The organism is Serratia sp. CY47280, assembly GCF_052168655.1.
In the GTDB taxonomy this organism is placed as follows: domain Bacteria; phylum Pseudomonadota; class Gammaproteobacteria; order Enterobacterales; family Enterobacteriaceae; genus Serratia; species Serratia bockelmannii.
Map to the genome: position 1 here is coordinate 1 of NZ_JBJNMG010000002.1, position 109,452 is coordinate 109,452.

The following is a 109,452-nucleotide window of genomic DNA, read 5'->3' on the forward strand; positions in this document are numbered from 1 at the left end:
CCTGAAGGAACGTTTAAGACTAAGACGTTGATAGGCTGGGTGTGTAAGTGCAGCGATGCATTGAGCTAACCAGTACTAATGATCCGTGAGGCTTAACCTTACAACACCGAAGGTGTTTTTAGAGAGATTTTCAGCGAAGTTCCGAGATTGGTTCTGATGGCTTCACGGGAGTGAGGCGGTTGGAATGAAACAGAATTTGCCTGGCGGCAATAGCGCGGTGGTCCCACCTGACCCCATGCCGAACTCAGAAGTGAAACGCCGTAGCGCCGATGGTAGTGTGGGGTCTCCCCATGCGAGAGTAGGACACTGCCAGGCATCAAATAAACGTTATCAGTGTGACAACTGGTAATGCGCAAATCGCAAAGCGCGAATTTGCCGGCATCGAGAGATGCAACGTAAAAGAATCGGTGGAGCGGTAGTTCAGTTGGTTAGAATACCTGCCTGTCACGCAGGGGGTCGCGGGTTCGAGCCCCGTCCGTTCCGCCACTTAATTGATAAGCCCTGAGTCTCTGACTCAGGGCTTTTTCATATCTATATTTTGCGATTTTCAGGCCGGAATTGTCCTTCCTTACCGCCTTACTCCCCATATTGTTGCCTTTAGATCAAAAGTCTTATGCCGAACCAGGCGTTTTTGATCAATAAAAAAGTTGCCATAATCTTCCTCATACCACATCTACCCATTAATGAGAGAAAACATTATGAGCATCCCTGCATTTGGTTTAGGTACTTTCCGCCTTCAGGATCAGGTTGTTATCGATTCTGTCAGCACCGCACTCGAGCTGGGCTATCGCACTATTGATACTGCACAGATCTATGAAAACGAAGCGGCTGTTGGCCAGGCTATCGCTGCCAGCGGCGTGAAACGTGAAGACCTGTTCATCACCACCAAGATTTGGATCGCGAACCTGGCGAAAGGCGCGCTGATCCCAAGCCTGCAAGAAAGCCTGAAAAAACTGCAAACGTCCTACGTTGATCTGACGCTGATCCACTGGCCGTCACCCAACGACGAAGTGCCGGTTGCCGAATTTATGGCTGAGCTGCTGGAAGCGAAAAAGCTGGGGCTGACCCGCCAAATCGGCGTATCTAACTTCACCATCGACTTGATGCAGCAAGCGATTGACGCGATTGGCGCCGATGAAATCGCCACCAACCAAATCGAGCTGTCACCGTTCTTGCAGAACCGCAAGGTGGTAGAATTTGCGCAGCAGCACGACATCGCCATCACCTCTTACATGACGTTGGCCTACGGCAAAGCGCTGCAGGACGAAACGATCAAAAGCATTGCTGCTCGTCACAATGCGACCCCAGCACAGGTTGTCCTGGCTTGGGCATTGAAGCTGGGTTATGCGGTTATTCCTTCTTCGACCAAGCGTGAAAACCTGGCGAGCAACCTGTTGGCGCAGCAACTGACGCTGACCGACGAAGATATGGCGCAGATTGCCGCACTGGAGTGCAACGGCCGTCTGGTTAGCCCAGAAGGTCTGGCGCCAAACTGGGATTAATCATTCCTCGCAGTAGTCAGCATAAGGCGTCCATCGGGGCGCCTTTTTTATCGTTTCAGGTATTCACTCACAAAATCAATAAAACTGCGGAGACGGTTGCTGACGGCGCTGTCGCTGTAATAAACCGCGTTGATCGGCATGGCGACCGGCAGTGTCGCTTCCACCAGAATCGGGACCAAATCTCCACGTTTGATATCTTCGTCGCTCATAAAGTCCGACAGGCAGGCGATACCGTTGCCATGCAGACAGAGATGGCGCTGGGTTTCTCCGCTATTGGTCGTCAAGCCTGGGGTGATTTCCAACTGGCTGCCATCTGAGCAAGCCAGTGGCCAGCGGTTCAAGCTGGGAAGGTCGTTGAAGCCGATGCAGCAGTGATGTTCAAGATCTTCTACCGTTAGCGGCGTGCCGTGTTGAGCCAGATAGGCGGGAGAGGCGAGCACATGCCGGTAGCTGGTCATCAGTTTGCGCGCTTTCAGTGTGGAATCGGTCAGTTCGCCTACGCGGATTGCGATATCCACTTTTCGCTCGATCAAGTTGATAAAGTTTTCCGAAGACACCAACGATAACGACATTTCAGGATAACGTTCGCGGAACTCCGCCACTAAAGGCGTCAGCATGTGCAGCACCACCGGCGTTGCCGCGTCGACGCGCAGCAGACCTTGCGGACGCTGGCGGCTTTCCATCAGCGCATTTTCCGCCGCGGCCATGTCGTTCAGTACCTTCTGCACCTGGCGAAAGTAATTCTCTCCTTCCTGAGTCAGGCTGATTTGGCGCGTGGTGCGGTTGAGCAACGTCACGCCCAGTTTGCTTTCCAGTTTTTTTACCGTTCGGCTGACTACGGAGTTCGCTTGTTCCAGGCGTTCGGCCGCCCGGCTGAAACTGCCACTTTCCACTACGGTGACAAAGGTGATCAGCTCGTCTGAGTTTGCTTTCATTTTTGCTCCGATAGCAAAGTTAATTTGAAATTTTGAGCATTTTTATCATTTAAGCATAGGCAGATAATAGCCGTCATCAACTTGAATGCTATTTCGGAGTAAAAAATGCCACTCGCATTACTTGCCTTAACCATCAGCGCTTTTGCTATCGGCACGACCGAGTTCGTGATTGTTGGGTTGATCCCGACTATCGCGGAGCAGATTGGGGTGACCGTACCGTCCGCTGGATTGCTGGTGACTATCTATGCCCTCGGCGTGGCCATTGGCGCGCCGGTGCTGACGGCCCTGACCAGCCGTATACCGCGCAAGCTGCTGCTGGTTGGCCTGATGGTGCTGTTCACTCTCGGTAACCTGCTGGCCTGGCAATCACCCAGCTATGAATCGCTGGTGATTGCCCGGTTGTTGACCGGCCTGGCGCACGGCGTGTTCTTCTCTATCGGCTCCACTATCGCGACGAGCCTGGTGGCGAAAGAGAAGGCGGCTTCCGCCATCGCCATCATGTTTGGCGGCCTGACGGTGGCGCTGGTGACCGGCGTACCGTTAGGGACGTTCATCGGCCAGCAGTTTGGCTGGCGTGAAACCTTCCTGGCCGTTTCTCTGATTGGCGCGGTCGCTACGGTGGCCAGCATTATTCTGGTGCCGAACAATATCAAGAACCAGGGCAGCGCCGGCGTGCGGGAACAGATGAAAGTACTGACCCATCCTCGTCTGCTGCTGATTTACGCAATTACCGCATTGGGATACGGCGGGGTCTTCACGACCTTTACCTTCCTTGCGCCAATGATGCAGGAACTGGCGGGCTTCTCTGCTCCGACCGTGAGCTGGATACTGTTGGCTTATGGTGTCGCGGTGGCGGTGGGTAACATCTGGGGGGGCAAGCTGGCCGATCGCCATGGGGCGGTGCGTGCGTTGAGCTTTATCTTTGCCGCGCTGGCTGTTTTGTTACTGGTGTTTCAGTTTACCGCCAGCCACAGTATTGCCGCTTTGCTGACGGTGATTGCGATGGGTGTGTTCGCTTTCGGCAACGTGCCGGGGCTGCAGGTCTATGTGGTGCAGAAAGCCGCGCAATACACGCCAAATGCGGTGGATGTGGCGTCCGGTCTCAATATCGCGGCGTTCAACATCGGTATTGCGCTCGGTTCGGTGATTGGCGGTCAGACCGTCGCCTCACTGGGGCTGGCGCAGACCCCCTGGATTGGCGCGCTGATCGTGGTAGTTGCACTGTTGCTGGTTAACCTCAGCGGCCGCCTGGATAAAAAGTCTCAGCTGCAAACAGCTTGATACACAAAATCATTGTTGTCTGGCCCGCATTTTGCGGGCCTTTTCGCATTTTTCACCTATTACTCCCTGTCTTTACACAGCTATACCGTCAGAAGATTGAAATCGCTGCAGGTGGCCCCTATAACTGAAAAGGTGATGCCCGCAAAAGCCATGCCCTCTATGCGGGGTAGGCGTATAATCAATTCATCGTTGGCGAGTCTTCATCGCCAGTTTTCATGTTAATGGGTAATAGGCGAATCGCGTGCCGAAACGAACTTATGCAATGAGGTATGTTGCAGGTCAGCCAGTTGAGCGAATCTTTCCTGGCGCCGTTAACCAGCCGTTGCCGCCAGGGGCGGCGCTGCCGACGACCGGCGCTCTGCGCGTTATGGTATGGAATATTTTCAAACAGCAGCGAGCCGACTGGCTTTCGGTGCTGAAAAACCATGGCAAAGACGCGCAGCTGGTGTTGTTGCAAGAGGCGCAAACCACGCCGGAACTGGTGAGCTACGCTACCGCCAACTATCTGGCGGCCGATCAGGTTCCGGCCTTTGTGCTGCCGCAGCATCCTTCCGGCGTGATGACGCTGGCGGCCGCTCATCCGGTTTACTGCTGCCCGCTGCGCGAGCGAGAGCCGCTGCTGCGGCTTTCTAAGTCGGCCCTGATCACTGTTTATCCGCTGTACAACGGGGAACTGTTGATGGTGGTGAACATCCATGCGGTGAACTTTAGCCTGGGCGTCGACGTCTACAGCAAGCAGTTGGGGCCGATAGGCGAACAGATCGCCAGTCACCGGGGGCCGGTGATTATGGCGGGGGATTTCAACGCCTGGAGCCGCAAGCGCATCAATGCGCTGTATGACTTCGCCGGCGAAATGGCGCTGCGCGAAGTGAGCTTCACCGATGATCACCGCCGCAAGGCTTTTGGCCGTCCGTTGGACTTCGTGTTTTACCGCAATCTTGGGGTCGTAGAGGCGTCGGTGCTGGTGACCAGCGCGTCGGATCACAATCCGTTGTTGGTGGAGTTTCATCCGGAGAAAGACTCGCCGGTATGGTGAATCGCAGGTAATAAAAAAGCACCCCGAAGGGTGCTTTTTTTGTGCCGAACATTTAAGTATCCGGCGTCATCTTGTTGCCGACAAACAGGGTCAGCTTCAGACCTGGCTGTAGGTTGCCTTTGGCGAGCGTTGAATTCCAACGCATCACGTCGTTAATATCGACGCCGTGACGACGTGCGATACTGGCGAGCGAATCACCTTTACGAACCTGGTAGGTGATACTGCTGTTACTGCCAGTATTGCTGGCCACTTGCAGGGTTTGCCCAACTTTTATGGCGCTCTTGGCGCGTAAGTTGTTCCAACTCTGCAAATCGCTGGTCTTAACGTTCAGCCGCTTGGCAATGCCCGATAAGGTGTCGCCGGAGCGCACTTTATACGAACTGCCACCGGACAAACCGCTGTTCTTCGCCAACTGCGTCGTTGGTTGAGTCACGGCGATCTGGCCATCGGCCAGCGAGTCTTTCAGCTGATCGGCATGCCCTTTGGGAACCATGATGTAATGGGGCCCGTTGGGTGCCGTAACGCCTTTTTTGTAGCCTGGGTTATACGCTTTCATCTTGGTGACTGAAAGCCCTGCCATCTCAGCCGCCTGAGTTAGCTGGATCTGCTGCCCGACATCGATACGAGCCAGCGCACGGGTTTCATCCGTTTTCGGGAGTTTCACGCCGTATTTCTTGCTGTTCTTGATGATGTCGCTCAGTGCCAGCATTTTCGGGACATAGATTGACGTTTCACGCGGAAGCGACAATGCCCAGAAATTGGTTGGCTTACCCTGGCGTTTGTTTGCCTTCACCGCTTGCATCACGCGGCCTTCACCACTGTTATAGGCGGCTACGGTCAGTAACCAGTCGCCGTTAAACATGCGGTTCAAGCGCTGCATCATGTTAAGCGCAGCGGTTGTCGAGGCGACGACATCGCGTCGACCGTCATACCACTGATTGTTTTTCAAACCATAATTGCGACCCGTTTGCGGCACGATTTGCCATAGCCCTGCGGCGTTGGCACTTGACGTGGCGTGTGGGTCAAAAGCGCTCTCCACTATGGGTAGCAGTACCAGTTCCATCGGCATATTACGTTTCTTAATCTGCCCGACTATCCAGTACATGTACGGCTCTGCCCGTAATGTTACATCGTGGAGATAGCTCTTACTTTTTAAGTACTTTCTTTTCTGATCACGGATCCGGGAATTTTCCGGAACCTCCATCTTCAGCTCGTCGCTAATGAAGTTCCACAGGTCCTGTTGCGCGGCGGGACTGTTGTTATCCAACCACCGCGCCGAGCTCGCTCGGCCATTTGCTGTGTACTCTCCTGCTTCACCATCTTGACCAGCCGAAGACAAACTCTGTGCATGCTGTTCTGGCGCCGGTGCGTCCTGCCTGGACGACTGGCAACCCACTAGCAAGACTGAGGCGAGAAATATCGCTTTAGCCTTCATGTGTGTGTCAATGTAGTTGCTTAAAAGACGAGCAATAATACTTTGCTTCGCCAAATAACACAACTAAAAGCTTAGAAGTTATCTTTCCGCAGGCGTAATTCGGAAAAAACTGAATGAAGGCTTTCCGGTGGTGAATTAAAGCCTAATTTCTTTTGTAAATCAGCGTCATGGCAACGTAAAAACAGGTTAATTTTGCGCTCTAATTGCAACGTGGTCGGCACACTGGCTTGGCCTTTTGCCCTTAACGCTTCAACATGTTGTTGATATGTTTCAATCTCTCGATCTTCCGGCAAAATAGCCCGCGCAAACTTAAGATTAGAAAGAGTATATTCATGCGCGCAGCAAATTAAGGTGTTATCGGGAAGTTGCGCGAGTTGTTGAAATGAGTCGTACATTTGTTTGGCGGTGCCTTCAAACAGCCTGCCGCAGCCGGCGGAGAAAATGGTGTCGCCGCAGAACAGATAAGGGGCACTATAGAATGCCACATGGCCCAACGTATGGCCGGGAACGGCGATAGTCCTGTATTGGCGGCCATCGATGTCAAAGGTGTCGCCGTCGCGGACGATGTGGTTGGCGCCTTTGTCCGCGGTTTCTTGCGGCCCATAGACGGCCAGCCCGGGATACTTCGCTACGATTTGCGCCACGCCGCCGACGTGATCGTGATGATGGTGGGTCAGCAGGATCGCCGCCGGCGCCAGCTGCAGGCGCTGCAACGCTTCGAGTACCGGCTGCGCTTCACCCGGATCGACGATAATGCAGCGCCCCTGTCGGTCATCCAATAACCAAATGTAATTGTCCTGGAAGGCGGGAATGCTGATAAGATTCATGGTGTACCTCTCGTTGGCAACGGCTTGAAAGAAGATAATAAATCATGAAACCAGCCCATACTCTACAAAAGCTCACCGGCCCGCAGTCCTGGGCTGAGCTGCCGTGGGGGGAGTACTATCGTGAAGCGCTCGAGCGGCAGTTGCAACCCTGGTGGCCCAAGCTGTTCGGTTTCCATCTGCTGAAGATGGGCATGCTCAGCGCCGAGCTGGCCACGGACAAATGTGCGATTTCCCATCAGGTCAACGTAGGGCTGGAGGGGGACGGGCTGCAGGTGATCGCCGATGCCTATCAACTGCCGTTCGCCGCCAAGTCGGTGGATGCCTGCCTGTTGGCGCATACGCTGTCCTATGCGGACGATCCGCACCGCATGCTGCGTGAGGTGGACAGGATATTGATCGACGACGGCTGGTTGGTTATCAGCAGCTTCAATCCGTTCAGCCTGCTGGGATTGGGCAAGCTGGTGCCCGGGTTGCGTCATCGCCAGCCCTATGTCAGCCGCATGTTTACCCAGATGCGGCTGTTGGATTGGCTCAGCCTGCTGAATTATGAGGTGCTGCATCAGTCGCGTTTTCACGTGCTGCCGTGGCACCGCAAGGGCGGCAAGTTTTTATGTACCCATTTGCCAGCGCTGGGCTGCATGAGCGTGATTGTGGCGCGCAAACGCACCTTGCCGCTAACGCCTACGCCGATGAAACTGGGGGCGAGAAAGCCGTCTCTTAGCCGCGCGGTGGGCGCGACCAAGAGCTATCGCAAGCTGCCTTAGGCTTCCGGTTGGTAACCGACGTCTTCTTGCGTCGGCTTACCGGCCGCTTCGCGCGCCAGCACGTCACAACGTTCGTTCTCCGGGTGGCCGGCGTGGCCTTTGACCCATTCCCATTTCACCTCGTGGCGCTGAATGGCCAGATCCAACCGCTGCCACAGATCGACATTCTTGACCGGCTTTTTGTCGGCGGTTTTCCAGCCGCGCTTCTTCCAGTTATGGATCCAACTGGTGATGCCCTGGCGCACATACTGGCTGTCGGTGCTGAGCGTCACGGCGCAGGGCACGGTCAGCGCTTCCAGCGCCACGATCGCCGCCATCATTTCCATGCGGTTATTGGTGGTCAGACGAAAACCCTCGCTGAAGGTTTTTTCCGTTTGCTTATAGCGTAATATCGCGCCGTAGCCACCGGGGCCGGGGTTGCCAAGGCAGGAGCCGTCGGTGAAAATTTCTACCTGTTTGAGCATCTCTGGTAGACTCTTCCTATCAGTTTTATAAAAGCCAAGTCTGACATAAACGAGCGCTGTGAGCACTGCAATATGATCTCTACAACCACCAGACAGATTGTCCTCGATACCGAAACCACCGGTATGAACAAGCTTGGGGTGCACTACGAAGGGCACCGTATCATTGAAATCGGTGCGGTGGAGGTGATTAACCGCCGCCTGACCGGGCGCAACTTCCACGTTTACATCAAGCCGGATCGGCTGGTGGATCCGGAAGCGTACGGCGTACACGGCATCAGCGATGACTTCCTGGCCGACAAGCCGACCTTCGATCAGGTTGCCGACGAATTCCTCGACTTTATCCGCGGCGGCGAGCTGGTGATCCATAACGCGGCGTTCGATATCGGCTTTATGGATCACGAATTCCGCATGTTGCAGCAGGGCATCCCGAAGACCGAGACCTTCTGCACCATCACCGACAGCCTGCTGATGGCGCGCCGCCTGTTCCCGGGCAAGCGCAACAACCTCGATGCCTTGTGCAGCCGTTATGAGATAGACAACAGCAAGCGTACGCTGCACGGCGCATTGCTCGATGCCGAGATCCTGGCGGAAGTCTATCTGGCGATGACCGGCGGTCAGACCTCGATAGCGTTCCAAATGGAAGGCGATACCCAGCAAAACGACGCCACGCAAGAAATTCAGCGCATCGTCCGCCCGGCGACGGCGATGAAAGTGGTCTACGCCAGCGACGAAGAAGTGAAGGCGCACGAGGCGCGTCTGGATCTGGTGGCGAAAAAGGGCGGCAGCTGCCTGTGGCGCGGTGCGCCGGCCGAGTAACGGCATTTTTGCACGAAAAAAACGCACCGGATGAACCTTCGTTGAAAAACTGTGCAAACGGTTCATTTGGTGAGAAAAAGGCGTTGACGGAACCGAGAGGCGTCCGTAATATGCGCCTCGTTCCCCCGCAAGAGGGAATGGCGCGGAGCGGTAGTTCAGTTGGTTAGAATACCTGCCTGTCACGCAGGGGGTCGCGGGTTCGAGCCCCGTCCGTTCCGCCACTATTCAGAAGCCCTGAGTTAGCGATAACTCAGGGCTTCGTCGTTTCTGCTCTCGGCAAAACGGTACGGCCCAATGAACGGGGCCGGCAGACCGGCCCCTTATTCCTCAGAACAACACCGAGTAGTTCAAACCGAAGGTGCGTCCGCGGCCCTTATAGCTGTACAGCTCAGGCGAGCCGTAGGTCGGGCTGTACAGGATCGGCGCGCGTTGGCCCCAAACGGTGGTGTATTCCTTGTCCAGCAGGTTTTCCACGCTGAAGCTGATTTTCCCTACCGGCAGGGTATAGCTGCCGAGAAAATCGAGGGTGTTGTAGCCATCGATTTTGCGGCCTTGGGTGGAGTTGGCCTTGGTGTAATCGCCGTCGTCCGACACATCGAAGGTTTGCTGCGACTGCAAGCGCAGATTCCAGTCGCCCGGCGCCCAGCCGACATAAGCGGTGACTTTCGATGGGCTGGCGGTATCGACCACCAGCTTCTTCCATTCGCCGTTGACCTTGGTTTCGGAACGGATAACGTTGAAGTTGGTGCCGGCGCTCCAGTCGCTGTCTTCAAAGAAGTAGTCCACCGCGCCTTCCACCCCATAGATACGGCGCTTATCCGCATTGACGTTAATGGTCATGTCGATTTTGTTGATAGCGATGCTCTTGTCGGACAGCGAGTAGTAGGCGGCGATTTGCGTGCGCAGGTTATCGCCGGTATAGCGCCAGCCCAGTTCGTAGGCATTGACCTTGATGCCCTCCAGCTTGGAATCGCCGACGTTGACGCTCTTCAACAACTGGTAATGGCCGCCGTTCAACGCGTAGGTGCCGTTACCGTAATATTTGCCCGGATCCGGGATCTCGAAGCCCTGAGAGAAGTTGAACCAGGTTTGCTGGCGCTCGGTCAGATGTGCCAACAGGCCGGCGTTGAACAGCGCGTTGTTGTAGTCGGTTTTCCCGCCCGGTATAGCGTCGGCGGATGTCGCGGCGCCGGTGGCGATCGCCTGCTGCTGGTTATAACCGACGAAGTCGTCGATCTTGTTTTCGGTGTACTGGTAACGCACGCCGCCGCTCAGGGTGAAAATGGGATTAATGTCGTAACTGGCCTGCAGGAACGACGCCAGGTTGCTGGTGGTATAGCTCGGGTAGCGGCCGGTGCTGTAAGCGTTCTCCAGCATCATGCCGCCGGACTGCTGAGCCTTCGCCAGGTTAAAGAACTGCTGATTGGCGTTGAAGCTTTCATGCTCGGCGTCAATGCCGTAAGTCAGCGTCAGTGCGTCGACAGGTTTGCTGTTTAACGTCAGCTTGCCGCCGTAGAAATCGGTTTTTTGCTGTGAAGCACCAATGCTGTTGACGTAATAGTTCGGCGCTTTGCCCGCCAGCGTCGGGAACGGGTAGAAGGTCAACGTTTCGTCGCGGTAGTAGACCTGCGCCACCAAATCCTGGCCGAGGAAATCAGTGTTGGAATACTGCAGGTTGATCAGGTGGCGTTCGGTACCGGGGATGCGGTCGGAATTTAAGTTACCGCTGTTATATGCCTTGGCGTTGCCCGTCACCGCCGCAAAGTTCTCTCCCAGGAACAGGCCGTGATCGCCGTCGGATTGGCTTTTGTAGTATTGGGTGGTCAGTTGCAGCTGTTGATGATCGTCGATGTTGAGGGTGCCGGTGCCCATGACGTCGAGGCGATCGGAATACTGCAGGCCGGTTTGGGTATTGTCGATCAGTACCTCATTGCCTTTGCCGTCATACCAGCCGCCATAGCGCTGGTAAGAAACGGACAGGCGTCCAGAGGCGTTGTCGTTGCCGCCGCTGACCGCCGCCGCCACGTTCTCGTCGTGATCGTTATGGCCGCCAAAGCCGGTTTTACCGCCGACCTGCAACTCGACCTGCTGTTCCTGTTGCCCTTTTTTGGTGACGATATTGATCAGGCCGCCGGTGCTGCCACCGCCGTACAGCGAGGTCGCGCCGGAAATCACCTCAATATGGTCGATATTGAACGGGTCGATCGAATCCAACTGGCGGCTGTCGCTGCGCGACGAGTTCAGGCGCACGCCGTCAATCATCACCATCATCGAGCGGCCGCGCATATTCATGCCATAGTTGGTACGGCCCTGGCCGCTGACGTCCATGCCGGGGATCAGCTGCGCCAACATGTCCTTGATCTCTTTACCGCCCTGAACCTGCTGTTCGATCTCCTGGCTTTCAATGATCCAGGTAGTCTGTGCCATTTCCGCCGTGCTGCGGTGCGAACGGCTGGCGGAGACCACCATCTGCTCTTCGGTGCCGGCTTTCTGATCCTCAGCCCAAGCCGCCGGCGCAAGCATTGCCAGCAGACAAGGATTCAATACCCAAAGGTGTTTGCGTTTCATCGTTATTTCCTGGTGATATTGTTATTGTATTTTTTGAGAATGATTCTTTTATCAATAACGTTTCTTGTTATCAATAAAATCATGATATGATTTTTTTCGATACATTAACGTAATCAATTAGTTTTATTAACATTTTACCCGCTGCGCGATCGAGCACCCCACGCCGTCAACACGGCAGCCGATCGGCTATACGCGCAAGCGACAGCGTTGCCGGAGAATCGAGAACATGTCCGCCAGCTACAGAATTTTTGATATCACCTTGAAAAGCAAAACGCTGATTTCATCTTCGCTGGTGCGCTGCGTGTTTGAAGGTGCGGATATTCATCGGATGAAGCTCGAAGCGCCGGACCAGCGCATCAAACTGTTGTTCCCGGCGGCGGACGGCAAGATCCCGCAGTTGGTCAACAGCTCTGACTGGTACGGCGATTACATGGCGATCCCCAAAGAACAGCGTCCGGTGATGCGCACCTATACGTTGCGTGCGCTGCGCCGCGAGCAGAATCAGATGGACGTCGAGTTCGTGTTGCATGGCGTGAACGGCCCGGCTTCCGCCTGGGCGACCCATGCCGAACCCGGAGACACGATTCAAACGGTCGCCCCCAACGGTGACTTCGACGGCGACAGCGGCGGTTACGAATGGGCGCCGCCGGCGCAGTTGCAACAGGCGTTGCTGATCGCCGATGAGACGGCGGTGCCGGCGGCGATGGCGATTCTGGAACAGCTGGCGCAGCAGGCCAATCCGCCGCGGGTGCAGGCGTTTTTTGAGGTGCCGGTGGCGGGGGATTGCCTGGATTTGGCGCATTTCCCGTTCGCCGAGGTCTACTGGCTGCCGCGTGACGTCGGCCGCCAGCTGGCACACGGTACGCTGCTGGTGGAAGCGGTGCGCCAGCGGGTGGATATCCCCGCATCGGCGTGCGCACAGGCGCAGTCACTGGCGGAAAGCAGCCTGAGCGATGAGGTGCTGTGGGAGCGGGCGGCCGGCAGCAACGCTTTTTATGCCTGGGTGGCGGCCGAATCTTCTGCGGTGAAAACGCTGCGGCGTTACCTGATTGGCGAACGCGATCTGGATCGCTCCACCGTCAACTTCATGGCCTATTGGTGCTGAACGAGCCGTCCTTTTCCGGCATCGGCGCGGAGTCTTTATCTCTCTGCCGAAGATCGACGCGCTAATCGCCGGCTGGGAGCGTGTTTAATCAGTCGAGACGCAGAAAGCTGTCGGCATCGCGCCAGGCCGGGAAGGCGCTGCGGTAGCTCTGCAGGGTTTCCAGCGACAGCTCGGCGTCCAGGCGCGTGGCCGCGCCGGGTTCCGCATCCGCCAGGATCTCGCCCTGAGGGCTGATGATTAAGCTGTCTCCGCTGTAGCTCAGTCCGTTAGGATCTTCGCCCACCCGGTTGCAGCCCGCCACATACACCTGATTCTCAATCGCCCGCGCCGTCAGCAGCGTTTGCCAATGGTGGCTGCGCGGCGCCGGCCAGTTGGCGACGTACAGCGCCAGATCGTAATCCTGCTGATAGCGCGCCCAGACCGGGAAACGCAGGTCGTAGCAGATCTGCGGCAGGATGCGCCAGCCGCGCCACTCGAAGATTTCACGCCGGTTGCCGGCCTGGTAATGCAGGTGTTCGCCGGCCATGCGGAACAGGTGGCGTTTATCATAGGCATGCACCTGGCCGCCCGGCTCTACCAGCAGGAAGCGGTTGACCGCGCCTTCGGGCGTTTTCAGCGCCACGCTGCCGCCGATTAACGCGTGGCTTTTCACCGCCCAACTGCGCAGCCAGTCGATCACCTGCTGTTCGGGCAGGGCGCTCTCGCCGGCATCCATGGCAAAACCGGTGGTGAACATTTCCGGCAAAACGATGAGATCGCGCCCGGCGATCGGCGCCAGCAACGCGTCGAAGGCGGCCAGGTTAGCGAGGCCGTCGCGCCAGACCAGAGGTTGCTGCAACAGGGTAATTTTTAAAGTCGACATAACCGCTCCGCAGCTGCATCCAGCGTGGCGTCCTGTTTAGCGAAGCACAGCCGGATCAATTTATGGGGGAAAGGATCGGCACAGAAGACCGACAGCGGAATGGCCGCCACGCCCACGTGCTCGGTTAACCAATGGCAGAACGCCACATCGTCCAGATCGGAGATGGCGCTGTAGTCCGCCAGTAAGAAGTATGTACCCGCGCAGGGTAAAATTTCCAGTCGGCTGCGCGCCAGCGCCTGCACAAAGCGATCGCGCTTGGCGCGATAGAACGCCGGCAACTGCCGCCAGTGCTCCGGCTCGGCACGCAGGCTATCCGCTAGCGCCAGCTGCGCCGGGGTGTTGACCGAAAAGGTCAGGTATTGATGCACCTTGCGCACCTCGGCGCTCAGCGCGGCGGGCGCCACGCAGTAACCCACTTTCCAGCCGGTCATGTGGAAGGTTTTACCGAAGGAGGACACCGCGATCGCCCGTTGGCGCAGCTGCGGGTGGGCCAACACGCTGGCGTGGCCGCCTTTGGCGAAGCAGATGTGTTCGTAGACTTCGTCGCTGAGCACGTAGATTTCGCGTTCTGCAATGGCGTGCCACAGCTGCTGCATATCTTCCGCCTGCCAGGCGGTGGCGGACGGGTTGTGCGGCGTGTTGACGATCACCAGGCGGGTGCGCGGCGACAGCGCGGCGGCGAACTGTTGCCAATCCACGGCAAACGCGGGCGGCTGCAGGGCGAGGCGTTTGAGTACGCCGCCGGCCAGCGTCACCGCCGGCGCATAGCTATCGTAGCTGGGATCGAAGCAGACCACCTCATCGCCGGGGCGCACCAGCGCGCTGATGGCGGCGAACAGCGCTTCGGTGGCGCCGGCGGTGACGGTCACTTCAGCAGCGGCGTCCGGCTGCCAGCCATACAGCTCGGCGGTTTTGTCGGCGATGGCTTCGCGCAGCGGCGCCACCCCGGTCATCGGCGCATATTGGTTGGCGCCCTGGGCGACGTGCCAGGCCAAGCGTTCTTTCAGGTAGTCCGGCCCGTCGAAATCAGGGAAGCCCTGAGACAGGTTGATCGCCTGATGCTGCTGCGCCAGCGCGCTCATTTGGGTAAAGATGGTGGTGCCCAGGGCAGGCAGTTTACTTTCGGGAATCAATGCGGAAGTGCTCATAGCAGGTGAATACTCCAGGCGCTTATATTGCCGTCAATATAACACGATGCTAGTATTTGGCAATCAAGACGCTTAGATGGCTAAATGCGAAAAAGTGCTTAGCCCGCCACGCGGCAGGCAAAGTTTCATCTGCCGGCCGCCTTACCGAACGGGAAATGATAATAATGACGGATAATCCGCAATTTACCGCATTGCTGGCGGCCTGCCACTGGATTGGCGACAAAGGCTGGTGCCCGGCGACCGGCGGCAACATGTCGCTGCGCCTCGACGAACGTCAGTGCCTGGTCACCGAGTCCGGCAAAGACAAGGGCAGCCTGAGCGCCGCCGATTTTCTGCGGGTGGATATCGCCGACAATCATGTGCCGAGCGGCCGCACGCCGTCGGCGGAGACCGGGCTGCATACGCTGCTCTACCGCCTGTCTGCGCACATCGGCGCGGTGCTGCATACCCATTCCGTCAACGCTACCGTACTGTCGCGGGTGGAACGCGGCGATGCGCTGGTGCTGCAGGGATACGAAATGCAGAAGTCGCTGGCCGGCCAGCGCAGCCACCTGGACAGTGTGGCGATCCCCATTTTTGATAACGATCAGGATATCCCCCGGTTAGCGGCGCGCGTGGCGGCCTATGCCGAGGCCACGCCGCTGCAATACGGCTTTCTGGTGCGCGGCCACGGTCTCTATTGCTGGGGAAGCCAGGTGGCGGAAGCCCGCCGCCATCTCGAAGGGCTGGAATTCCTATTCCAGTGTGAACTGCAACGCCGCTTACTGGAGGCGAAATGATCCGCGCCATCGTGACCGATATTGAAGGCACCACCAGCGATATTCGCTTTGTGCATCAGGTACTGTTTCCTTATGCCCGCGAACGGCTGGCGGATTTTGTGCGCCGCCATGCCGCTGAGAGCGAAGTCGCCGCGCCGCTGGCGGCGCTGCGCGCTGAAATTGACCAGCCGCAGGCAGATCTCGATGCGCTGATCGCCGCCCTGTACCGCTTTATGGATGAAGATCGCAAATCCACCGCGCTCAAGGCGTTGCAGGGCATCATCTGGCGCAGCGGTTACCGCGAAGGGGATTTTCGCGGGCATCTGTACCCGGAAGTCGCCGGGCAGTTGGCCGCCTGGCAGCGGCAGGGAGTGAAGCTTTACGTCTATTCCTCCGGTTCGGTGGAAGCGCAGAAGCTGCTGTTCGGCCACAGCGACGCGGGCGATCTGCAGCCGCTGTTCAGCGGCTATTTCGACACCCGCGTCGGCGCCAAGCGTGAAACCGCGTCGTACCGCAACATCGCGCAGGCTATCGGCATCGCGCCCGACGAACTGCTGTTCCTGTCCGATATTCACCAGGAGCTGGACGCCGCGCAGGCCGCCGGCTGGCATACCTGCCAGCTGATCCGCGATGAGACGGACGAGCAAAGCCGGCATCCGCAGGTTAACCGTTTTGATCGTATCGATTTAGGGGAGTTCGTCTCATGAGTGGATTGACCATTTTCAGCGATAAAGCGCCGCAGCAGCCGCTGTGGCAGAGCCGCGACGCGCAGGAGATCCAGCGCCAGCTGGCGCAAATCGGCGTGCGCTTTGAGCGCTGGCAGGCGGATCGCGAGCTGGGCGACAACCCGCAGCCGGAGGCAGTGATCGCCGCCTACCAGCATGAGATCGACCGGCTGGTGGCGGAAAAGGGCTACCAGAGTTGGGACGTGATCAGCATGCGGCCGGACCACGAGCAGCGTCAGGCGCTGCGCGAAAAATTCCTGTCCGAACACACGCACGGCGAGGATGAAGTGCGCTTTTTCGTTGAAGGGGCGGGGCTGTTTTGCCTGCATCTGGACGGCAAGATCTTCCAGATCCTGTGCGAAAAGAACGATCTGATCTCGGTGCCGGCCAACACCCGTCACTGGTTCGATATGGGCTCGGCGCCGCACTTTACCGCGATCCGGGTATTTGACAACCCGGAAGGCTGGGTGGCGCATTTCACCGGCGACACGATCGCCGATGCCTATCCGCGTTTGGACTGATCGTCAACCGGCGGGCGTTACCTCAGCGCCCGCTGGAAAATCCCCGCTTCAACCTGTTGCGGCGTGATCACGCCGCTGTCGAACACCCACCCGCTGATAAGCTTCGCCGGCGTGACATCGAACGCCGGATTGTACACCGGTGCCTCGTTCGGCGCCCACTGCCAGGCGCCGAAGCTGCCTGAAACGCCGGTGACTTCGGCCGCCGCGCGTTGCTCGATCGGGATGGCGGCGCCGTCCGGACAGTGCGGATCGTGGGTGGTGTGCGGGGCGGCCACGTAGAACGGGATGCCGTGATAGTACGCCAGCACCGCCAGGCTGTAGGTGCCAATCTTGTTGGCGACGTCGCCGTTGGCGGCGATGCGATCCGCGCCGACCCACACCGCATCGACCTGGCCCTGCGCCATCAGGCTGGCGGCCATCGAATCGCAGATCAGACGATAGGGAATGCCCAGCTCGCCCAGTTCCCAGGCGGTCAGACGACCGCCCTGCAGCAGCGGCCGGGTTTCATCGACCCACACCTGTTGCACTTTGCCCTGCTGGTGGGCGCGCAGCAGCACCCCGATGGCGGTGCCGACGCCGGCGGTGGCCAACCCGCCGGTATTGCAGTGGGTCAGCAGGCGGCTGCCGGGCTTGACCAGCCCAGCGCCGTGATCGGCGATGCGATCGCACAGCCGGCGATCTTCCTCCACCAGCCGCAGCGCTTCGTTCACCATCGCCGGCGCCCAGTCAGGCTCCGCCAGCGCCAGCTTCATGCGATCCAGATTGTTCATCAGGTTAACCGCCGTCGGGCGGGCGGCGCGCAGCGTATGCAGCGCCTGTTCCAGCTCGGCGCGCGGCAGACCGCGTTCCGCCAGCAGCGCCAACAGCAGGCTGGCGGACAGCCCGATCAGCGGCGCGCCGCGCACCCGCAGGCTGTGAATGTGCCCGACCAACTCTTCCACGCTGTCGCAGGCCCGCCACCGCTTTTCCTGCGGCAGAGCTTGCTGATCGAGGATCCAAAGGCGGTTATCTCGCAGGGTCAAACTGGTGGTGTTAAGCGCTTGCATCGGCGGTTAATTCCTTGTTGCGTGGTTATTGCATCTGAAACGCTATTCTGCCAACATGACTTCCAGATGTATAGACGTCCAAATGCTTTTACGTCTAAATAATCAGAGTCGCTGGGTCAGTGAGAGAGAACAGAGGGGTTGGGGAATGTCGCTTTATCGTACGTTTACGGCTGCCGATGCCGTTGAATATGCCCGCCAATATGGGCAGGTGGCCGAACCGCAGGCGCTGGTGAGCGCCGACGAGATCGGTGACGGCAACCTGAACCTGGTGTTCAAGATCCGCGATCGCGAAGGCGTGAGTCGGGTGATCGTCAAACAGGCGCTGCCCTACGTGCGCTGCGTGGGCGAATCCTGGCCGCTGACGTTGGATCGGGCGCGCATCGAAGCGGAAACGCTGCTGGTCCACGGCAGTTTCTGCCCAAGGCATACGGTAAAAGTCTTGCATCACGATCCCGAATTGGCGGTGATGGTGCAGGAAGATCTCTCCGATCATCGCATCTGGCGCAGTGAACTGGTGCAGGGGAACTATCACCCGCTGGCGGCTGGGCAACTGGCGGAATACCTGGCGCAGACGCTGTTTCACACCTCCGATTTTTATCAGTCGGCGCAGCAGAAGAAGGCGGAAGTCAGCCGTTTCACCAACCCCGAGCTGTGCCAGATCACCGAAGATCTGTTCTTTACCGACCCCTATACCGACCATGAGCGCAATCAGTTCGAGGCGGCGCTGTTGCCGCAGGTGCAGGCGCTGCGTGAGGATGCGCCGCTGAAGCTGGCGGTCGCCGGCCTGAAACATCGTTTCCTCAGCAAAGCGGAGGCGCTGCTGCACGGCGATATTCACAGTGGTTCAATTTTCGTGGCGGAAGGGCGGTTGAAAGCGATCGACGCTGAATTCGGTTTCTACGGCCCGATCGGTTTCGATGTCGGCACTGCGTTAGGCAACTTGCTGCTCAACTATTGTGGCCAGCCGGGGCTGTTCGGGCCGCGCGACGCCGCCGCCGGACGCGAGCAGCGCCTGCAGGATGTGCGCGAGCTGTGGCTGATTTTCGCCGATCGCTTCCTGGCGCTGTGCCATCAGCAAAGCCGCGATGCGGCGCTGGCGACGCCGGGTTACGCCGAGCAGTTCCTGCAGCAGGTCTGGGCTGACGCAGTAGGGTACTGTGGCACCGAACTGATCCGGCGCACCATCGGCCTGGCGCACGTCGCCGATCTGGATAGCATCGCCGACGCCGACATGCGCCTCGACTGTCAGCGTCACGCCCTGGGATTGGGGCGCACGCTGATCGTCAATGCGCCGCAGATCGAGCATATCGATGCGCTGTTGGCGCGCATTCGCCAGCAGGGCTGAAAAGGCGGGTGCTCGTGGATCCTGCCTGACATCATCAGCCAACGGGCGGGGCGAACCCCGCCGTTGGGTTGCCTTACCGTTCGGATTCGTAAGCCAAAGTGGCCGCAACCTCCGAGTCTCCCAACCTGATGCGCAGTTCGCACAGCGAACCGCGGGTTAGCCAGATGAACGCGATCAGCGTCATACAGACGATCACCAGTTTAAGTACGACCCGTTTTTGCTGCATTTTTGACCTCCCTATCCTTGCCTTGCGGCGGGTAAGAGGCTAACCTGAGGTTGCTTGGCATCAGAGTGGCCTCGGGTTGATAATATCGACTCGGGGCCTTTCTCTTTCTCTCCTTTGCCAAGGCTCCGGACAGAAAGATCCAGAGCACCCGCTGCGCAGTCTACTCGAACTTCCTTCCCGTGAAATCTGCCGTTGCGCCAACCTGCGGCGCGGTGCGCAGTTTGTGGTGCAAGAAAAGAAAAAGGGGCGATGATGATCGCCCCTTGGATGCGTGGAGTGGGAATTGGCGTTAAGCCGCTTCGGTCTGCTGTTGGCGCTTAGACTGCGCCGCCGGCTTTTCCGGCTTAGCGGCCGCCAGCGCATCCGGTGCAAAGTCGTCCACGTTGATGGAGCGCAGACGGCTCTCTTCGGCTTTCACCAGGATCTTCGCTTCGTCGGCGCTGATCTTGCCTTCTTCCAGCGCGCGTTCCGCCAAACGATCCAGACGGGTGAACGGCAGGTTTTTGCCGGCTGCCTTGCACAGACGTTCGTGAATCTGCTCGGCGGCCATCACGTCGGCCAGCGCCGCTTCCAGCAGGCCGATTGGGTTATGTTCGCTCGGCGTCAGGTACTGACCGCGCCCCAGGCGGCTGCGGGTGGCGGAAGGCACCTGCAGGATCTTGGCCAACTGGTGATCCAGGCGATCGGACGGTGCGGTATGCACGCGGCCGAACGGGAAGACCACGAAGCGCATCGCGCCAGCGATAAAGCGGTTCGGGAAGTTGCGCAGCAGGTCATCCAGCGCCTGTTCGGCTTTATGCAGGCTGTCTTGCACGCCCCAATGCACCAGCGGCAGATCTTCTTTCTGACGGCCTTCGTCGTCAAAGCGTTTCAGCACGGCGGAAGCCAAATACATCTGGCTGAGGATATCCCCCAGGCGAGCGGAGATGCGCTCACGGCGCTTCAGGCTGCCGCCCAGCACGCCCATGGAAACGTCCGACAGCAGCGCCAGGTTGGCGCTCAGGCGGTTCAACTGCTGATAGTAACGACGGGTCGCATCCTTGGTCGGCGTGGCGCTGGTGCGGCCGTTGGTCAGGCCCAGCCAGAAGCTGCGTACCTTGTTGCTGCCGACGTGGCCCAGGTGGCCGAACAGCGATTTATCGAAGGCGTTCAGATCGTTGTTCTGTGCCGCTGCCATTTCATCCAGCACATAAGGATGGCAGCGGATTGCGCCCTGGCCGAAGATCATCATGGTGCGGGTCAGGATGTTCGCGCCTTCCACCGTGATGGCGATCGGTGCGCCCTGATAGGCTCGAGCCAGGAAGTTGGATTCGCCCAGCATGATGCCTTTACCGCCGGCGATGTCCATGGCGTCAACGATCGACTGCTGGCCGCGGTGTGTACAGTGGTATTTGACGATGGCCGACAGCACGGCCGGTTTCTCGCCCTGCACCAGCGCGTAGGTGATCAGCGAAGCGGCGGCGTCCATCACATAGGTGTTGCCGGCGATGCGTGCCAACGGCTCTTCGATCCCCTCCATCTTGCCGATGGAGATCTTGAACTGACGGCGAATGTGCGCGTAGGCGCCGGTCGCCAGGGCGATGGATTTCAGGCTGCCGGTAGAGTTGGACGGCAGGGTGATGCCGCGACCGACCGACAGGCATTCAACCAGCATGCGCCAGCCCTGGCCGGCCATTTTCGGGCCGCCGATGATGTAATCGATCGGCACGAACACGTCGGTGCCGCGGGTTGGGCCGTTCTGGAACGGCACGTTCAGCGGGAAGTGACGGTTGCCGATTTCCACGCCCGGCGTGCTGGTTGGGATCAGCGCACAGGTGATGCCCGGGGATTCGTTGTCGCTCAGCAGGCGATTCGGGTCATGCAGTTTGAACGCTAGGCCCAGTACGGTAGCGACCGGCGCCAGCGTGATGTAGCGCTTGTTCCAGGTCAGGCGCATGCCCAGTACCTGCTTGCCTTGCCATTCGCCCATGCACACGGTGCCCACGTCCGGGATCGCGCCGGCATCGGAACCCGCTTCCGGGCTGGTCAGCGCGAAGCAAGGAATTTCGTCGCCGCGCGCCAGGCCCGGCAGATAGTGGTTTTTCTGTTCTTCGGTACCGTAGTGCTGCAGCAGTTCGCCCGGGCCGAGGGAGTTTGGCACGCCGACGGTGATCGCCAGGATGCCGGAAACGCCGGCCAGTTTTTGCAGCACCATCGCCTGAGCGTAAGGTGAGAATTCCAGACCGCCGTACTCTTTCTTGATGATCATCGCGAAGAAACGGTGTTCTTTCAGGTACGCCCAGAGTTCAGGCGGCAGATCGGCCAGTTCGTGGGTGATCTGGAAGTCGTTGGCCATGCGGCAGGCTTCTTCCACCGGGCCGTCGATAAACGCCTGCTCTTCTTCCGTCAGGCGCGGTTTCGGGTAGCTGTGCAGCTTGTTCCAGTCCGGCGCGCCGCGGAACAGATCGCCTTCCCACCAGGTGGTACCGGCGTCGATCGCTTCCTTCTCGGTGGTGGACATCGGCGGCATCACCTTGCGGAAGGCTCGCAGCGCCGGCGCGGAGAGCAGGGAACGGCGTACAGAGGAAAGGTTCAGCGGCAGCAGCACGATCGCCAGCGGCAGCAACAGCCAGAAGCTCCACAGGCCGATAGCACCCATGGCGGCAGTGTACGCCACCAGGATCAGGCTGCTGAGGGTAAGGTTCACTCGGTGGTAGAACACCACGCCGAGGAGAGCCAGGAAAACGACGATACTAAGAACCATCATAAGAAGCTCCGAAGTAGTAAGAGGTCTGACCTGTTGTGTGTATGTAATAGGTTTTAGTACAAGGCAGAATTTTTATCAATGCGTTTACAGTTTAATTACAACTCAGGTCACAAACTGACAGCACCAATCATCAAAAACCTCTCCGCTTCCTTAACTGGCGCGCTGTTTGGCTGAGAATGCTTCTCGCTGTTTCCGCGATCCGGTACACTGCGAAGCGGAAGATTTGACGATAACAAGAGGTTCCTCATGTACCACGACCTTATTCGCAGTGAACTGAACGAAGCAGCTGATACCCTGGCGAAATTTATCAATGACGACGCCAACATCGACGCCATCCAACGTGCGGCGGTGCTGCTGGCGGATTCCTTCAAAGCCGGCGGTAAAGTGATTTCCTGCGGCAACGGCGGTTCCCATTGCGACGCGATGCACTTCGCCGAAGAGCTGACCGGCCGCTACCGTGAAAACCGCCCGGGCTACCCGGCAATTGCCATCTCGGACGTGAGCCACCTGTCCTGCGTCAGCAACGACTTCGGTTATGAGTATGTGTTCTCGCGCTATGTGGAAGCGGTGGGCCGCGAAGGCGACGTGCTGCTGGGCATTTCTACTTCCGGCAACTCCGGCAACATCATCAAGGCCATCGACGCGGCGCGTGCCAAGGGGATGAAAGTGATCACCCTGACCGGCAAGGACGGCGGCAAGATGGCGGGTTCCGCCGATGTGGAAATTCGCGTGCCGCACTTCGGCTACGCCGACCGCATTCAGGAAATCCACATCAAAGCGATTCACATCTTGATTCAGCTGATCGAAAAAGAGATGGTTAAGGCTTGATAGCCTTCGGGGAGCTGCGGCTCCCCATGAATAAGACGGCGGACGCCGCATGGTGCGTCTGCACAGCCTGTGTCAGTGTGGTTAAGGAGTGCTGGCGATGTGTGAACTGCTCGGGATGAGCGCAAACGTACCGACCGATATCTGCTTCAGCTTTACCGGCCTGGTACAGCGCGGCGGCCGCACCGGGCCGCATAAGGATGGCTGGGGCATTACCTTCTATGAAGGGAACGGCTGCCGCACATTCAAGGATCCGCAGCCGAGCTTCAACTCGCCGATCGCCCGCCTGGTGCAGGACTATCCGATCAAGTCCTGCGCGGTGGTGTCCCATATTCGCCAGGCCAACCGCGGCGAAGTGGCGCTGGAAAACACCCATCCGTTCACCCGTGAACTGTGGGGCCGCAACTGGACCTACGCGCACAACGGCCAATTAAAAGGCTATCGTCAGCTGGATACCGGCACGTTCCGCCCGGTCGGCCAGACCGACAGCGAATACGCGTTCTGCTGGCTGCTGCATCAGCTGGCGCTGAAATACCCGCGCACCCCGAGCCAATGGCCGGCGGTCTTCCGCTATATCGGCCTGTTGGCGAACCAGCTGCGCAAGAAAGGGGTGTTCAACATGCTGTTGTCGGACGGGCGCTTCGTGATGGCCTATTGCTCCACCAACCTGTATTGGATCACGCGCCGCGCGCCGTTCGGTAAGGCGACGTTACTGGATCAGGATGTGGAGATCGATTTTCAGCAGCAGACCACACCGAACGATGTGGTCACGGTGATCGCCACCCAACCGCTGACCGCCAACGAAACCTGGCACAAGATTGAGCCAGGCGAGTTCGCGTTATTTCACTTCGGTGAGCGGCTTGTTCTGAGCGAAGGGATTGGTGTTGGGCGTCGGGCTGGCTGACGCGTACTGCGTCATCTGGCCGCTGCTCATCAACGGTTGACCCAGCACATACTGGCCGTTGTCTACGGTCATCATCGGCGGCTGGTGGTTCTTCGCGAAGTAATCGTAACCCGGCTTCAGCTGGCGCCAGAAGGCGATATAGCTGGATGACGCATGGCGCTTGAGGTTTTGCTCGGTCATGCGGAACGGATAGATGCTGATATCGACGCGGCTTTGGCCATAGGCAAAAGCCGCTTCGACGTAGCGATAGATCTCATCCATATAGGTGTTGGTCATCGCGTAACAGCCGATCGATTTACATTCGCCGTGGATCATCAGATAAGCGCCGGAATAGCCCTGCGATTTATCGTAATCGTTAGGGAAACCGATATTGATCGCCCGATAATACTTGCTGTCGGGTTTCAGATGGCGTGCGTCAACGCTATAAAAGCCTTCCGGACTTTTAAAGTCGCCTTCACGACGTTTAGGACCCAGCCCGCCGGAGAAATTACAGATCGGGAACGTGTTGACCAGGCGGAATTCATTGCCCATTTTGGCATACAATTCCAGCTTGCGTTCCTCTTTGAAGATCTGAATATAGACCGGCGAACCCAATAATTGCTGTTTAACTACCGGTGCTTCGGGTACCTGCTCGCTGGCGCTGCAGGCCGTGATCATCGGCATAGAAACAAGCATCGCAAACAACAGCGCGATTTTGCTCATTATTATTCCTGCTTATATTTATCTGCCGGCGCAATTGAGGTTGGCCAACATGCCACTGATTATTGTTTTTACTGCTGCAAAACACCGCCAGATTACCAGCGCGTTTATTTTTAGCAATACGTGATATGTATAAAAAAACGACAAAGCTCGATAAAAGTGAAATGACCGGCAGATTTTAACGATAAGTAGTGAAAAACAGGCGAAATTTAATTGCGTTTGCTTGACCCAAGTCACGACGTAACGCAGAACAATGTTGCGAACAATGTTAATATTCTCTCTTCAATTTAACGCGCTGTGGCGATTGAAGCGGCAAGAGTTATTGCATATAACCCGGCCGTTTTGATGGTTATTTGGCTACATGCCGTTAACACATCGACTGTCGCGCAAACAACGGAAAGGGGGATTCAAGGGAATGCGCGTTACCCCAGTTTTTCACTGCGAGAAAGTTCATGTTGGGAGTGCCGTTGTGCGCACTGCCCGGCAATCCTGGCATCGTCAGCACCCGCCTCTGGGGCCGGTCAGACGTGTAAACCCAACTACATCGTATAAATCCTATGATTAAGATCAGAAAAGGGTTAGATCTGCCGATAGCCGGAGCCCCGGTTCAGGCGATCCAAGATGGCCCGAACATTCAGCATGTCGCCCTGCTTGGGGAAGAGTATGTCGGAATGCGCCCCTCCATGCTGGTGCAGGAAGGCGATACCGTTAAGAAAGGCCAGGCGTTGTTCGAAGATAAGAAAAACCCCGGGGTTTTCTTCACGGCTCCCGCCAGCGGCCGCATCGTCGCGATTAACCGCGGCGAGCGGCGCGTATTGCAATCGGTGGTGATTGCGCTGGAAAACGGCGGCGACGATCAGCTCGAGTTTGCGCACTACCCGCAGGGGGAATTGGCCCAGTTGCCACGCGAACAGGTCGAGAGCGAATTGATCGCCAGTGGCCTGTGGACCGCACTGCGCACCCGCCCGTTCAGTAAAACGCCAAGCCCCGGCAGCGAACCGCGCGCCATTTTCGTCACCGCGATGGATACCCAACCGTTGGCCGCCGATCCGCAGGTGATCATCGCCGAGCAGCAGGCGGCGTTCAACGCCGGGCTGGTGGTCTTGGCACGCCTGACGGCGGGCAAGGTGCACGTATGTCACGCCGCCGGCGCCTCCGTTGGCCAGCAGAGCGGCCCGCAGATCGCCTACAGCGAATTTGCCGGCCCGCATCCCGCCGGGCTGGTGGGCACCCACATTCACTTCCTTGAACCGGTTAGCCTGAAGAAAATCGTTTGGCACATCGGCTACCAGGACGTCATCGCCATCGGCACGCTGTTCACCACCGGTAAGCTCGATACCCGCCGGGTCGTGGCGCTGGCCGGGCCGCAGGTGGCGCAGCCGGCGCTGCTGCGCACCCGCCTGGGGGCCAGCCTCGAGGAGCTGACCGCCGGCCGCCTGAAAGACGGCGAGAACCGGGTGATCTCCGGTTCGGTGCTGAACGGCATGCACGCCGCCGGGCCGAACGCCTGGCTCGGCCGTTTCCACTCGCAGGTGTCGGTGCTGGAAGAAGGGCGCGACAAAGAGCTGTTCGGTTGGATCGTGCCGTCGCCGAACAAGTTCTCCATTACCCGCACCACGCTGGGCCACTTCCTGAAAAACAAACTGTTCGCCTTCTCGACCACCACTAACGGCGGCGAACGCGCCATGGTGCCGATCGGCAACTACGAGCGGGTGATGCCGCTGGACATTTTGCCGACGCTGCTGCTGCGCGATTTGCTGGCGGGCGACAGCGACAGTGCGCAGGCGCTGGGCTGCCTGGAGCTGGACGAGGAAGATCTGGCGTTGTGCACCTTCGTTTGCCCCGGCAAGTATGAGTACGCGCCGGTGCTGCGCGAGGTGCTGACCAAGATTGAGCAGGAAGGATAACCGATGGGCCTGAAGAATTATTTTGAGAAGATAGAGCATCACTTCACGCCGGGCGGCAAACTGGAAAAGTGGTACCCGCTGTATGAAGCGACCACCACGGTGTTTTATACCCCCGGCACGGTGACGCGCGGCGCTTCGCACGTGCGCGACGCCATCGATTTGAAACGCATGATGATCCTGGTGTGGCTGGCGGTGTTCCCGGCGATGTTCTGGGGCATGTACAACGTTGGCCAGCAGGCGATCCCGGCGCTGCACCATCTGTACAGCGGCGACGCGCTGCAACAGGTGCTGGCGGGCGACTGGCATTATCGTCTGGCGCAGTGGCTAGGCGCCTCGCTGGCGGCCGACGCCGGCTGGGTCAGCAAGATGGTGCTGGGCGCCTGTTACTTCCTGCCGATATACGCCGTGGTGTTTGTCGTCGGCGGCTTCTGGGAGGTGCTGTTCGCCATTATCCGTAAGCATGAGGTTAACGAAGGCTTCTTCGTCACTTCAATCCTGTTTGCGCTGATCGTGCCGCCGACCCTGCCGCTGTGGCAGGCCGCGCTGGGCATCACCTTCGGCGTGGTGGTGGCCAAAGAGATCTTCGGCGGCACCGGGCGCAACTTCCTCAACCCGGCGCTGGCCGGCCGCGCCTTCCTGTTCTTCGCCTATCCGGCGCAGATCTCCGGCGATTTGGTGTGGACCTCCGCGGACGGTTTCTCCGGCGCGACGCCGCTGGCGCAGTGGAGTGCAGGCGGGGCGCACAGCCTGAGCAACGTGGCCACCGGCCAGTCCATCAGCTGGCTGGACGCCTTCCTCGGCAACATTCCCGGCTCCATCGGTGAAGTCTCCACGCTGATGATCCTGATCGGCGGGGCGATTATCCTGTTCGGCCGCGTGGCCTCCTGGCGCATCGTCGCCGGCGTGATGCTCGGCATGGTGGCTTCTGCACTGTTGTTCAACGCCATCGGTTCGGACACCAACCCGATGTTCGCCATGCCGTGGTACTGGCATCTGGTGCTGGGCGGCTTCGCCTTCGGCATGATCTTTATGGCGACCGACCCGGTTTCCGCCTCCTTCACCAATAAGGGGAAATGGTGGTACGGCATTCTGATCGGCGTGATGTGCGTGCTGATCCGGGTGGTCAACCCCGCCTATCCGGAAGGCATGATGCTGGCGATCCTGTTCGCCAACCTGTTCGCACCGCTGTTCGATTACCTGGTGGTGCAGGCCAACATCAAGCGGAGAAAAGCCCGTGGCGAATGAAGCGAAAAACGACGGCATCGGTAAAACGCTGCTGGTAGTGCTGCTGCTGTGTCTGGTGTGTTCAGTGGTGGTGGCGGGCTCCGCCGTCGGCCTGAAGTCCAAACAGCAGGAGCAAAAGCTGCTCGATAAGCAGCGCAATATTCTCGACGTAGCCGGCCTGTTGCAGCCGAAAATGGAGAGCGAGCAGGTCAAGCGTCTGTACAGCGAGCGCATCGAACCGCGCCTGGTGGATCTGAACAGCGGCGAGTTTGTCGCTGGCAAGGCGGCGGCGTTCGATCTGGGCGCCGCGCTGCGCGACGACGCCAAAAGCGTGGCGTTGCCCGCGGGCGACGATCCGGCCGGTATCAAACGCCGTAGCAACCAGGCGGAAATCTACCTGGTGCGCGACGAAAGCGGCCAGGTGAACAAGCTTGTGCTGCCGGTATACGGCGCCGGCCTGTGGTCGATGATGTACGCCTTCGTGGCGCTGGATAACGACGGCAATACGGTCAAGGGCATCACCTACTACGACCAGGGGGAAACCCCAGGGCTGGGCGGTGAGGTCGAGAATCCGTCCTGGCGCCAGCAGTGGGTCGGTAAACAGCTGTTCGACGACAACGGCCAGCCGGCGATCCGCGTGGTGAAAGGCGGCGCACGTCAGGGGGATGTGCACGGAGTGGACGGCCTATCCGGCGCCACGCTGACCTCCAACGGTGTGCAGCATACGTTTGATTTCTGGTTGGGCGAGCACGGCTTCGGCCCGTTCCTGAAAAAAGTTCGTGAAGGAGCGCTGAAAAATGGCTGATTCCAAAGAGATAAAGCGGGTCCTGCTGGGGCCGCTGTTCGACAATAACCCGATCGCCCTGCAGGTGTTGGGCGTCTGTTCTGCGTTGGCGGTGACCACCAAGCTGGAGACGGCGGTGGTGATGACCATTGCGGTGACGCTGGTGACCGCGTTCTCCAGCTTCTTCATCTCGCTGATCCGTCACCATATTCCCAACAGCGTGCGCATCATCGTGCAGATGGCGATCATCGCCTCGCTGGTGATCGTGGTCGATCAGCTGCTGCGCGCTTATGCGTTCGAGATCTCCAAGCAGCTGTCGGTGTTCGTCGGCCTTATCATCACCAACTGCATCGTGATGGGGCGCGCCGAGGCTTATGCCATGAAGTCGCCGCCGATCGAGAGCTTTATGGACGGCATCGGCAACGGGCTGGGTTACGGGGTGATCCTGGTGCTGGTCGGTTTCCTGCGCGAGCTGATTGGCTCCGGCAAGCTGTTCGGCGTCCCGGTGCTGGAAACGGTGCAGAACGGCGGCTGGTACCAGCCGAACGGCCTGTTCCTGCTGGCGCCGAGCGCGTTCTTCATCATCGGCCTGCTGATCTGGGTGCTGCGCACCCTGAAGCCGGCGCAGATCGAAAAGGAGTAAAGGCCGATGGAACACTATATCAGCCTGTTTGTGCGCGCGGTGTTCGTCGAGAACATGGCGCTGGCGTTCTTCCTCGGGATGTGTACCTTCCTGGCGGTGTCGAAGAAGGTCTCGACCGCCTTTGGCCTGGGCATCGCGGTGACCATCGTGCTCGGCATTTCGGTGCCGGTGAACAACCTGGTCTACAACCTGATCCTGCGCGACGGCGCGCTGGTGGAAGGCGTCGATCTGAGCTTCCTCAACTTCATCACCTTCATCGGCGTGATCGCGGCGCTGGTACAGATTTTGGAGATGATCCTCGATCGCTTCTTCCCGTCGCTGTATAACGCGCTCGGCATCTTCCTGCCGCTCATCACCGTGAACTGCGCCATCTTCGGCGGCGTGTCCTTCATGGTGCAGCGCGACTATAACTTCGCCGAGTCGGTGGTGTACGGCTTTGGTTCCGGCACCGGCTGGATGCTGGCGATCGTCGCCATGGCGGGGATCCGCGAAAAACTCAAGTATGCCAACGTGCCGGCAGGGCTGCGCGGCCTGGGCATTACCTTTATCACCACCGGACTGATGGCGCTGGGCTTCATGTCCTTCTCCGGTGTTCAGTTGTAAAGGCGGGAAGAATTTATGGAAATTATTTTAGGCGTAGCAATGTTCACCACCATCGTGATGGTGCTGGTGTTGCTGATCCTGTTCGCCAAATCGAAGCTGGTGAACACCGGTGACATCGCGGTGGAAATCAACGGCGATCTGGATAAGAGCTTCCATGCGCCGGCGGGCGACAAGCTGCTCAACGTGCTCTCCAGCCAGGGGATCTTCGTCTCCTCGGCCTGCGGCGGCGGCGGTTCCTGCGGCCAGTGCCGGGTGGTGATCAAAGAGGGCGGCGGCGATATCCTGCCGACCGAGCTCTCGCACATCAACAAGCGCGAAGCGAAAGAAGGGTGCCGCCTGGCGTGCCAGGTGAACGTGAAGCAGAACCTGAAGATCGAGCTGCCGGAAGAGATCTTCGGCGTGAAGAAATGGGAGTGCGAGGTTATCTCCAACGATAACAAAGCCACCTTTATCAAAGAGCTGAAGCTGAAGATCCCCGATGGTGAGGACGTGCCGTTCCGCGCGGGCGGCTTTATCCAGATCGAAGCACCGGCGCACGACATCAGCTACGCCGACTTCGACGTGCCGCAGGAGTATCGCGGCGACTGGGACAAGTTCAACCTGTTCCGCTACCGCTCGACGGTGAACGACACCACGGTGCGCGCCTACTCGATGGCCAACTACCCGGAAGAGAAGGGCATCATCATGCTCAACGTGCGTATCGCCACGCCGCCGCCGAATAATCCGGACGTGCCGCCGGGCATCATGTCTTCCTATATCTGGTCGCTGAAAGCCGGTGACAAGGTGACCATCTCCGGGCCGTTCGGCGAGTTCTTCGCCAAGGACACCGACGCCGAAATGATCTTCATCGGCGGCGGCGCGGGCATGGCACCGATGCGTTCGCACATCTTCGATCAGCTCAAGCGCCTGAACTCGAAGCGCAAGATCACCTTCTGGTACGGCGCGCGTTCGCTGCGCGAGATGTTCTATGAAGACGACTTCAACCAGCTGCAGGCGGAGAACGAAAACTTCACCTGGCACGTGGCGCTGTCGGATCCGCAGCCGGAAGATAACTGGACCGGCTACACCGGCTTTATCCATAATGTTCTGCTGGAGAACTACCTGAGGAACCACCCGGCACCGGAGGACTGCGAGTTTTACATGTGCGGGCCGCCGATGATGAACGCCGCGGTGATCAAGATGCTCAAAGATCTGGGCGTCGAAGACGAAAACATCATGCTGGATGACTTTGGTGGCTAAATTGCGCGCATTGGCGATGAAGAACTGGCTGACGGGTGTGGCGCTGAGCGCCACCCTGCTGCTGACCGGCTGCGGGCCGGAACAGGTGGACCTGATGGGTAAAACCATGGGCACCTCGTATTCGATCCGTTACGTGACCGGCGAAGATACGCCGTCGGCGCGCGAGATGCAGGCAGAGATCGACAAACGGCTGGAGCAGGTGAACGATCAGATGTCCACCTACCGGCCGGATTCCGAGCTGAGCCGCTTCAATGCCAACCGCGACATTGACCGGCCGTTCCCGGTTTCGCCGGCCACCGCTGAGGTGGTGCGCGAAGCGCTTCGCATCAACCGCGTCACTGACGGCGCGCTGGACGTGACCGTCGGGCCGCTGGTCAACCTGTGGGGCTTCGGCCCGGAAGGGCGGCCGGACAAAGTGCCGAGCGAGGCGGAACTGGCGCACCGCCGCGCCTGGACCGGCGCCGACAAACTGTCGGTGCAGGGCAGCGCGCTGGTGAAAAGCATCCCTGAGCTGTACGTCGATCTGTCGTCGATCGCCAAAGGGTATGGCGTGGACGTGGTGGCGGAATATCTGCAGTCCCGGCATGTGAAGAACTACATGGTGGATATCGGCGGTGAGGTGCGCACGCGCGGGCATAACGGCGAGCAAAAGCCGTGGCGCATCGCCATCGAGCGCCCGACCGCCGGTACGCAACAGCAGGCGCAGCTGGTGATCCAGCCGGGGGAGATGTCGATCGCTACCTCGGGTGACTATCGCAACTACTTCGAGCAGGACGGGGTGCGCTATTCGCACACCATCGATCCGGTCACCGGCCGACCCATTCACCACCGTTTGGTGTCGATCACCGTGCTGAGCCCGACCTGCATGACCGCCGACGGGCTGTCCACCGGCCTGAACGTGATGGGGCCGGAGCGCGGCCTGGCGCTGGCCAACCTGCTCGGTATCCCGGTGTTCATGATCGTGAAAACCGCCGACGGGTTTGAGGAGCGTTACTCAGACGCGTTCAAGCCCTATCTGAAAAAGCGTTCGTGAGGTTGCTATGTTGACGGTATTCGCCGCTACTTTCGTGTTGTTTCTGCTGATCGTCGGCGGCATGTCGCTGGGCTATGTGTTCAAACGCAAAAGCCTGCAGGGCAGCTGCGGCGGCATCACCGCGCTGGGCATGGAGAAAGTCTGCGACTGCCCGGAGCCGTGCGATGCGCGCAAAAAGCGCGAAGCCAAAGCGGCGCAGCGGCGCGAGCAGTTGGAAAAGCACCGTATTCTGTAGCGAAAACCCGGCCTTGGCCGGGTTTTTTATTTCGCCTTGCGGAAGCTTTTCGCCTCGGCCGGCGAGTTGACCATCACGCCGTCAGCGCCCAGCGCCAGCGCCTGCTGATATTCCTGCGGCGAGTTGACGCCGAACAGGATAATGTGCGCCGGGCCCTGCGAGCGGAAACAGTCCATCGACTCTTTATCCCAGGTCAGAAACGCCTTCGAACGCCCTTCGCCGAGGGTATATTTCTCCACCACTTCCACCTCGCGCTTCAGCTCCAGCCCGTACCAGCGCGGCTGCCGGTTGTCCGGTTTGACGTCGCACTGGTGCGCCATGGTGACGTTGGCCAGCAGCGTGCGGGTTTCGTCGCGGCTTTCAAAGCGCGGGATGGCCGGCGGCAGCGCCTGCAGGTATTTGGCGTCGGTAGAGTAGACGCGGATGCGGTTCAGGCTGTCGGTGCTTTGCAACGTCGCCAGCAGCGTTTGGCCAAACTGCGCCGGATCGGCGTCCGGGGATTTGATGTCCAGATAAAAAGTGACGTGCGGAAACGCTTTAAGCACGTCGTCGAGCCGTGGAATGCCGATACCCTGGCCGCGGAACGGGTGTGCGTCACCCTTGGCGAAGGCCCAACCGGCGTCGGTCTCGGCCAGCTGCGCGGCGGTATAGGCAGAAACAGGACCCTGCCGGTTGGTCAGCGCTTTCAGGTCCGAGGGGCGATACAGCACGATGATGCCGTCTTTGGATGCTTGCAGGGTGATCCAGATGGCGTCGGCGCCGTTTTTCAGCGCGGTTTCGATGGCGATGCGAGTGTTTTCCGGCGCATCGGCGGTGCCGCCGCGATGGGCGACGATCGCCGGCGCATGACCGGCGGCGGCGCTGGCCGCCAGCGCGCTCAGCGACAGCGCGGAAGCCAGCAGCAAATGAGAAAATCTGATCATGTAGGGTACCTTGTCGTTATCGTTGTGGTGAGCCGCACGGGATGGCGGAAATCATACTATTGAAAAATTAAGCTTTTTTAACAACGCGGAAATATCTGTCAGAAACGCCGCTTTCCTCGAGCTCTGCGGCCTTGAGCTTTTGGTACCTGGCTGTATACTTATACAGTATTATTGGAGGGTGCGATGCGTAAAATCATTCATGTCGATATGGACTGCTTCTTCGCGGCAGTGGAGATGCGCGACGATCCCAGCCTGCGCGATATCCCGCTGGCGATTGGCGGTAGCGCCGATCGCCGCGGGGTGATCAGCACCGCCAACTACCCGGCGCGGCGCTACGGCGTGCACAGTGCCATGTCCACGGCGATGGCGCTCAAACTGTGCCCGCATCTCACCCTGCTGCCGGGGCGCATGGCGGCCTACAAAGAAGCTTCGCTGCACATCCGCGAAATCTTCGCCCGCTATACCTCGTTGATCGAGCCGCTTTCGCTCGACGAGGCCTACCTCGACGTGACCGACAGCCCGCAATGCAACGGTTCGGCGACGCTGATCGCCCAGGAAATCCGTCAGGCGATCGCCGACGAGCTGAACCTCACCGCGTCGGCCGGCATCGCGCCAATCAAGTTTCTCGCTAAAATCGCCTCCGAGATGAACAAGCCGAACGGGCAATACGTGATCACGCCGGCGCAGGTGCCGGCGTTTTTGCAGCAGCTGCCGCTCAGCAAGATCCCCGGCGTCGGCAAGGTGACCGCCAAGCGGCTGGAGGAAGTGGGGCTTATCACCTGCGCCGACGTGCAGCAATACGATTTGGCGCAGCTGCTCAAGCGCTTCGGCAAGTTCGGCCGGGTGCTGTGGGAGCGCTGTCAGGGCATCGATCGGCGCGAAATCTCTCCTGAGCGGCTGCGCAAATCGGTGGGGGTGGAGCGCACGCTGGCGGAGGATATTCACGACTGGGAAGACTGCGAAACGCTGATTATCGACAAACTCTATCCCGAGCTGGAGATGCGGCTGCGCAAGGTGAAGCCGGATCTGCACATCGCCCGGCAGGGCGTGAAGCTGAAGTTTCAGGATTTTCAGCAAACCACCCAGGAGCACGTGTTCCCGGTGCTGAACCGGCAGGATTTGCTGGAGGTGGCGCGGCAGGCGTGGCGCGAGCGGCGCGAAGGGCGCGGCGTGCGGCTGGTGGGGTTGCATGTGACGCTGCTCGATCCGCAGCTGGAGCGGCAGCTGGCGCTGTCGTGGGAATAAAAAAGCCGGCGGTCGCCGGCTTTTTGCGTTAAGCGTGCAGATTACGCGCGCTCAGGGATTGCTTTCAGCAACGAGGTCAGCAGCTTCCAGTACAGGCCGACGCTTTCGATATGCACCTGCTCATCCGGCGAATGCGGGCCGGTGATGGTTGGCCCGATCGATACCATGTCCATGTTTGGATATGGCTTTTTGAACAGACCGCATTCCAGACCGGCGTGGATCACCATGATGTTCGGCGTCTTGTCGAACAGATCCTGATACAGCTCGCGCACCAGGTGCATCACCGGCGAGTCGGCGTCCGGCTGCCAGCCCGGGTAGCCGCCCTTCGGCGCCACTTTAGCGCCGGCCAGCTGGCCCAACGCGGTCAGCATCTCGACCACGTAGTCTTTGCCACTGTCGATCAGGGAGCGGATCAGGCAGATGATTTCCGCTTCGTTTTCGCTGGTGGTGACCACGCCGACGTTCAGCGAGGTTTCCACCACGCCTTTCACCGCGTCGCTCATGCGGATCACGCCGTTCGGCGTGCCGTTCAGCAGCGCCAGGAAGCGCTGCTGGCTGTCGGCGCTCAGCGCCAGCGAAGCGCTGGTGGTCGGCTCCAACAGCACGGTGATGTTCTTCTCTTTGGCGGAGAGTTCGTTCTGCAGCACGGCCAGGAACTCCTGGCTCAGCGCTTTCAGTACGTCGGCCTTGTCCGCCGGCACCGCTACCACCGCGGAGGCTTCACGCGGGATGGCGTTGCGCAGGGTGCCGCCGTTCAGGTCCAGCACGCGCAGGTTCAGCGCCGCCGCATGGGCGAACAGGAAGCGCGCCAGCAGTTTGTTGGCGTTGCCCAGCCCGACGTGGATCTCGGCGCCGGAATGGCCGCCTTTCAGGCCCTTGAGGGTCAGCTTCAGGGTTTGGTAACCGGCCGGCACCGCTTCGCGCTGCAGCGGCAGGGTGGTGATGAAGTCGATACCGCCGGCGCAACCCATGTAGATTTCGCCTTCTTCTTCGGAATCGGTATTGATCAGGATATCCGCCTGCAGCCAGTTCGGCTGCAGCCCGAAGGCGCCGTCCATCCCCGCTTCTTCGGTCATGGTCAGCAGCACTTCCAGCGGGCCGTGCTCAACGCTGTCGTCGGCCAGCACCGCCAGGGCGGAGGCCATGCCGATGCCGTTGTCGGCGCCCAGCGTGGTGCCGCGCGCTTTCACCCACTCGCCGGCGATATAAGGCTGGATCGGATCCTTGGCGAAGTCGTGTACGGTGTCGTTATTCTTTTGCGGCACCATGTCCAGGTGTGCCTGCAGCGCGACTGGCTTGCGGTTTTCCATGCCTTTGGTGGCTGGTTTGCGCAGCAGGATATTGCCGACCTGATCACGCTCGGCGTGCAGGTTCTTTTCTTTGGCCCAGGTGAGGATGTGCTGCGCCAGCGCTTCTTCGTGATAAGAAGGGTGCGGGATAGAACAGATCTTGGCGAAAATATCCCACAGCGGCTGTGGCGAAAGCTGAGACAATTCAGACACTATAAGTCTCCTGTGACGGCAGGCTCCGACAGGACGGGCATGCCGCGCGGTTAAGGTGAGCGGGTATCTGTGCGTCGTGGCACGATCGTCAGAGAATATCACTTTATTTCCGGCGGTGCGCCCCCCGTATTGTGCGGTTTAAGCGCTTGATCACATGGCTTCGCTGCGGGAACGCTCGCTTTTTCAGCATCAATCACCGAAAAGCCGCCCGGCGGAAATCGCGAGGTTTTCCTCGGTACAGCTGGAATTCAACGCGGCCAGTCTCTATAATCTCGCGCAACCTTTTTTCCCCTGAACTACAAATAAGCCGCTTCACCGCCGGCTGGGACACGATTCTATGAGCGAAAAATACGTTGTTACCTGGGATATGCTGCAAATGCACGCACGCAAGCTGGCGCACCGCCTGCTGCCTGCCGACAAATGGACAGGCATCATTGCCGTAAGCCGCGGCGGTCTGGTACCGGCGGGCCTGCTGGCGCGCGAACTGGGCATCCGCTATGTGGATACCGTCTGCATTTCCAGCTATGACCATGACAACCAACGCGAAATGAAAGTGCTCAAGCGCGCCGAAGGCGACGGTGAAGGCTTCATCGTGGTGGACGATCTGGTGGATACCGGCGGCACCGCGAAAGCGATCCGCGACATGTACCCGAAAGCGCATTTCGTCACCATCTTCGCTAAGCCGGCGGGTCGTCCGCTGGTGGACGACTACGAAGTCGACATCCCGCAGGATACCTGGATCGAACAGCCGTGGGACATGGGCGTCAGCTTCGTTCCCCCGATCGGCGGTCGCTAAGTCCAGCCAGTTCCAGCCCAACGCCCGGTTATGCCGGGCGTTTGCGTTATCTTGGTTTATCCCGCCAGAGTTAGGTACACTACCTCCAGTTAAGTAGGCCTTTTGCGGCCTATCGCCAGATTTACGGAGGCTGTTGTTACCATGGCACAGGCCAACCTTTCTGAAATTCTTTTCAAGCCCAAATTCAAACACCCTGAAACCTCGACGCTGGTGCTGCGCGCGCGCAACAAAGTGAGCGCCGCCATGCATTCCGCATTGGAAGGCGACACCATCGGCAGCTGGTATCGCATGCTGAATCCGTTGCTGTGGGCCTGGCGCGGCGTCAGCCCGATCGAAATCCACGAAGTGCTGGCGCGCATCGCCGCCTCGGACGCCGAGCGCAGCAATCCGCAGCGGCTGGATACCGTGGTGGGCTACCGCAACGGCAACTGGATCTACGAGTGGATCCATCAGGGCATGCAGTGGCAGCAGCGGGCGACGGAACAGCAGGATCCGCTGCTCGGCGGCGAGTACTGGCTGAAGGCCGCGAGCCTGTACAGCATCGCCGGTTACCCGCACCTGAAGGGCGACGAGCTGGCCGAACAGGCGGAGATGCTCGCCAACCGCGCTTACGAAGAGGCGGCGCTGTTGCTGCCGTATCAGCTGAAAGAGCTGGAGTTCCGCATCGAAGGCGGCGGCAGCGTCACCGGTTTCCTGCACATGCCGGAGAAGGGCGAGGCGCCGTTCTCGACGGTGCTGATGTGCGGCAGCCTCGATACGCTGCAGACCGACTATCATCGCCTGTTCCGCGACTACCTGGCGCCGCACGGCATCGCCATGCTGACGCTCGATATGCCGTCGATCGGTTCTTCGTGCAAATGGAAGCTGACGCAGGACTCCAGCTACCTGCACCAACAGGTGCTGATCCAGCTGGCCTCGGTGCCGTGGGTGGATCATCAGCGGGTGAGCGCCTTCGGCTTCCGCTTCGGCGCCAACGTGGCGGTGCGGCTGGCCTATCTGGAGCCGCAGCGGCTGCGCGGCGTAGCCTGCCTGGGGCCGGTGGTGCATCGCCTGCTGTGCGACAGCAGCACCCAGTTGAACGTGCCGGACATGTATATGGACGTGCTGGCCAGCCGCATGGGCATGGCTAACGCCTCGGACAACGTGCTGAAGGTGGAGCTGAACAGCTACTCGCTGAAAATGCAGGGGCTGCTGGGGCGCCGTTGCCCAACGCCGATGATCTCCGGCTACTGGGAGCGCGATACACTCAGCCCGAAAGAGGAGTCGCAGCTGATCGTCACCTCCTCGGTGAGCGGCAAGCTGGTCGCCATCCCGCGCACCCCGGTTTACGACAGCTTCCACCGGGCGTTGCTGCAGATGTCCGGTTGGCTGAGGGACAAAATGCGTTAATTAGTTGCTAAATTTTAACAGTTTGTTAAAAAGAGTGGTCTACATTGAGGAGGTTAGAGAATGACGTTACCGAGTGGTCACCCTAAAAGCCGACTAATGAAACGTTTTGCCAGCTTGGGGCCGTACCTGCGTGAAGGGCAATGTGAAAACGACCGTTTTTTCTTTGATTGTTTGGCCGTCTGCGTCAATGTAAAGCCCGCTCCGGAGAAGCGTGAGTTCTGGGGCTGGTGGATGGAGCTGCAGGCGGAAGAGGCGCGCTTCACCTATTCGTACCAATTCGGCCTGTTCGACAAGGAAGGCGACTGGACGGCGCAAAACATTAAGGATGATGAAGTAAACGCCAAGCTGGAAGACACCCTGCGCGACTTCCATCGCCGCCTGGGCGAGCTGCTGGCGACCATGGAACTGGGGCTGGAACCCGCCGACGATTTCAAAGAAAAACTGATCAAACTCTCCGCCTGACCCCGTTTGACCACGTATTGTGCTGATTTCGCGTTGTGCCTGTTGGCATAACGCGTCTCTCCTGTTACAAAGACCTTTGCACTCTTCTTCTCATCATTACACACGGCAGAAATACTATGAACGGCAGCCAGACATTGGTTGTGAAATTGGGCACCAGCGTGTTGACCGGCGGATCGCTGCGTCTGAACCGCGCCCACATTGTCGAATTGGTGCGCCAATGTGCGCAGCAACACGCCGCGGGCCACCGCATTGTCATCGTCACTTCCGGCGCCATCGCCGCCGGGCGCGAACACCTGGGCTACCCCGAGCTGCCCGCCACCATCGCCTCCAAGCAGCTGCTGGCAGCGGTAGGGCAGAGCCGGCTGATCCAGCTGTGGGAACAGCTGTTCTCCATTTACGGCATTCACGTCGGGCAGATGCTGCTGACGCGTGCCGATCTGGAGGACCGCGAGCGCTTCCTCAACGCGCGCGACACCATGACGGCGCTGCTGGATAACCGCATCGTGCCGGTAATCAATGAGAACGACGCCGTCGCCACCGCCGAAATCAAGGTGGGCGACAACGATAACCTGTCGGCGCTGGCGGCCATTCTGGCCGGGGCTGACAAACTGCTGCTGCTTACCGATCAGCAGGGCCTCTACACCGCCGATCCGCGCAACAACCCACAGGCCGAACTGATCCGTGAAGTGCACGGCATCGACGACGCGCTGCGCGCCATCGCCGGCGACAGCGTCTCCGGTCTGGGCACCGGCGGCATGGGCACCAAGCTGCAGGCGGCCGACGTGGCCTGCCGCGCCGGCATCGACGTGGTGATCGCCGCCGGCAGCAAGCCGGGCGTGGTGGCGGACGTGATCGAAGGCAAACCGGTGGGCACCCGTTTCCACGCGTTGGAAACCCCGCTGGAAAACCGCAAGCGCTGGATCTTCGGCGCGCCACCGGCCGGTGAGATCACCGTCGACGATGGCGCGGTGGAAGCGATGATGGCGCGCGGCAGCTCGCTGTTGCCGAAGGGCATCCGCGAAGTGAAGGGCGACTTCTCGCGCGGCGAAGTGATCCGCATCCGCAACCTGGCGGGGCGCGATCTGGCGCACGGCGTCAGCCGCTACAACAGCGACGCGATGCGCATGATCGCCGGGCACCACTCGCAGGAAATCAGCGAGATCCTCGGTTATGAATACGGTCCGGTGGCAGTGCACCGCGACGATATGATTGTCAGTTAAGGAGTGAGCATGCTGGAGCAGATGGGGAAGGCCGCCAAGCAGGCCTCCTGGCAGCTGGCGGTGCTGAGCACGGCGAAGAAAAATCAGGTGCTGTCGGTGATGGCCGACAGGCTGGAAGCCAACAGTGAAGCGATCCTGCTGGCGAATGAACAAGACATGGCGCAGGCGCGCGCCACCGGCATGAGCGAAGCGCTGCTCGACCGCCTGCTGTTGACCCCGGCGCGGCTGGCGGCGATCGCCAACGACGTGCGCCAGGTATGCCGCCTGAACGATCCGGTCGGCCACGTGCTGGACGGCAACCTGCTGGACAGCGGGCTGAAGCTGGAGCGCCGCCGGGTGCCGCTCGGCGTGATCGGCGTGATTTACGAGGCGCGGCCGAACGTCACCATCGACGTCGCCAGCCTGTGCCTGAAAACCGGCAACGCGGTGATCCTGCGCGGCGGGAAAGAGACGCACAACACCAACCAGGCGACGGTGAAAGTGATCCAGCAGGCGCTAGAACAGTGCGGCCTGCCGGCGGCGGCGGTGCAGGCGATCGACAGCCCGGATCGCGCGCTGGTGAACGAACTGCTGCGCCTGGATCGCTATGTCGACATGCTGATCCCGCGCGGCGGCGCCGGCCTGCACAAGCTGTGCCGCGAGCAATCGACCATCCCGGTGATCACCGGCGGCATCGGCGTGTGCCACACCTACGTGGACGCCGACGTCGATTTCGACAAGGCGCTGACGGTGATTGAAAACGCCAAGATCCAGCGCCCGAGCGCCTGTAACTCGCTGGAGACGCTGCTGGTGAACCGCAGCATCGCCGCCGAGTTCCTGCCGGCGCTGAGCGCCAAAATGGCGGCGGCGGGCGTGACGCTGCACGCGGCGGAAAACGCGCTGCCGCTGCTGCAGGGCGGCCCGGCGACGGTGGTGCCGGTGAACGCGGAAGATTACGACGATGAATGGCTGTCGCTGGATCTGAACGTGCTGCTGGTGGACGATATCGATCAGGCCATCGACCACATCCGCACTCACGGCACCAACCACTCCGACGCAATCCTCACCCGTTCGCTCAGCAGCGCCGAGCATTTCGTGCGCGCGGTGGACTCCTCGGCGGTGTACGTCAACGCCAGCACCCGCTTCACCGACGGCGGCCAGTTCGGCCTGGGCGCGGAAGTGGCGGTGAGCACCCAGAAACTGCACGCCCGCGGCCCGATGGGCCTGGATGCGCTGACCACCTACAAGTGGATCGGCTACGGCGACGATCTGGTGCGCAGCTAAGGCCGCATTGCGATCATAAAGAGGTCAGGGCGCAGCGTGCTGCGCCCTGATTTTTTTGGAAGGGGCAACGTGGGGCAGTCTGGCTGCTTGCAAAACAACCAAACGCCCCGGCGGCTATTGACTCATTTCGCGCGCAGGTCTACCTTGTTCAACGCACTTCCGGCTTGCCCCGCAGGCCCGGCTCGATGCCGATATAGCTCAGTTGGTAGAGCAGCGCATTCGTAATGCGAAGGTCGTAGGTTCGACTCCTATTATCGGCACCACTCCCTCTCCAGACTCCATTTGCTTACCCTTTCGCCGGTTAAACAACCGTTTAATTAATCACTGTTATAATTACTCCTGTTGAGCCTTGATGGGTGAATGTTTTCTCCTCAAGCATTGCGATGCGGCGCTCTGTGGAGCGGCATCCGTTTTTTGGACATGCCGGTGGTTCGGTGAGAAGTAAGGAGAAGTGCACTATGAGCAGAAAAGACAAGCTCGCGGCGGCCCTGCTGGCCATCTTCCTGGGTGGGCTGGGCATTCACAAGTTTTACTTAGGGATGAAGTGGTGGGGGCTGTTCTACCTGCTGTTCTGCTGGACGGGGATCCCGGCGATTGTCGGCTTTATCGAAGGCATTATTTATCTGTTCCAATCGGAAGAGAAGTTCAACCAGAAATACAATCCGGGTCTGATTTAACGCGTTTTCTGGCGGCGCCTCCTGTTAAGGGAAGCGCCGTTTTTCATTCCGTTACTGTTTCTTCATCATCATCTTGCCGCGCATCTCTTTACTCATCATTTTATTCGAGCTGGAGATCACGCAGTTATATTGCTTGCCTTGGTTGATGATCATAAAGGTGCTGACCGGATTTTTAAAATCTTTGTCGATGGTGAAATAAATATAGGCCTGCGGCAACGCGGCCGGTTTAAAGGCGCCGAAGGCATACACATCCGCCAGGCCCAGCGCGGAGAGATCGACCGTCAGTTCCATCGGCTGTTTGTCATTTGGCGATGGGAACATCGATTTGGCCGACATCATCATGGTGCTGCTGTTGATGCTGTAATCGGTTTTAACCTTCATGCCGATATATTTCGATTCCGGCATGGAAAGTTCTTTTTGGCAGGCGGCGTCGTGCTGTGGCGCCGGGCTGCCGTTTTCCATCACGGCGTGCACGTGTTCCAGCGTCACTTCCGCGCTGCCTGTGGTAGGCTGCGCATCGGCCGCGTAAGCCGCGCCGCTGAAGGCGGCCACAGAGGTAAGGATAATGCCCGTAACGATTTTCATTGTCGGTCTCCGGAATGCTAATAATGGTATTAATTGCGGTGTGTAGCCTATTGGCCCGATAAAATGCAAAGTGACCCGTTCCGCGGAGATAAAATACCCTCGGAATTTTTATAATTAATAGCGTTTCACCCACGCGGCATGCGAGGTTTGTTTAATTATATTGGGAGCCTTTCTCTTTTGTTTTTCAGTCTGTTTACCTGCATATAAAGAGTATGTATAAACATAGTCAATGTTTAGAATATGCACAAATTACTGCAGTTTTTTTTCCCTTTTATCTTTTGGTTTTTAATAGGGTTGCGAATATTGCATTGAGATACAGGGAGTTGTCTTTTCTACGTTCAAATCACTCTTTGAAGCGTTATTTATGTGATCTTTGTAGTCACAGAAATAACGCTGAAATTATTATCTTTCTATTTAACGGCTAATTATTCATGGCATAGGCTTCAACCCTTTGCGTTTCCTGCGCTAGAATCAGGCGGTTTTCTCGTGGAAAAGGATATCGCCATGGCCGCCTGGGCCTTTTTGATCGTCGGTTGGGGGTTGATTTGGCAGGATCACCCGATTTTCGGCGTGCTGTGCATCGCGCTGTTTGCCGTGCTGCAATGGGTGAAGTACGCCGCTAAAGGCGTGCAAGACCCCGAAGAGGCCGCAGAGTGGCGCAAAACCGACTGGCATTCGCAGCCGATTGAAATGGCGCACGCCGGCGACAGCGATCGGCAGATTGGCGGCGTGGGGGAGCTGGGCATGGGCGGCCCCAGTTTTTGGACGCTGCTGCTGCGTGACGGGGCGATTGTTCATGGCGCCTGTGCGGCGCCGCAGGACGTGGAGGGTGGCAAGCTGCGCCTGATCCCGACCCGCGGCCGCGAGGGTGAGGGGCTGACGGTCTACGAGCCTGCTGCCCGGGCGATGTATGCGCTGCCGGCATTGACCGATCGCGAGCAGGACGCGCTGGCCGCCGGCTCCGCCGAGGCGCTGGCGCGGCTGCGGGCGAGGTGTCGGCAGGCGGAGGCCACGCCGTTGCACCTTGTGCGCGGTCTGTGGGTGCCGCCGTGGACAGAGGATCCGGCCGATCGTCTGGAGATCGCCTTGCCCAACGGCCGGGTGCTGGCGGCGCGCTTGATGTTGCCGGCGAATCTGCGCCTGGCGGACGATCCTGCCGCGCTGCTGCACACGCCGCCTTATGAACTGTTGCTGGATAACCGGCCGACCGATCGCTTCGTGCGCGATCTCGAACGCGTGGCGGAATCCCCGGCGGGTGACGGTTTGAGCGTCGGCGGCTGCCAGTTCCGCGGCGAGCATATCGTCGATGGCCTATACCATCTCTACTTCGCCGGCGAGTGGTTCAGCCTGCTCTCGTATGCGCATAAACCGGCGGGCGGGCGCGGTTCGGACACCACCTTTTTCGTCGAGCGGGTCGAGCCGCAAGACGGCGGGGTGTTTGTGATTGAGTGGGATGCCTACAGTGTGGGGCCCGACGGGCGTGAGCCGCGCGTGCCGGCCCCGCCGGTATTGGTTATCGCGGTGAGTTGGCAGGAAACGCCGCTGCAGTTGCCAACGGCCAACAACCGCGTGACCGTGCGCTTGCCCAACGCCGCGGCGTAAGGCTTAAGGCAGCACCCTGACTTCGCCGTCGTGCAAGGTCAGCACCGCGATCGGGCTGCCGGAGAAGCACTCCCTAAAGATCCAGTCGCTGGGCCGAAACGCCGCCGCAGGCAGCCCGGCCTGCCACTCCTCCCACTGCGGGGTCGGCTTATCCGGCGGTAAAGAGAAAGAGACCAGCCAACCCGCTTCGCAGTGCACCCTTTGGCCGCTCGGGCGGGTAAAGGTGTGCGCACCTGCCAGCTCCATCACCGGTGGTAAAACCTCGAAGGCGATGATCGGCACGCCGGCCACGCTCTGCGGCTGAGGAAAACGCACGGCGGTCACGCCGTTCATCGTGATAGGGCTGTCTTCGGTGCCGGGCAGGCGTGGCTCCTGGCGGTTTACCCAACTGCCTTTCGGCAGCGTCGTTTCACCGAACGGCTTTGCCTCGTCGAGCGTCAAGTAGCTGCGTTGATTCCAACGATCTTCCGCCCGCTGGCTCTTGATGTCCTGGATGGCCATGCCGATCAGCATCAGCGCGAACGCCACCGGGTAGATCGCCAGCGCCGAGGCCAACAGATAGCCGCCCCAGGAAAGCGGCGGGCGCGGGCGGCCGCAGCGGGCGGCGGCGTAGCGCCAGCCCCACCAGGCGAGCAGGATGCCGGCGAGCAGCAGGGCCAATAACAGCGCCAGCAGGCCGGCGGCGCCGGCGCCATAACCTAACAGCATGGCAAGTTCCTTATGTTCACGGCGTGGTGGAGCGATAGCGAACGAAGTAGGGCAGCGCCGGGATCTCCCCGTCATCGTCATAGTGGCTTTCTGGTTCGATCACGGTTTGGCGCGCGTCGTCGCGCCCGTTGTACCGGTACTCCAACGGCTGTCGGTAGTGCACGTCGGATGAGCGCAGATCGAAAATCAGCGAAAGACGCGCATCGCCGTTATCCGTTTGGGCGACCAGCTTATCGTTGCCCGCCCAGAGCTGATACAGCGATTTATCGCCGGTCTCCAGCAGCACCTTCAACTGCCCGTCGGATTGATAACGCAGAAGCTGATACAGCCCTCTGTCCAGCGTTTGTGCGATCAGGTAGATGCCGCCGTCCGGGGCTTGCGCGCTTTCCTCCACGCGCACCAGCAGCCAATGCATTTCAATCACCTCGCCGGTTTTACCGTTAACGGCGATGTGTAACGCGCCAGATCCGAGCACCGGGTTCATCCAGAAATGCACGCGGTCGCCATCAATGGCGGTGAATATCTCGGGTACGGATTTGCGCTTACCGGAGGCGTAAGCCGTCGGTGACTCCTCCTCGCCGCGCTCAAAGCCCAGCAGCTGCCGCGCGTCCAGCAGCGCCGGCAGATCCAGCGTCTGCCGCCAATGGGCGCCGAAGTCCGGGCTGTAGAATACGCCTTCGGTGCTGATGAGATACAGCGCGCGTTTTCCCGGTTGCGCCACCAGTTTGCCGCCGACAAAGGAAGGCCGGTTGTCGTCGCCCTCCGGCCAGGGGATCAGCGCCCCGATGGTACCCCGTTGCACATCAACCAGCCTGCGGCCCTCAGAGAGAAAAAGCACGCACTCCTGCTCGCCGCAAACCGCATCGTGGATCAAGTCGTCGAGTTCCCCCAGCATTTGTAACCCTTTTGGGCCGGCAAACAGCACCTGGCTGAGGTAGTTGGCCGCCCAACCGTAAAAGCTATTGTACGCGCGGTCTTCACTTCTTTTGCTGGTGAGCAGCAGGGCGCCGTCCGGCGCCGGGTAGCTGTGGATGAGATCGTAACGGGCTATCGTCGGCAACGCCTGGTCGCCCCGAGTCCATTGCCACTGCGCATAGCGTTGCTCAGGGGCGAGCAAATAGACGCCCAGCGCGCTGGCTAAAAACAGCGTCAGGATAATAAGGGGTCTTTTATAAAGCGCTAACGTCATCATTTCAGCTCCGTCACCTGAGCCTGCCGCCACAACCTGCGGCGCAGATTTCGCAGGTATTTAAACGTTTTAAACGTGCGGTGCTGGTCAAAAGAGTACAGGCGACAGATCTGGGCGAAACCCTCGATCAGCAGCGCCAGGCCGCTGACCATCAGCATCAGCAGCAGAATAATCGGCGGCAATTCACTGCCGAGGCGCTTCAGGGTCCAGGCATCCAGGTAAAAGCCCGCCGGGGTATCGGCGTTATCCACCACCGTCATGCCGAGCACAAAACACGCCACGATTGCCCCAAAAATGAAGACAACGCGCGCGCACAGGTTAAGGCCGGCTTCGGTGAAGTAGCGGCTGCCGCCGATGAGATAGGTTTGGCGATCGCGATGATTGATGATCCCACGCACCGTCGGCAACTCGGGGACGGTGTCGTTCTCGCAATACAGCACCTGCAGCGGATCGCCTTTGACGATGAAAAGCGGATGTTGCCGACGAAATACCGGGTGCAGTTTGGTATTGGGGACGTTGAGCGCGCGGGTCGTCAACGCGAAGTGCGTCTCCTTCTGACGCCACGCATAAGTGTCCAAATACTGCACCTGCCGCGGGATCTCATAGTGGCAGAGTTCGTAGCTCAGGGCGTTGACCGTCTCTATGCTGGAGGCCTCGACGCCCTCGGGGAGGGGGAACTCGGTTTGTGGCATTGCGGGCACTGGCGCGGCGTCTGCGCGGACGGCCCGGTATCTGATGCCGGGGATTTTCAGGCTGAGCGAGCCGGGCGGCGTGACGTCTTGCCCCTGCAGCACGCGATCCAGCGCTCTGAGCAGGCGCCTGCGGCCGCGGTGCGCAATCAACAGGAGCTCCGAACCGACGAACAGCACCATGCCGATGCCGATAAGGCCGGCGATGATGGCGATAAAGAACAGGACGATGGTCAGCCAGGAATCTTCCCGGTCCATGATGAAAAAGGCCGCCGGGAAACCGCCGGCCAGCGCCGCGCCCAGCAGCAGCAGGGCGAAGTATTTCAGCTTATATTTCAGCTTTCTGTCAGGCTCCAGCCGGCCTTTCGTGCCGTGCAGCAGCCAGTGCAGCCAGTAGCTGCCGTCCCGCAGGCGGTGGGCGCCGATCTTCACCCGATCGCCGGCAGCGAGCCTGGCCAGCAGATTTTCGCTGTCGCTGAAGTCATCGCGATAAAAAAAGAACGTCTGGCCGGAGGCGATGATCCTCACCAGATTGTCGGGCGCCGTCTGTTGGCAAGCGCATTGCTCGACGGTCACATGAAAAAATTGGGTTTGCATATCATTCCCTGTCAGCAGGCGTGGCCCGAAAATTCATCCCTGGCGCCGGATGGTCAGCGCTTTTTCATCAGTGGCAGCATGCGCACCAGCGCATTGTCCTTGACGATATAGTGGTGGAATAGTGCGGCGGCGGTATGCAGGCCGATCAGCCAGTAGCCGAATGACGCCAGCGTTTTGTGCCAGCCGATAATCGTCCGCGCCTGCGGCCGATCGGCCACGTCGGCGAACGGCATCGGCAGGCCGAACAGAAACCACTCCTTACCCCCTAGATAGCGCGAATAGACCCCCAGCACCGGCAGCGTCAGCAGCAGCAGGTAGATCAGGGTGTGCGTCAGGTGCGCCAGGCCGGTTTGCCACTTCGGCGGTTTGGGCGCGATGGCGGGCGAGGGGTGGCGCCAGCGCAGGAACAGGCGGGCGATCATCAGCGCAAATACCGTTACGCCGCAGCTGAAGTGGGTGACAACCAGCACGTACCAAGGGGCGCTGCCCGGTTCGGCAAAGCTCCGCAGCTCGATGGTGACACAGGTGATGACCAGCAGGATCGCCACCAGCCAGTGCAGGCGAATTTGCCACGGCATGTAGGTGTTCTGCACCGGGTTACCTTTTGATGTTAAAGGGTCTGTGCGTCGATGGTAACGAAATGTTACATCGGAGGAAAGCGCGTGCGCGCAATTTAGGCAAAACGCCAGGTTCAGCTCGCTTATTAAGCTATTGGTTTAGTGGGATATGCGTCTGGTGATAGGTGAGCGCCGTAAGTTATGAAGCTAATAATGATAGGTTCAGAGGCTGGCAGCTTATTAAGCGATGAAGCGGGTTGCGCCGCAGTCCGCGCTGCGGCGCCTAAGATCAGTTCAATTTGGCCTTGGCGAAATCGCTGCCGTTCACGTCCACCACATAGCCGCTCAGGTTGCTGCGGGTGGCGTAGAACACTTTGCCGGTGGCCAGCGGCAGCCACGGCGCCTGTTTGGCGAAGATCACCTGCGCCTGTTGATACAGCTTGGCGCGCGCCTGCGGCTGGTTCTCCTGGATCGCCTGCTGGATCAGCCGGTCATAATCCTTATCGCACCAGCGTGCCACGTTGGCGCCGCTCTGCACGCCGGCGCAGCCGAGCAGGGTGGCGAAGTTGTCCGGATCGCCGTTGTCCGAGACCCAGCCGTACAGCGCGCTCTGTTGCTCGCCTTTGCGCAGCCCGGCCAGATACTGCCCCCACTCCCAGGTGACGATCTTGGCCTTCACGCCCACCTTCGCCCAGTCGCTCTGGATCATCTCGGCGATGCGCTTGGAGTTCGGGTTGTAAGGGCGCTGTACCGGCATCGACCAGATGTCGGTTTCAAAGCCCTGTTCCAGCCCGGCCTGCTTCAGCAGCTCGCGCGCCTTCTGCGGATCGTAGGCGTACTCCGGCAGTTTGTCGTTGTAGCCCAGCATGCCCGGCGGCAGCAGTGAATTGGCCGGCGTGCCGCTGTCTTTGAACACCGCGGCGACGATCGCTTTCTTGTCTACCGCGTAGCTCAACGCTTGGCGCACCAGCAGGTTGTCGAACGGTTTTTTCTGGGTGTTGAACGCCAGATAGCCGACGTTCAGCCCGGTAATGTCGTGCAGCTGCAGGTTGCCGTCGGCCTTGATGGCGGCGAACTGTTCCGGTAGCGGCGCGGGGATGATCTGGCATTCGTTGGTTTTCAGTTTGGCCAACCGGGTTTGCGGATCCGGCGTGATGGAGAAGATGAGGTGCTTGCTGGCCACTTCGCCCTGCCAGTAGTGCGGATTGGCGATATAGCGGATCAGCGAATCCTGTTTGTACTGCTGCAGCGCAAACGGCCCGGTGCCGATCGGCCAGTTGTCGACGTATTCCGGCGTGCCCTTTTTCAGCATGGCGTCGGCGTATTCGGCGGACAGGATCGAGGCGAAATCCATCGCCCAGTCAGCGACGAAGGCGGCGTTGGGCTGGCTCAGCGTGAAGCGCACGTGATGCTCGTCCACCGCTTCCACCTTGGTGATCAGCTTATCCAGGCCCATGTCGGTGAAGTATTCATAGTTGCCGCCGGAGACCTTGTGATAAGGGTTAGCGGGATCCTTCTGCCGCATCACGGTGAACACCACGTCTTCGGCGTTGAAGTCGCGTGTCGGGGTGAAGTATTTGTTGCTGTTGAATTTCACGCCCTGGCGCAGGGTAAAGGTATAGGTCTTGCCGTCCGGGCTGACGCTCCACTCGGTGGCCAGCGACGGGGCCGGGGTTTTATCGCTTTCACGCAGCGTCACCAAGCGGTTGTACAGCACCTGCGAGGTGGCGATAAAGGTCGGCCCGGAGCTGGAGAGCTGCGGGTTGAACGATTCTGGCGAGGCGACGGTGCAGTACACCAGCGCATCGGAAGCGGCCAGCGCGCCGCCCGCCGACAGCAGGCCGCAGCCGGCCAGCACCAATCCGGCGATAGGGTGTTTTAAAAACGTCAAGGCAAGATCCTCAGGTGGAGTGGGCCGTTACCGGCGAATTGATCTAACTATAGATAACGGATGGCGAGACGGGGAACAAGCGTCTCACCTGCGCATTCTGTGCGCCCCGCGTTGCCTGCCGCCGCAGCGCAGATCTACACTGCGGGACAATCAGTCACTCGCAAGGATTTCCCGATGAGCCACTTTCGTCCTGTCGCCCTCGAACACGCCAGCCGCCTGCTGAACCACGGCCCGACGGTATTGATCACCAGCCGCAGCCACGACGGCGCCAAACGCAACGTGATGGCCGCCGCCTGGTCGATGCCGGTGGAGTTCAGCCCGCCGCGCATCGCCATTGTGGTGGACAAAGGGGCGCACAGCCGGCAAATGATCGAGGAGAGCGGTGCATTCGGCATTTGCGTGCCGGCGGCCATGTTCATCGACGCCACCTACGCGGTTGGCAGTGTGTCCGGGCTGGATGAAGACAAGTTTGCCCGCTTTCACATCGCCGCAGCGCCGAGCGCCACGCTGCAGGTGCCGCTGATCGAACAGGGTTGCGTGGCGTGGCTGGAGTGCCGCTTATTGCCGGAAAGCGGCGCACAGGAAAAATACGACACCTGCTTCGGCGAGGTGTTGAGCGCGGCAGCGGACGAGCGGGTGTTCCAGCAAGGGCGCTGGAACTTCACCGCCGCCAATGCGGATCTGCACACCATTCATCATCTGGGGGCCGGCAACTTCGTGCGCAGCGGCGAGACGCTGCGGGCCAAACCGCTTTAATCGGTCTCGCGCCCGCGGTCGGCATCATAGCGCTCGCGGGCGGCGTCCAGCTCGGGGAAATGGTATTCCGCCCATCGATCCAGCGCCGCCAGCGTCTCGACCAGCGAGCAGGCGACGGCGCTGAGCCGGTATTCCACATGCGCCTGATTCTTTTCACTTAAATCTAGCCGTTCGAGCAGCCCGTTGCGTTCCAGCTGGCGCAGCGTTTGCGTCAGCACCTTCTGCGAAATGCCGTCGATGCGGCGCAGCAGCTCGCCGTTGCGCATCGGGCGCTGCGCCAGCGCAGGCAGGATCAGCATCACCCACTTGCCGGAAATCAGCGCCAGCGCATCGCGTGCGGAACACTTGCTCGAATAGACGTCGCCGGGATAAGCCATTGGGGGTTACCTTCAGGTGCGTAATTGCCAAGGGGACGATAAAGCCACAGCATAACAGCACCACCTTACAACGGGAGACACAGGATGAACGTGCTGATTGTGCTGGCTCACCCCGAGCCGCATTCTTTCAATGCCCATTTGGCCGAACAGGCGCGGCAGGCCTGGCTGGCGCAGGGGCATCAGGTGAAAACGGTCGATCTGTATCAGGAGGGGTTTGATCCGCGCGAGGGCGCCGGCCATTACCCTAGCAGAAAGCAGGTGGACCGGTTCGATGCGATGCAGGAGCAGCGCCATCACTGGACGATCCAGGCGCTGCCGGCGGAGATCCGGCGGCATATCGAGCTGTTGCGCTGGGCGGATACGCTGGTGCTGCAGTTCCCTTTCTGGTGGTTCGGCGCGCCGGCCATCATCAAGGGCTGGATGGATCGGGTGTTCGTTTACGGCGGGATCTACGACAGCCGCCACCGCCATGAGAACGGCGTGATGCGCGGTAAGCGGGCGCTGCTGACCGTGACCGCCGGCGCTTCCGCACAGGCCTGCGCGCCGAACGGGCGCGACGGCGATATGCGGCTGATGCTGTGGCCAATCATGCATGCGCTGCACTATATCGGCTTTAGCGTGCTGGAGCCGTTCCTGGTCTATGGCGTGCGCGGCGGGTTGGCGGGCGAAGCTCTGCAGGCGCAAAATGCCGCTTTGGCACAGGTGACACAGACGTACCGGGACGGTTTGAACGCGTTTTCCACCTGGCCGGCGGTGCCGTTCAATCGCAATGAAGATTTTGACGCCGATCTGGCGTTGAAGCCCGGCGCGCCGGTCTACAGTCCGTTCGTGCGGCAACGCGATCCGGATTAGAACCCGGCCTTCAGCAGTTCCTCGCGCAAATCGTCGATAATCGCCGGTTCGATGTCGGGGAACTGTTGCTGAATATCGGCGATGGCTTCGGCCACGCTGGGGCCGGCGAAAGTGCCGGAGAAGGGCAGCAGCGGCAGATTGGCGTCGCTGTCCGGCAGTTCGCCGCGGATGGTGCCGGTGATCATGCCCGCTTTTTTTTCCGCCGTGAGGTCGTACTCCCCCACGTTTTTGTCGATCGGTTTCATTGGCCGCCTCGCTGTCGGTGAGTGTTTACCCTGTTCTGTTAAAGCATAGTGTTTCAGGCAATGAATACCAATCAGTGTATATAATATTAATATAAAACAATGTGATGCGTTTTTTGTCGTTTGACGTTTGCCGGGTGGCGGCGCTATGCTCGTGGCGCTAAAGGAACCTTCCTCACTGACAGGGACAGACGACATGAAAAGACTGAAAAGCGCGGCGCTGTTGTTGCCGCTGTTGGCGCTCAGCGCCTGCACCCATCAACTCAGCAGTGCCGAGCAGCATGCCAAACACTACGTTTATCAAACTCGCGACGATTTTGATCCGCAATTCCGCACCGATGTGAACGGCAGTATTAAGAACGCCGTGCCGATGTTCGAACAGTTCTACCAGCTGGGGAAAAAGGATCGCGCGGCAGGCGTGGCGCGCAGCGAGGCGCAGAAAAAGGCCGATTACCTGGCCAGCGCGGAGTTCCAGCAGAACATGGAACACAAAACCATTTTCATTAATCGCGCCTACAGCAGCGCCGACAATCCTAAGCGCCGCCAGGTGCTCTCACAGGAAGCGGTAGGTGCGTACTGGGACGGTTACGAAGGTCGCTGAACATAATCCCTCACAAATAGAAGGTAATAAAAACTGGTCTTCTGGCGGTTATTTGATTATAAAAACCGCCGCTAAGGACGATGTTCATAGATGAAACCAGGAGTGTTTATGTTGGCAAAAGTTAAGCGTTCGTTCGCCGCCGCCGTCGTATTGATGTTGGCGCTGCCTGCGGTTCAGGCCGCGGATTACCGTGCGGGCGAGCAATACACCCGGCTGGATAAGCCGGTGGCCGCCGCGCCGGCGGTGGTGGAGTTCTTCTCCTTCTACTGCGGCCCTTGCTATCAGTTCGCCGATACCTATCGCGTAGGCAGTACCGTGGCGCAGGCGCTGCCCGCCGGTGAGAAAGTCACCAAATATCACGTCAGCCTGATGGGCAAACTGGGCAATGAGCTGACCGAAGCCTGGGCGGTGGCGACGGTGCTGGGCGTGGAAGACAAGATTGAAGGGGCGATGTTCGACGCGGTGCAGAAACAGCGCGCCGTCAACGGCGCCGACGATATTCAGCGGGTGTTTACGGCGGCCGGCATCGATGCCGCTACCTATGAAAACGCGCGCCACAGCCTGCTGGTCAAAGGATTGATCGCCAAGCAGAACGAAGCGGTGAAAGCATTCGAGGTGCGCGGCACCCCGTCGTTCTACGTGGCCGGCAAATACAAGATAGACAATGCCGGCATGGCCAGCACCAGCGTTGAAGGCTACGCCAAAGAGTACGCGGCGGTGGTGCGTTACCTGTTGGACAAACAGCCGTAAACCGGGCCGTCAGGGCGCGGTGCTAGCCGCCGGGTCTATTTCGCCGCGGGTAAATCCAGCGCCTGGCGCAGCTCGTCGCGTGCTTGCCGGTACTGCTGCTGGAAATCCTGCTGCTGTGAAAGCTGCTGGCTGATCACACTGCCGGCGATGCGGCCCATCTCGATATCGGAAGGGTAGTGGATCCCCGCCACCACCCGGTTGTCGCCGTATTGCCAGGCGCGCGTCATGATGGCGGCACGCTTCTCCGGCACCATATTGGCCAGGGTGATGCCCATCAGCGTGCCCAGCGTGGTGTGGCCGGAAGGCCAGGAGCCGGAGCTGGAGCGCTTGACGATCGGCTCGATGCGGCTGTCCAGCATATGCGGGCGCGGGCGCTTCCAGAAATCTTTCGCCGGATCGACCACCGCCGCTTCGGTTGCGACGATGCGATCGAAGAAGGCGCTCACGGCCGGCAACGCTTCGGCGTTGAACTTCGGCCCCATCACGTTGCTGTATACCCAGACGTTCTCTTCCGCATCCGCCTTAGCCTGGCTGGCCATTTCCGGCGTGCGTTTCTGCTGCATGTCGAGCACTTCCCGCAGTTCGCGCTGGGTCTGCGCCGAGTCGTTGGCCGGTGGCGGCGGCAGGATGTGGGTCAGATCCACCTGCTGCGCGGTGGTGAACGGTTGGGCTTCCTCTGCCGCCTGCGCATGGAACGCGGCCAGGGCGCTGGTGGTAAACAAACACAGCGCTAAAATGGATTTCTGCAACGATTTCATCGGGTCATGTCCAGGGAGTCAACGTGAAGGGGGAACAGCCTGTATTTTTGGCGAGGCCTGTGACGATGAGATGACGGTTTCGTGGCGGATTGATGACGGGCGCCCGATGATCTGTGATCGCGGCGCCAAATCCCCCGCTCGCCATTGATTGTGTGTTAACGGATTGTTATGGTGTTTTTCTGTTCAACGGCGCAGCACCGCTGCTGTTTGAAGGGAGAGATCATGACGGCATTGGCAACGCTCCGGGACGTCGGCTTCGAAGAGTGGCTGGGGAAAATCAACACCGCCTGCGGCCGATTCTGCGCGAAAACGTTGGGGCCCGGCTTCAGCGGGGCGATGCAGGAGTTTCGCGCCCATGCCCTGCGCCTGAGCGTGGTCGATGTGTCCCAGGCTCGGCTGTACCGCACGCCGCGTGAAATTGCCCGCAGCGACGGTGCGCACTTTTTCACCGTCATCCAGCTGCGCGGCAGCGCGTTGATGGAGCAGGGCGATCGCCAAACGGTGCTCTCTCCCGGCGACATGACGCTGATCGATGCCTCACAGCCCAGCAGTTTCACTTTCCAGCGCGATTCGCGCCAAATCTCCCTGTTATTGCCGCGCGGCTGCTTGCCGCTGCCGCCGCCTTGCGCTCAGCGTCTGGGAGCCGAGCTCAGCGCGGTGCGCCTCAGCCGCCAGCTGGTGCTGAGCAGCATGCAGGATCCTCAGCTTGCCGCGGCGGAAAGCGAGGCGGTGCTGAATGCGCTGGCGGCGCTGCTGCGCCCGGCTCTGGCGCTCGAGCAGGCGCGGCCGGAGGGGCAGCAACCGGTCTTTGACAAGGCGCTGGCATTGATCGACAGGCATATTCAGTCGGCGCAGCTGCGCCCTGAGTGGGTGGCGGCCGAGTTGGGGGTGTCGTTACGCAGTCTGTATCGGGTGTTCGCCCGTCAGGGGCTGGTGGTGGCGCAGTACATCAGGAACCGCAGGCTGGATCTGTGCGCGCAGGCGCTGCGCAGCGCCGCCGGGCAGGAAAAACTGGCCGGCGTCGGCCTCGACTGGGGTTTCACCGATCACAGCCATTTCTCGACCGCTTTCAAGCAGCGTTTCGGCATGTCGCCGAGCGAGTACCGTCGGCAGTATCAGTAAATCAGGGCGCGGGCCAGGCCCGCGCCGCTTCACTCAATAGCGGATGCAGACCGATTTCGATTCAGTGTAGGCATCCAGCCAATCCGGGCCGAAGTCACGGCCGCTGCCCGACTGTTTGAACCCGCCGAACGGCATGTTCGGGTCGATCAGCGTATGGGTGTTGACCCACACGGTGCCGGCCTGAATGCGCGGCGTCAGCGCCATCGCCTGTTGCAGGCTGGTGGTCCACAGGCTGGCGGTCAGCCCGAAGTCGGTGTCGTTGGCCTTGCTCAGCGCCTCTTCGGCGCTCGCCACCCGAATCAGGTTGACCACCGGGCCGAACACTTCCTCGCGCGTCAGGTTCAGCCGATCGTCCGGGTTGATCACCAGCGTTGGCGGAATGTAGAAGCCGTTGGCGTCCGGCCCGGCCGCGCCGCCGATAAGCTCAGCATTTTTCGCCCGGGCGTCGTCCAGGTAGGCCGCCACCTTGTTGCGGTGCGCGAGCGACACCAGCGGGTTGATTTGCGCGCCGGTATCCATCCCCGGCCCGACCGACAGCGATTTCACCGCCTGTTCGAATCCGGCCACCAACCGATCATAAATCGGCGCTTCAATATAAATTCGCGAGCTGGCGGCGCATACCTGCCCCTGATTGAGGAAGCTGCCAAGCATCAGGCCTTCGATCACCTGCTGCGGATCGGCATCTTTCAGCACGATGGCCGGGTTTTTGCCGCCCAGCTCCAGCGTCACGCGGGTCAGGCGATCCGCCGCCGAGCGCGCGATGCTTTTGCCCACCGGGGTGGAGCCGGTAAAGCTGACTTTGGCGATCAGTGGATGTTCGGTCAGCGCTTTGCCGCACACGGTGCCGCGGCCGGTGACCACGTTGAACACGCCCGGCGGCACGCCGGCTTCGCTCGCCAGCTCGGCGATGCGCAGCAGGGTGAGCGGGGTGGTTTCCGACGGCTTGATGACGATGGAGCAGCCCGCGGCCAGCGCCGGCATCACTTTCCACATGCCGATCATCAGCGGGAAGTTCCAGGGCACGATGCCGGCGACCACGCCGATCGGCTCTTTACGGGTATAAACCTGATATTTGGCGCCCGGCGGCATCGGAATAGAGACGTCCAGCGTTTGACCGGTGATTTTTGTCGCCAGCCCGGCGGTGTAACGCATCCAGTTCAGGGTGCTGCCGACTTCGAAAGCGCGGGCGATGTTGATGGATTTGCCCTGCTCCAGGGTTTCCAACTGCGCCAGCTCCTCGGCGTGCTGCTCCACCAGATCGGCGAAGCGCAGCAGGATACGCTCGCGCTCGACCGGCAGACGCTGCGCCCAGACGCCTTCGCTGAAGGCTTTGTGGGCGGACTGCACCGCCAGTGCGACGTCGTGTTCATTGGCGTCGGCGGTGGTGGCGATCTGCTGCCCATTGGCGGGGTTATACACCGCCAGGCGGCCTTCCGCGGCGGACGCGCGCCACTGGCCGTCGATATACAGCCCATGCTGACGATCGAGAAAACGCGATACGCTATCCAGCACGGCTACGGTATTGTCAGACATACATCCTCCGATCAGGCTCATCAGGTTATCGTTAACCCTGCAAGTCTAGATCAGCGGGAAATCGGCGGCTTTGGTCTGCCTGACATTCGGTTTGTCCTGCGTGTCATTTTGCCGTGACGGAAGGGTAAACCGCGGCCGGCGGGCGCCGGCCGGGAGGGATCACGAGCTCAGGGTCGCCAGACGGGTGGCGAAGCCGAGGAACAGCAGGCCGATGAGGCCGTTGCCGAGCTTCGCCAGGCCTTTCTTGTGATTGAAGAAATGCGCCAGCATCGCGCCGGAGAAGATCAGCGTGCTCATGTAGATAAAGCTGACGGCCTCGAGGATCAGCGCCAGAATGGTGAACGACAGTCCGGTGTGCGCGTAGTTGAAATCGATGAACTGCACGAAGAACGACACGTAAAACAGGATCGCTTTCGGGTTGGTCAGGCTCAGCGTCAGCGATTTGCGCAGAATGCTGTGGCCGCCCTCAATCTGCTCCTGTTGCGCCTGCGCCTTCTGCACGAAGGTGGCGTAGAGGATTTTTGCGCCGAGGAACAGCAGGTAAATTGCGCCGAGAAAACGCACCAGGGTAAACAGGAACGGCGTGGTGCGGATCAGCGACGCCACGCCGATATAGGCGCAGAAGATCAGGATCGCATCGCCGATAAACACGCCCAGCGCGGCGGTATAGCCGGCGCGCACGCCGCGCGATATGCCGGTTTTCAGCACGTACAGCGTATTCGGCCCCGGCAGAATGATGATGAAGACCACCCCGGCCAAATAGGTCCATAAATTCAGGACGCCAAAACTCTCTAACACAATAACCTCTCCATGCGCGCAACTAACAGGCAAAAACACTGGCCACGCCCGTGGCCGGCCGCGATCCTAACGCCGTGCAACCAGGTTGGCAACGTAATAAACTTCATGTTGTTGGTTAAAAATTGTCGAAACATTGTTGAAAACGTCGGCGCCGAATTAAAAAGCAAGAGTCGGCGTGTTTCGCCAACGCCCCATCACTATGCTGGTTAACATCGAAACCGCAGTGAGGAACGGATGATGAAAAACGTAATCGACAGCGCCGATCCGCGCTGGCTGGCGATCGTCAGCCGCGACAAGCATGCCGACGGCCGCTTTATCTACGCGGTGAAAACCACCGGCGTGTATTGCTCGCCTTCTTGCCCGTCACGCCAGCCGAATCGGCAAAACGTGGAGCTGTTCGACGATGCCGAACAGGCGGAAGCGGCGGGTTATCGGCCCTGCAAACGCTGCCGCCAGGGGCTGACCCCGTTGACGGAGCAGCATGCGCGGCAGATAGCCGAGGCCTGCCGCTATATCGAGCGGGCGGAGAAAGCGCCGTCGCTGCAGACGCTGGCGCGCCACGTCGGGTTGAGCCAATACCATTTCCACCGGCTGTTCAAAGCGATCACCGGCCTGACGCCGAAAGGCTACGCCGACGCGCAGCGCAGCCAACGCTTGCGCACCGGCCTTACGCAGCAGGAAACGGTGACCGACGCGATCTTCGACGCCGGCTATGGCGCCAACGGCCGCTTCTACCAACAAGCCAACGCCGCGCTGGGCATGACGCCGAAGGCCTACCGAGCGGGTGGCAAAGGCATGCGCATTCATTTCGCCGTCGGGCACTGTTCGCTGGGCGAGATCCTGGCGGCGCAGAGCGAGGTAGGCATCTGCGCCATTCTGCTGGGGGACGATGCACAGCAGCTGGTGCAGGATTTGCAGGACAAATTTCCCCATGCCGAGCTGATCGGCGGCGACGCGCAGTATGAAGCGCTGATGGCGCAGGTGGTGGGCCTGATTGAAGCGCCGGAGAACGGGTTGGCGCTGCCGCTGGATATTCGCGGCACCGCGTTTCAACAGCGGGTCTGGCGGGCGCTGCAGGCGATACCGGTCGGCGAAACCGTCAGCTATGCCGATATCGCTCGGCGCATCGGGGCGCCCAAAGCGGTGCGCGCGGTGGCCGGTGCCTGCGCCGCCAACGTGCTGGCGGTGGCGATCCCCTGTCACCGGGTGGTGCGCAACGACGGCGCCTTGTCCGGCTATCGCTGGGGCGTCGAGCGCAAGAAAGCCTTGCTGGAAAAAGAGGCGCAGCGATGAGCGGCGCGCTGGCGGCGCGGCTGGCCGAATTGGACTGGGCGGCCATCGAGCGCGAACTCGATGCGCAGGGTTGCGCGCGGTTGCCCAGCGTGCTCAGCCAAGAGCTGTGCCGCGAGCTGGCGGCGCTCTACCCGCAGGATGCGCACTTCCGCAGCCGCGTCGTGATGGAGAAGCACGGTTTTGGCCGCGGCGAGTACCGCTATTTCACCTATCCGCTGCCGTCGCCGGTGGCCGAAGCGCGCAGCCTGATGTATGCGCGGCTGGCGCCGGTGGCCAACCGTTGGAACGCCTTATTGGGCCTGGCGGTGCGTTATCCCGCCGACCATGAGGTTTACCTGGCCGAATGCCACCGGGCCGGCCAACGGCGGCCGACGCCGCTGCTGTTGCGTTACGAAGCGGGAGATTACAACTGCCTGCATCAGGATCTGTACGGCGAGCGGGTGTTTCCGCTGCAGGTGGCATTTTTGCTCTCCGTCCCCGAGCGGGATTTCACCGGCGGCGAATTCGTGCTGACCGAACAGCGGCCGCGGATGCAGAGCCGGCCGGAGGTGGTGCCGCTGCAGCAGGGCGACGCCGTGGTGTTCGCCGTGCATCATCGGCCGGTGGCGGGAGTGAAAGGCTACTATCGGGTCAATCTGCGCCACGGCGTCAGCCGGATACGCGCCGGCCAACGCCACACGCTGGGGGTGATCTTTCACGACGCGCTATAGCTTGCGCGCTAGCAGGGTGGCGAAGCGCAGCGAGATGCGGTTGCCGTTGGCGTCGGTCTTGTGCAGTTGGCCGACGTCCTCGTTGTATTTGAGGATCTCCCAGTCGCGATAATAATGCTTCAGCTCACCCGGGCTGAAGGTGAACGGGAACGGCAGTGGGCAGGGATAATCCTCGGTATCCATCGCCGCCACGATCAGGTTATGGCCGCCGCGCACGGTGCTGTCCTGCATGTTTTGCACGATAGGCGGGATTTGCTGCCGCTCGAGGAACATCATCACCACGGTGGACAGGATGAAGTCGTAGTCACCGCTGAAGCGGTGGGTATTGAGATCCTGCACCCCGGCATTCAGGCGGGTCAGCTGCTCGGCGTCGACGATCTGATTGAGGCGGGCTATCGACGGCGCGTGCTTGTCCCAGGCGGTGACGTCGAAACCTTTCAGATTGAGATAGAGCGAATTGCGCCCGCCGCCGCAGCCCAGATCCAGCGCCTTGCCCGGCGCGATGCGCGCCGCCGCTTCGATCACTTCGGAGTGGGTGCGCGTCAGTTCGTATTTCTTGTGGTAGTAATCTTCCGGCGTGCAGTAAAACGCCAGCCGGCAGGTCATGTCGTCCGAAAAGGAAACGATGCGATGCCACTGCTGCGGTACGATAAACGGCGGCTGGCTTTCGGGGCTGAACTGCCAGGTCTCGGTGGTGGCGCCGTCTTCGGTCATCATGGCGAACGTCAGGTTCCCGCTCAGTACGGTGAGCTTCGCCCAGGTGCCGCTCTGGGTGTTGTGGCGCTGGCGGAAGGCCGCCGGCAGCGTGTCGCTGTTCCATTCTGGCAGGGTTTTATAGCAAAGCAGCTGCTGCTCCATAGGGGGCTCCTTTGGCTGGGCAAGCAAAGTGATTTATATGATGCATATAAAATACATCTTTATTCGTCATTTGAAAATCCCGAGCTTCGCAAACCTATTGCTACAAACGGCGGCGCATACGGGTGGTGACCGCATCGAAACCTAACTTGGAATACAGGCGCGCGGCCGTCGGATTATCGTTGAACACCGTCAGTTCGGCATATTCCGCCCCCTGTGCTCTCGCCGCGTCCAGCACCGCATTTAGTACCCGCTCGCCATAGCCTTTGCCACGCCAGGCGTGCGTCACTTCAAAATCATAGATAAACAGTTGCTTATCGAAGGTTCGTTGCTCAATGGCGTACCAGACGGTGGCGATGCTGTCCTCGACATTCGGCAGCCTCGCGCATACCAACCGTTGGCCGGGCATCGCCAGCCCTCGTTTGAAATTGGCTTCGGCCTCGATCAACGCGTGTTCCTGGCTGAGCTGAAACGAACGCGCCAAATCGTCTGCGTAAGCCTTTACCCCGTATTTACGGTAGTGATCCAGTTCCTGCGCCGTCATTTCTTTGAGTTCGATCATTTTGTTCTCCCTGCGTTGTTGGGTATTTCCCGGCCCACCTGTGCGGCGGAACGGGTATATTTATACTGGATTGTGCGCGGCGGCTGGGCTAATTTCAGTGCTGTTCATGTCATCACGTTCAGGGAAAAGATGCCGATACTTCGTTTATTCCACCCGATGCCCTTCCGTTTGCTAAGCCTGGCCGCGCTGCTGGCGCTGGCGGGCTGTACCAGCAAAACCACCACCACGGCGCCGGCGGCGCGCCCCGCCGACGTCAAAGCCCGACTGATGACGCTGATCCCGGCTAACGCCGGCGATCGGCAGGGCTGGGCTACCGATATTACCGCCGCCTTCGCCGCGCAGGGCATCGAGCCGAGCGATGAGAACCTGTGTTCGGTGCTGGCGGTGACCGAACAGGAGTCGACGTTCCAGGCTAACCCGCAGGTGCCGGGGCTGCCGAAGATCGCTTGGAAGGAGATCGACCGCCGCGCCGATCAGATGCACATCCCGAACTTTTTGGTGCACACCGCATTGAAGATTTCGTCGTCGAACGGCCAGAGCTACAGCGAGCGGCTGGATAAGGTGCGCACCGAGAAGGATCTGAGCGATATCTTCGATGACATGATCGACCGCGTGCCGATGGGGCAGAAGCTGTTCGGCCATTTAAATCCGGTACATACCGGCGGCCCGATGCAGGTGAGCATCGCCTTCGCCGAGGCGCACGCCAAAGGGTACCCTTATCCGGTCGACGGCTCGATTCGCCGCGAAGTTTTCAGCCGGCGCGGCGGTATGTACTTCGGCATTATGCATTTGCTGGGGTACCCGGCCGATTACAGCCGGCCGATTTACCGCTTCGCCGACTTCAACGCCGGCTGGTACGCCAGCCGCAACGCGGCGTTCCAAAACGCGGTCAGCCGGGCGAGCGCCATTCCGCTGGCGCTGGACGGCGATCTTATCGATTTCGGCAGCGACAAGCCCGGTTCGACCGAGCTGGCGGTGCGCACGCTCGGCAAGCGCCTGAACATGAGCGACAGCGCCATTCGCCGGGCGCTGGAGAAAGGCGACACGGCCGGCTTTGCCGACACCGAGCTGTATAAGAAGGTCTATGCGCTGGCGGGCGGCAAGCTGCCGCGTGAGATGCTGCCGGGTATCCAGTTGGAGAGCCCGAAAATCACCCGCAAGCTGACCACCGCCTGGTTCGCCAAGCGGGTGGACGAACGCCGCCAGCGCTGCATGGCGCGCGCCGGCGGGTAACGGCATAAAAAAACGCCGCCGGTTTCCTGAACCACCGGCGGCGCGATCGCGCATCAGGCGCTGCGACGCGGGTTGGTCAGGCCAAAGTTAAAGCTGTTGCAGCGGTTACAGAACTCTTTCATCACCGGCGGCGTGTCCATCATCGGCACTTTCACCTCGATAAACGCCAGCCGATCCTGCCGCGAGGCGTGTTCCAGGGCCATTTCCAGCTGTTGCGTGGTTTCCACCGCCACGCTGAACGGCTGCGCCTGGGTATTCAATACCGCCGGCAGTTTGGCGTAGTCCCACGGGCTGATGTCGTTGTAAGACGAGTTTTCGCCGAGGATATAGCGTTCAATGGTGTAGCCGTCGTTGTTGATCAGGAAGATGATCGGCTTTTGCTCGCAGCGCAGCAGGGTAGAGACTTCCTGCGCGGTGAGCTGGAAGGAGCCGTCGCCGATGAACAGCAGGTGGCGGCGCTCCGGCGCCGCCATCAGGGTGCCGAGCAGCGCCGGCAGGGTATAACCGATCGAGCCCCAAATCGGTTGGTTGACCACCTTGACGCCCCCTGGCATGCGCATGCCGCCGATGGCCGCGCCTGAGGTGCCGTTTTCCACCACTACCACGTCATCCGCCTGGATGAAGCGTTGGATGCGTCGCCACAGATAGGCCTGGTCGATAGGCGCGTCGCTCGGCGTCGCCAGCTTCTCACGGGGATCGGCCAGCGGTGATAAACGCTGCGCCGGCGCGTCTTCGCTCAGATCCAGCAGTGCCTGCAGCAGATCCGCCGTCGCTACCGCTGGGTAGGAGGTGTTGTCCAGTTTCATCGAAAACGGCTGAATATCCACCTGAGCGGCGGCGGGAATTTGCTGCGAGAAATAGCCGGTGGTGGAGTCTACCAGACGTACGCCGAAGCTCAGCACGCAGTCCGAGTGGGCCATGTGTTCATACAGTTCGGGGCGCGACAGATTGCCGCTGTAGCCGCCCATCCAACCGGCGGTGTTTTCCGGGATAATGCATTTGGCGGTGGGCATATTGGTCAGCGGAATGGCGAAGCGGTGAGCGACCGCGATGACCAACTGCTGCAACTGGTAGCGATCCACCATTTGATCGACCAACATGATTGGGCGCTGTGCGCGTTTGATTTTGGTTAACAGCGCCATCGCCGCTAATTGCACATTGTATTTATCGCTGGCCGGTAATTGCGGTGCCGTCGCCGCCGCGGCGATTTCAATTTCCACATCGCAAATATCCGACGGCAGCTGTAAATACACCGGTTTCTTCTCTATCCAGGCGCGGGAAATAACGCGTGGTATTTCTTGTGCGGCATTTTCCGGCGTGATCAGAGCCTGAGCGACGGTGAATTGTTTAAAGCAGTTCATGACGTTGTCGAAATTCCCATCGCCCAGGGTATGGTGCAAGAGCTGATGATTCTTCATCGCATGCAGCGGCGGCGTGCCGGCGATGCAGATAACCGGCGAAGATTCGGCATAGGCCCCGGCGATGCCGGACAGCGCGGCCAGATCGCCGACGCCGTAGGTGACGATCAGCGCGCCGGCGCCTTTCATGCGGGCGTAACCGTCTGCGGCGTAGGAGGCGTTCAATTCATTGCAGTTGCCGACAAACGCCAGCCGCTCGTCGTTTTCCAGCAGCTCCAGCAGGCTGAGGTTATAGTCGCCGGGCACGCCATAAATACGATCGACGTTCAGGGCGTGAAGCTGTTGCAGAATGAATGACCCGATAGTTATTTTCATTGATTGCTCCGGATTATTTATCTTTATTTTGTCAGGCGAAAATCAGCAAAAATAAATTGCTGGCGATGTTGTGTCGTTAGCATTAACAGTTATTTAAAGTCTCAGCTTGTTCAAGATAAGGGGGGCGGCCGGTGAATAGGCGGTTTGTATTCGGCGCTTTACGCGATTGAGTAATACATAAAAAGTAGGGGTATTGGATATTGGAAAGAGACGGTATTTTTCATTGTCGGTATATCGCTAGAGAAGCGGCGGCGCATTGGCATTTATCGTGATGTAGGGTGAGTCATCCGGTACTTTTGACGCCGCGTTAAATCCCATCGGGTGGCGTAACGCTTTTTGCCTGGGAAAGAAAAGCAGAACCTGGCGTAAAGGGGGATTTTGGTGATCCGCAGCACGCTTATTTCATGAAACCACCTTATAACCAATCAAAAACAAAAAATTAACAACGATCGTTTTTTGTCCGCCTTTTTCCGTCAGCTTTGCTTTACGGGCACTGTAGTGCGCGCCACGTCGGGCCGGCGCTAAAATGTGCCGTCACGGGCATTAATATAACGTGGTGGCCATCACATTCCGTAGGAAGTGATACGTAAACTTTTCTCTACGTGCGCGCAGATGGCGTATACCTACCAGAGGGGATGATGTCCCAGCGGTACTGGCCTGTGGGGGGAACTGCGATGAAAAGCTATCGACATATTCTGGTACTGATTCATGATGAGCGTGACGGGCTGCCGTTGCTGCGTCAAACGGTGGCGATGGTGCGCGGGCTGCCGATCGCCCTCACCGTCGGCCACCTTAACGCCGACTACGCCGAGCTGGAGTACGGCAGCGATGCGCTGGTCAAAGATCGCCAGGCGCAGGAGGTGATCGCCGCCAAGGCGATGCTGAGCCGGCTGGTGAGCGCCGTCGAGGCGCCGGTTGCGGTCAAGGAAATCGTCACCATCCGGCGCTTTAAGGACGTGAGCGATTTCATTCATCAGGCCGGCATCGATCTGGTGGTGGTCGGGCACCAAAACCGCCTGTTCGGCCTCTATTCCTCATATTCTCTGGAATTTGTGAACCGCCTCGATGTCGATGTATTGGTCAAGCACCTGGCCCGCGAGTAGCGAACGACAAAGCGGACTTTTCCCACGGTTTTGCCCTCCTAAAGGCGATAGCATAGGGGGAACCGGTGCAACCTGTTAAAAATTATTGGGAATATTCCGGTGCTAAACTTAACCAAAGCACAACGGGCGTTGGATAAATTAGATACAGCTTGATCTTGCCTGGGCTATCGGTAAGAATCTGCGGCCGTATTTTTACAGGAGCTTTACGATGTTTCTCAAACGGACTCTTTTGGCATGTTCTCTGGCGTTGATATTTCCTGCACTGCCTTCTTACGCTGAGGTTGGTACAGAAAGTGGCAATACCGCACAGGCTGAAAAACCGGGTCTATGGCAGCGTTTTACCGATAACGTGGCGGAGACCTGGAACAACTCGCCTAACCACGATCTCTATATCCCGGCCATCACCTGGCACAACCGTTGGACTTACGATGATGAACATATCGATAAGTACAACGAGCGCCCGTGGGGCGCCGGTTACGGCATCTCCCGCTACGACAGCGACGGTGACTGGCACGGCATCTACATCATGGCGTTCAAGGACTCCTTCAACAAATGGGAGCCGATCGGTGGTTACGCCTACGAGAAGATCTGGCGCCCGCTGGATGACAAAGATTTCCGCCTGGGGCTGGGCTTCACCGCCAGCGTCACCGCGCGTGACAACTGGAAATACATCCCTATTCCGGCGCCGCTGCCGCTGGCCTCTATCGGCTATCAGCGGCTGACGTTCCAGGCGACCTACATTCCCGGTACCTATAACAACGGCAACGTGTTCTTCGCCTGGCTGCGCTGGCAGTTCTAAATTTCCTGAATTCCGAAAAATGGCGCGGTGGCGAGATAAAAGGAACTTGTCGCCGCCGGCGGCGTCGGAAGGGTATCCCGGCGCGCTGCGCCGATCGCATGCCGTTATTACAGGAGTTTCACTACTATGATCACCAAACATCGTTTACTGCTGGCCTTGGCGCTGTCCGCTACCCTGGCCAGCGGTGCCTCCCAGGCCGCCGGGCTGATGGATTCCCTCAGCAGCGCGGCGGGTGAACTGAGCAAGTCGGGCGGCGATAGCAGCAGCGGCATGTCACTCTCCTCGTTGACCGGTCTGCTGAACGGCGGCGACAAGGCGCTGAGCTCCAGCAGCATGACCAATGCCGCCGGTATCCTGCAGTACTGCGTGAAAAACAACGTGCTGTCGGCTAACGGCGCCGAAGGGGTGAAAGATCAGCTGCTCAGCAAGCTGGGCATCACCAGCACCGAAAACGCCAAGAGCCAGGATTATCAGCAGGGCCTGGGCGGCTTGCTGCAGACTGGCGAAGGCAAGAGCCTGGATCTGAACAGCCTGGGCACCTCGCAGATCACCGAGAAGGTGAAGCAAAAAGCCTGCGATCTGGTGCTGAAGCAGGGCAAATCCTTTATTTCATGATGAGCGAACGGCGGAGCGCTCCGCCGTTTGTTTTTGCATAAGTTGAAAAAATGAAAAAAACGTTGATGCTTTCCCTGCTGGCAGGGATGACGATGTTGCAGGGGTGTTCCGTGAAATCCAACGAGGCGCCACCACCGCCGCAGGTGAAACCGATCGGCATGGCGAACCCGGCCGACGTGTATTGCACCAAAATCGGCGGCAAGCTGAACGCCAAAGAGAATGCGGCAGGCCAGTATTCCACCTGTACCTTGCCGAGTGGGCAGGAAATTGAAAGCTGGGAACTGTTCCGCCGCGATCATCCGGTGAAAAAGTAACCCTATGCGGCGCCGGCTCTTTCTGCCCGGCGCCCGATCAGAATTGGCGATCGCCTATAGATTGCAGCTGCAGGCTGCCGTTCTTCTGTAGCGTCAGCGGCATGCGCCAATCGCGCTGTTTATCCAGGTTGAATGACCTGGAGCGGAACATGCAGCCGGTCTTGATGTTCTTGATTTTCATCACGTGTTCCGCGTCCGCATTGATTTTTACCTCGAAGCTGCCAGCGGGCGGAATAAAGACTTCCGCCAGCTGCTGCGGCGCCGCCGGCGTTTCCAGCTTGACCAGCACCGCGAAATCGTTGCCCTGATTATCCAGCGTCAGCCGATGCAGACCGGTCGCGGGCAGCCTGGTCGGCTGATGCAGATAACCGGCTGAGGCGGGCCACGGCTGGCCGGCATTGTCGTGCAACGGCCCACCGCACTGTTCACGCGCTTCGCGCAGCGGCATTTCGCGCTTTATTGCGCGGTTGTAATCGGCGGGGGCGGCGAGGCTGAACTCGTCGTCATACTGGTGGGCGCGCAGATAGCGCTTGGCGCCGAGTACCGCGATGGCAACCAGCATGAAGAACAAAAATATCCTCAGGCGATTTTTGAAAATCAGCCCGAACAGCTTCCCGGGGAGTTGAAACAGCCACCTTGCGATCGTCAATAACATCGTTTTCCCTTTACGCCCAAGCCGTTACGTCTGCGGTAACTTCGCTTGCCACAGTATAGCCAAAGCGTTGCCATCGGGCGGCATACGCCATGAAATTCCCGTTTTTTTACCCCAAACCTTCCTCTAGCAACAACAGCAGCAGGAAGCCGGCAAAGAACATCGCGGTGGCGAACGGTGTCTCTTTCCCGCCCTCATGCGCTTCGACCAGCAACTCCTCGGTCACCAGGTAGAGCAGGGCGATCAGGCCAAAGGCCAAAAAGGCGGTCAGCCAAAATGTGCCCAGCATGGCCACCGGCGCCCCCAGCAGGCCACCGATGGGCAGCAGCAGCGCCAGGCCGACTATCGCCGCCATGGCACGCAGCCGCCTGCCGAGAAAGTCTTTCAAATCGCCGACGATCGATAATCCGAGGAACAGCACTTCCAGCGTTAACGCCAGCGTCAACAGCAGGCCGGCTTTGGCGCCGGCCGCGAAGGCAATGCCCAGCACCAGCCCATCGATAAAGATATCGACGCCGACCGCGGCGATAAAACCGACCGGCCCCTGCGCTTTTTCACCCAGCCGCCGAACCAGCAGCATTAACAGCACCCCCGCAGCGCCGCCCAGCAACACCGCCACAGGCGACTGCTGCTTGAGATCGGGCAGGATTTCGGTGGCGGCGGCGGCGAAAACGATGCCGGCGGTAAAGTGATGGATGACGCGCATTGCGGCGTCACCGGGGCGGCGATAGAGCGCCACCGCTGCGCCGACGACGGTGGCTGCGGCGGGAAACAGCGTATAAAGCACGGCGGAGGTCATCGCGTCATAATCCCTTAATGGTGATGTCGCTTTGAGTCTAGACGAGTGCCACCGCTTAGGCGTGGCGAAAAAAGTGATTGTTCGATTATGTACGTTTGTGTACATTCATGATCACTTTAGCGCCACCGGATCCCCGCGATGTCCAAACTGTTACCCAATGAGCGCCATCAGGCCATTCTCGACACGCTTCGCCAACAGGGGCGGGTGCTGGCCCTGGAGATGGCGCAGCGGCTGAATACCACCGAAGCGACCATCCGCCGCGATCTGCGCCAGTTGGCGGCGCAGAACCTGTGCAAACGCATCTATGGCGGTGCGCTGGCGCCGACCCCGGCCGAAGGCCCCATGACGGCGCGCATTGCCCTCAGCGGCGATGAGAAGCTGGCGTTGGCGCAGACCGCGCTGGGGGTGATCGGCGAAGAACAGCTGATCTTCCTCGATGCCGGCAGCACCCACCTGTATCTGGCAGAGCTGTTGCCACGCGATCGGCGTTTGACGGTGGTAACTAATGCGTTGAGCATCGCCGGCAAAATGCTGGAACGGCCGGGGATCCGTACCATCCTGATCGGCGGCGAACTGGATGCGCAGGTCGGCGGCTGCGTGGACGCCAAGGCGGCGGAAGAGATAGACGGGTTTCATTTCGATCTGGTGTTCACCGGCATCTGCGCTTACGACCAGGCCGGTGGCTTTTCCGCATTGAGCTATCAGGACGCCACGTTCAAAAAGCGCTTGCTGACGCGCGCCGGCAGCGTGGCGGTGCTGTGCACCCGCGACAAACTCAATACCTATGCCCCTTACCCCTTCCTGCCCGCCGGGCGGGTAGATCATCTGGTGACGGCGCGCGGCGCGCACCCGCAGCTTGAGTTGCAGGTGGCGCAAGGCGGCGGCCAGATCTGGCACAGCGATTTATCGATCGGAGAATGATGATGAAAATAGCCCATGTTGCCCTGTGGACCCATGACATCGACGCGCAGCTGGCGTTCTGGCAGCGCTATTTCAACGGTGAAGCGGGGGAGGAATATGTCAGCCGCAACCGGCCGGGGTTCGTTTCCCGCTTCGTCAGCCTGGCGGCCGGGCCGTCGCTGGAGATCATGTGCGTGCCGACGTTGCTGCCGGCGCAGGCGCAGGAGGAGCGGGTCGGTTGGGCGCACATCGCGCTGTCGCTGGGGGATGAGCGGCAGGTCGATCGGTTGGCGCAGCGCGCACAGCAGGAGGGCATTTTGCTGTCCGCGCCGCGCTGGACCGGCGACGGCTTCTACGAGGCCGTCATTCGCGATCCGGATGGCAACGCGATCGAAATCACCGCCTGATCACTCTTCTTCAATGCTGGCGAACTGCTCCCCCAGATAGTCGAGCAGCAGCCGCACTGCCGGCAGCAGGCCGCGGCGCGACGGGTAGACTGCGTGCACCACGCCGCCCTGTGGCTGCCAGCCCGGCAACAGTTGCACCAGCTCGCCGCGCAGCATGTCGTCGCGCATCATCATCGCCGGTAGCTGAACGATGCCGGCGCCGGCGATGGCGGCGGTACGCAGCATCAGCATGTCGTCGGTGACCAGCCGCGGCGTGTGTTCCCACTCCACCCGTTCACCCTGCGGGCCGGTCAGCCGCCATTGGTGCTGAGCGCGCGCCGGGCCGAGATCGAGCGTCGGGTATTTACGCAGGTCTTCCGGCGTTTGCGCCGGCCCGAGGGTGCGCACCAGCGCCGGGCTGGCGGCGACGCACCAGGTGCGCTGCGCCAGGATCTTCAGCACCAGATCGCTGTCCTCCAGCGGCGGCGGCCGTACGCGGATCGCCAGATCCAACCCTTCCCCCACCACGTCCACCCGGCGGTTGGTGGCCTCCAGATGCACCGTCACCTTGGGATAATCGGCCATAAAGGTCGCCACCATGCTGCCGACGCGAGTGTGCAGGATCGCCACCGGGCAGGACATGCGCACCGTGCCGCAGGGCTCGGCGCGGGTCTGCTCGATCGCCTGCTGCGCCGCTTCCGCTTCCACCAGCATCGCCTTGCAGTGCGCGTAATAGGTTTGGCCGAGCTCGGTCACCGAGAAGCGCCGCGTCGAGCGCTGGATCAGGCGCACGCCCAACCGCTCTTCCAGCAGCGCCACGCGGCGGCTGAGCTTGGATTTGGGAATGCCCAGCGCCCGGCCGGCGGGGGCGAATCCCTGGTGATCGACCACGCTGGCGAAGAAAAACAGGTCGTTCAGATCGGTCAGCATCGCATCCCTTATCGTTCTATCAGTAGAACGCTGAGTGTACATCTTGCCTACTACTGCAGCAAACCCCGGCGGATTAAACTTCTGACATCAACTTAAGGCCGTGAGGTCTGAAACGGGAGTTCAAGATGAAAAAAATCCTCGGTATTCACAACAGCCCGGAAGCACATTGGGTCGGTAACGGTTTCCTGGTGAATTCGCTGTTCTCTTATAACGATTTGGGGGCGGAAATGAGCCCGTTCCTGCTGCTGGATCACGCAGCGCCAACCAAATTCCGCTCCGCCTCCGGCACTCGTGGCGTGGGTCAGCACCCGCATCGCGGGTTTGAAACGGTGACCATCGTCTATCAGGGCGAAGTGGAACACCGCGACTCGACCGGCAGCGGTGGGGTGATTGGCCCCGGCGACGTCCAGTGGATGACCGCCGCCTCCGGCATTCTGCACGAAGAGTTCCATTCTCGGGACTTCTCGCGCAAGGGCGGCACCATGGAAATGGTGCAGCTGTGGGTTAACCTGCCGGCCAAGGACAAAATGGCCGAGCCGGGTTACCAGACGCTGCTGAACGCCGATATTCCGGTGGTTCCGCTGGCGGACGGCGCCGGGCAGGTGCGGGTGATTGCCGGTGACTTTGGCGGCCACGCCGGCCCGGCACGCACTTTCAGCCCGCTCAACGTGTGGGACATGAAGCTGAATGCCGGCCATACCACCACGCTGACGGTGAAAGAAGGCCATACGCTGGCGCTGGTGATGTTGCACGGTGCGATCCTGGTCAACGGCGAAGACGTGGTGCGCGAAACCCAAATGGTGCGTTTCGACCGGGCGGGGGATTCGATCACCATCGAAGCCAACAACGACGTCGCACTGCTGGTGCTGAGCGGCGAACCGATCGATGAGCCTATCGTCGGCTACGGCCCGTTCGTCATGAACAGCGACGCGGAAATCCAGCAGGCGTTCCGCGATTTCAACAGCGGTAAGTTCGGCAGCATGAACGCCGAAGCGAGCGCCGGTTGAACTTTGGCGCCTGGGGCGGGCCGTGTTCCCCGGCTCAGGCGCTACACTTAAACCTCAACGCCCCGCCGCCAGGCGGGGCGTTTCATCCGCAACATCAACCCCACAGGAGTAAAACCATGACTGCAAACTACAAGCGCCTCGACAAAGACCAGGCCGCCGTATTGCTGGTGGATCATCAGGCAGGGCTGCTTTCGCTGGTGCGTGATATCGATCCCGATCGGTTTAAAAACAACGTGCTGGCGCTGGGTGATTTAGCGAAATACTTCAACCTGCCGACCATTCTTACCACCAGTTTCGAAAACGGCCCCAACGGCCCGCTGGTGCCGGAACTGAAAGCCCAATTCCCCGATGCTCCCTTCATTCCTCGCCCTGGCCAGATCAACGCCTGGGACAACGACGACTTCGTCAAGGCGGTAAAAGCCACCGGCCGCAAGCAACTGATCATCGCCGGCGTAGTAACCGAAGTGTGCGTGGCATTCCCGGCGCTGTCGGCGCTCAATGAAGGTTTCGAGGTCTTTGTGGTGACCGACGCCTCCGGCACCTTCAATGAGTTGACGCGTCAGTCGGCCTGGAGCCGCATGGAGGCCGCCGGCGCGCAGTTGATGACCTGGTTCGGCGTCGCCTGCGAGCTGCACCGCGACTGGCGCAATGACATCGAAGGGCTGGGCGCGCTGTTCTCCAACCATATCCCGGACTACCGCAATCTGATGACCAGCTACAACACGCTGACGAACGGCAAGTAACGCGACGGCCCTTTACCCAACCTTTCGCCTTTCATCACGTTAGACGCGGGATGTAAGCAAAGCGCAGCGGGGCGAAAAGGTAGCGAAAAGCGGCTTTCTCATGGGCCGGGGGCGGGGTAGCGTAATCCCGAACCCGGCAAATGAGGCTAATTCAATGAAACAAGCAATCAAGATCCTGGCGCTGCCCTGCATGGGCATGGCGCTGTTATTCAGCGCGAGCGCGATGTCTGCCCCCGAGGCGCCTGCGGCTAAAGCGTTGCCGCCTGTGGCGGATGAACCGATGCGCATGCCGCCTTTCCCGGGCGGGCACCCGCCCAAGCCGGGGTTCTGCCACGGCGGCGAGCTGTTCTGCGCCACCTCGGCCAGCGACAATCCGGTGGAAACCATCAACAAACTGACGGCGGTGATCCCGGCGGGCAGCGCCAAACATTACGAAGTTCGCGTCGCGGTGGTGGCGGTGCCTGACGCACCGCCCGCGCCTTAACACGCCCTGTCATCCCGCTCTGGCCTGGGCGCGCTAGGCGCGTTAGGCTAAGGCGAGCGTTTTTCGGGAGGCGGGATGACCCCTTTATCACATCTGCCTTATCTCCAGCCCGGCGATCGCGCGCTGTTGTTCGACGGCGAATGTAATCTGTGTCACGGGCTGGTGAGATACCTTATTCGCGCCGATCGGCAGCGGCGCATTCTATTGGCGACGGTGCAATCCGTCGAAGGGCAGGCGATCCTGCAGGCGCTGGGATTGCCGACCGATCGTTTCGATTCCGTGGTCTATATTGAGCAGGGGCGCTGTTGGCTGCGTTCGGCGGCGTTGTTTCAGGCGCTGCGCCAATTGGGATGGCCGTACCGCGCGCTGGCGCTGGCGCGTTACCTGCCGCCGCGACTGGCGGACAAGGTCTATGATGCGGTCGCCGGCAATCGCTACCGGCTGTTTGGCCGCAACGACGGCACCGGCCTGCCGGGCACCGATCAGCCCGGGCGTTATCTGCCCCGGCGGCAGGAACCGCCGGCCTGAGCTTTACGCTTCTTTACCATCCAACCGCTTGAAATATCAACACTCCAGCTCCATATAATGGAACGTTCAGCCAACAAGGAGCGCGTATGGGAATCAGTGAAGAAGAGCACATCCGCCGTTTGACCCAGGAGAAGAACGACATGGGCAATACGGCGAAATGGGTGGCGATCGTTTCCGCCGTGTACTTTGCCTTGATGGTGTTTTACGGCCACCCGACCGGCGTGTTGGCGATGTCGGGCGCGGTGTTCATCGTGTCTACCACCACCTGGTTGAAAAAGCGTCAGAAGGTCAAATCTTACCGCATGGCGTTGGCCAAAATCAGCGACGATCAACCCTGATAGTCGCCGCGCTTTAGCGTATACACCAGGCTCGGCGCTGCGCCGGGCACGTCATCCAGCGTATCTACCCGCCGTAAACCGACCTTTTCCAATACTCGCCACGAGGCCTGATTCTCCGCACGTACAATGGCGGAAATCTCCTCCAGCGCCAATCCGACAAAACCGTATTGCAGCGAAGCCCGCGCCATCTCGGTGGCCAATCCCATGCCCCAGACGCGAGTATCGAAGCGATAGCCGAGGTTCACGGTGCGGTGCGCCCCGAGCGCTTTCCGGGACAATCCGCCAAAGCCGATAATCCAATCCGGCCGTTCGCGCAGAGCGATCGCCCAGGAACCGTAACCGTGTTGTTGCCACCCGGCAATCCTCTCGTGCAGCGCCGATGCGGCCTGCGCTTCGCTGGTGAGTGGGCCGGCGGGATTGAAACGCTGCGTTTGCGGATCGCCAAAGATGGCGTAGAAACGTGCGAGGTCCGCCATTACCGGTGGGCGCATCTGCAGGCGTTCGCTGAAGAAAGGGGTGGCAGGATTAAAGCTTGTCATCGTTTCTCTCCGCTGGATAAATGAACAGTGTTCACTGTAGACCAGATTGGCGAAACGGGAAATCCCCCTCTGCGGGTGAGAGGGGGAGAGGGCATTACAGGAAGGAGTCGTCGTCGTCGCTGTAATCGTCGTCGGCGTAGTCCGTGTCGTCCTGATAGTTGGCGTTCTGGAAGCCGTTGTCCTGGTTCAGGAAGCTGCCACCGTCGCCGTTGTTGAAGGTATCAAGGTTGTTGGAGGCGTCGAAATTGCGCATCGCGCTGTCGTCCAGCGGCGCCGGGGTTTCTTCGATAATATTCACGATTTCCTGCGGCTGCGAATGGCGGAACATGCCGGTCAGCATGTCGGCCAATACCACGCCGCCGGCGACGCCCGCCGCCGTTTGCAAGGCGCCGCCCAGGAAGCCGCCGGCACGTGAAGGCGCCGCCTGCTGCGGTTGGGCATAGGCCGGTTGCTGAGGCTGTTGCTGCGCGTTGTTCCAGGCCGCCGTATTTTGCTGCTGCGCCTGATACTGTTCGCGCGGGCTTGGCGTGCGGCTGCCGCCGCCAAACAGACCGGCCAGGAAACCGCCGCTGCTTTGCTGGCCGTGGGCAGTTTGCTGCAGCTGCGCGACCTGGGCTTCCAGATCTTTGACCCGCTGGTCCATCTGCTTGAGCGCTGCTTCCTGAATGATCATCGCCTGCGCCATGTAATAAGGGGCGGAAGGCTGCTCGCGAATATGCTGGTTGATTTGCTGCTCTGCCTGGAGATCCCGTGGGCCCGTCTTGGTCTCGGCTTCTTTCAGGCGGCCAAACAGACCATCGATAAGGCGTTGTTCTTCGGATTGCATAGGCGTACCTCGGGAGATAAATAACGTTGCTGGATGATGACTATCATCGGTAACAATCACCCTAGCGCGTTTACATGAACCAATAAATAAATGGTGGGTAAACCTGCCTATGAATTTGTTACCAATTGCGGCAGCGGGATCAGCATCACCAGCTTCAGACCGGCGTGCTCCGCCGGATGGAAGGTGAGTTGGCGATAGCGCAGTGCGCCTTGCTGAGGATGTTCGAACGCTCTTTCGCCGCCTTCGCGCGCCATCACGTCATGCTGCTTCCACCAGTGATTAAAGTCCGCGCTGTTGTGCGTCATGTTGCGCACGAAGGCGCGCATCTCTTCGGTATTTTGATGATGGCTGGTCTCGGCGCGAAACTCGGCCACCACGCGGCGAGCGCGTTCCTCCCAATCGCTGACCAGCGTTTTCGCCAACGGGTGGAAGAACATGAAGTGCAGCAGGTTGGGGCTGTTGGCCACATCCAGCCAGCCGCGGAACAGCGCCGCCGCCTGCGGGTTCCAGGCGACGACGTTCCAGGTCACGTCCAGTAGATAGCAGGGCACCGTCATCTGATGCACGCTCTGCAGCACCGCGTCGTTGGCGGTTTCGCGGTGCGCTTCCTGCTCGGGATCGGCGATGCGCGCCAGGGTAAACAGGTAGTGGCGTTCGGCCGGGCCGAGCCGCAGCGCTTTGGCGATGCGTGCCAGCGTATAGGGGGAAATAGACACCTCGCGGCCCTGTTCGATCCAGGTATACCAGGTGGCGCTGATGCCGCTGATTTGCGCCAGTTCTTCGCGGCGCAGGCCGCTGGTGCGGCGGCGCGAAGAGCTAGGCAGGCCGATCATTTCCGGCGTGATGCGTTCGCGGTGCGCGCGCAGAAATGCGCCGAGGGCTTTTGGCCCGGATAAGGCTTCTGATGACATAGCGTGGTACCTATTTATACCAGGATAACTGCTCATATTGTACCCGTATAGTAGCCTGATTATAGTAGCCGAAAAGCCTTCAGGCACAGGCGCAAGCCGGATAATAACAGGAGCAAACATGAGCAACAGCAACAGCCACAAAAACGCGGTAGACCGGCAGTTCGGCGAGCAGGCCAACGCCTACTTAACCAGCGCGGTACATGCGCAGGGCAAGGATTTGCAACGCCTCGCGCAGTTACTGGCGCCGCATGCCGACGCGCGTCTGCTCGATTTGGGCTGCGGCGCCGGGCATGCCAGCTTCACCGCGGCGGCCAGGGTGGCGCAGGTGGTGGCCTACGATCTGTCGGCGCAAATGCTGGCGGTGGTGAAGCTGGCGGCGGCGGAAAAAGGCCTGGGTAACATTCAGCTGCAGCAAGGCGTGGCGGAGTCTTTGCCGTTTGAGGACGCCAGCTTCGATCTGGTCATCAGCCGCTATTCGGCGCACCACTGGCACGATGTCGGCCAGGCGCTGCGTGAGGTCAGGCGGGTGCTCAAACCGGGCGGCAGAGCGATCTTTATGGACGTGGTCTCGCCGGGGCATCCGCTGCTGGATATCTACCTGCAAACCGTGGAAGTGCTGCGTGATACCTCGCATGTGCGCAACTATGCGCCAGGCGAGTGGCTGGCGTTATTGACCGAAGCCGGGCTGGTGGTGCGTGAGGTGACGTCGGATCGATTGATGCTGGAGTTCGACAGCTGGGTGGCGCGCATGCGCACCCCGGCGCATTTCGTCACCGCGATCCGCGCGCTGCAGCAAAGCGTGTCGCAAGAGGTGGCGGAGCATTTCGCGATTCAGCTGGATGGCTCCTTTACCAGCGATATCATGATGTTTGAAGTGACGAAGGGCTGAAAGCAACGGGGCAGCCGATGAAGGCTGCCCCGTGAAACGCGATCGACTGCGATACGCTTATTTTTTGTCTTCCAGCAGGCAGCGGTAGATCAGGCCGCCGATAATGCCGCCGACCAGCGGCACCAGCCAGAACACCCACAGCTGCTGCAGCGCCCAGGTGCCCTGGAAGATCGCTACGCCGGTGCTGCGCGCCGGGTTGACGGAGGTGTTGGTCACCGGGATGCTGATCAGGTGGATCAGCGTCAGCGTCAGGCCGATCGCCAGCGGGGCAAAGCCTGCCGGCGCGCGCTTGTCGGTTACGCCATGAATAACGATCAGGAAGAAGGCCGTCAGCACCAGCTCAATCACGATGGCTGATTGCAGAGAATAACCGCCCGGTGAGTGTTCGCCGTAACCGTTGGAGGCGAAACCGCCCGCGGTGGCGTCGAAACCGGCTTTGCCGCTGGCGATCAGATACAGCACCGCCGCTGCGGCGATACCGCCGATCACCTGTGCGATCACGTAAGGGATCACGTCTTTCGCCGCGAAACGGCCGCCGGCGAATAAGCCGACGGTGATCGCCGGGTTAAAGTGCCCGCCGGAAATATGGCCGACGGCATAGGCCATCGTCACCACGGTCAGACCGAAAGCGAGCGCGACGCCGAGGAAACCAATACCCAGTTGTGGGAATGCCGCTGCTAATACTGCGCTACCACAACCACCAAACACCAACCAAAATGTGCCAAAAAATTCAGCAAAAAGTCGCTTTGACATAGATTCCATCCTGCGGAATTGACTAACGGGCGTTAGCACTAAAAACTATAGAACAGCTTTTTCAGTTCATGCAGATATTCTATAGAATTTTCTTAATGCACCTTGAATAACGGCGGTATTAAATCCCTGGTATTTTATTTTGTCTATGAGAAAAACACCGTTTTTCGCCGTGTTGACGCGCGTTTGCCGATTTTTTTATCTTTGTTATCAGAATTTACCCTAAGCAAAATGACGGGTTATTTCCGGGCGGTTTTTTCCAGCGGTTTTCTCCATTCAATACGCTCAGGTTAATTGCTAATTTCTATTTGCCAGCCAACCTTATTGCCTGATGTGCATTTGACGAATTGCCTATTGTCATCTAAGTGTCATGCTAAATTAATATCGTCTTCTGCCTGACAACGCTTCATTTAACCTCGGGTAACAAATATGAAAATAAAATCGCTCTCCCTGCTGTTGGCTTCACTGTTTCCTGTATTGGCCCACGCTGCCGACATTGAGGTGGCGCGTTATGTGGTCGGCTTCCCCGGTGGGGAACGCGTCGCCTATCAGGGGGCGTTCGCCAAGCATTTCCCGCAGGGGTTGCCGGTGGGGATCGGCTCCGGGTTGATGTTCAACAAGAAGCAGGGCGACGATTTGGTGCTGACGACGCTGACCGATCGCGGCCCGAATGCCGATGCCCCGGCGGTAGGCAAGCAAGAGGCCAAGATTTTCGCCAATCCGCAATTCACGCCTCTGTTGATGGACATTCGTATCGGCGGCGGCAAGGCCGTGGCCGAGAATGCGCGGCCCTTGCATGACGAAAAAGGGCCGATTAGCGGGCTGCCGCTGCCGAGTGAGCTGATTGGTTCCACGAACGAAGTGGCGTTGAACGACGCGCTGCAACCGCTGTCCGGCGATCGCCGCGGGTTGGATACCGAAGGCATCATCGGTGACGGTAACGGCGGTTATTGGCTGTGCGATGAGTACGGCCCGTTTCTGATCCATGTCGACGGCAAAGGTAAAATCCTCGCCAAATATGGCCCAACGCCGCAGGCCGGCGAGCAGGCGGTGGCGAGCGGGTTACCGAACATCCTGAAGTGGCGCCAGCCTAACCGCGGTTTTGAGGGGCTGACCCGGATGCCGGATGGGCGCATTCTGGCGGCGGTGCAGAGCACGCTGGATGTCGACGGCAAAAGCAAAAACAAGGCGCAGTTTACCCGGCTGGTGAGCTTCGATCCGCGCAGTGGCAAAACCGCGATGTACGGCTATCCCATCGATATCGACAGCTATAAAAAAGCCAAAGACGCCAAAATTGGCGATGTCGTGGCGTTGGACAACCAGCGCATCCTGTTGATTGAACAGGGAACCGGTAAAGAAAAGACGATGATCAACAAGATCTATCTGGTGGATCTCGCGCAGGCCAGCGATCTGAGCGCGTTTGACGGCCAGGGTAAAGCGCTGGAGTTCGATGATGCGAAAGATCTGGCTAAACGCGGCGTGAAGCTGGCGCAGAAACGGGAAGTGGCGGATCTGCGTCAGTTGGGTTGGCGCCAGGAGAAAGCGGAAGGGTTGGCGCTGATCGACGATCGCACGCTGGCGGTGATCAATGACAACGATTTCGGCTTGCAGGCCAAGCTGGTGGATGCGTCGCCAAAGAGTAAGAAAATCGGTGACTATCAGCTGGAGAAAGGAGGGCGGCTGAGCCTCGAAGGCGACAAAACCGACGCCCGCATCGAATTGCGCCCTCTGGAGCAGCCGGAATCGCTGAGTGAGCTTTGGGTGCTCACCTTGCCGCAACCCTTGAAGTGACCGAGATAGGGGGGCGATAGCGCCCCCGTCAGACCGTTGACAAAGGAGGAAAAAACGTGGTTTTTCCTCCTTTGTGGCCATCAGCCGAAAATCAATAAATTGATTTTCCTTGTTTTTTATCCGCTGCTCTTTGCAAACCCGGCAATGGCATGAGGTTTGTCATCAATCTCACAGCGGGGGCGATAGCGCCCCCGTTTGTGTCAGGCTTCCGCATGCTGCTGCGGCGCTCTGCCGCGCGAGATGCTCTCCCACACCGCCACCATCACCATGATCAGCGTCGTCAGGCCATTGACCATCAGCAGATCGGTTAAATAGGCGATAGGGGCCAATACCGCCAGCGCCAGCAGCCCAACCAGGTGCGACAGCGGAAAACGGTGATACACCAGCCGTTTGTACAGCGCGTTGGCGAACAGATAAATCGCCGGGCCGAGCAGCAGCACCGCCGCCGTGGCGTGTTGGATACGGCCGTCGGGATGGGCGATCACCAGCTCGTTGGCCACGGCGCAGACGATGATCGCCCCCACCAGCGCGACGTGCACATAATGGAAATAAGCGCCCAGTTGGCCGGGGTTTTCCGCCTGGCTGATGGCGTGGCTGCCGGCTTTGCTGCTGGTGTCGAAGTAAACCCACCACATCGCCAGGCTGCCGAGAAAGGCCACCAGCGAGGCGATGAGCACCGGCAGACTCCAGCTTTCCATCTCGCTCAGGGTGGCGCCGGTGATCAGAATGGTTTCTCCCAGCGCTACGATCACGAATAGCTGGCAACGTTCTGCCAGATGGTGGCCTTCGATGGTCCATTCGCTGCTGCTGTCCGAGCGCCCCAGGACCGGTAAACGGAAGCCGAACATCGGCGAGACGTATTCGCACAAGACGGCGATCGCCCACAGCGCCAGGCGGGCATTGCCTTCTGCCAGCCCACCGACGATCCAGAAGACGGCGGAGATGCACAGCCAACCGAGAATGCGGCGAAAGTTTTGTTTTAACGGATGATCGGGCGCCAGCAGGCGTAGCACCGTGACGGAGCGGCCAACCTGAATGGCGACGTAGAACAGCGCGAAGATCAGACCGCGTTCGCCAGACGCCTGTGGCAGCGCGGCGGCGGCGAACAGCCCTAGCAGCATGATCGCGAACAGCAGCAGGCGGATCTGACGGGTATCGGGATTGAACCAGTTGGTGACCCAGGCGGTGTATTGCCAGGCCAGCCAGACGGCGAACCACAGCAGCAGGGTTTCCAGCGCGCCGGTCAGCGTCAGGTGATGCAACAGATAGTGGGAAAGTTGGGTCACGGCGAAAACGTAGATCAGATCGAACAGCAGTTCGGAGAATGAGACCGACGCGCCCTGACCGTCACGCACGCGCAGCAGGTTTTGCGACATAAGCGTTCTTCCTTAAAAGGGTAAGCCACAAAATCAGCGTAGCTCAGCGCGCCTCGGCGGGTAAAAAATCTTAAATAGCGGCGGCGTGCGTTCTTTCTTTCGCCCTGTCTTTAATTGTTCATCAAATAGGGGTAAGGTGAACTCAATAAAGTCATTCCTGCCTGAAAATACACACTCGCACTCATATCCTCCTTATTCTCCTCACAATGATTGATGTTCTTTACGTTGCATGACGTCCGTTTTCATTGGCTAGCGGATAATTAACATCACTGACAACGAGCTAATAAACAAGAACACCTGGAGTCAATCATGAAACTTATCCCAAGCATCGCAGCCGTATTGATCGCCGCCGCTTCCTTCTCCACTTTCGCCGCGCCGCTGTCGTCGGTGAAACAGGTCAACAGCGAGCAGGCCGCCAATCTGCAAAGCATCGGCGTCGTGTCGGTTTCCGGCATTAGCGGCTCACCGCATGACGCCATCACCGCCCTGAAAGAAAAAGCCGCGGCGGACGGCGCCAGCCATTACCGCATTATCGGCCTGGACACCCCCGGGGACTCCAGTAACTGGCGCGGCAATGCGGAAATTTATCGCTAAGCGTTGATTGTTACTCTCTGGCCACGGCAACGTGGCCAATAAAATAAACGGTCGTAATAATTATCTGAACGGTCGGCGCATAAACGGCTTATTTTCAGGTCATTATTACGACCGTTTTTCTTTGTGCCGTCGTGGCTGAGGTCGCATTTTATTACAACTGTGTCTGCCGCTTTCGGAATCATGTTAATGATTACTTAAGAAATTCGGCTCACATTGGGGGCTTAACCCAAGGAGGCCTCAATGTTAAATGCGACCCGGCTGCAACTGATGAATCACTTCGCTTACCTGCAGCAATTTATGGCTTCACCGCGCACCGTCGGTACGCTGGCGCCTTCTTCCCCGTGGCTGTGCCAGGCGATGCTGAACCAGATTGAATGGACCCGTGCGCTGTCGATCGCGGAGCTGGGCGCGGCGGACGGCGTACTGACCAAACGCATCCTGGGGCGGATGCGCGCCGATGCGGCGCTGGAGGCTTTCGAAATTCAACCGCATTTCGTGCATCGGCTGCGGGGGATAGACGATCGGCGGCTGCAGGTGATGCCCCATTCGGCGACCCAAATGGCCACGGATTACGACGTGGTGTTTTCCTGCCTGCCGCTGCTGTCGATCCCGGTCAGGATCAGCGTGCGCATTCTTCAGCAGGCCCGGCAGCGGCTGCTGGCGCGCAACGGCACGCTGGTGTTGTTTCAATACAGCCACCTGTCGGAAAAATTGCTGTCCCGCTATTTTCACTGGAAGCGCCTGCGGGTGGTGCGCAACTTCCCGCCGGCGCTGGTGTATGTTTGTACGCCGCGTTAGCTACAGCGTTTTCGCCATTACTACCACTTCTTCGTCATGCTGCCGCCGGCGTTCCACGGGATGCCAACCCCAGCCGGCGTACAGCGCTTCCGATTTGTCGGTGATGAGATGCAAAACCGAGTGATGGCGTTGCCGCGCCGCCTCGACGATGGCCATCTCAAGACGGTGGGCGATGCCCTTGCGGCGGTGATCGGGATGCACGAAGACGCCGGCCAGCCATGGGGTGAGATCCTGGCGCTGATGATCGTCGCTGGGCCACAGGCTGGCCATGCCCACCGGACGATCGCCGTCGATCATCATCAGCGTCAGGTGATCGTCGCTTGGCCGGCTGCAGTGGGCGAAGCGCAACTGGGTGCGCTCCAGCGAACCGCCGCGCTGTGAGCCCCATTGGCCGAAGGCCCAGGCGGCGCACACATCGGCAAACTGCGGGCACTCCGACAGCGGAATAATGTGTTGAGTCATGGAGGTCTCCCGGTTTTTTGCTGTTTCCCCGTTCTATTTAACCGATTTCCCCGCCATTTTTTTAACTTTTTAAAGCCGTTATTTTAGCGGTTTCGCCATGTTTGCCGCGCGCCCGGCGCCGTTTCCCGGATTTCTTTTGGCAATCGCGGCGTGGGATTGCAAGTGTTAATGAGAGTGATTATCATGCGCGCATTATTTCTCCCGTTTCGGCTCAATCATGCGCAATTCCCTCATTTTACTGCTGCTTTCCCTGTGGTTCGGCGTGTTCTCCGCCCAGGCGAAGACGGTGACCGATATCACCGGCCGTCAGGTTGTGGTGCCGGACAATCCGCAGCGCATCGTGGTGGGGGAGAGCCGCATGCTGTATACGCTGGCGCTGCTGGAGCCGGGCAACCCGGCGCAGCGCATCGTCGGCTGGCCGGCGGATCTGGCGCGTTTCGATGCGCAAAGCTGGCAACGCTATACGCAGAAGTTCCCGCAGCTCGCCGCGATCCCCATTATCAGCGGCAATAATTTCCGCCAGGTCAACATCGAAAGCCTGCTGCAGCTGAAGCCGGATCTGGTGATCCTGGCGCGCTACGCGCGTGAAGACGGTGACAACGATCTGCTGGTTTCCGCGCTGAACAAGGCCGGTGTGGCGGTGATCTACGTCGATCTGCGTATCGATTTGCTGAACAACACCGTGCCGAGCGTGCGGCTGCTGGGCGAAGTGCTCAATCGCCAGCAGCGCGCCGAGCAGTTCATCGCGTTTTATCAGCAGCATATGGCGGTGGTTCAGCAACGGCTGGCGGGCTATCAGGGGGCGAAGCCCAAAGTGATGCTGCACCTGCATCTGGGGCGGCGCGATACCTGTTGCACCACCGCCGCACACGGCAACCTTGGCGATCTGCTGACCTTCGCCGGCGGCGACAACATCGCCAACACCAGCGTCAAAGGGGTGTATGGCGAACTGAACCCGGAAACCATTCTGAGCGCCAATCCCGACGTATACCTCGCCACCGGCATGGCCGGCCCGCAAGGCAAACGGCTGTCCGATCTGCGCCTCGGGCCGCAGGTCGGCCCACTGGAGGCCGCCGACAGCTTCCGCCGGCTGATCGCCAAACAGCCGATGCTGACCAACCTGCAGGCGGTGAAAAACCACCGCGCCTGGAGCGTCTGGCACAACTTTTACCTCAGCCCGTACCACGTGGTGTTGGTCGAGGTATTCGCCAAAGCGTTTTATCCGGATCTGTTCGCCGACATCAACCCGCAGCAGACCTTCCAACAGCTGTATCAGCAGTTTTTGCCGTTACCTTTTTCAGGGACCTATTGGAGTCAGTTAGATAATGAATAACAACAAGCGCGGCTTGTGGTGCGCATTGCCTTTGGCGGCCTGCGCAACATTGCCGACGTGGGCGGCGGAAAAAGTCGCGTCGAAAGAAGAAAGCCTGACGGTGATTGGCCGCAAAGACGCCGACGGTGTGCAGAGCTATCAGCCGTTGACCAGCGTCACCGGCACCCGCAGCGAAACCAACCTGCTGAATGTGCCGCAGGCGATCGACGTGGTGCCGCAGCAGGTGATTACCGATCAGGCGGTCAGCAGCCTGGACGAAGCGCTGTACAACGTCAGCGGCATTACCCAGGCCAACACGCTGGGCGGCACTCAGGACGCGGTCATGAAACGCGGCTTTGGCGATAACCGCGACGGCTCTATTCTGCGCGATGGCGTGCGCTCGGTGCAGGCACGCAACTTTACGCCGACCACCGAGCGGGTGGAGGTGCTCAAGGGGCCGGCCTCGATGCTGTATGGCATGGGCGAGCCGGGCGGGATGATCAATATGATCACCAAAAAGCCCCAGCTGCAGCAACATACCCACGTGGAAGGCTGGGGCAGCAGCTTCAACGGCGGCGGCGGCCAGCTCGACGTGACCGGGCCGCTCGGCACGTCGGGATTCGCCTATCGCATGATCGTCGATCACGATGAAACCGACTACTGGCGCAACTTCGGCCGCAACCGCCAGACGGTGATCGCGCCCTCGCTGATGTGGTACGGCGAGAACACCACCGTGCGCTTGGCCTACGAGCATATGGAATATCTGGTGCCGTTCGATCGCGGCACCATTATCGATTCGCGCACCGGCAAACCGGTGAATACGCCGCGCGATCGCCGTTTCGACGAAGCCTATAATGCTACCCGCGGCGATCAGGACAGCATTACCCTGCAGATCGATCAAACGCTCAACGAGCGCTGGAAAAGCTCGCTGACCTACGCCTACAGCCGCAACAGCTACAGTGACAACCAGGCGCGCGCCACGGCGCTGAACCCGGTGACCGGCGTGTTGAGCCGCCAGGCCGACTCGACCGCCAACGCCGTCAGCCACGCCAACGCGGTGCAGCTGACGCTCAATGGCGACGTGGACTGGGGCAGCATCAACCACCAGATGCTGTTCGGCTTCGATTTTGAAGATAACCGTACCTACCGCGGCGACATGATCCGCGGTAAAAAGAACAGCGATTTCAATATCTATCATCCGGTATACGGCCTGATGCCGCCGTCGACCGCGGTCAGAGCCAAAGACAGCGACCAGCGGGAAAACCTCACCAGCTACGGTTGGTTTATGCAGGATTCTATCCAATTGACTGATAAATGGCTGGTGATGGGCGGGCTGCGTTACGACGCTTTCGACGTCTATGCCGGCAAGGGGCGGCCGTTCCAGACCAATACCGACAGCTCGGACGGCAAGCTGGTGCCGCGCGCCGGGGTGGTCTACAAGCTGACGCCTTACGTGTCGCTGTACAGCAGCTATACCGAGTCGTTCAAGCCGAATTCTTCCATCGCCACCCAGATTGATTCGCTGCCGCCGGAGCAGGGCAAGTCGTGGGAAGTCGGCGGCAAGCTGGCGCTGCCGAACGGTGTTACCGGCACGTTGGCGCTGTTCGACATCACCAAGCGCAACGTGATGGTCAGTGAGCTGGTGGCGGGCGAAACCGTGACGCGCACCGCCGGGCGCGTGCGTTCGCAGGGCGTGGAGCTGGACGTGGCCGGTAATCTCACCGACTCGCTGAGCCTGATCGGTTCCTATGCGTATACCGACGCACGGGTGGTGGACGATCCGGACAACAAGGGCAAAGAGATGACCAACGTGGCGCGCCACACCGCCTCGCTGTTCCTGACCCAGAACCTCGGCAGCCTGGGCCTGTACAGCGGCGATGAGGTGCGTATCGGCGCCGGCGCGCGCTACGTGGGCCGCCGCCCGGGTGACGCCGCCAACAGCTTCTACCTGGATAACTACACCGTTGCCGATGCGTTCGCCGCTTACACCATGCCGATCAACGGCTATCGGGTGAAATGGCAGCTGAACGTGAAGAACCTGTTCGATAAAACCTACTATCCGTCCAGCGGTGGCAATCTGCGCGTGGCGGTAGGAGAGCCGCGTGAGGTGGTGCTGCGCGGCAGTATCGATTTCTGAGCCACGGGCGGTGGAATTTGTTTAAATAACCGCCCCAACGTTAAGGAGAACTCATGAGCCTGCAGATCCGTTTGGCGCAGCGGCGAGATATCGCGCATCTGATGGCGGTTGAACGTTCGGCGGCGCAGCTGTTTCGCCAGCAGCCGGAATGGCGCTTTATCGCCGAAGGCGAGGTGATGGCCCCGAAACAGCACGCCGCGTTTATCGCCGAGCGCCGTGAATGGCTGGCGGAAAGCGACAACGGTGAGTGCGCCGGTTTTATCGCCGTGTTGGCTCAGGGGGAAGACTGGCATGTCGCCGAATTATCGGTCGCCGCTGCCTGGCAACGGCAGGGCGTCGGCCGCCGCCTGATCGGCGCGGTGGCGGAAGAAGCCAAACGGCAGGGCGCCACTCGCCTGACGCTCACCACCTTCATTGATGTGCCGTGGAATGCGCCCTACTACCGGCGGCTGGGATTCCGGCCGCTCGACGACGCGCGGCTCACGGTCGCCCTGCGGCGGCACCTGGATGAGGATCTGGCGCACGGCTTTGCCGTCGGCAGTCGCTGTGCCATGGAATTTACACTATCGTAAATATTGAAATACAGAGCGGGCAGGGTATGATGCAGCCACCACGCCATCGCACCCGCTCGGTATTTTGGTATGCAATGCACTCAAGTCACCGCATAAGGGACAACCCGTAATGACACAAACCCTGTTCATGATAGGCGCTCGCGGAGCCGGCAAGACCACGGTAGGCAGCGCATTGGCGCTGGCGTTGGGCTATCAGTTTGTCGATACCGATCTGTTTATGCAGCAAGCGGCGCAGATGAGCGTGGCGGAAATGGTCGAGCGCGAGGGCTGGCTGGGGTTTCGTCGCCGAGAGACCATCGCGTTGCAAGCTGTGACCAAGCCGTCAACTGTAGTTGCCACCGGCGGCGGCGCGATCCTGGCGGAAGAGAACCGTCAGTTTATGCGCCAGCATGGCACCGTTATCTATCTGCGCGCGCCGGCCAGCGTGTTGGCGCAGCGGTTGGAAGAGTACCCGGAAGATGCGCAGCGCCCGACGCTCACCGGCAGGCCGATCGCCGAAGAGATGCTCGAGGTGCTGGCGGCGCGTGAAGCGCTGTATCAGGACGCCGCGCATTACGTGATGGACGGCGCCGCCGATCCGCAGCGGGTGGTGGAGCAAATCCTCGCGCTGCTGCCGCGTGAGACGGTGAAATAACCCTTTCTTCTCTTCGGGCGCTGGGCGCCCGTTTTCCTATTCCGTTTGCCGAGCGGCCGCAAAGTACGCCCCGGGCGTGACGCCGAAGCGGCGGCGAAAGGCGGCGATGTAGGCGCTGACGTTGTCGTAGCCGCAGGCGTCGGCCACCTCGGCGACCGCTGCGCCGCGTGATAATCCCTCCAGTGAACGCAATACCCGCGCCTGCTGGCGCCACAGCGCGAAGCTGATGCCGGTTTCCCGCACAAAGCGGCGGCTCAGGGTGCGCGGGCTGAGCCCGGCCCAGTCGGCCCAGTCGCGCTGGCTGCGCAGGCTGGCGGGATCGTTCAGCAGCGCACGGGCGATGTTCAGCAACCGGGCGTCCTGCGGCAGCGGCAATTGCAGCGGCGCGCGGCTTGCCGCGTGCATTTCGTCCAGCAGCACCTGCAGCAGCCGCCGTTGCGGCGCACTCAGCGAGCCGGCGGGGAACTGCGCGATGCGCTCCACCAGGGCCTGCAACAGCGCAGAGGCCGTGAACAGCTGCGGCTGCGGCGGCATCTCCGGCACGCTTTCCACCGGCAGATACAGACTCCAGCCCGCCACGTCGCCGCAGGCCAGCGCCTGATGGGCGCATCCCGGCGGCAGCCAGCCCAGCGTACCGCCGGCGATCGCCCATTGCCGGCCCGGGAGTTCCATTGCCAGCATGCCGCGCGTCAAGAGATAGATCTGGCCGCCGTCGTGCCGGTGCCAGGGCGTCAGGTGCTTTTTTTCATGCTGAAGGCGTTGGCTGCGGATCTGCGTCATGTTGGCCGTTTAACGTTATTGAAAGTCTTGATGTGGTTATTATGCCATCGCCTGGCCGGGATAGGATCGCCGTTCACCCTATTTCGGAGAAACGTGATGACTCAAGTTACCCCACTGAACCTGGTGCTCGATACGCTGCAGCAGGTCGTCGCCAGCCCGGAGCATCGGCCGACGCAGCTCGCTGCCCGTTTCAGCGCAGACTACCGCCAGCAGGTGGATGGCAAGGTGCTGAACTTCGAGCAGTTTGAGCAACATATGGCGCTGCTGAAACGGCAAACCCGCCGCATGACGCTGAGCGTGATCGCGGCGGCGGAGCAGGGCGAGGCAGTGCTGACCCACCATCTGGTCGAGGTGGAAAAGCGCGACGGTACCCGCAGCCGCGTGCGGGTGCTGGCGCACTTCACCGTGCGTGAAGGCCGCATTTGCGCCTGCGACGAACTGACCGAGCTGTTGGCGGGCGCCCCCGGCGATCGCGATCTTGGCTCGCGCGTGCTGGAATGAGGGCGGCTGCTATACTTGCTACTGTGTGAAACACACGGGAGAACGGCATGCGCGAAAATGATCAACCTGCTTATCCACGGAGCGCCCGCGTCGTTGAGGTGTTTCGGGGCGACCCGAACCTGCATCTGCGCCGTTTTGAAGTGCGCACCGACGACATTGAGCCGAATACGCTGCTCAGTGAACATGAAACCGAGCAGGAAGCGCTCGACGCCAAGCACCGCTATGAAGACGAGGCGCTAGAGCTCTGACCTGCTGCACAGCGGAAACCGGCGCCAGGCCGGTTTCCTGTTTATCCCCCCGCGTTAGCATATATTTCCCAGAACAATATTGATAATGATAATCATTTATGTGATTTTTATCGCCCCTATTGGGTGTTTCACTTCTGGGAAAAGAGATGTCCAATTCCGAGTTGCAGGCGCTGTTTCTGCGCCATATGCGGCCGCTGCAAGCCTATTTGAACGCCAAACTGCGCGACCCTCAGCTGGCCGCGGATTTGGCGCAGGAAAGTTTTACCCGCCTTACCGAGCAATATCCGCAGGGTAACATTCTCGATATCGAAGCCTACCTGTACAAAACCGCCAAAAACCTGATGCTCGACCATCTGCGGCAGCAGCAGCGGCGGCAGACCGAAGCGGTCGAAGACGACATTCTGGCGCAGTATCCCTCCGGTGAACCGGCGCTTGAACAACGGGCGATCGATAGCCAATTGCTGCAGCTGTTGCAGCAGGCGCTAGCGGACATGCCGCCGCGCACGCAGCAAATTTTCCGCCTTAACCGGCTCGATGGCCTGACCCAGGCGCAGGTGGCGGCGCAGCTGGGCGTGTCGCTCAGTACGGTGGAAAAACACCTGGCCAGCGCGCTCGAGCGGCTGATGGCGCGGATGGAAGAACAATAATGGCAATTTTTTTACGGGTTTATCCGCGCTCAGACGTCTTAACCTATAACCAGAAAAAACAGAGGTCTATGCCATTATGAAACCGCTAACCGCACAGGCGCGACAGCAGGCGGCCGCCTGGGCCGTGAGTCTGGCCGAAGGGGCGCTGCCGGCCGATCGGCGGCGAGCGTTGGACGCCTGGCTGGCCGCCGATCCGCAGCATCCGGCGGCGCTGCGTCAGGCTCGCCTGCTGTGGACGACGCTTGGGCAACTGCCGCCTGAGCAGCGGCAGGCGTTACAACCGCAGGTGGCGGCGCTGAAAACGCCCTCTCGCCATCGATGGCCCCGCTGGGCGGTGGCAGCGGCGGTGGCGCTCGCCGTTTCGTTCGGCGTTTATCGCGGGCCGGATCTGTGGATCGGCCTGCAGGCCGATTATCAAACCGTTCGCGGTGAGGTGCGCGAAGTTGCTTTGCCGGATGGCAGCCGGGTGGCGCTGGACAGCGGCAGCGCGATCGCGCTGGCGTATTCCGCAGATGAGCGCAAGGTGCGGCTGCTGAGCGGCGCCGCCTATTTTATCGTCGCGCCGTTGGGCGGGGCGGAAAGCCGTCCGTTCAGGGTGGAAGCGAAAAACGGCGTCACCCAGGCGCTGGGCACCGAGTTCAGCGTGGCGCGCACTGAACAGGGCGTCGACGTCAGCGTGCATCAGCACAGCGTGCGGGTGACGCTTGAGCGCGGCGAGCGCTCGCTGGTGGTCGCGCAACGCCAGGCGGCGCATTACCGCAACGGGCAGCTGCAGCTGACGCGGCAAACGGCCGGTGATGACGCTTGGCGACGCGGCTGGCTGGTGATCGACCGCCAACCGCTGACGCAGGCGCTCGCGCAGCTCAACCGCTATCGCGGGACCCGCATCGTGGCGGTCAATCCCGCGCTAAGAACACGCACGGTGAGCGGTGTGTTCGCGCTCAATAAACTCGACGACGGCGTCGGCGCCATTCGTCAGGAACTCTCCGCCCGCCAGCTGAATCTCCCCGGCATCACGCTGCTTTACTGAGCGGCCAAGGCGGGCCGGGATGCCCGCTTCGCCGTTATTTTCACTTTCTGTAAAAAATCTTTACGGTTTTTTGCCTCCCGGAACGTCCTTATGTTTAAACGAGATTGATTTCCATTATCACTTAGTTTGGCATTCTTTCGGGTGGAACACACACGCATGCTTATTCACAAGGGAACCACGCCGGCCGGCCGATTGGCCACGGCGGTACGCGCCGCGCTGGCGGCGATGATGTTGACTCAGCCGGCGGTGGCGCTTGCCGTCCAGGCTGAGGCGAACGGCGCGCAGGCCGCACAGCAAAAGAATTTCAACATTGCGGCGCAGCCGCTGCAGAGCGCCATGTTGCGCTTCGCCGAGCAGGCCGGCATGCAGGTGTTTTTTGACGAGGTGAAACTCGACGGCATGCAGGCGGCGGCGCTGAACGGCAGCATGAGCGTTGAACAGGGCCTGCGGCGCTTGATCGGCGGCAATCCGGTGGCTTTCCGCCTGCAGCCGCAGGGGCAAATCGTATTGAGTCGGCTGCCGACGGCGAACGGCGACGGTGGCGCGCTGGCGTTGGACAGCCTGACGGTGCTGGGTGCCAGCGGCATCAACGCCAACGATTGGGTTTACGACGAACCGCGCTCGGTCAGCGTCATCAGCCGCGAACAGATGGACAACCGCCCGGCGCGACACGCGGCCGATATTCTGGAGCAGACTACGGGAGCCTATTCCAGCGTCAGCCAGCAAGATCCGGCGCTGTCGGTCAACATCCGCGGCATACAAGACTATGGCCGGGTGAACATGAACATCGACGGCATGCGGCAGAATTTTCAAAAGAGCGGCCATGGCCAGCGTAATGGCACCATGTACATCGATTCCGAACTGCTGTCCGGCGTGACCATCGACAAGGGCACCACCGGCGGCATGGGCAGCGCCGGCACGCTCGGCGGCATCGCCACCTTCAATACCGTCAGCGCGAGCGATTTCCTGGCGCCGGGCAAAGAGCTGGGCGGCAAGCTGCACGCCAGCACCGGCGATAACGGCACCCACTTCATCGGCAGCGGCATACTGGCATTGGGCAACGAAACCGGCGATATCCTGCTGGCCGCCAGCGAACGCCACCTCGGCGACTATTGGCCCGGCAACAAGGGCGATATCGGTAACATTCGTATCAATAATGACACCGGCAATTACGATCGCTACGCCGAGAGCATCAAGAACAATAAAATCCCCGACACAAATTACCGCATGCACTCGCGGCTGGCCAAGGTGGGCTGGAATCTGCCCGCCAATCAGCGCCTGCAGCTGAGCTATCTGCAGACCCAGACCGCGTCGCCGATCGCCGGCACGCTGACCAACCTGGGCACCCGGCCGCCCTATGAGCTGGGCTGGAAGCGCACCGGTTACAGCGACGTGATGGCGCGCAACGCGGCGTTTGATTACAGCCTGGCGCCGGAAGGCGTCGACTGGCTCGATTTTCAGGCCAAGCTGTATTACGTCGATACTCAGGACGACAGCGACACCTACAGCACCAGCTCGCTGCTGGACAACGGCTACGCGACGCGTACCCGGCTGCGTACCTATGGCGCGCAGGCGCAAAACACCTCGCGCTTCAGCCTGGCGCCGGGGCATGACTTCCGCGCCAACTACGGGTTGGAGTTCTATTACGACAAGGCGACCAGCGACTCTTCTCGTCAGGGCATGGAAGGGGTGACGCCGGCCGGTAACCGTTCGGTCGCCAGCCTGTTCGCCAACCTGACCTACGACTACGACGGCTGGCTGACGTTGGAGGGCGGGCTGCGTTACGACCGCTATCGCCTGCGCGGCCAGACCGGCCTGAGCTATCCGGATTTGGCCAAGGATGGGCAACGCTACACGATTGACAATCCTTGCAAAGCGTTGCGTCTGACCGGCTGTTCAACCACCACCCGCGAAGATTGGGACGTGGATCGCGATCAGGGCAAGCTGTCGCCAACGCTGGCGGTGGCGGTACGCCCCGGCGTGGAGTGGCTGGAGCTGTATACCACCTACGGCAAATCCTGGCGGCCGCCGGCGATCACCGAAACGCTGACCAACGGCAGCGCGCACAGTTCATCCACGCAATACCCCAACCCGTTCCTGCAGCCCGAGCGCTCGCGCGCCTGGGAAGTCGGGTTCAACGTGCAGCAGCCGGATCTGTGGTTTGAGGGCGATCGGTTGGTGGCGAAGGTGGCCTACTTCGATACCAAAGTGGATAACTACATCAACCTGGCGATAGACCGCAATAAACCGGGGCTGGTGCAGCCGAGCATCGGCAATGCTGCTTACGTCAACAACCTGTCGAAAACCCGCTTCCGCGGGCTGGAGTACCAGCTCAACTATGACGCCGGGGTGTTCTACGCCGACCTGACCTATACCCACATGATCGGCAAAAACGAGTTCTGCTCGAACAAGGCCTGGTTGGGAGGGCGTCTGCGCTACGGCGACGGATCGCGCCGCGGCAACTTCTATGTTGAGCCGGATGCCGCTTCCAATGACTTCGTCACGTGTGACGGGGGGACGCAGTTCGGCTCCGCCGCCTACCTGCCAGGCGATCGCGGTTCGGTGACGCTGGGCGGCCGCGCCTTCGATCGCAAGCTGGACGCCGGGGTGACCGTGCGCTTTGCGCCGGGCTATCAGGACAGTTCGGTGCCGTCCAATTACCCGTACCTGGCCGACTGGCCGAAGTACACCCTGTTCGATCTGTACGCCAGCTACAAGCTGACCGACAGCCTGACGCTGCGCGGCTCGGTGGAGAACCTGACTAACCGCGCCTATGTCGTTAGCTACGGCGAGACGCTGGCCAATACCCTCGGGCGCGGCCGCACCGTGCAGGGCGGGGTGGAATACCGTTTTTAAGCAGTAAAAGGGCGTTGCTCATCCTTGAGCACAAGGGCAGCCTCGCAAGGGGTGCCGTTCATCAATGGAGATAGAGAAATGGCATTTTCAGTTAACTATGACAGCAGCTTTGGCGGTTACAGCATTCATGACTATCTGGGCCAATGGGCTTCGACATTTGGTGATATCAACCATACCAACGGTAACGTCACCGACTCCAACAGCGGTGGCTTCTACGGCGGCCGGTTGTCTGGTAGCCAATATGCCGTGACCAGTACGGACAACCATGTCACGTCGGTCGTGGCGGGTGGCAACCTGACCTACACGCTGTTCAATGAACCGGCGCATACCCTGTACGGCCAGCTGGATTCCCTGTCGTTCGGCGACGGTTTGAGCGGTGGCGATACATCGCCGTACAGCATTCAGGTGCCTGACGTCAGCTTCGGCGGCCTGAACCTCAGCAGCCTGCAGGCGCAGGGCCACGATGGCGTGGTGCACCAGGTGGTGTACGGTCTGATGTCCGGCGATACCGGCGCGCTGGAAACCGCGCTGAACGGCATCCTCGACGACTACGGCCTGAGCGTCAATTCCACCTTCGATCAGGTGGCGGCGGCGACGGCGGTGGGCGTGCAGCACGCCGACAGCCCGGAACTGCTGGCGGCCTGATTGCGGCCGTTTGCCCGCCGGCGCCGTGCGCCCCGGCGGGCATTTTCTCGTTTTTAGCCGATGGAAAACGCCATGAAAAACGCCGTCAGGCGCGGAGAAGTGATGAGCGTGCTGGCCGCATACCGGCGCGGATTTTGGGGCATCGCGCTGTTTACCGCGGTGATCAACCTGTTGATGCTGGCACCGGCGCTGTACATGCTGCAGGTCTACGATCGCGTGTTGCCGTCGGGCAACCGCATGACGCTGGCGATGCTGACCCTGATGGTGGTCGGCCTTTACCTGTTTATGGGGCTGCTGGAGTGGGTGCGCAGCCAGGTGGTGATCCGCCTCGGCGCCCAGATGGATATGCGCCTGAATCAGCGGGTCTACGACGCCGCCTTCGAAACCAATCTGAAAACCGGCAACCCGCTGGCGGGGCAGGCGCTGAACGATCTGACCAACCTGCGCCAATTTGCCACCGGCAATGCGCTGTTCGCCTTTTTCGATGCCCCCTGGTTCCCGGTTTATCTGCTGGTGGTGTTTCTGCTCCACCCCTGGCTTGGCGCGTTGGCCAGCGCCGGAGTGATCGTGCTGGTGCTGCTGGCCTGGCTCAACCAGCGGGTGTCGCAGGCGCCGCTCGCGGAGGCCGGCCGGGTCGCGCTGAGCGCCACGCAGCAGGCCAACGGCAACCTGCGTAATGCCGAAGCTATCGCCGCCATGGGGATGCTGACCGACTTGCGCCTGCGCTGGCTGCGGCAGCATCAGCAGTTCCTGCTGTTGCAGAACCGCGCCAGCGAGAAAATCGCCGCCGTCACCGCCTGGTCGAAAACCGTGCGGCTGGCATTGCAGTCGCTGATGTTGGGCTGCGGCGCGCTGCTGGCGGTGAACGGCGACATTACGCCGGGCATGATGATCGCCGGATCGATCCTGATCGGCAGGGTGCTGGGGCCGATCGATCAGCTGATCGGCGCCTGGAAACAGTGGTCGTCGGCGCGCCAGTCCCTGCAACGGCTGGAGGTGATGTTGGCCGCTAATCCGCCGCGGGCGGCGAGCCTGCCGCTGCCGGCGCCCAACGGGACATTGACCGTGAATCAGCTGGCCGCCAGCGCGCCCGGCGGGAGCGCACCGGTATTGCACGGCGTCAGTTTTCGTCTGGAGGCCGGCGAGGTGCTGGGCGTCATTGGCGCATCCGGCTCCGGCAAAACGTTGCTGATGCGCCAACTGGTCGGCGCGTTGACGCCGCTCAGCGGCGACGTGAGGCTGGACGGTGCAGATATCCGGCAGTGGGATAAACAGCAGCTGGGGCCGCATATCGGCTACTTGCCGCAGGATATCCAGCTGTTCGCTGGCACCCTGACGGAAAACATCGCCCGCTTTGGCCAGGTTGACGCCGAGAAGGTGGTGGCCGCCGCCGCGCTGGCCGGCGTGCACCAATTGATCCTGCATTTACCCAAAGGGTATGAAACCGAGCTGGGCGAGGGCGGCAGCGGCCTGTCCGGCGGCCAGCGTCAGCGGGTGGCGCTAGCGCGCGCGCTGTATGGCTCTCCGGCGTTGGTGGTGTTGGACGAACCGAATGCCAACCTCGATCGTGAAGGGGAAGAGGCGCTGCAGCGGGCGATCGAAGCGTTGAAGGCGCGCGGTACCACCATCGTGTTGGTGACCCACAAACCGGCGATCCTGGCGACCACCGACAAATTGCTGGTGCTGGCCGCCGGCCAGGTGCAGCACTTCGGCCCCAGCGACGCCATCCTGAAGAAACTGCCTGGTTTTGCGCCTGCAGCCGTACCGGCCAACGTCGGCCGCAGCAGCGGCGGCTTCAACGTCAACTACGCCAACTTTGCCAAAACGGCCAGCGGTGAACGAAAAGTATGAGCAATCAGAGTGTGATCCCCGGCGATATCGACGCCCTTTCCCGACAGTTCGACGAAGGGCGCCATCTGCGGCTCGGCGGCTGGCTGGTGCTGTTGGGGTTTGGCGGCTTCCTGCTGTGGGGGCTGTTGGCGCCGCTGGACAAAGGCGTGCCGGTTTCCGGCAGCGTGGTGGTGGCCGGCAACCGTAAGGCGGTGCAGCACCCGAGCGGCGGCGTGGTGTCGCAAATTCAGGTGCATGAAGGCGACCGGGTTCGCGCCGGGCAGGTGCTGCTGCTGATGGATACCGTCGACAGCCGCACCCAGCGCGATGCGCTGCGCAGCCAGCAGTTGAGCAACGCCGCGCAGCGGGCGCGGCTGCAGGCCGAACGCGACGGCCTGCAGGCGATCGCTTTCCCGGCATTGCTGCAGGCGCGGCGGGAGGAGCCAGAGGTGATGTCGTTGATGCTGCTGCAGCAGCAGCTGTTCACCAGCCGCCGAGCGGCGCTGCAGAGTGAGCTGGCGGCGATCGCGGAGAGCATTGCCGGATCGCAGGCGATGCTGGAAGGGATCCGTCAGTCTTACGCCAGCAAGCAACGGCAAAAGGCCATGTTGCAGGAGCAGCTGAGCGGTATGCGCAAGCTGGCTGCGCAGGGGTATGTGGCGCGCAATCGGCTGCTGGATCTGGAAGGGCAGTATGCGCAGATCGACGGCCAGGCGTCCGAGGACACCGGCAATATCGGCCGCCTGGGCCGCCAAATACTGGAGCTGAAGCTGCGGGCGATCCAGCGGCGGGAAGAGTATCAGAAAGAGGTCAGTAGCCAGCTGGCCGAGGTGCGGATGAAGCTGGACGAACTGGATAACCGCCTGGCCAAGGCGGAGGCCGATCTGGGTCATACGCAGGTGAAAGCGCCGGTGGCGGGCACCGTGGTGGGGCTGAGCGTGTTCACCGAAGGTGGCGTGATCGGCGCCGGTCAGCAACTGATGGAGATCGTGCCCAGCGAGCGGGGGCTGCAGGTGGAGGCGCGTATCCCGGTCGAACTGATCGACAAGGTGCAGGTAGGGCTGCCGGTCGAACTGTTGTTCTCGGCGTTCAACCAAAGCACCACGCCGCGCGTCGAGGGCGAGGTGACGCTGGTCGGGGCCGATCGCCTGACCGACGAGAAAAGCGGCGCGCCCTATTACAGCGTGCGCGCCAAGGTCAGCGAAGCGGGGCTGCAACGCCTGAACGGGTTGGAGATCCGCCCGGGGATGCCGGTCGAAGGCTTCATCCGCACCGGCGAGCGTTCGATGATGAACTACCTGTTCAAACCGCTGACCGACCGCCTTCATCTGGCGCTGACGGAAGAGTGAGCATGTCGGTTTCGCCGCTGCCTTTCGCCGCACCCGGTGCCGTCATGCCCTGGCGCCGTTGCCTGGTGCTGGTGCTGGCACTGCACCTGCTGGTTGTGGCGCTGTTCTGGCCCTGGCGAGACAAGGCCGCGCCGGCGTGGGTGCCGCCGCCGGCGGTCATGGTGGTGATGGCCGCCGCACCGCAGGCCCCGGCCGAGGTAAAACAACCGCCGGGGCAAAGGACGCCGCCGCCTCAGGTTGAACCGCCGTCGCCGCCGGAACCCTTGCCGACGGTGAAGGTGCCTGAAGCCGTGCGGCCGAACATCGCCGTACCGCCGAAGCAGAAAAAACCGCCCAAGCCGGTGAAGACTCCCCCCCTGCCGCGCACACCGCCGCAGGAGAAAACGATCGCGCCGCCGAAGGTTCAGGAGCAAAGCGTCGGTGCGCCACCGCCGGGCCGGGCGGATAAAACGGCCGCGCCGCAAACTCGCCTGACGCCCTATGCTCAGGCGGGGGTGGACAACTGGCGCAGCCGCATCAGCGGCCGCCTGAATCGTTTTAAACGTTACCCCAAAGACGCATTGCGGCTAAAGCGCCAGGGCGTCGGGCAGGTGCGTTTCACGTTGGACAGGCAGGGCCATGTGCTGGCGGTGACGCTGGTCAGCAGCGCCGGGTTGCCGTCGCTGGATCGCGAAATCCAGGCGCTGGTCAAACGCGCTTCGCCGCTGCCCACGCCGCCGGCGGACGCCTACGTCAACGGCACGGTGGAATTGACGTTGCCGATCGATTTCAGTTTGCGCGGCGCGGGTTTCTGAGCCGCGGCAATATCTCCTCCTGAGAAAATCATTTTTCAGCAGCTTGTCCTGCTATTCATTATTTTCAGAGCGTATCGTTATTTTATTCGGCGCGGATAAGTCGGCGTTCTACGCAATATTTTCATTTGAAAAGCACGAATGCCTTTTATTTTGCGGCTGACAAAAAATAAACAGCTTGACGCTGCGGAGTTCGGGTTTTAGTTTTTAATTATAAAACAGGAACTGAGTTCCATATAGTGGAACAAGGCGGATCATGACAACGCTGGAAAATGCCGCTGCGGTATTAAAACTCTTTTCTCAACAACGTGTGATGCATGGCCAACCGGGTATTGCATTCAGCGACGTGGTTGAGCAATTGGCGCTGCCGAAAAGCACGGTATCGCGCCTGCTGCAGACCATGGAAAATCAGGGCATGCTGGAGCGCGATCCCGATAGCCGGCGTTATCACATCGGCGCGCTGTTGCTGGCGGCATCCAGCCACTATCTGTCGATGCCGCTGGTGGACAACCTGGCGGCCAGTATGGCGCAGCTGTGCCGCCAGACGGCCTGTACCGGCTACCTTTCTATATTGGAAGGGCAGGAGATCATGGTGATGCGCATGTTTCCCGGCCGCCACTTTTTGCAGGTGGTCACCCCGGCGGGTTACCGTTCGCCAGCGGCGGAAACCTCGGTCGGCCGGGCGATACTGGCGCGTGAAAGCGACGAGCAGGTTCGGGCGCGTTACGCCGGCGGTTACCGGGCGACTTCGCCCAATGCGCCGCAAACGTTGGATGCGCTGTTGCAGACGTTGCAGCAGGTGAGGCGTCAGGGATGGTCGCTGGCGCGCAATGAAACCTTGAACAGCATCAGTTCGCTGGCGACCGCGCTGGTGAACAAGCACGGCAGCGAGACGGTGGGGTTGTGCCTGTCCTTCCCCTCGCAGGGCGAGGAGCAGCCGTTTGTACCGGAAGTCTTGGCCGAATTAACCGCAGTCAGCCGCCAACTGGCGGAAAAATATGGCGATGATTATTGGCAGCAGATCAAATAACGCGCCTGAGCTATCGTGTTGCATCATAATTAACGAGCGCCGACACCAGGGAACTCATTAATTATATTTCACCGTATTTTATTGGTAAGAAATAGACAGGCTGAATAAGAAAATAATCACGTTGTGACACCGGTAGTTCCAAATAATGGAACTGCCGCGGCGAGCTATCGTTTGGCGTTATTTCCGCCACGCAGTAGGAAATATTCAGGGAAACCAAGCATGAAATCAAATAATCCGCTAAAAGAGGCCGGCACGCTGTTGGTCATGGCGTTACTTTCGGTGGTGGGGGCGATCATCGGCGTTCAGCTGATCACCACGCTGGGCGTGACGCCCAACACCTCGATCATCGGTGCGCTGATTGCCATGCTGTTGGCACGCATTCCGCTGAAAATGTTCCAACGCTACCGCTCGGTGCACACTCAGAACCTGGCGCAGACGGTGATCTCCTCTGCCACCTTCGGCGCGGCCAATTGTCTGCTGATGCCGATTGCGGTGCCTTACGTGATGGGGCAACCGCAGCTTATTTTACCGATGTTCTGCGGCGTGGCGGCGGCGATGTTGCTTGACGCCTATCTGCTTTATCGCCTGTTCGATACCAAAGTGTTCCCCGCCGCCAATGCCTGGCCGCCCGGCGTCGCCGCCGCGGAAGCGATTAAAGCCGGCGATCGCGGCGGCAAGCAGGCCTGGCTTTTGGTGGTGGGCGTAGGGGTAGGTATCGCCGGATCAATGCTCAAGATCCCCATGGCGGCCTTCGGCACCGCCTTTATCGGCAATATCTGGGCGCTGAGCATGTTTGGCGTCGGGTTATTGTTGCGGGCTTACGCCGATCCGGTGGCCGGTTTCGATATCAATGCCCATTTTATTCCGCACGGCGTGATGGTCGGCGCCGGCCTGGTGGCGCTGATCCAGGTTGCGCAGGTGATCCGCAGCCGCCGCGCCGATAGCGCCGGTTATACCCAACCGGACAGTGCGGTAAGCAAAGCGCTCGGCCTGGGCGCGGTCGGCTACATCGCCATCGCCGCGTTTTTGGCTCTGATCGGCGGGCTGTTCAGCGAGATGTCGCTGCCGATGTTGGCGCTGTTCGTGATATACGCGGCGTTCGCCGCTTTCGTTCATGAGCTGATCGTCGGTATCGCCGCCATGCACTCCGGCTGGTTTCCTGCGTTCGCGGTGGCGTTGATCACCCTGATCGTCGGTATCCTGATCGGTTTCCCACCGCTGGCGCTGTGCATCCTGACCGGTTTTACCGCCGCCACCGGGCCGGCCTTCGCCGACATGGGCTTTGATTTGAAAGCAGGCTTCATCCTGCGTGGCTACGGCGAGGATCTGCGACAGGAGCTGCTGGGGCGCCGCATTCAGCTGTTTGCGGCGCTGATTGCCTTCCTCATCGCCATTCCGGTGGTTTACCTCTCTTATCACAGCTATTTCCTGCAGGACCTGATCCCGCCGGTCGCGCGCGTTTACGCGAAGACCATCGAGGCCGGTGCGCAGCCGGGTATCGCCTGGAGCCTTTTGATCTGGGCGATCCCCGGCGCCGTGGTACAGCTGATCGGCGGCCCTAAGCGCCAGCTCGGCGTGTTGCTGGCGACCGGTCTGCTGATCAATAACGCCTTGGCCGGGTGGGCGGTGCTGGTGGGTATCGCGCTGCGCGTGGCGATCCTGCGCCGTTGGGGCGATCGTGGCCGCACACCGATGGAGATCATGGCGGCCGGGTTTATCGCCGGCGACGCGCTCTACAACTTCTTCAGCTCGATTTTTTCCAGCAAGGGCAAATAGCCCCTGCCGATGACATTGGTGAGGTAAAACGACCATGAGTTTGCAACAAACGCTGCAGGTTTTTGAATTGATTGATAGCGCATTCGTCAGCGGCCAGGACGTCGTCGATCTGTTTGCGCCTTACCCGGCGATCCGGGCCAGCACCTTGCGCGCCGACGGGCCGAAGGGCGGTACCGATTTCGTGCGCATCGAGATCCCCGGTAGCGCAGGCCAATTCGCTGGCGGTGCGGCGCCGACGCTGGGCATTATCGGCCGCCTGGGCGGCATCGGCGCGCGGCCGACGCGTATCGGGCTGGTGTCTGACGGCGACGGCGCGATCGCCGCCATTGCCGCCGCGCTGAAGCTGGCAGAGATGCAGCGTAAGGGCGACACGCTGCCGGGCGATGTGATCGTCACCACTCATATTTGCCCGAACGCGCCGACCCGGCCGCACGATCCGGTCGATTTTATGGATTCGCCGATCGATGACGTGACGATGAACGATAATGAAGTGGTGCCGGAGGCTGACGCCATCCTGTCGATCGATACCACCAAGGGCAATCGCATCATCAACCACAAAGGCTATGCGCTGTCGCCGACGGTGAAAGAGGGCTACATCCTGCGGGTGGCGGAAGATCTGCTGCGCATCATGGAGATGACCAGCGGCCGCCCGGCGGTGACCTTCCCGATCACCACGCAGGATATCACCCCTTATGGCAACGGCGTGCATCACCTCAACAGCATCCTGCAGCCCTCGACCGCTACTGCGGCGCCGGTGGTCGGCGTGGCGATTTGCAGCGAATCGGTGGTGCCGGGCTGCGGCACCGGCGCCAGCCACGAAACGGACATCGCGCTGGTGGTCAAATTCGCGGTGGAGGTCGCCAAAGAATTTGGCCGCGGCACTTGCCGGTTCTACGATGCTGCCGAATTCGGCCAACTGCTGGCGCTGTACGGCAGTCTGAGCCACCTGCAAAAAAGGAGATAGACCCATGACGGCTTCATTCGCCACGCTGACCCTCGGTCAGGCGCCGCGCAGCGATATCATGCCGCTGCTGTCTGCTTATCTGCCGGCGGAGCGGGTGAGGCACGTCGGTTTGCTGGACGGCCTGGATGCCGGGCAGATCGCCGAGCGTTATGCGCCGCAACAGGGCGATAAGCTGCTGGTGTCGCGCCTGTTGGACGGCACGCAGGTGACGCTCTGTGCCGCTCGCGTTGAAAGCGGGTTGCAGCAGAAGATCCGCGAGTTGGAGGCGGCGGGGTGCCAGGTGATCCTGCTGCTGTGCACCGGCGAATTCGGCGAATTGCAGGCGGAACAGGCGCTGTTGCTGGAGCCGGATCGCATTATTCCGCCGTTGATCTCCGCGATCGTCGGCGCACACCGCGTCGGCATCGTGGTGCCGATGGCGGAACAGGTTGAGCAGCAGGCGCGTAAATGGCGGCAGCTGGCGACGCCGCCGAGCTATGCCGTCGCCAGCCCCTATCTGGCAGATGATGCCGCGCTGGAGCAGGCGGCTTGCGCACTGCTGCGGCAGGGGGCGGAGGTGGTGGTGCTAGACTGCATCGGTTATCACCAGCGTCACCGCGCCTTTTTGCAGGCGCGTCTGTCGGTGCCAGTGTTGTTGTCGAACGTACTGGTCGCCAAGCTGGCTGCAGAGTTAGTCGACTGATTCAAATAGCGAAAAGTTACCGCTCGACGCGGTCTCAGGCGCTTTGCTCCCCTGGATCTCCCTGGGCTTCAGCAGCCCTGACTGCCGGTGAGAAGCCCGGCAGCGTTTTACTCTGCGCAGCGATCGCATTTCGCGCGAAAAACCAGTGACAGATCAACCGTAATCCCCCAATATGGATTTTCCATCAAGATGATTACGCGGGTGCCAGTCTATGCTGAAAGTGAATGAGTATTTTGCCGGAAAAGTGAAGTCTATCGGTTTTGACAGTAGCAGCATCGGTCTTACCAGCGTGGGCGTGATGGAAGAGGGCGAATACACCTTCTCCACCGCGCAACCGGAAGAAATGACGGTGATCACCGGGGCGCTGAAAGTGCTGCTGCCAGGGGCGCCGGACTGGCAGGTGTTTACGCCGGGTGAGAAGTTCTTCGTGCCGGGGCACAGCGAGTTCAACCTGCAGGTGGCCGACGCGACCGCCTATCTGTGCCGCTATCTGAGCAAATAAACGTTGCTCGTTAGGGGAACGCAGGGCTCAGCGGATGCTGGGCCCTGGTCGTTTCTGAGGCGGGATTAACGCTGGGCTTCGCCGCCGAGCGCTTCGATGGTGTTTTTGATCAACGCCGCCAGCTCGCTGGTCATCAGGATAAAGTCGGCGTCAAAGCGCTGGGCGAAGTCGTCGCGATCGATGTCGTCGTTCTGCTCGCGCAGCGTGTCGGCGAACTTCAGGCGCTTGAGCGAGCCGTCGTCCGACAGCATCAGCTGAATGCGCTCCTGCCAATCCACCGCCAGCTTGGTCACCAGCTTGCCGGCTTCGATATGCACCGCGATTTCGTCACTGATCAGATTCTGTTTCTTGCAGCGGATCACGCCGCCTTCTTCCAGAATCGCTTTCAATTCCGCTTCATCCTGAATGGCGAAGCCGGCCGGCATCTCGCCGGAACGCACCCATTCGGTCAGCGTCAGTTCGATCGGGCTTTCCATCGTCAGCGGCACCACCGGCAGCGAGCCGAGGCTCTTGCGCAGCAGCGCCAGCGTATCTTCGGCGCGTTTGGCACTGGCGGCATCGACCATGATCAGATCGTTGACGGTGTCGATCCACATGAAGGTCTGGTTGAAGCGGCTGAACGCGCGCGGCAGCAGGCTGTGCAGCACTTCGTCCTTCAGCGCGTCTTTCTCGGTTTTCTTCAGTTTGCGGTGTTGTTCCGCCTCCAGGCGCTCAATCTTGGCCTGCAGCTCTTGCTTGATGACCGGCGACGGCAGGATTTTCTCTTCCTTGCGCGCGCAGATGACGATCTGGCCGTTGACCGCGTGCGTCAGCGCATCGCTGTGCGAGCCCATCGGGGAGACCCAGCCAGTCTTCGCCATGTCCTGGCTGCCGCACGGCGTGAAGGCGAACGCGCTGAGTTGTTTTTCCATTTCATCCGCGTTTAACGCCACTTCGCGGCTCAAACGGTAAACCATCAAATTCTTAAACCACAGCATAATGTTATCCCTGGCTGGGCGTGCGCTCGGCACGCTGATTCGTCAAAAGCAGGGCGGCATGATAACGAATTGACGCTGAAAAATCGCCCCATTCTCTCCGAATTGCGTTGCTTTACGCACCGAGAAAGGGCGGGGTGGAGGGTGGGAAACAGGTGATTCATCTGCGCGCTTACATTAGGCTGTGGCAACGCTACGTGGCATCGAGGAGAAAAATACGTGCGCATTGGCATCGACTTGGGTGGGACGAAAATTGAAGTGATTGCGTTGGCGGACGACGGGCGGGAGCTGTTTCGCCATCGCATCGCCACGCCGCGCCATGACTATGGGCAAACCCTGGCGGCGATCGCCGGGCTGGTGAAGCTGGCGGAAGATCATACCGGCGAATTGGGATCGGTCGGGATCGGCATTCCCGGCACGCTGTCGCCGTTTACCGGGCGGGTGAAGAACGCCAACTCGGTATGGCTCAACGGCCAACCGCTGGACAAGGATCTGTCGGCGCTGCTGGCGCGCGAGGTGCGTATCGCCAACGACGCCAACTGCCTGGCGGTGTCGGAAGCTACCGACGGCGCAGGCGCTGGCGCGAAAACGGTGTTCGCGGTCATTATCGGCACCGGCTGCGGCGCCGGCGTGGCGCTGAGCGGCCAGGCGCATTCTGGCGGCAATGGCATCGCCGGCGAGTGGGGCCACAACCCGCTGCCGTGGCAGGATGACGATGAGCTGCGTTACGCTCGCGACGTGCCGTGTTACTGCGGCAAGCCGGGCTGCATCGAAACCTTTATTTCCGGCACCGGTTTCGCCACCGACTATGCGCGCCTGAGCGGCAACGCGCTGCAAGGGTACGAGATCATGGCGCTGAGCGAGCGGGGCGATGCGCTGGCGGAGCAGGCGATCGTTCGCTACGAAATGCGGTTGGCGAAATCGCTGGCGCACGTGATCAACATGCTGGATCCGGATGTGGTGGTGCTCGGTGGCGGCATGAGCAACGTGGATCGCCTGTACCGCACGGTGCCGCAGCGGGTGAAAAGTTGGGTATTTGGCGGCGAGTGTGAAACGCCGATCCGCAAGGCGGTTCACGGCGACTCCAGCGGCGTACGCGGTGCGGCCTGGCTGTGGCCGCAACAGCAGCGCTAAACGTTGCAGCAAAGCGCGAGGCTGCTCGCGCTTTAAACCCTTCCCTGTACAAAAACTGGACGGCGTTTTATGATTTAGCTAACTTAGCTAAGGAGGACGCGTATGCCGATTCAGGCCAATATGCACGAAGCCAAATCCAATCTGAGCCAGTTGGCGGACAGAGCCGCGGAGGGAGAAACCGTGATTATTGCAAAAGCAGGGAAGCCGTACGTACAGCTGGTCGCCATCAAGGGGGAAGCGCGCCGCCCTGGCGCCGCCAAGGGCAAGTTCACCGTGCCGGCGGATTTCAACGCCGAGGATGCGGCCATTGCGGCGTTGTTTGAGGGCGATGCATGAAGCGCCTGTTGCTGGATACCCACGCGTTGCTGTGGTGGCTGATCGATGACGCCTGCCTGGGCGCGAACGCCAAAAGGCAGATCGCCGATCCGGGCAATGCGGTGTACGTCAGCGCGGCCAGCATTTGGGAGATCTCGATCAAGCAGGCGCTGGGCAAACTGGCGCTGCCGGAAGATATCTTTGCGATCATCGAGGCCGAGGAATTTCTGTCGCTGCCGATGGACGCCTTTCACTGCCAACAGGCCGGGCAGTTGCCGCCCTATCATCAGGATCCTTTCGATCGCATGCTGATCGCACAGGCGCAGGCCGAAGGGCTGACGCTGGTCTCCGCCGACGCGGTGTTTCCGCAGTACGGCGTGCGGGTAGCCGACGCTCGCCGTTAAGCCGGCTTTTCCTCGCTTTCGCTGCGCACCCGTTCGATATGAATGGTCAGAAACATCATCTCTTCCGTGGTGAGCTGATGCTGATAGTGCTTTTCGATGTGGCGGTTGATCTTACCGGCGCAGGCGAATGACTCGCGGTACTTCTCTTTCACCACCTGATAGAGCGAGTCGTCGTCGCTGTCGACGTAGTTTTTCCCCAGCAGGCGCTGGGCGAAGAATTTCAAATGGGTGACGAAACGGTGGTAGCTCAGGGATTCCTCGTTGTAATCAAAGCGGAAATGGTATTTGACCAGGTTGAGGATCTCTTGCATCATGCGGGTAATATGCAGCGTGTTGTGCATCTCGTCGTTAAGCTGGGCGTTGACCAGGTGTAGGGCGATAAATCCGGCTTCGTCCTCCGGCAACGCGGTGTCCAGCCGTTGGGCGATCAGGGCCAGCGCCTCCAGCCCGACGGCGAACTCGGCCGGATAGAGCTTTTTAATCTCCCACAGCAACGCATTTTTGATATCCAGCCCTTGCGCATGGCGCTGCAGGGCGAAGTGGATGTGATCGGTCAGCGTGATGTAGACGATGTTATGCAACTTGCCCGGCAGGCGTTCGCGGGCGAGAGTAATGATCTTGTCGGCGGTGGTGACGCAGGCTAATGGGATCTCGGCGAGCAGCTCTTTATAGCGCTCGGCGGTTTCTCCGCCGTTATGGGTGAATACCTTTTCGATCAGGCTTTCGTCCAGCGTATCGCCGGGCTTCTTTTTAAAGCCGATTCCTTTTCCCATCACCACCGTCTCTTCCTGACGGTCGTCCAGCGTAATCACCACGTTATTATTGAGTATTTTAGCGATTTTCATGGTTTTTCCCGGTGTTTCAGCATCCTGAAAACGAAAAAACCTGACGCCCGGAAGCGATCCCGGGTGTCAGGTTTTGCCTGTATTTTATGTTTCTTCCCTGCGGCCCTGAGCGGCGGAGGGGATACAGTAACAATCCTATTATGTTGGCATAATAACCCGTGCCCGCCGCGGCTCAACGCTTTTCACTGCGGAGTGCCGCCGCGGTCACACTTCTGCGCCGCGCGCCGCGGGATCATTCCAGCCTGAAATGCGCCTCCAGCCGGCTGACGCCGAGCCCGTTGACCTTTTTCACCTTGATCTGCACCGGAATACGTTCTTTCATCGCCTCGACGTGGCTGATCACGCCGATGGTTTTGCCGGAGGCATTCAGGCTGTCCAGCGCGTCCAGCGCGGTATCGAGGGTTTCGGCGTCTAGCGTGCCGAAGCCTTCGTCGAGGAACAGCGAGTCGATGCTGGTTTTGTGGCTGACCAGATCGGACAACGCCAGCGCCAGCGCCAGGCTGACCAGGAAGCTCTCACCGCCGGACAGGGTGCGGGTATCGCGCAGCGCGTCCGCCTGCCAGGTGTCCACCACCTGCAGCTCCAGCGCATCGCTGGTTTTGCGCTGAAGCAGATAGCGCCCATGCAGCCGGCCGAGTTGCTGGTTAGCCAGATAGACCAGATGATCGAGCGTTAACCCCTGAGCGAAGCGGCGGAACTTGTCGCCTTCTTTCGAGCCGATCAGCTGGTTGAGGTAGCTCCAGTCGTCGTAGTCTTGCTGACTGCGGGCGATCTGCTCGAACAGCGCCTGCTGATTAAGGCGACGGGCGGCGTCGCTTTCCAACTGGTTGCGCAGTTCACCCTGGCGCAGCTGCAACGTTTTCAACTGCTGTGCCAACTCGGCCAGCGATTGGGTGAGCGCGTCGAGATCCGTGTTGGCTTCATCCACCCCCTCAGGGCGGTTCAGCCGATGCTGCTCCAGCGTTTGCGTCGCCTGCGTCAGCAGGGCCGCGGCCTCTACCTGCCGCTGTTGCAGTTGCTCTCTACGCTGCTGCAATTCGCGGCGCAGTGTGTCGTCCAGCAGCGCGGCGGTGAAGGCGGTTTCATCAGCGAATTCGCTGTCGGCCAGCGCCTGCTGCCACTGCTGCTGCGCCTGCTGCAGCCGCTCCTGCATCTGGATGTGTTGTTGTTGTAACCCGGCCTGCTGGCCGGTCAGGCGCTCGCGCAGTTCCTGCGCCTTTTGCCACTGCTCGGCGGCCTGTAAGCTGGCCTGTTCACTGGCGGTTTGTTTGGCGCGCAGCTGTTCCCGCACCTCGGCGACCCGCTGTTCGCCGAACAGCGCCAGCCGCTGCGCGCGCCGCTCTGCGAGGGTTTTTTCGCCTTCCTGCCAGCGTTGTTGCAGGTCTTGCTGCTGTTGCAGGCTGTCGGCATAGGTTTTCTGCAGCAGCGTAAAGCGCTCTTCGAGCAGCGCCAGCTGTTGCTGCGCCTGCTGCTGCTGCGTTTGCAGAGCGGCGAGCGCGTCTTTTGCCTGTTGTACTGCCTGCGCCGCCTGTTCATGCTGCTGCAGCGCGTGCTGCCCGCGCCGCTCTTCATCGTCGCAACCGCTCAGCCAGGCGCTGAGTCGCTCGCTCTCCGCCAGCGTAAAGTCGAACGCCAGCGGTGCGCTGAGCTGCCGCCACTGCTGCTGTTGGGCCGCCAACTGCTGTTCATCCTGCGCGATGGTTTGCTGTTGGCGCTGCAACTGCTGTTGCAGGTTGTCGTAACGGGCTCGCAGCTCGACGCCTTGTTTTTGCAATGCTTCGGTCTGGACTTTCATTTGCTCCAGACGTTGCGCAGTTTCTGACAGTTTTACCTCTTGATATTGTTCTACCGCCGGGTGCTCGCATGAGCCGCACAGCGGGCAGGGGGCGCCGGGTTGCAAACGGGCGCGCTCGGCCTCCAGACCCACGATCAGTTGTTCCAGCGCATAGGTTTTTTCAACATCGGCCTGGTGTGCTTTCTGCTGCTTAAATTGCTGACGGATGAGTTCTAGCTGTGGCTCCAACTGGGTCAGTTCATGTTGACCGATGTTTAGCTCTTGCCGCTGTTGTTCCAGCCGTTTAACGATTTGCTGCGACAAAGAGGATAGAGTAAACAGCTGCTGGCGCGTCGGGCGCAGATCCGCCAGGGCGCTCAGGCGCTGGCGCAGCGGGGCCAGCGGCGTTTTCGCCTCCAGCGCCTGCTGCTGTTGCTGTTGAACGGCCAGCGCTTCGTTCAGCGCGTTCAACTGCTGCTGATGCTGTGCGCCCTGTGCCGTCAGCTGGCTGCGCTGAACGGTGAGCTGCTCCAGCGTAGTTTGCTGCTGGGCACACTGCTGCGCGGCGGCATCGGCGGCCTGTCGTCGCTCGGCCTGTGTCGACTGCAGTTGGGCTATTTGGTGGTCGAGCGGAGCGACTTGCTCATCGATCAGCTGTTGCTGCTGCTGCATATACTCGGCATGGGTTTGCTGCGCCAGGCGGGCTTTTTCCACCGCCTGCTGCAGCGGCGCCAGCTGCGCCGAGTGCTGTTCCTGTTGCTGCGTCAGCTGGGCTGCCTGCTGTTGTATCGTCTGCAGTTCGGCGCGGCAGCGATCGCGTTCGCCGCGCAGCGGCCGCAATTTCTCGGCCGGTTCGCTGAGCGCCAGCTGCTGCAGCTGCGGGGCGGCCTCCGCCTGCTCGCGCTGGGCGGTTTCCAGCCGCCGTTGACCCTCGCCTTGCTGTTGCCGGAGGCGTTGCCATTGCTGCAGCCAGCTCAGCGCCTGTTGCTGTCGCTGGGTTTGCTCGCCGAGGGCGATTTCCTGCGCGCTCAGCGCCGTCAGCTGTTCGGTCAGAGACTGGCGCTGCTCGTCGTTCAGCAGTTCGATGCCGCTGGCGCGTTGGTGTAACCCATCCAGGTCGGTTTTGGCCTGCTTGTGCGACTCGAACACCTGTTCGGACAGTCGCCCATAGATTTCGGTGCCGGTCAGCTCTTCCAGCAGTTCGGCGCGATCGTTGGCATCGGCATTGAGGAAGGCGGCGAACTGCCCCTGAGACAGCATCATCGATTTGGTGAAGCGGCCAAAGTCCAGCCCGGTGATGGTTGCGGTAAGCTCCAGCTTGTCGCGCACCTTGTCCGCCAGGATCTTGCCGTCCTCGCGGCGCGCTAATTCGACCTTCGGCGCCTGCAGATTGCCGTCCGGCGCATTCTTGGCGCGGCGCTGGCTCCAGAAGGCGCGATAGCCGACGCCCTTGACCTCGAATTCGACCTCCGCCAGCGATTCGGCGGTGTGGCGGGTCATCAGTTCATTC

Annotated in this window: 112 protein-coding genes, 3 tRNA genes and 2 rRNA genes (1 of these 117 only partly in view); 77 read left to right on the forward strand and 40 right to left on the reverse strand. The window is 60.4% G+C overall.

The features are described from left to right. The 4 genes from ACJ8J4_RS09300 to dkgB all read left to right on the forward strand — a co-directional run. Positions 1-100 (forward strand): 23S ribosomal RNA (locus tag ACJ8J4_RS09300); the annotation flags it as partial. Between the two features lie 99 nt (positions 101-199). Next, positions 200-315: ribosomal RNA gene (rrf, locus tag ACJ8J4_RS09305) — 5S ribosomal RNA — on the forward strand. 94 nt (positions 316-409) lie between these two features. Beyond that, positions 410-486 (forward strand) — tRNA-Asp (locus tag ACJ8J4_RS09310). Positions 487-698: 212 nt separating this feature from the next. After that, positions 699-1,502, forward strand: coding sequence for a 2,5-didehydrogluconate reductase DkgB (gene dkgB, locus ACJ8J4_RS09315; protein WP_043135486.1), 804 nt, complete (start codon positions 699-701; stop codon positions 1,500-1,502). A gap of 47 nt (positions 1,503-1,549) precedes the next feature. On the opposite strand, the gene yafC is transcribed toward dkgB, so the two are convergent. After that, positions 1,550-2,437, reverse strand: a complete 888-nt coding sequence (yafC, locus tag ACJ8J4_RS09320) for a DNA-binding transcriptional regulator YafC (protein WP_025301648.1) — start codon at positions 2,435-2,437, stop codon at positions 1,550-1,552. 105 nt (positions 2,438-2,542) lie between these two features. Here yafC and ACJ8J4_RS09325 point away from each other — a divergent pair, with 105 nt between their 5' ends. Together ACJ8J4_RS09325 and ACJ8J4_RS09330 are read left to right on the forward strand one after the other, a co-directional pair. Continuing rightward, positions 2,543-3,718, forward strand: a complete 1,176-nt coding sequence (locus ACJ8J4_RS09325; protein ID WP_197836462.1) for an MFS transporter — start codon at positions 2,543-2,545, stop codon at positions 3,716-3,718. Between the two features lie 241 nt (positions 3,719-3,959). Then, the gene (locus tag ACJ8J4_RS09330; protein WP_025160092.1) at positions 3,960-4,754 is read left to right on the forward strand and encodes an endonuclease/exonuclease/phosphatase family protein; all 795 of its coding nucleotides are present in this window, start codon (positions 3,960-3,962) and stop codon (positions 4,752-4,754) included. A gap of 52 nt (positions 4,755-4,806) precedes the next feature. Here ACJ8J4_RS09330 and mltD read toward each other — a convergent pair whose 3' ends face one another. Then, positions 4,807-6,189, reverse strand: coding sequence for a murein transglycosylase D (gene mltD, locus ACJ8J4_RS09335; protein ID WP_060447684.1), 1,383 nt, complete (start codon positions 6,187-6,189; stop codon positions 4,807-4,809). Between the two features lie 71 nt (positions 6,190-6,260). Then, positions 6,261-7,016, reverse strand: coding sequence for a hydroxyacylglutathione hydrolase (gloB, locus tag ACJ8J4_RS09340; RefSeq protein WP_049295099.1), 756 nt, complete (start codon positions 7,014-7,016; stop codon positions 6,261-6,263). A gap of 44 nt (positions 7,017-7,060) precedes the next feature. On the opposite strand from gloB, the gene ACJ8J4_RS09345 reads away from it, so the two are divergent. After that, positions 7,061-7,780: a class I SAM-dependent methyltransferase gene (locus tag ACJ8J4_RS09345; RefSeq protein ID WP_025301652.1), complete on the forward strand. Its 720-nt coding sequence runs from the start codon at positions 7,061-7,063 to the stop codon at positions 7,778-7,780. On the opposite strand, the gene rnhA is transcribed toward ACJ8J4_RS09345, so the two are convergent. Beyond that, a complete protein-coding gene (rnhA, locus tag ACJ8J4_RS09350; protein ID WP_033649910.1) occupies positions 7,777-8,244 on the reverse strand; it encodes a ribonuclease HI in 468 nt (155 codons plus the stop codon). The two genes, ACJ8J4_RS09345 and rnhA, sit on opposite strands and share 4 nt — an antisense overlap. 72 nt (positions 8,245-8,316) lie before the next feature. Between rnhA and dnaQ the strand changes: the two genes are divergently transcribed. Both dnaQ and ACJ8J4_RS09360 read left to right on the forward strand, forming a co-directional pair. Beyond that, the gene (dnaQ, locus tag ACJ8J4_RS09355) at positions 8,317-9,060 is read left to right on the forward strand and encodes a DNA polymerase III subunit epsilon (protein WP_025301654.1); all 744 of its coding nucleotides are present in this window, start codon (positions 8,317-8,319) and stop codon (positions 9,058-9,060) included. Positions 9,061-9,204: 144 nt separating this feature from the next. Then, positions 9,205-9,281 (forward strand) — tRNA-Asp (locus ACJ8J4_RS09360). Between the two features lie 106 nt (positions 9,282-9,387). Here the strand turns inward: ACJ8J4_RS09360 and ACJ8J4_RS09365 are convergent. After that, positions 9,388-11,628 (reverse strand): TonB-dependent siderophore receptor, encoded by a 2,241-nt coding sequence (locus tag ACJ8J4_RS09365; protein WP_149570252.1) that lies wholly within the window; start codon positions 11,626-11,628, stop codon positions 9,388-9,390. Positions 11,629-11,854: 226 nt separating this feature from the next. On the opposite strand from ACJ8J4_RS09365, the gene ACJ8J4_RS09370 reads away from it, so the two are divergent. After that, positions 11,855-12,733: a siderophore-interacting protein gene (locus ACJ8J4_RS09370; RefSeq protein WP_043135506.1), complete on the forward strand. Its 879-nt coding sequence runs from the start codon at positions 11,855-11,857 to the stop codon at positions 12,731-12,733. Positions 12,734-12,821: 88 nt separating this feature from the next. Here the strand turns inward: ACJ8J4_RS09370 and ACJ8J4_RS09375 are convergent, their stop codons facing one another. Next, positions 12,822-13,595 (reverse strand): amidohydrolase, encoded by a 774-nt coding sequence (locus ACJ8J4_RS09375; RefSeq protein WP_043135508.1) that lies wholly within the window; start codon positions 13,593-13,595, stop codon positions 12,822-12,824. Beyond that, a complete protein-coding gene (locus ACJ8J4_RS09380; protein WP_043135510.1) occupies positions 13,583-14,743 on the reverse strand; it encodes a pyridoxal phosphate-dependent aminotransferase in 1,161 nt (386 codons plus the stop codon). The genes ACJ8J4_RS09375 and ACJ8J4_RS09380 overlap by 13 nt, the downstream gene beginning before the upstream one ends. A gap of 164 nt (positions 14,744-14,907) precedes the next feature. Between ACJ8J4_RS09380 and ACJ8J4_RS09385 the strand changes: the two genes are divergently transcribed. From ACJ8J4_RS09385 to ACJ8J4_RS09395, 3 genes are read left to right on the forward strand one after another with little or no spacing between them, the layout of a single operon-like run. After that, positions 14,908-15,522, forward strand: coding sequence for a methylthioribulose 1-phosphate dehydratase (locus tag ACJ8J4_RS09385; RefSeq protein ID WP_025301659.1), 615 nt, complete (start codon positions 14,908-14,910; stop codon positions 15,520-15,522). Beyond that, complete coding sequence (gene mtnC, locus ACJ8J4_RS09390; RefSeq protein ID WP_151429406.1) at positions 15,519-16,208, forward strand: acireductone synthase; 690 nt, start codon at positions 15,519-15,521, stop codon at positions 16,206-16,208. The genes ACJ8J4_RS09385 and mtnC overlap by 4 nt, the downstream gene beginning before the upstream one ends. Beyond that, a complete protein-coding gene (locus ACJ8J4_RS09395) occupies positions 16,205-16,747 on the forward strand; it encodes a 1,2-dihydroxy-3-keto-5-methylthiopentene dioxygenase (protein ID WP_043135518.1) in 543 nt (180 codons plus the stop codon). The genes mtnC and ACJ8J4_RS09395 overlap by 4 nt, the downstream gene beginning before the upstream one ends. Positions 16,748-16,764: 17 nt before the next feature. On the opposite strand, the gene mtnA is transcribed toward ACJ8J4_RS09395, so the two are convergent. Next, on the reverse strand, positions 16,765-17,793 hold the full coding sequence (gene mtnA, locus ACJ8J4_RS09400) for an S-methyl-5-thioribose-1-phosphate isomerase (protein ID WP_442516066.1): 1,029 nt from the start codon (positions 17,791-17,793) through the stop codon (positions 16,765-16,767). A gap of 145 nt (positions 17,794-17,938) precedes the next feature. Between mtnA and mtnK the strand changes: the two genes are divergently transcribed. After that, complete coding sequence (gene mtnK / locus ACJ8J4_RS09405; RefSeq protein WP_025301663.1) at positions 17,939-19,138, forward strand: S-methyl-5-thioribose kinase; 1,200 nt, start codon at positions 17,939-17,941, stop codon at positions 19,136-19,138. A 73-nt stretch (positions 19,139-19,211) separates the two neighbouring features. On the opposite strand, the gene ACJ8J4_RS09410 is transcribed toward mtnK, so the two are convergent. Next, positions 19,212-19,364 carry a Hok/Gef family protein gene (locus tag ACJ8J4_RS09410; protein WP_004930217.1) on the reverse strand — a complete coding sequence of 51 codons (153 nt, stop codon included), beginning with the start codon at positions 19,362-19,364 and terminating at the stop codon, positions 19,212-19,214. 289 nt (positions 19,365-19,653) lie between these two features. Beyond that, entirely contained in the window at positions 19,654-22,110 is a 2,457-nt protein-coding gene (gene fadE, locus ACJ8J4_RS09415) for an acyl-CoA dehydrogenase FadE (protein WP_197836465.1), read from the reverse strand. Positions 22,111-22,356: 246 nt separating this feature from the next. Between fadE and lpcA the strand changes: the two genes are divergently transcribed. Together lpcA and ACJ8J4_RS09425 are read left to right on the forward strand one after the other, a co-directional pair. Continuing rightward, the gene (gene lpcA / locus ACJ8J4_RS09420; protein ID WP_004930220.1) at positions 22,357-22,938 is read left to right on the forward strand and encodes a D-sedoheptulose 7-phosphate isomerase; all 582 of its coding nucleotides are present in this window, start codon (positions 22,357-22,359) and stop codon (positions 22,936-22,938) included. 97 nt (positions 22,939-23,035) lie between these two features. Continuing rightward, the gene (locus ACJ8J4_RS09425; RefSeq protein WP_025301665.1) at positions 23,036-23,839 is read left to right on the forward strand and encodes a class II glutamine amidotransferase; all 804 of its coding nucleotides are present in this window, start codon (positions 23,036-23,038) and stop codon (positions 23,837-23,839) included. On the opposite strand, the gene dpaA is transcribed toward ACJ8J4_RS09425, so the two are convergent. Then, positions 23,774-24,541 (reverse strand): peptidoglycan meso-diaminopimelic acid protein amidase, encoded by a 768-nt coding sequence (dpaA, locus tag ACJ8J4_RS09430; RefSeq protein ID WP_025301666.1) that lies wholly within the window; start codon positions 24,539-24,541, stop codon positions 23,774-23,776. The two genes, ACJ8J4_RS09425 and dpaA, sit on opposite strands and share 66 nt — an antisense overlap. Positions 24,542-25,095: 554 nt before the next feature. Here dpaA and ACJ8J4_RS09435 point away from each other — a divergent pair. From ACJ8J4_RS09435 to nqrM, 8 genes are read left to right on the forward strand one after another with little or no spacing between them, the layout of a single operon-like run. Next, entirely contained in the window at positions 25,096-26,445 is a 1,350-nt protein-coding gene (locus ACJ8J4_RS09435; RefSeq protein ID WP_049208695.1) for a Na(+)-translocating NADH-quinone reductase subunit A, read from the forward strand. Between the two features lie 3 nt (positions 26,446-26,448). Beyond that, complete coding sequence (locus ACJ8J4_RS09440) at positions 26,449-27,690, forward strand: NADH:ubiquinone reductase (Na(+)-transporting) subunit B (RefSeq protein ID WP_016928991.1); 1,242 nt, start codon at positions 26,449-26,451, stop codon at positions 27,688-27,690. Beyond that, complete coding sequence (locus ACJ8J4_RS09445) at positions 27,680-28,474, forward strand: Na(+)-translocating NADH-quinone reductase subunit C (protein WP_442516067.1); 795 nt, start codon at positions 27,680-27,682, stop codon at positions 28,472-28,474. The genes ACJ8J4_RS09440 and ACJ8J4_RS09445 overlap by 11 nt, the downstream gene beginning before the upstream one ends. After that, positions 28,467-29,096, forward strand: coding sequence for an NADH:ubiquinone reductase (Na(+)-transporting) subunit D (locus ACJ8J4_RS09450; RefSeq protein ID WP_004930232.1), 630 nt, complete (start codon positions 28,467-28,469; stop codon positions 29,094-29,096). Before ACJ8J4_RS09445 ends, ACJ8J4_RS09450 begins: the two co-directional genes overlap by 8 nt. Positions 29,097-29,102: 6 nt before the next feature. Further along, on the forward strand, positions 29,103-29,699 hold the full coding sequence (gene nqrE / locus ACJ8J4_RS09455) for an NADH:ubiquinone reductase (Na(+)-transporting) subunit E (RefSeq protein WP_004930235.1): 597 nt from the start codon (positions 29,103-29,105) through the stop codon (positions 29,697-29,699). Between the two features lie 15 nt (positions 29,700-29,714). After that, positions 29,715-30,938, forward strand: a complete 1,224-nt coding sequence (nqrF, locus tag ACJ8J4_RS09460) for an NADH:ubiquinone reductase (Na(+)-transporting) subunit F (protein WP_043135532.1) — start codon at positions 29,715-29,717, stop codon at positions 30,936-30,938. Further along, positions 30,922-31,971: an FAD:protein FMN transferase gene (locus tag ACJ8J4_RS09465; protein ID WP_043135534.1), complete on the forward strand. Its 1,050-nt coding sequence runs from the start codon at positions 30,922-30,924 to the stop codon at positions 31,969-31,971. Before nqrF ends, ACJ8J4_RS09465 begins: the two co-directional genes overlap by 17 nt. Before the next feature lie 7 nt (positions 31,972-31,978). Further along, positions 31,979-32,206: a (Na+)-NQR maturation NqrM gene (gene nqrM / locus ACJ8J4_RS09470; protein ID WP_016928987.1), complete on the forward strand. Its 228-nt coding sequence runs from the start codon at positions 31,979-31,981 to the stop codon at positions 32,204-32,206. Between the two features lie 26 nt (positions 32,207-32,232). Here nqrM and ACJ8J4_RS09475 read toward each other — a convergent pair whose 3' ends face one another. Beyond that, positions 32,233-33,129: a glycerophosphodiester phosphodiesterase family protein gene (locus ACJ8J4_RS09475; protein ID WP_049206249.1), complete on the reverse strand. Its 897-nt coding sequence runs from the start codon at positions 33,127-33,129 to the stop codon at positions 32,233-32,235. A 183-nt stretch (positions 33,130-33,312) separates the two neighbouring features. On the opposite strand from ACJ8J4_RS09475, the gene dinB reads away from it, so the two are divergent. Then, the gene (dinB, locus tag ACJ8J4_RS09480; RefSeq protein WP_049208688.1) at positions 33,313-34,374 is read left to right on the forward strand and encodes a DNA polymerase IV; all 1,062 of its coding nucleotides are present in this window, start codon (positions 33,313-33,315) and stop codon (positions 34,372-34,374) included. A gap of 41 nt (positions 34,375-34,415) precedes the next feature. Here the strand turns inward: dinB and pepD are convergent, their stop codons facing one another. Then, positions 34,416-35,876, reverse strand: a complete 1,461-nt coding sequence (pepD, locus tag ACJ8J4_RS09485; protein ID WP_025301673.1) for a beta-Ala-His dipeptidase — start codon at positions 35,874-35,876, stop codon at positions 34,416-34,418. A 337-nt stretch (positions 35,877-36,213) separates the two neighbouring features. On the opposite strand from pepD, the gene gpt reads away from it, so the two are divergent. The 7 genes from gpt to ACJ8J4_RS09520 all read left to right on the forward strand — a co-directional run bounded on the left by gpt (position 36,214) and on the right by ACJ8J4_RS09520 (position 41,683). After that, positions 36,214-36,672, forward strand: coding sequence for a xanthine phosphoribosyltransferase (gene gpt / locus ACJ8J4_RS09490; RefSeq protein ID WP_025301674.1), 459 nt, complete (start codon positions 36,214-36,216; stop codon positions 36,670-36,672). Positions 36,673-36,813: 141 nt separating this feature from the next. Continuing rightward, positions 36,814-38,061, forward strand: a complete 1,248-nt coding sequence (frsA, locus tag ACJ8J4_RS09495) for an esterase FrsA (protein WP_197836466.1) — start codon at positions 36,814-36,816, stop codon at positions 38,059-38,061. A gap of 60 nt (positions 38,062-38,121) precedes the next feature. After that, positions 38,122-38,523, forward strand: a complete 402-nt coding sequence (crl, locus tag ACJ8J4_RS09500; RefSeq protein WP_004930258.1) for a sigma factor-binding protein Crl — start codon at positions 38,122-38,124, stop codon at positions 38,521-38,523. 116 nt (positions 38,524-38,639) lie between these two features. Continuing rightward, entirely contained in the window at positions 38,640-39,743 is a 1,104-nt protein-coding gene (gene proB, locus ACJ8J4_RS09505) for a glutamate 5-kinase (protein WP_015376738.1), read from the forward strand. Positions 39,744-39,752: 9 nt separating this feature from the next. Next, positions 39,753-41,006 carry a glutamate-5-semialdehyde dehydrogenase gene (gene proA, locus ACJ8J4_RS09510; RefSeq protein WP_015376739.1) on the forward strand — a complete coding sequence of 418 codons (1,254 nt, stop codon included), beginning with the start codon at positions 39,753-39,755 and terminating at the stop codon, positions 41,004-41,006. 187 nt (positions 41,007-41,193) lie between these two features. Next, positions 41,194-41,269: transfer RNA gene (locus ACJ8J4_RS09515), tRNA-Thr, on the forward strand. Positions 41,270-41,464: 195 nt separating this feature from the next. Further along, on the forward strand, positions 41,465-41,683 hold the full coding sequence (locus ACJ8J4_RS09520; protein ID WP_015376761.1) for a TM2 domain-containing protein: 219 nt from the start codon (positions 41,465-41,467) through the stop codon (positions 41,681-41,683). A gap of 51 nt (positions 41,684-41,734) precedes the next feature. Here ACJ8J4_RS09520 and ACJ8J4_RS09525 read toward each other — a convergent pair whose 3' ends face one another. Beyond that, positions 41,735-42,268 (reverse strand): hypothetical protein, encoded by a 534-nt coding sequence (locus ACJ8J4_RS09525; RefSeq protein WP_043135545.1) that lies wholly within the window; start codon positions 42,266-42,268, stop codon positions 41,735-41,737. A 486-nt stretch (positions 42,269-42,754) separates the two neighbouring features. Between ACJ8J4_RS09525 and ACJ8J4_RS09530 the strand changes: the two genes are divergently transcribed. After that, a complete protein-coding gene (locus ACJ8J4_RS09530) occupies positions 42,755-43,870 on the forward strand; it encodes a hypothetical protein (protein ID WP_264383803.1) in 1,116 nt (371 codons plus the stop codon). 3 nt (positions 43,871-43,873) lie between these two features. Here ACJ8J4_RS09530 and ACJ8J4_RS09535 read toward each other — a convergent pair whose 3' ends face one another. The 5 genes from ACJ8J4_RS09535 to ACJ8J4_RS09555 all read right to left on the reverse strand — a co-directional run bounded on the left by ACJ8J4_RS09535 (position 43,874) and on the right by ACJ8J4_RS09555 (position 49,501). Then, positions 43,874-44,578 (reverse strand): hypothetical protein, encoded by a 705-nt coding sequence (locus ACJ8J4_RS09535; protein WP_049208683.1) that lies wholly within the window; start codon positions 44,576-44,578, stop codon positions 43,874-43,876. 16 nt (positions 44,579-44,594) lie between these two features. Next, a complete protein-coding gene (locus ACJ8J4_RS09540; protein WP_043135547.1) occupies positions 44,595-45,770 on the reverse strand; it encodes a hypothetical protein in 1,176 nt (391 codons plus the stop codon). Then, positions 45,767-47,053 carry a hypothetical protein gene (locus ACJ8J4_RS09545; RefSeq protein WP_197836467.1) on the reverse strand — a complete coding sequence of 429 codons (1,287 nt, stop codon included), beginning with the start codon at positions 47,051-47,053 and terminating at the stop codon, positions 45,767-45,769. Before ACJ8J4_RS09545 ends, ACJ8J4_RS09540 begins: the two co-directional genes overlap by 4 nt. Positions 47,054-47,106: 53 nt before the next feature. Beyond that, positions 47,107-47,631, reverse strand: a complete 525-nt coding sequence (gene cybB / locus ACJ8J4_RS09550; protein WP_197836483.1) for a cytochrome b561 — start codon at positions 47,629-47,631, stop codon at positions 47,107-47,109. Positions 47,632-47,899: 268 nt separating this feature from the next. Further along, a complete protein-coding gene (locus tag ACJ8J4_RS09555) occupies positions 47,900-49,501 on the reverse strand; it encodes an ABC transporter substrate-binding protein (RefSeq protein WP_025301682.1) in 1,602 nt (533 codons plus the stop codon). A 174-nt stretch (positions 49,502-49,675) separates the two neighbouring features. On the opposite strand from ACJ8J4_RS09555, the gene ACJ8J4_RS09560 reads away from it, so the two are divergent. Beyond that, positions 49,676-50,257 carry a flavin reductase family protein gene (locus tag ACJ8J4_RS09560; protein ID WP_043135548.1) on the forward strand — a complete coding sequence of 194 codons (582 nt, stop codon included), beginning with the start codon at positions 49,676-49,678 and terminating at the stop codon, positions 50,255-50,257. Here ACJ8J4_RS09560 and ACJ8J4_RS09565 read toward each other — a convergent pair. Beyond that, entirely contained in the window at positions 50,254-50,634 is a 381-nt protein-coding gene (locus tag ACJ8J4_RS09565; RefSeq protein WP_060447667.1) for a winged helix-turn-helix transcriptional regulator, read from the reverse strand. The genes ACJ8J4_RS09560 and ACJ8J4_RS09565 overlap by 4 nt on opposite strands. An 84-nt stretch (positions 50,635-50,718) precedes the next feature. Between ACJ8J4_RS09565 and ACJ8J4_RS09570 the strand changes: the two genes are divergently transcribed. Then, positions 50,719-51,486, forward strand: coding sequence for an NAD(P)H-dependent oxidoreductase (locus ACJ8J4_RS09570; protein WP_197836468.1), 768 nt, complete (start codon positions 50,719-50,721; stop codon positions 51,484-51,486). Here ACJ8J4_RS09570 and ACJ8J4_RS09575 read toward each other — a convergent pair. Beyond that, on the reverse strand, positions 51,483-51,731 hold the full coding sequence (locus ACJ8J4_RS09575; protein WP_019454278.1) for a hypothetical protein: 249 nt from the start codon (positions 51,729-51,731) through the stop codon (positions 51,483-51,485). The two genes, ACJ8J4_RS09570 and ACJ8J4_RS09575, sit on opposite strands and share 4 nt — an antisense overlap. Positions 51,732-51,924: 193 nt before the next feature. On the opposite strand from ACJ8J4_RS09575, the gene ACJ8J4_RS09580 reads away from it, so the two are divergent. Together ACJ8J4_RS09580 and ACJ8J4_RS09585 are read left to right on the forward strand one after the other, a co-directional pair. Then, positions 51,925-52,329 (forward strand): Exc2 family lipoprotein, encoded by a 405-nt coding sequence (locus ACJ8J4_RS09580; RefSeq protein ID WP_127146282.1) that lies wholly within the window; start codon positions 51,925-51,927, stop codon positions 52,327-52,329. Between the two features lie 108 nt (positions 52,330-52,437). Then, entirely contained in the window at positions 52,438-53,079 is a 642-nt protein-coding gene (locus ACJ8J4_RS09585; protein WP_043135553.1) for a DsbA family protein, read from the forward strand. Between the two features lie 35 nt (positions 53,080-53,114). Here the strand turns inward: ACJ8J4_RS09585 and ACJ8J4_RS09590 are convergent, their stop codons facing one another. After that, entirely contained in the window at positions 53,115-53,837 is a 723-nt protein-coding gene (locus ACJ8J4_RS09590; protein ID WP_060447665.1) for an acid phosphatase, read from the reverse strand. Positions 53,838-54,059: 222 nt separating this feature from the next. On the opposite strand from ACJ8J4_RS09590, the gene feaR reads away from it, so the two are divergent. Next, on the forward strand, positions 54,060-54,959 hold the full coding sequence (feaR, locus tag ACJ8J4_RS09595; RefSeq protein ID WP_049206237.1) for a transcriptional regulator FeaR: 900 nt from the start codon (positions 54,060-54,062) through the stop codon (positions 54,957-54,959). A 33-nt stretch (positions 54,960-54,992) separates the two neighbouring features. On the opposite strand, the gene ACJ8J4_RS09600 is transcribed toward feaR, so the two are convergent. Continuing rightward, positions 54,993-56,492 (reverse strand): aldehyde dehydrogenase family protein, encoded by a 1,500-nt coding sequence (locus ACJ8J4_RS09600; protein WP_025301690.1) that lies wholly within the window; start codon positions 56,490-56,492, stop codon positions 54,993-54,995. A 159-nt stretch (positions 56,493-56,651) separates the two neighbouring features. Then, positions 56,652-57,290, reverse strand: coding sequence for a leucine efflux protein LeuE (leuE, locus tag ACJ8J4_RS09605; RefSeq protein WP_197822962.1), 639 nt, complete (start codon positions 57,288-57,290; stop codon positions 56,652-56,654). A 237-nt stretch (positions 57,291-57,527) separates the two neighbouring features. On the opposite strand from leuE, the gene ada reads away from it, so the two are divergent. Further along, positions 57,528-58,583, forward strand: a complete 1,056-nt coding sequence (ada, locus tag ACJ8J4_RS09610; protein ID WP_025301691.1) for a bifunctional DNA-binding transcriptional regulator/O6-methylguanine-DNA methyltransferase Ada — start codon at positions 57,528-57,530, stop codon at positions 58,581-58,583. Further along, positions 58,580-59,293: a 2OG-Fe(II) oxygenase gene (locus tag ACJ8J4_RS09615; protein ID WP_197822963.1), complete on the forward strand. Its 714-nt coding sequence runs from the start codon at positions 58,580-58,582 to the stop codon at positions 59,291-59,293. The genes ada and ACJ8J4_RS09615 overlap by 4 nt, the downstream gene beginning before the upstream one ends. Here ACJ8J4_RS09615 and tehB read toward each other — a convergent pair. Further along, positions 59,288-60,151: an SAM-dependent methyltransferase TehB gene (tehB, locus tag ACJ8J4_RS09620; RefSeq protein ID WP_197822964.1), complete on the reverse strand. Its 864-nt coding sequence runs from the start codon at positions 60,149-60,151 to the stop codon at positions 59,288-59,290. The genes ACJ8J4_RS09615 and tehB overlap by 6 nt on opposite strands. 100 nt (positions 60,152-60,251) lie before the next feature. Beyond that, positions 60,252-60,710, reverse strand: coding sequence for a GNAT family N-acetyltransferase (locus ACJ8J4_RS09625; RefSeq protein WP_264383805.1), 459 nt, complete (start codon positions 60,708-60,710; stop codon positions 60,252-60,254). 129 nt (positions 60,711-60,839) lie between these two features. Here ACJ8J4_RS09625 and ACJ8J4_RS09630 point away from each other — a divergent pair, with 129 nt between their 5' ends. Next, positions 60,840-61,943 carry a DUF1615 domain-containing protein gene (locus ACJ8J4_RS09630; protein ID WP_099817532.1) on the forward strand — a complete coding sequence of 368 codons (1,104 nt, stop codon included), beginning with the start codon at positions 60,840-60,842 and terminating at the stop codon, positions 61,941-61,943. A 53-nt stretch (positions 61,944-61,996) separates the two neighbouring features. On the opposite strand, the gene ACJ8J4_RS09635 is transcribed toward ACJ8J4_RS09630, so the two are convergent. Then, the gene (locus ACJ8J4_RS09635; RefSeq protein ID WP_049206230.1) at positions 61,997-63,676 is read right to left on the reverse strand and encodes an alpha-keto acid decarboxylase family protein; all 1,680 of its coding nucleotides are present in this window, start codon (positions 63,674-63,676) and stop codon (positions 61,997-61,999) included. Positions 63,677-64,350: 674 nt separating this feature from the next. Here ACJ8J4_RS09635 and ACJ8J4_RS09640 point away from each other — a divergent pair. From ACJ8J4_RS09640 to ACJ8J4_RS09655, 4 genes are all read left to right on the forward strand, one after another. After that, positions 64,351-64,779, forward strand: a complete 429-nt coding sequence (locus ACJ8J4_RS09640; protein ID WP_025301697.1) for a universal stress protein — start codon at positions 64,351-64,353, stop codon at positions 64,777-64,779. Positions 64,780-64,987: 208 nt separating this feature from the next. Further along, positions 64,988-65,578 carry a lipid IV(A) palmitoyltransferase PagP gene (gene pagP / locus ACJ8J4_RS09645; RefSeq protein WP_025301698.1) on the forward strand — a complete coding sequence of 197 codons (591 nt, stop codon included), beginning with the start codon at positions 64,988-64,990 and terminating at the stop codon, positions 65,576-65,578. A 126-nt stretch (positions 65,579-65,704) separates the two neighbouring features. Continuing rightward, positions 65,705-66,193 carry a DUF2501 domain-containing protein gene (locus ACJ8J4_RS09650; RefSeq protein WP_043135570.1) on the forward strand — a complete coding sequence of 163 codons (489 nt, stop codon included), beginning with the start codon at positions 65,705-65,707 and terminating at the stop codon, positions 66,191-66,193. Positions 66,194-66,243: 50 nt separating this feature from the next. Next, positions 66,244-66,507: a putative hemolysin gene (locus tag ACJ8J4_RS09655; RefSeq protein ID WP_043135572.1), complete on the forward strand. Its 264-nt coding sequence runs from the start codon at positions 66,244-66,246 to the stop codon at positions 66,505-66,507. A gap of 37 nt (positions 66,508-66,544) precedes the next feature. On the opposite strand, the gene ACJ8J4_RS09660 is transcribed toward ACJ8J4_RS09655, so the two are convergent. Continuing rightward, entirely contained in the window at positions 66,545-67,162 is a 618-nt protein-coding gene (locus ACJ8J4_RS09660) for a hypothetical protein (protein ID WP_193402557.1), read from the reverse strand. A gap of 106 nt (positions 67,163-67,268) precedes the next feature. Further along, positions 67,269-67,958 carry a transporter gene (locus ACJ8J4_RS09665; protein WP_049206228.1) on the reverse strand — a complete coding sequence of 230 codons (690 nt, stop codon included), beginning with the start codon at positions 67,956-67,958 and terminating at the stop codon, positions 67,269-67,271. Between the two features lie 138 nt (positions 67,959-68,096). Between ACJ8J4_RS09665 and ACJ8J4_RS09670 the strand changes: the two genes are divergently transcribed. After that, entirely contained in the window at positions 68,097-68,879 is a 783-nt protein-coding gene (locus tag ACJ8J4_RS09670; protein ID WP_197836469.1) for a DeoR/GlpR family DNA-binding transcription regulator, read from the forward strand. Between the two features lie 2 nt (positions 68,880-68,881). Continuing rightward, positions 68,882-69,265 (forward strand): VOC family protein, encoded by a 384-nt coding sequence (locus tag ACJ8J4_RS09675; protein ID WP_025301702.1) that lies wholly within the window; start codon positions 68,882-68,884, stop codon positions 69,263-69,265. Here the strand turns inward: ACJ8J4_RS09675 and ACJ8J4_RS09680 are convergent, their stop codons facing one another. Beyond that, positions 69,266-70,174 carry a LysR family transcriptional regulator gene (locus ACJ8J4_RS09680; protein WP_025301703.1) on the reverse strand — a complete coding sequence of 303 codons (909 nt, stop codon included), beginning with the start codon at positions 70,172-70,174 and terminating at the stop codon, positions 69,266-69,268. 125 nt (positions 70,175-70,299) lie between these two features. Here ACJ8J4_RS09680 and ACJ8J4_RS09685 point away from each other — a divergent pair, with 125 nt between their 5' ends. From ACJ8J4_RS09685 to ACJ8J4_RS09705, 5 genes are all read left to right on the forward strand, one after another. After that, positions 70,300-71,181, forward strand: a complete 882-nt coding sequence (locus tag ACJ8J4_RS09685) for a pirin family protein (protein WP_016928920.1) — start codon at positions 70,300-70,302, stop codon at positions 71,179-71,181. Between the two features lie 116 nt (positions 71,182-71,297). Continuing rightward, the gene (gene ycaC, locus ACJ8J4_RS09690) at positions 71,298-71,924 is read left to right on the forward strand and encodes an isochorismate family cysteine hydrolase YcaC (RefSeq protein ID WP_025301704.1); all 627 of its coding nucleotides are present in this window, start codon (positions 71,298-71,300) and stop codon (positions 71,922-71,924) included. A gap of 154 nt (positions 71,925-72,078) precedes the next feature. Further along, positions 72,079-72,408 carry a hypothetical protein gene (locus tag ACJ8J4_RS09695; RefSeq protein WP_025301705.1) on the forward strand — a complete coding sequence of 110 codons (330 nt, stop codon included), beginning with the start codon at positions 72,079-72,081 and terminating at the stop codon, positions 72,406-72,408. A gap of 75 nt (positions 72,409-72,483) precedes the next feature. Then, entirely contained in the window at positions 72,484-72,936 is a 453-nt protein-coding gene (locus ACJ8J4_RS09700) for a thiol-disulfide oxidoreductase DCC family protein (RefSeq protein ID WP_197836471.1), read from the forward strand. Between the two features lie 86 nt (positions 72,937-73,022). Then, complete coding sequence (locus ACJ8J4_RS09705) at positions 73,023-73,274, forward strand: hypothetical protein (RefSeq protein WP_025301707.1); 252 nt, start codon at positions 73,023-73,025, stop codon at positions 73,272-73,274. Here ACJ8J4_RS09705 and ACJ8J4_RS09710 read toward each other — a convergent pair. The 3 genes from ACJ8J4_RS09710 to ACJ8J4_RS09720 form a co-directional block, all read right to left on the reverse strand. After that, a complete protein-coding gene (locus ACJ8J4_RS09710; protein WP_197836472.1) occupies positions 73,265-73,813 on the reverse strand; it encodes a GNAT family N-acetyltransferase in 549 nt (182 codons plus the stop codon). The two genes, ACJ8J4_RS09705 and ACJ8J4_RS09710, sit on opposite strands and share 10 nt — an antisense overlap. Before the next feature lie 94 nt (positions 73,814-73,907). After that, on the reverse strand, positions 73,908-74,639 hold the full coding sequence (locus ACJ8J4_RS09715) for a DUF2076 domain-containing protein (protein WP_025301709.1): 732 nt from the start codon (positions 74,637-74,639) through the stop codon (positions 73,908-73,910). A gap of 107 nt (positions 74,640-74,746) precedes the next feature. Next, a complete protein-coding gene (locus ACJ8J4_RS09720; RefSeq protein WP_025301710.1) occupies positions 74,747-75,550 on the reverse strand; it encodes a helix-turn-helix transcriptional regulator in 804 nt (267 codons plus the stop codon). 118 nt (positions 75,551-75,668) lie between these two features. Here ACJ8J4_RS09720 and ACJ8J4_RS09725 point away from each other — a divergent pair, with 118 nt between their 5' ends. After that, complete coding sequence (locus ACJ8J4_RS09725) at positions 75,669-76,439, forward strand: class I SAM-dependent methyltransferase (RefSeq protein WP_193402555.1); 771 nt, start codon at positions 75,669-75,671, stop codon at positions 76,437-76,439. Positions 76,440-76,496: 57 nt separating this feature from the next. Here ACJ8J4_RS09725 and aqpZ read toward each other — a convergent pair whose 3' ends face one another. Continuing rightward, positions 76,497-77,192 carry an aquaporin Z gene (gene aqpZ, locus ACJ8J4_RS09730; protein WP_025301712.1) on the reverse strand — a complete coding sequence of 232 codons (696 nt, stop codon included), beginning with the start codon at positions 77,190-77,192 and terminating at the stop codon, positions 76,497-76,499. A 426-nt stretch (positions 77,193-77,618) separates the two neighbouring features. On the opposite strand from aqpZ, the gene ACJ8J4_RS09735 reads away from it, so the two are divergent. After that, the gene (locus ACJ8J4_RS09735) at positions 77,619-78,980 is read left to right on the forward strand and encodes an esterase-like activity of phytase family protein (RefSeq protein WP_043135586.1); all 1,362 of its coding nucleotides are present in this window, start codon (positions 77,619-77,621) and stop codon (positions 78,978-78,980) included. 200 nt (positions 78,981-79,180) lie between these two features. On the opposite strand, the gene ACJ8J4_RS09740 is transcribed toward ACJ8J4_RS09735, so the two are convergent. Then, positions 79,181-80,356: a low temperature requirement protein A gene (locus ACJ8J4_RS09740; protein WP_442516068.1), complete on the reverse strand. Its 1,176-nt coding sequence runs from the start codon at positions 80,354-80,356 to the stop codon at positions 79,181-79,183. 309 nt (positions 80,357-80,665) lie between these two features. Between ACJ8J4_RS09740 and ACJ8J4_RS09745 the strand changes: the two genes are divergently transcribed. Together ACJ8J4_RS09745 and ACJ8J4_RS09750 are read left to right on the forward strand one after the other, a co-directional pair. Beyond that, the gene (locus tag ACJ8J4_RS09745) at positions 80,666-80,950 is read left to right on the forward strand and encodes a YdgH/BhsA/McbA-like domain containing protein (protein ID WP_004940519.1); all 285 of its coding nucleotides are present in this window, start codon (positions 80,666-80,668) and stop codon (positions 80,948-80,950) included. Positions 80,951-81,190: 240 nt separating this feature from the next. Next, a complete protein-coding gene (locus ACJ8J4_RS09750) occupies positions 81,191-81,748 on the forward strand; it encodes a class I SAM-dependent methyltransferase (RefSeq protein WP_025301715.1) in 558 nt (185 codons plus the stop codon). On the opposite strand, the gene ACJ8J4_RS09755 is transcribed toward ACJ8J4_RS09750, so the two are convergent. Further along, the gene (locus tag ACJ8J4_RS09755; RefSeq protein ID WP_043135591.1) at positions 81,749-82,210 is read right to left on the reverse strand and encodes a GNAT family N-acetyltransferase; all 462 of its coding nucleotides are present in this window, start codon (positions 82,208-82,210) and stop codon (positions 81,749-81,751) included. It abuts the gene before it with no gap. A 217-nt stretch (positions 82,211-82,427) separates the two neighbouring features. Here ACJ8J4_RS09755 and ACJ8J4_RS09760 point away from each other — a divergent pair, with 217 nt between their 5' ends. The 4 genes from ACJ8J4_RS09760 to aroL all read left to right on the forward strand — a co-directional run bounded on the left by ACJ8J4_RS09760 (position 82,428) and on the right by aroL (position 86,865). Continuing rightward, complete coding sequence (locus ACJ8J4_RS09760) at positions 82,428-83,543, forward strand: ABC transporter substrate-binding protein (RefSeq protein ID WP_197836473.1); 1,116 nt, start codon at positions 82,428-82,430, stop codon at positions 83,541-83,543. Beyond that, positions 83,536-85,659 (forward strand): TonB-dependent siderophore receptor, encoded by a 2,124-nt coding sequence (locus ACJ8J4_RS09765; protein WP_264383806.1) that lies wholly within the window; start codon positions 83,536-83,538, stop codon positions 85,657-85,659. The genes ACJ8J4_RS09760 and ACJ8J4_RS09765 overlap by 8 nt, the downstream gene beginning before the upstream one ends. A 53-nt stretch (positions 85,660-85,712) precedes the next feature. Then, the gene (locus tag ACJ8J4_RS09770) at positions 85,713-86,231 is read left to right on the forward strand and encodes a GNAT family N-acetyltransferase (RefSeq protein ID WP_442516069.1); all 519 of its coding nucleotides are present in this window, start codon (positions 85,713-85,715) and stop codon (positions 86,229-86,231) included. A gap of 109 nt (positions 86,232-86,340) precedes the next feature. Continuing rightward, entirely contained in the window at positions 86,341-86,865 is a 525-nt protein-coding gene (gene aroL / locus ACJ8J4_RS09775) for a shikimate kinase AroL (RefSeq protein WP_264383808.1), read from the forward strand. Positions 86,866-86,901: 36 nt separating this feature from the next. Here aroL and ACJ8J4_RS09780 read toward each other — a convergent pair whose 3' ends face one another. Next, positions 86,902-87,645 (reverse strand): helix-turn-helix domain-containing protein, encoded by a 744-nt coding sequence (locus ACJ8J4_RS09780; RefSeq protein ID WP_264383809.1) that lies wholly within the window; start codon positions 87,643-87,645, stop codon positions 86,902-86,904. 96 nt (positions 87,646-87,741) lie between these two features. Between ACJ8J4_RS09780 and ACJ8J4_RS09785 the strand changes: the two genes are divergently transcribed. The 14 genes from ACJ8J4_RS09785 to ppnP all read left to right on the forward strand — a co-directional run bounded on the left by ACJ8J4_RS09785 (position 87,742) and on the right by ppnP (position 102,496). After that, the gene (locus ACJ8J4_RS09785; RefSeq protein ID WP_264383810.1) at positions 87,742-88,146 is read left to right on the forward strand and encodes a nuclear transport factor 2 family protein; all 405 of its coding nucleotides are present in this window, start codon (positions 87,742-87,744) and stop codon (positions 88,144-88,146) included. A 47-nt stretch (positions 88,147-88,193) separates the two neighbouring features. Beyond that, positions 88,194-88,394, forward strand: a complete 201-nt coding sequence (locus ACJ8J4_RS09790) for a YaiA family protein (protein WP_004940491.1) — start codon at positions 88,194-88,196, stop codon at positions 88,392-88,394. Between the two features lie 146 nt (positions 88,395-88,540). Further along, a complete protein-coding gene (locus ACJ8J4_RS09795; protein WP_025301723.1) occupies positions 88,541-89,041 on the forward strand; it encodes an RNA polymerase sigma factor in 501 nt (166 codons plus the stop codon). Positions 89,042-89,117: 76 nt separating this feature from the next. Continuing rightward, complete coding sequence (locus ACJ8J4_RS09800) at positions 89,118-90,071, forward strand: FecR family protein (protein WP_025301724.1); 954 nt, start codon at positions 89,118-89,120, stop codon at positions 90,069-90,071. A gap of 156 nt (positions 90,072-90,227) precedes the next feature. Then, positions 90,228-92,927 (forward strand): TonB-dependent receptor, encoded by a 2,700-nt coding sequence (locus ACJ8J4_RS09805; RefSeq protein WP_264383811.1) that lies wholly within the window; start codon positions 90,228-90,230, stop codon positions 92,925-92,927. Positions 92,928-93,005: 78 nt separating this feature from the next. After that, positions 93,006-93,572: a heme acquisition protein HasA gene (locus tag ACJ8J4_RS09810; protein ID WP_025301726.1), complete on the forward strand. Its 567-nt coding sequence runs from the start codon at positions 93,006-93,008 to the stop codon at positions 93,570-93,572. A 72-nt stretch (positions 93,573-93,644) separates the two neighbouring features. After that, positions 93,645-95,423 carry a type I secretion system permease/ATPase gene (locus ACJ8J4_RS09815; RefSeq protein WP_049206216.1) on the forward strand — a complete coding sequence of 593 codons (1,779 nt, stop codon included), beginning with the start codon at positions 93,645-93,647 and terminating at the stop codon, positions 95,421-95,423. Beyond that, entirely contained in the window at positions 95,420-96,751 is a 1,332-nt protein-coding gene (locus tag ACJ8J4_RS09820) for an HlyD family type I secretion periplasmic adaptor subunit (protein ID WP_149570273.1), read from the forward strand. The genes ACJ8J4_RS09815 and ACJ8J4_RS09820 overlap by 4 nt, the downstream gene beginning before the upstream one ends. 2 nt (positions 96,752-96,753) lie before the next feature. Beyond that, positions 96,754-97,545, forward strand: coding sequence for an energy transducer TonB (locus tag ACJ8J4_RS09825; RefSeq protein ID WP_025301729.1), 792 nt, complete (start codon positions 96,754-96,756; stop codon positions 97,543-97,545). Between the two features lie 253 nt (positions 97,546-97,798). Continuing rightward, positions 97,799-98,572 (forward strand): IclR family transcriptional regulator, encoded by a 774-nt coding sequence (locus ACJ8J4_RS09830; RefSeq protein ID WP_025301730.1) that lies wholly within the window; start codon positions 97,799-97,801, stop codon positions 98,570-98,572. A 219-nt stretch (positions 98,573-98,791) separates the two neighbouring features. Then, on the forward strand, positions 98,792-100,348 hold the full coding sequence (locus tag ACJ8J4_RS09835) for an OPT/YSL family transporter (RefSeq protein ID WP_049209291.1): 1,557 nt from the start codon (positions 98,792-98,794) through the stop codon (positions 100,346-100,348). A 34-nt stretch (positions 100,349-100,382) separates the two neighbouring features. Continuing rightward, complete coding sequence (locus ACJ8J4_RS09840) at positions 100,383-101,312, forward strand: DUF1177 domain-containing protein (protein WP_025301732.1); 930 nt, start codon at positions 100,383-100,385, stop codon at positions 101,310-101,312. A gap of 4 nt (positions 101,313-101,316) precedes the next feature. Next, entirely contained in the window at positions 101,317-101,994 is a 678-nt protein-coding gene (locus ACJ8J4_RS09845; RefSeq protein ID WP_049206213.1) for an AroM family protein, read from the forward strand. A gap of 211 nt (positions 101,995-102,205) precedes the next feature. After that, positions 102,206-102,496, forward strand: coding sequence for a pyrimidine/purine nucleoside phosphorylase (ppnP, locus tag ACJ8J4_RS09850; protein ID WP_004940463.1), 291 nt, complete (start codon positions 102,206-102,208; stop codon positions 102,494-102,496). Between the two features lie 65 nt (positions 102,497-102,561). Here ppnP and rdgC read toward each other — a convergent pair whose 3' ends face one another. Beyond that, a complete protein-coding gene (gene rdgC, locus ACJ8J4_RS09855) occupies positions 102,562-103,473 on the reverse strand; it encodes a recombination-associated protein RdgC (RefSeq protein WP_004940461.1) in 912 nt (303 codons plus the stop codon). Between the two features lie 216 nt (positions 103,474-103,689). Between rdgC and mak the strand changes: the two genes are divergently transcribed. The 3 genes from mak (at position 103,690) to ACJ8J4_RS09870 (ending at position 105,323) form a co-directional block, all read left to right on the forward strand. Next, the gene (gene mak / locus ACJ8J4_RS09860) at positions 103,690-104,604 is read left to right on the forward strand and encodes a fructokinase (RefSeq protein ID WP_197836478.1); all 915 of its coding nucleotides are present in this window, start codon (positions 103,690-103,692) and stop codon (positions 104,602-104,604) included. Between the two features lie 102 nt (positions 104,605-104,706). After that, a complete protein-coding gene (locus ACJ8J4_RS09865; RefSeq protein ID WP_025301735.1) occupies positions 104,707-104,940 on the forward strand; it encodes a type II toxin-antitoxin system Phd/YefM family antitoxin in 234 nt (77 codons plus the stop codon). Then, positions 104,937-105,323 (forward strand): type II toxin-antitoxin system VapC family toxin, encoded by a 387-nt coding sequence (locus ACJ8J4_RS09870; protein WP_025301736.1) that lies wholly within the window; start codon positions 104,937-104,939, stop codon positions 105,321-105,323. The genes ACJ8J4_RS09865 and ACJ8J4_RS09870 overlap by 4 nt, the downstream gene beginning before the upstream one ends. On the opposite strand, the gene licT is transcribed toward ACJ8J4_RS09870, so the two are convergent. Continuing rightward, on the reverse strand, positions 105,320-106,168 hold the full coding sequence (gene licT / locus ACJ8J4_RS09875; RefSeq protein ID WP_197836479.1) for a BglG family transcription antiterminator LicT: 849 nt from the start codon (positions 106,166-106,168) through the stop codon (positions 105,320-105,322). The two genes, ACJ8J4_RS09870 and licT, sit on opposite strands and share 4 nt — an antisense overlap. 232 nt (positions 106,169-106,400) lie before the next feature. Then, positions 106,401-109,452: the 3' portion of an exonuclease subunit SbcC gene (gene sbcC, locus ACJ8J4_RS09880; RefSeq protein ID WP_264383812.1), read on the reverse strand. 200 nt of this gene lie beyond the right edge of the window; 3,052 of the gene's 3,252 nt are visible here — the last part of the coding sequence; its start codon lies beyond the right edge, outside the window; its stop codon occupies positions 106,401-106,403.

Bases quoted from the DNA above. Each gene is read 5' to 3' on its own strand.
- ppnP (WP_004940463.1), top strand. From the start codon at position 102,206: ATGCTGAAAGTGAATGAGTATTTTGCCGGAAAAGTGAAGTCTATCGGT.
- ACJ8J4_RS09625 (WP_264383805.1), bottom strand. From the start codon at position 60,710: ATGATCGAACTCAAAGAAATGACGGCGCAGGAACTGGATCACTACCGT.
- ACJ8J4_RS09435 (WP_049208695.1), top strand. From the start codon at position 25,096: ATGATTAAGATCAGAAAAGGGTTAGATCTGCCGATAGCCGGAGCCCCG.
- ACJ8J4_RS09380 (WP_043135510.1), bottom strand. From the start codon at position 14,743: ATGAGCACTTCCGCATTGATTCCCGAAAGTAAACTGCCTGCCCTGGGC.
- ACJ8J4_RS09770 (WP_442516069.1), top strand. From the start codon at position 85,713: ATGAGCCTGCAGATCCGTTTGGCGCAGCGGCGAGATATCGCGCATCTG.
- ACJ8J4_RS09545 (WP_197836467.1), bottom strand. From the start codon at position 47,053: ATGCAAACCCAATTTTTTCATGTGACCGTCGAGCAATGCGCTTGCCAA.
- ACJ8J4_RS09395 (WP_043135518.1), top strand. From the start codon at position 16,205: ATGAGTGGATTGACCATTTTCAGCGATAAAGCGCCGCAGCAGCCGCTG.
- ACJ8J4_RS09365 (WP_149570252.1), bottom strand. From the start codon at position 11,628: ATGAAACGCAAACACCTTTGGGTATTGAATCCTTGTCTGCTGGCAATG.
- ACJ8J4_RS09590 (WP_060447665.1), bottom strand. From the start codon at position 53,837: ATGAAATCGTTGCAGAAATCCATTTTAGCGCTGTGTTTGTTTACCACC.
- ACJ8J4_RS09815 (WP_049206216.1), top strand. From the start codon at position 93,645: ATGAAAAACGCCGTCAGGCGCGGAGAAGTGATGAGCGTGCTGGCCGCA.
- nqrM (WP_016928987.1), top strand. From the start codon at position 31,979: ATGTTGACGGTATTCGCCGCTACTTTCGTGTTGTTTCTGCTGATCGTC.
- ACJ8J4_RS09755 (WP_043135591.1), bottom strand. From the start codon at position 82,210: ATGACTCAACACATTATTCCGCTGTCGGAGTGCCCGCAGTTTGCCGAT.
- ACJ8J4_RS09790 (WP_004940491.1), top strand. From the start codon at position 88,194: ATGCGCGAAAATGATCAACCTGCTTATCCACGGAGCGCCCGCGTCGTT.
- ACJ8J4_RS09735 (WP_043135586.1), top strand. From the start codon at position 77,619: ATGAAAATAAAATCGCTCTCCCTGCTGTTGGCTTCACTGTTTCCTGTA.
- rdgC (WP_004940461.1), bottom strand. From the start codon at position 103,473: ATGCTGTGGTTTAAGAATTTGATGGTTTACCGTTTGAGCCGCGAAGTG.
- ACJ8J4_RS09805 (WP_264383811.1), top strand. From the start codon at position 90,228: ATGCTTATTCACAAGGGAACCACGCCGGCCGGCCGATTGGCCACGGCG.
- ACJ8J4_RS09800 (WP_025301724.1), top strand. From the start codon at position 89,118: ATGAAACCGCTAACCGCACAGGCGCGACAGCAGGCGGCCGCCTGGGCC.
- ACJ8J4_RS09695 (WP_025301705.1), top strand. From the start codon at position 72,079: ATGAAACAAGCAATCAAGATCCTGGCGCTGCCCTGCATGGGCATGGCG.
- ACJ8J4_RS09440 (WP_016928991.1), top strand. From the start codon at position 26,449: ATGGGCCTGAAGAATTATTTTGAGAAGATAGAGCATCACTTCACGCCG.
- ACJ8J4_RS09810 (WP_025301726.1), top strand. From the start codon at position 93,006: ATGGCATTTTCAGTTAACTATGACAGCAGCTTTGGCGGTTACAGCATT.
- ACJ8J4_RS09660 (WP_193402557.1), bottom strand. From the start codon at position 67,162: ATGTTATTGACGATCGCAAGGTGGCTGTTTCAACTCCCCGGGAAGCTG.
- mltD (WP_060447684.1), bottom strand. From the start codon at position 6,189: ATGAAGGCTAAAGCGATATTTCTCGCCTCAGTCTTGCTAGTGGGTTGC.
- ACJ8J4_RS09650 (WP_043135570.1), top strand. From the start codon at position 65,705: ATGATCACCAAACATCGTTTACTGCTGGCCTTGGCGCTGTCCGCTACC.
- ACJ8J4_RS09750 (WP_025301715.1), top strand. From the start codon at position 81,191: ATGTTAAATGCGACCCGGCTGCAACTGATGAATCACTTCGCTTACCTG.
- ACJ8J4_RS09700 (WP_197836471.1), top strand. From the start codon at position 72,484: ATGACCCCTTTATCACATCTGCCTTATCTCCAGCCCGGCGATCGCGCG.
- feaR (WP_049206237.1), top strand. From the start codon at position 54,060: ATGACGGCATTGGCAACGCTCCGGGACGTCGGCTTCGAAGAGTGGCTG.
- ACJ8J4_RS09520 (WP_015376761.1), top strand. From the start codon at position 41,465: ATGAGCAGAAAAGACAAGCTCGCGGCGGCCCTGCTGGCCATCTTCCTG.
- frsA (WP_197836466.1), top strand. From the start codon at position 36,814: ATGGCACAGGCCAACCTTTCTGAAATTCTTTTCAAGCCCAAATTCAAA.
- ACJ8J4_RS09585 (WP_043135553.1), top strand. From the start codon at position 52,438: ATGTTGGCAAAAGTTAAGCGTTCGTTCGCCGCCGCCGTCGTATTGATG.
- dnaQ (WP_025301654.1), top strand. From the start codon at position 8,317: ATGATCTCTACAACCACCAGACAGATTGTCCTCGATACCGAAACCACC.
- ACJ8J4_RS09325 (WP_197836462.1), top strand. From the start codon at position 2,543: ATGCCACTCGCATTACTTGCCTTAACCATCAGCGCTTTTGCTATCGGC.
- ACJ8J4_RS09780 (WP_264383809.1), bottom strand. From the start codon at position 87,645: ATGACGCAGATCCGCAGCCAACGCCTTCAGCATGAAAAAAAGCACCTG.
- ACJ8J4_RS09635 (WP_049206230.1), bottom strand. From the start codon at position 63,676: ATGAAAATAACTATCGGGTCATTCATTCTGCAACAGCTTCACGCCCTG.
- ACJ8J4_RS09410 (WP_004930217.1), bottom strand. From the start codon at position 19,364: ATGCAGCAAAAACGGGTCGTACTTAAACTGGTGATCGTCTGTATGACG.
- cybB (WP_197836483.1), bottom strand. From the start codon at position 47,631: ATGCCGTGGCAAATTCGCCTGCACTGGCTGGTGGCGATCCTGCTGGTC.
- ACJ8J4_RS09640 (WP_025301697.1), top strand. From the start codon at position 64,351: ATGAAAAGCTATCGACATATTCTGGTACTGATTCATGATGAGCGTGAC.
- ACJ8J4_RS09765 (WP_264383806.1), top strand. From the start codon at position 83,536: ATGAATAACAACAAGCGCGGCTTGTGGTGCGCATTGCCTTTGGCGGCC.
- ACJ8J4_RS09675 (WP_025301702.1), top strand. From the start codon at position 68,882: ATGAAAATAGCCCATGTTGCCCTGTGGACCCATGACATCGACGCGCAG.
- ACJ8J4_RS09835 (WP_049209291.1), top strand. From the start codon at position 98,792: ATGAAATCAAATAATCCGCTAAAAGAGGCCGGCACGCTGTTGGTCATG.
- ACJ8J4_RS09760 (WP_197836473.1), top strand. From the start codon at position 82,428: ATGCGCAATTCCCTCATTTTACTGCTGCTTTCCCTGTGGTTCGGCGTG.
- ACJ8J4_RS09865 (WP_025301735.1), top strand. From the start codon at position 104,707: ATGCCGATTCAGGCCAATATGCACGAAGCCAAATCCAATCTGAGCCAG.
- ACJ8J4_RS09525 (WP_043135545.1), bottom strand. From the start codon at position 42,268: ATGAAAATCGTTACGGGCATTATCCTTACCTCTGTGGCCGCCTTCAGC.
- aqpZ (WP_025301712.1), bottom strand. From the start codon at position 77,192: ATGTCAAAGCGACTTTTTGCTGAATTTTTTGGCACATTTTGGTTGGTG.
- crl (WP_004930258.1), top strand. From the start codon at position 38,122: ATGACGTTACCGAGTGGTCACCCTAAAAGCCGACTAATGAAACGTTTT.
- ACJ8J4_RS09720 (WP_025301710.1), bottom strand. From the start codon at position 75,550: ATGTCATCAGAAGCCTTATCCGGGCCAAAAGCCCTCGGCGCATTTCTG.
- ACJ8J4_RS09680 (WP_025301703.1), bottom strand. From the start codon at position 70,174: ATGCTGACCGATCTGAACGACCTGTTTTTCTTCGCCAGCGTGGTCGAT.
- ACJ8J4_RS09560 (WP_043135548.1), top strand. From the start codon at position 49,676: ATGAGCCACTTTCGTCCTGTCGCCCTCGAACACGCCAGCCGCCTGCTG.
- ACJ8J4_RS09840 (WP_025301732.1), top strand. From the start codon at position 100,383: ATGAGTTTGCAACAAACGCTGCAGGTTTTTGAATTGATTGATAGCGCA.
- ACJ8J4_RS09630 (WP_099817532.1), top strand. From the start codon at position 60,840: ATGCCGATACTTCGTTTATTCCACCCGATGCCCTTCCGTTTGCTAAGC.
- ACJ8J4_RS09845 (WP_049206213.1), top strand. From the start codon at position 101,317: ATGACGGCTTCATTCGCCACGCTGACCCTCGGTCAGGCGCCGCGCAGC.
- ACJ8J4_RS09725 (WP_193402555.1), top strand. From the start codon at position 75,669: ATGAGCAACAGCAACAGCCACAAAAACGCGGTAGACCGGCAGTTCGGC.
- yafC (WP_025301648.1), bottom strand. From the start codon at position 2,437: ATGAAAGCAAACTCAGACGAGCTGATCACCTTTGTCACCGTAGTGGAA.
- ACJ8J4_RS09785 (WP_264383810.1), top strand. From the start codon at position 87,742: ATGACTCAAGTTACCCCACTGAACCTGGTGCTCGATACGCTGCAGCAG.
- aroL (WP_264383808.1), top strand. From the start codon at position 86,341: ATGACACAAACCCTGTTCATGATAGGCGCTCGCGGAGCCGGCAAGACC.
- ACJ8J4_RS09575 (WP_019454278.1), bottom strand. From the start codon at position 51,731: ATGAAACCGATCGACAAAAACGTGGGGGAGTACGACCTCACGGCGGAA.
- mtnK (WP_025301663.1), top strand. From the start codon at position 17,939: ATGTCGCTTTATCGTACGTTTACGGCTGCCGATGCCGTTGAATATGCC.
- licT (WP_197836479.1), bottom strand. From the start codon at position 106,168: ATGAAAATCGCTAAAATACTCAATAATAACGTGGTGATTACGCTGGAC.
- dkgB (WP_043135486.1), top strand. From the start codon at position 699: ATGAGCATCCCTGCATTTGGTTTAGGTACTTTCCGCCTTCAGGATCAG.
- mtnA (WP_442516066.1), bottom strand. From the start codon at position 17,793: ATGCAAGCGCTTAACACCACCAGTTTGACCCTGCGAGATAACCGCCTT.
- ACJ8J4_RS09740 (WP_442516068.1), bottom strand. From the start codon at position 80,356: ATGTCGCAAAACCTGCTGCGCGTGCGTGACGGTCAGGGCGCGTCGGTC.
- ACJ8J4_RS09600 (WP_025301690.1), bottom strand. From the start codon at position 56,492: ATGTCTGACAATACCGTAGCCGTGCTGGATAGCGTATCGCGTTTTCTC.
- ACJ8J4_RS09385 (WP_025301659.1), top strand. From the start codon at position 14,908: ATGACGGATAATCCGCAATTTACCGCATTGCTGGCGGCCTGCCACTGG.
- ACJ8J4_RS09745 (WP_004940519.1), top strand. From the start codon at position 80,666: ATGAAACTTATCCCAAGCATCGCAGCCGTATTGATCGCCGCCGCTTCC.
- gpt (WP_025301674.1), top strand. From the start codon at position 36,214: ATGAGCGAAAAATACGTTGTTACCTGGGATATGCTGCAAATGCACGCA.
- mtnC (WP_151429406.1), top strand. From the start codon at position 15,519: ATGATCCGCGCCATCGTGACCGATATTGAAGGCACCACCAGCGATATT.
- ACJ8J4_RS09685 (WP_016928920.1), top strand. From the start codon at position 70,300: ATGAAAAAAATCCTCGGTATTCACAACAGCCCGGAAGCACATTGGGTC.
- ACJ8J4_RS09375 (WP_043135508.1), bottom strand. From the start codon at position 13,595: ATGTCGACTTTAAAAATTACCCTGTTGCAGCAACCTCTGGTCTGGCGC.
- dpaA (WP_025301666.1), bottom strand. From the start codon at position 24,541: ATGAGCAAAATCGCGCTGTTGTTTGCGATGCTTGTTTCTATGCCGATG.
- ACJ8J4_RS09870 (WP_025301736.1), top strand. From the start codon at position 104,937: ATGAAGCGCCTGTTGCTGGATACCCACGCGTTGCTGTGGTGGCTGATC.
- ACJ8J4_RS09370 (WP_043135506.1), top strand. From the start codon at position 11,855: ATGTCCGCCAGCTACAGAATTTTTGATATCACCTTGAAAAGCAAAACG.
- ACJ8J4_RS09670 (WP_197836469.1), top strand. From the start codon at position 68,097: ATGTCCAAACTGTTACCCAATGAGCGCCATCAGGCCATTCTCGACACG.
- ACJ8J4_RS09565 (WP_060447667.1), bottom strand. From the start codon at position 50,634: ATGGCTTATCCCGGCGACGTCTATTCGAGCAAGTGTTCCGCACGCGAT.
- ACJ8J4_RS09715 (WP_025301709.1), bottom strand. From the start codon at position 74,639: ATGCAATCCGAAGAACAACGCCTTATCGATGGTCTGTTTGGCCGCCTG.
- nqrF (WP_043135532.1), top strand. From the start codon at position 29,715: ATGGAAATTATTTTAGGCGTAGCAATGTTCACCACCATCGTGATGGTG.
- pagP (WP_025301698.1), top strand. From the start codon at position 64,988: ATGTTTCTCAAACGGACTCTTTTGGCATGTTCTCTGGCGTTGATATTT.
- ACJ8J4_RS09615 (WP_197822963.1), top strand. From the start codon at position 58,580: ATGAGCGGCGCGCTGGCGGCGCGGCTGGCCGAATTGGACTGGGCGGCC.
- ACJ8J4_RS09465 (WP_043135534.1), top strand. From the start codon at position 30,922: ATGACTTTGGTGGCTAAATTGCGCGCATTGGCGATGAAGAACTGGCTG.
- ACJ8J4_RS09450 (WP_004930232.1), top strand. From the start codon at position 28,467: ATGGCTGATTCCAAAGAGATAAAGCGGGTCCTGCTGGGGCCGCTGTTC.
- proB (WP_015376738.1), top strand. From the start codon at position 38,640: ATGAACGGCAGCCAGACATTGGTTGTGAAATTGGGCACCAGCGTGTTG.
- ycaC (WP_025301704.1), top strand. From the start codon at position 71,298: ATGACTGCAAACTACAAGCGCCTCGACAAAGACCAGGCCGCCGTATTG.
- gloB (WP_049295099.1), bottom strand. From the start codon at position 7,016: ATGAATCTTATCAGCATTCCCGCCTTCCAGGACAATTACATTTGGTTA.
- nqrE (WP_004930235.1), top strand. From the start codon at position 29,103: ATGGAACACTATATCAGCCTGTTTGTGCGCGCGGTGTTCGTCGAGAAC.
- dinB (WP_049208688.1), top strand. From the start codon at position 33,313: ATGCGTAAAATCATTCATGTCGATATGGACTGCTTCTTCGCGGCAGTG.
- rnhA (WP_033649910.1), bottom strand. From the start codon at position 8,244: ATGCTCAAACAGGTAGAAATTTTCACCGACGGCTCCTGCCTTGGCAAC.
- ada (WP_025301691.1), top strand. From the start codon at position 57,528: ATGAAAAACGTAATCGACAGCGCCGATCCGCGCTGGCTGGCGATCGTC.
- ACJ8J4_RS09795 (WP_025301723.1), top strand. From the start codon at position 88,541: ATGTCCAATTCCGAGTTGCAGGCGCTGTTTCTGCGCCATATGCGGCCG.
- ACJ8J4_RS09830 (WP_025301730.1), top strand. From the start codon at position 97,799: ATGACAACGCTGGAAAATGCCGCTGCGGTATTAAAACTCTTTTCTCAA.
- ACJ8J4_RS09655 (WP_043135572.1), top strand. From the start codon at position 66,244: ATGAAAAAAACGTTGATGCTTTCCCTGCTGGCAGGGATGACGATGTTG.
- ACJ8J4_RS09580 (WP_127146282.1), top strand. From the start codon at position 51,925: ATGAAAAGACTGAAAAGCGCGGCGCTGTTGTTGCCGCTGTTGGCGCTC.
- ACJ8J4_RS09425 (WP_025301665.1), top strand. From the start codon at position 23,036: ATGTGTGAACTGCTCGGGATGAGCGCAAACGTACCGACCGATATCTGC.
- lpcA (WP_004930220.1), top strand. From the start codon at position 22,357: ATGTACCACGACCTTATTCGCAGTGAACTGAACGAAGCAGCTGATACC.
- ACJ8J4_RS09540 (WP_043135547.1), bottom strand. From the start codon at position 45,770: ATGATGACGTTAGCGCTTTATAAAAGACCCCTTATTATCCTGACGCTG.
- fadE (WP_197836465.1), bottom strand. From the start codon at position 22,110: ATGATGGTTCTTAGTATCGTCGTTTTCCTGGCTCTCCTCGGCGTGGTG.
- ACJ8J4_RS09475 (WP_049206249.1), bottom strand. From the start codon at position 33,129: ATGATCAGATTTTCTCATTTGCTGCTGGCTTCCGCGCTGTCGCTGAGC.
- ACJ8J4_RS09825 (WP_025301729.1), top strand. From the start codon at position 96,754: ATGTCGGTTTCGCCGCTGCCTTTCGCCGCACCCGGTGCCGTCATGCCC.
- ACJ8J4_RS09535 (WP_049208683.1), bottom strand. From the start codon at position 44,578: ATGCTGTTAGGTTATGGCGCCGGCGCCGCCGGCCTGCTGGCGCTGTTA.
- proA (WP_015376739.1), top strand. From the start codon at position 39,753: ATGCTGGAGCAGATGGGGAAGGCCGCCAAGCAGGCCTCCTGGCAGCTG.
- ACJ8J4_RS09710 (WP_197836472.1), bottom strand. From the start codon at position 73,813: ATGACAAGCTTTAATCCTGCCACCCCTTTCTTCAGCGAACGCCTGCAG.
- ACJ8J4_RS09820 (WP_149570273.1), top strand. From the start codon at position 95,420: ATGAGCAATCAGAGTGTGATCCCCGGCGATATCGACGCCCTTTCCCGA.
- ACJ8J4_RS09665 (WP_049206228.1), bottom strand. From the start codon at position 67,958: ATGACCTCCGCCGTGCTTTATACGCTGTTTCCCGCCGCAGCCACCGTC.
- ACJ8J4_RS09345 (WP_025301652.1), top strand. From the start codon at position 7,061: ATGAAACCAGCCCATACTCTACAAAAGCTCACCGGCCCGCAGTCCTGG.
- ACJ8J4_RS09705 (WP_025301707.1), top strand. From the start codon at position 73,023: ATGGGAATCAGTGAAGAAGAGCACATCCGCCGTTTGACCCAGGAGAAG.
- tehB (WP_197822964.1), bottom strand. From the start codon at position 60,151: ATGGAGCAGCAGCTGCTTTGCTATAAAACCCTGCCAGAATGGAACAGC.
- ACJ8J4_RS09570 (WP_197836468.1), top strand. From the start codon at position 50,719: ATGAACGTGCTGATTGTGCTGGCTCACCCCGAGCCGCATTCTTTCAAT.